Origin of the sequence: Xanthomonas hortorum (genome assembly GCF_011305375.1) — a bacterium.
GTDB lineage: Bacteria > Pseudomonadota > Gammaproteobacteria > Xanthomonadales > Xanthomonadaceae > Xanthomonas > Xanthomonas hortorum_E.
Window position 1 is genome coordinate 1 of the sequence record NZ_VCME01000016.1, and the last position, 113,761, is coordinate 113,761.

The following is a 113,761-nucleotide window of genomic DNA, read 5'->3' on the forward strand; positions in this document are numbered from 1 at the left end:
GGGCACGCGGCAAGGAGGGCAAGGTCGCCCTTGTGGCGGTGATGCGCAAGATGCTGGTCATCCTCAATGCGCGCGTACGCGATGAAAGAGCCGCCATGCAGCCCGCCTGAGCGCATTTGACGGCCATGCGCAAACGCAAAAAAGCGTGCCGGCCAGCGGCCGGCACCTACCGATGAACGCGCCTGAAGGAAACCGCTCAAAGGTCGCGGGTTGAGGTCCTGATCAACACAGTTGCTACACGGACGTACTTGCGGCGTGTCCCGCGAGCGGTGAGGGCACCGCGCCCTCGACTAACTCGGCTTTTGACCTAGAGCTAGGCTTTTGACCTAAATGTTGACTGCATCCAAACGTGCAACCGTACCCTCATCCGCCCTTCGGGCACCTTCTCCCGGAGGGAGAAGGGTTACTCCGTTGGGCGGCTGTTTGATCGGTATTACGCGGTGACGTTTTCCAGAATGCGCTTGCCTTCGGCGCGCAATTTCGCCTCTGTGACCACCTCCACCTTCGCATCGTTGTCTGCTTTCTGCGCAGCCAGACGCGCCGGGCACTGCGCCATCATGTAGTCGGCGTCGAAGTTCATCCGGGTGACCAGAAAGTCCACGAAGGCGCGCACTTTTGGCGAGACCAAACGGCCGCCAGCAAACACTGCGTTGAAGTCGACCTCCGGGCCTGTCCAACCAGCGAGCACGCGACGCACCAGGCCCGATTGCACGAACGGTTTGGCCATTACATCGCCAGTCAATAGCAGGCCTTCGCCGCAGAGTACTGCACCGTTAAGCGCGGCCGGATCGTTGGCCACCATCAGCGGATTGACCGGGAAGTCGCGCACGTCGCTGCCGTCGCTGAGCGACCAGAAAAAGCGGTTGTTGTGCACATTGCGGTTCTTGCGCAGTGCCAGCGTGCGATGGAATTGCAGCTCGTCCGGATGCAGCGGTTCGCCATAGCGTTCGATATAGGACGGGCTGGCGAAGACCTGCGTGCGCAGGCTGCCGAGTTTGCGTGCGACCAGATTCGAATCCGGCAGCGCACCGACACGCAGCGCCAGATCGGCTTCGCCGCCGATCAGGTCCAGCTTCTCATTGCCCAGGTGCATGTCCAGCTGGATCTCCGGATATTGCGCATGGAATTCGCCCAGCAACGGTGCGATCCAGGTGATGCCCAGCGAGTAGGGCACGGTAAAGCGCAACCAGCCGCGCGGGCCTGACTGCAATTGCCCGACCGCGCTTTCGGCTTCTTCCAGTTCGCGGGCGATGCGTTGGCAATGTTCGTGATACACCGAGCCGGCTTCGGTCAGGCCGATCCGGCGCGTGGTTCGATGCAGCAGGCGCGCGCCGAGCCGGGTTTCGAGTTCCTGCACCTTGCGACTGACGGTGGTCTTGGGCAGACCGAGCGCGTTGGCGGCGGCGATAAAACTACCTTGCTCGACCACCTTGACGAAGATCAGGGTGTCGTTGAGATCGTGGATCATGGGGGTGCCTTCCAGGGGGTCAGGAGGATTGGACCGCTTACGGGACGATTATTCCCCTAAATCAGGACTAATCAAGTCCTGCTTTGAGGCCTAACTTGTACGTCATCCCCTCCATGCAGGAGCACGGCCATGTGGTTGTGCGACGTTTTCGGTTTGTCCTCCACCTCACGCAATGCGATTGAAGGTGCCTTCGATCCAGTGATTTCGTCGGCGAAAAGCCCGCGTGCCGGTGTTTCGCGCACATTTGCAGCGTCGCCGAAGCGTCAGGCCGGCGGTGCGCCGGCCAAACGGGCTGGACTGCCCGCGCGCTGGATGCAGAGCGGAATTGTCCCGATGTCGGGAGTGAAAGTCCCATGACTGGGATGGTTCAATCCGAGACGGCTGTCATCGGTGGCGCGGGCAATGTGGGCGCCGGTATCGTCGCCGCGCTGCTCGACGCCGGCATGCGGGTGCTCGTGATTGGACGCGATGCTGCCAAGCTCGATGCGCTACGCGCGGAGCACGGCAACTCTCCTCTGTTGGACACCCTGCAAGGCTCGGTGGCCGACGACACCTCCGCGCAGGCGCTGGCGACCGAACTGGCGCAACGCCCACATCCGTTGGCGGCAGTGATCGCCAGCCTGGGCAGCCCGCTCAAGGCCGGCCGCTTGCTGGACCGCCCGGTCACTGCGTTGCGTCGCCGCCTGGAGCGCGACGTGCTGCCGCATCTGGCTGCTGCCCGCCATCTGTTGCCGCTGCTGAGCGAGGCCGATGGCGGCGGCCGCTATCTCTTGCTCGGCAGCCCGCTGCGCGCCTGGGCCGCGCATGGCGATATTTCCATTGCCGCTGCGGCCACCCGCATGCTCGCCCAGGTGCTGCACGAAGAAGCCAAGCCGCTGGGCGTGCGTGTCCACCTGCTGTCGATCGAGCAACCGGTGTGTACGCCCGGCCGTGCCAAGGATGCGTGTCCGGAGTGGATCCGCGCCGTGGATGTCGGTCGCGCCGCCGTGTCGTTGATCGTCGGGCCTGGCCAGCCCGGACAACCTGTCGTGACCGTCAGTCGTCGCCTGCATGCCGCTCCGTCGGCGGACCGGCTGGCAGGTCTGCATTTCCCCATCCCCACCCGAGAGATTTCCCCATGACTACGAACGCCACCCCGTTCCGTTTTCCCTTGCGTACCGTATTGACGGGCGCCGTACTGGCGGTCGTGTTGGCCGGTTGCGGCAGCCAGGCCGCCGAAACCGGCGCACCGCCGCCGCCCAGCGTCAGCGTCGCCCCGGTGCTGACCAAGGAAATCAGCCAGTGGGACGAGTTCAGCGGCCGCATCGAGCCGGTGGAAAGCGTCGAGCTGCGCCCGCGCGTGTCCGGCTATATCGACAAGGTCAACTATGTCGAAGGCGCCGAAGTGAAGAAGGGCGATGTGCTCTTCAGCATCGATGACCGCAGCTACCGCGCCGAATTCGCGCGTGCCAATGCGGCGCTGGTGCGTGCCCGCACGCAGGCCAATCTGGCCCGCAGCGAAGCGGCACGTGCGCGCAAGTTGTCCGAGCAGCAGGCCATTTCGACCGAAACATGGGAGCAGCGCCGCGCCGCTGGCGACCAGGCCGATGCCGAGGTGCTGGCCGCGCAGGCTGCGGTGGATACCGCCAAGCTCAACCTGGACTGGACCCGCGTCCGCGCACCGATCGACGGCCGCGCCGGGCGTGCGATGGTCACCGCCGGCAACCTGGTCACGGCCAGCGACAGTGCCAGTGTGCTGACCACGTTGGTGTCGCTGGACAAGATGTTCGTCTACTTCGATGCCGACGAAGGCACCTTCCTGCGCTACTCGCAGATGACCCGCGATGGCGAGCGTCCGGACGCGCGTGGCGGCGAGTTGCCGGTGCGCATCGGCCTGGTCGGCGAGCAGGGGTTCCCGCATGCCGGGCGCGTGGATTTCCTGGATAACCAGGTCACCCGCAGCACCGGCACCATCCGCGTGCGCGCGGTGCTGGACAACGCGCAGCGGCAGTTCACGCCGGGCCTGTATGCCCACGTGCAATTGCTGGGCAGCGGCCAGTTCAAGGCCATGCTGGTCGACGAAAAGGCGGTGCTGACCGACCAGGACCGCAAGTACGTGTATGTGGTCGAGAAGGACGGCAAGGCGCAGCGGCGCGATGTGGAGCTCGGCCGCAATGCCGATGGTCTGCGCATCGTGCGCAAGGGACTGGCCGTTGGCGACCGCGTGGTGGTCGACGGCGTGCAGAAGATCTTCATGCCTGGCATGCCGGTCGATGCCAAGACCGTGGCGATGGTCCCCGCGTCGGACAAGCGCACCGCGTCGAACTGATTCATCGCTGCATCGCACCCATGAGCACCGGTCTTTCTAAAAGGCCGGTTCGGGGCCGCTGTGCCGCGCCGCCACCCGGCGGCAACCTCTTTCAGGACCACCCCAATGGACTTTTCCCGTTTTTTCATCGACCGGCCGATCTTTGCCGCGGTGCTGTCGATCATCATCTTCGCTGCCGGCCTGATCGCCATGCCGCTGCTGCCCATCAGCGAGTACCCGGAAGTGGTGCCGCCGAGCGTGCAGGTGCGTGCGGTGTATCCGGGCGCCAATCCCAAGGTCATCGCCGAGACCGTCGCCACGCCGCTTGAGGAAGCCATCAACGGCGTGGAAGACATGATGTACATGAAGTCGGTCGCCGGCTCCGATGGCGTGCTGGTGGTCACCGTGACCTTCAAGCCGGGTACCGATCCGGACCAGGCGCAGGTGCAGGTGCAGAACCGCGTCAGCCAGGCGCAGGCGCGTCTGCCCGAGGACGTGCGCCGGCAGGGTGTCACCACCCAGAAGCAGTCGCCAACGCTGACCATGGTGGTGCATCTGACCTCGCCCAAGGGCAAGTACAACTCGTTGTACCTGAGCAACTACGCGTTGCTGAAGGTCAAGGACGAGCTGTCGCGCCTGCCTGGCGTAGGCCAGATTCAGATCTTCGGTGCGGGCGATTACGCCATGCGCATCTGGCTGGATCCGGACAAGGTCGCCGCACGCGGGCTCACTGCCAGCGACGTGGTTGCCGCGATCCGCGAGCAGAACGTGCAGGTCTCCGCGGGTCAGCTCGGTGCCGAGCCGATGCCCAACAAGAGCGATTTTCTGCTGTCGATCAACGCGCAGGGCCGCCTCACCACCGAAGAAGAGTTCGGCAACATCGTGATCCGCAGCGGCAACAGCGGCGAGATCGTGCGCCTGTCGGATGTGGCGCGTCTGGAACTGGGCGCCGGCAACTACACCTTGCGCTCGCAGCTGGACAACCAGAACGCGGTGGGCATGGGCGTGTTCCAGTCGCCCGGTGCCAACGCGATCGAGCTGTCCGATGCGGTACGCGCCAAGATGGCGGAGCTGGAAAAGCAGTTCCCGCAGGACATGGCGTGGTCGGCCGCGTATGACCCGACCGTGTTCGTGCGCGACTCGATCAGTGCGGTGGTCAGCACGCTGCTGGAGGCGGTGCTGCTGGTGGTGCTGGTGGTGATCCTGTTCCTGCAGACCTGGCGCGCCTCGATCATCCCGTTGCTGGCAGTGCCGGTGTCGGTGGTCGGTACGTTTGCCGCGCTGTATTTGCTGGGGTTCTCGATCAACACGCTGAGCCTGTTCGGGCTGGTGCTGGCGATCGGCATCGTGGTTGACGACGCGATCGTGGTGGTGGAAAACGTCGAGCGCAATATCGAAGAAGGCCTGAGCCCGTTGGCTGCTGCGCATCAGGCGATGCGCGAAGTGTCCGGGCCGATCATCGCCATCGCGCTGGTGCTGTGCGCGGTGTTCGTGCCGATGGCGTTCCTGTCGGGCGTGACCGGCCAGTTCTACAAGCAGTTCGCGGTGACCATCGCGATCTCCACGGTGATCTCGGCGATCAACTCGTTGACGCTGTCGCCGGCATTGGCGGCCATGTTGCTCAAGGCCCACGACGCACCCAAGGATGGCCCGACGCGATTGATCGATCGTTTGTTCGGCTGGTTGTTCCGTCCGTTCAATCGCTTCTTCAACACCAGCTCCAACAAGTATCAGGGCGCGGTGTCGCGTGCGCTGGGCAAGCGCGGTGCGGTGTTCATGGTGTATCTGCTGCTGCTGGTGGCCACCGGTTTCATGTTCAAGGTGGTGCCGGGTGGCTTCATTCCGACCCAGGACAAGCTGTATCTGATCGCCGGTACCAAACTGCCGGAAGGCGCCTCGCTGGAGCGCACCAATGAGGTGATCCGTCAGATCACCCAGATCGCGCTGCAGACCGAAGGCGTGGATCACGCGATCGCGTTCCCGGGTTTGAATCCGCTGCAGTTCACCAACACGCCCAACACCGGCACGGTGTTCCTCACCCTCAAGCCGTTTAGCCAGCGCAGCCGCACCGCCGAGCAGATCAATGCGGAGATCAACGCACGCATCAGCCAGATCCAGCAGGGCTTTGCGTTTGCGTTCATGCCGCCGCCGATTTTGGGTCTGGGGCAGGGCTCGGGCTACTCGCTGTATATCCAGGACCGTGCCGGTCTGGGCTATGGCCAGTTGCAGAGTGCGGTCAATGCGATGTCCGGTGCGATCTCGCAAACGCCGGGCATGCAGTTCCCGATCGGCACGTATCAGGCCAACGTGCCGCAGCTCGACGCCAAGGTTGATCGCGACAAGGCCAAGGCGCAGGGCGTGCCGCTGACCAATCTGTTCGACACGCTGCAGACCTATCTGGGTTCGTCGTACATCAACGACTTCAATCGCTTCGGTCGCACCTACCAGGTGATCGCCCAGGCCGATGGACAGTTCCGCGACAGTGTCGAAGACATCGCCAACCTGCGCACCCGCAACGATCGCGGGCAGATGGTGCCGATCGGCAGCATGGTCACGCTGGGCCAGACCTACGGCCCGGACCCGGTGATCCGCTACAACGGCTATCCGGCCGCCGATCTGATCGGTGAAGCTGATCCGCGTGTGCTCTCGTCCACACAGGCGATGCAGACGCTGGCCGGCATGGCGCCGAAGGTGTTGCCCAACGGCATGAACATCGAGTGGACCGATCTGAGCTATCAGCAATCCATCCAGGGCAACTCGGCGTTGATCGTGTTCCCGATGGCGGTGTTGCTGGCGTTCCTGGTGCTGGCCGCGTTGTACGAAAGCTGGACGCTGCCGTTGGCAGTGATCCTGATCGTGCCGATGACCTTGCTGTCCGCCTTGTTCGGCGTGTGGCTCACCGGTGGCGACAACAACGTGTTCGTGCAGGTGGGTTTGGTGGTGCTGATGGGCCTGGCGTGCAAGAACGCGATCCTGATCGTGGAGTTCGCCCGCGAACTCGAAATGCACGGCAAGGGCATCGTCGAAGCCGCGCTGGAAGCCTGCCGCCTGCGTCTGCGCCCGATCGTGATGACCTCCATCGCCTTCATCGCCGGCACCGTGCCGTTGGTGTTCGGCCATGGCGCTGGCGCCGAAGTGCGCTCGGTCACCGGCATCACCGTGTTCGCCGGCATGCTCGGTGTGACCTTGTTCGGCCTGTTCCTGACCCCGGTGTTCTACGTGGCCCTGCGCAAGTGGGTGACCCGTGGCGAACAACCCGCCGCGCCTGCTGCCGTCTCGCATGAACCCGTCAAGGCGTAAGCGCCGCGGTGCATTCTCTACATTCGAAGGATCTTGAAATGAGCAATAGCAAAATTGCACTGGTCACCGGTGCCACCCGCGGCATCGGCCTGGAAACCGTTCGGCAATTGGCCCAGGCCGGCGTGCACACGCTGCTGGCCGGCCGCAAGCGCGATGACGCGGTCGCTGCCGCACTCAAGCTGCAGGCCGAGGGCCTGCCGGTGGAAGCCATCCAGCTCGACGTCAACGACGACATCAGTATCGCCGCAGCAGTCGGCACGGTGGAACAGCGTCATGGCCACCTGGACATCCTGATCAACAACGCCGGCATCATGATCGACGACATGCAGCGCACGCCGTCGCAGCAGAGTCTGGAGGTGTGGAAGCGCACCTTCGACACCAATTTGTTCGCCGTGGTCGGCGTGACCAAGGCGTTCCTGCCGCTGCTGCGACGTTCGCTGGCCGGGCGCATCGTCAACGTATCGAGCCAGCTCGGCTCGCTGACCTTGCACAGCCAACCCGGCTCGCCGATCTACGACGCCAAGGTTCCTGCGTACAACGCCTCCAAGAGCGCGCTGAACAGCTGGACCGTGCATCTGGCCTATGAGCTGCGCGACACCGCCATCAAGGTCAACAGCGTGCATCCGGGCTATGTCAAAACCGATATGAACGCTGGTAACGGTGAGATCGAAGTGGAGCAGGGCGCGCACAGCAGCGTGCAGATGGCGCTGCTCGACGCGCACGGCGCCACCGGCAGCTTTACGTATTTGGGAGACGTGTTGCCATGGTGAGGACATTCTTGAGCGTGGCACTGGCCGCGCTGGTGCTCAGCGGTTGTGCGGTCGGACCGGATTACCGGCCCGACCCGCCCGCCGCGGTGACGCTGCAGGGCGCGCAGGACGCGGCCTACAGTGCCGAGTCGCCGGTCGGCAACTGGTGGTCGCAGTTCGACGACCCGGTGCTGGAGCAACTGGTGCGCGATGGCTTGTTTGCCAACCACGATCTGCGCATCGCCGTCTCGCGCGTCAAGCAGGCGCGTGCGGTGTTCGTCGAACGTCGTCTGGACCAGGCGCCGCACATCACTGCGCAGGGCAGCTTCGATCGGCGCGAACAACAGCAGGTGATTGCCGGCAATCAGCGTTTCCTCACCGAACAGACCACCCTGGGTCTGGATGCGGCCTGGGAGCTGGATCTGTTCGGTCGTCAGCGGCGTGCGTCGGAAGCGGCGCGTGCCGATCTGGAAGCCGAGCAAGCCGGTTTGCTCGACGTGCAGGTCACGGTCGCAGCCGAAGTGGCGCGCAACTATTTCGAGTTGCGTGGCACGCAGAAGCAGCTGGATGTCTCCAAGCGCACGCTGACCAACCTGCACGACACCCAGAAACTGACGCAGACGCGTTGGGACCTGGGCGCCGGCAGCGAGCTGGAAGTGCAGAGCAGCCTGGCGCGGCTGAAGGCGATCGAGGCGGATATTCCGTTGCTGGAAACCGCCGAGGCGCAATACCGCCACCGTCTGGCCGTGTTGCTCGGCCAGGCGCCGGACGCGCTGGATGCCACTCTGGTACCGCGCACCACGCCCGCGTTCGCACGTGCGTTGCCGCTGGGCGACACCGCCGGGCTGCTGCGTCAGCGACCGGACGTGCGCAGTGCCGAACGGCGCCTGGCGGCAGCCACCGCGCAGGTTGGCGTCGCGACTGCGGACCTGTTCCCGCGCATCAGCGTGAGCGGCTTTGTCGGCTTCCTGTCCGGCGATGCGGCCAGGCTGACCGAGGGCAGTGGCAAGGCCTGGTCGATCACCCCGTCGATCAGCTGGGCAGCGTTCGACTTCGGCACCGTGCGTGCGCGCCTGCGTGCCAGCAAGGCGCAGGCCGAAGGCGCGTTGGCGCAATACCAGCAGGCCGTGTTGCTGGCGTTGGAAGACACCGAGAACGCACTGATCGGCTACGGCCGTCAGCAGGCGCGTCTGGCGATCGTGGTGGAGCAGGCCAATGCCGCACGGCGTGCCGAACAGTTGGCGCAGATCCGCTACCGCGAGGGTTCGGAAGACTTCCTCACGCTGCTGGATGCACAACGCACCCAACTGGCCGCAGACGATGCGTTGGCACAGGCCGAAGCGGCAGTGAATGTTGGTGTGGTCGGTGTCTACAAAGCGCTGGGCGGCTGGAAGCAGGGTGAAGCACCTGCGGTACCGGTGGCTGTAGTCAATCGTTGAAGCAGGCATGCGGGGCGGCCAAGGTGTCGCCCCGCAACCGGTGGGTCAGTCGGCAACCCGCACGCTATCGCGGCCGCCGTTCTTGGCCAGATACAGCGCCGCATCGGCGCGTGAAAACCAGTCTTGCCAATGCGTCTCGCCATCGTGGCGGGCCGCACCCAGCGACACCGTGATACGTCCACCCGGGCCGCGCAGGCCATTGCGAATGACCTTGCGCAGGCGCTCGGTCGCCGCTTCCAGTTCCTGCAGCGAGCCGGCGCGCAACAACACCACGAATTCTTCGCCGCCGAAGCGGAACACCTGATGGGGATCGCGTACCTCATAGCGCAGGATGGTGGCCAGATCCGAGAGTGCGGCATCGCCTGCGGCATGCCCGTACAGATCGTTGACCTCCTTGAAATGATCCAGATCCAGAATGATCAGGCTGTTGAGCCGATCATGCGGTTGCCGCTGATCGATCTGATGGGTGAGCGCGCGTTCGAGCATGCGTCGGTTGGGCAAACCAGTGAGCGCATCCAGCGAGGCCAGCTCTTCCAGATGCACGCGGTCGTCCTGCATGCGCAGCGAAAACGCATACCCCACCGTCAGCGTCACCAAGGTCACCACGACCGTCGACACGCCTTGACCAGGGCTGACGATCAAACCGGGCAACAACAACAGTGCCGCCAACAGCGGCAGGCTGAGCAGCACCGCACGTTGCGGCCCGCATAGAAAATAATTGGTCGCCAGCACCGGAAACAGCCAGGGCAGCGCGCCATCGCCGCCGGTCCAGCACGCCACCAGGCACCCGCTCACATTGATCGATGCCAGCCACACCCCGCCCACACCGGTGCGGTCGGCACTGCGCATCTGCCAGCCGCGCCATACCGCAAGCACACCGAGCGTTGCGGTGATCAGGCAGGCGACGACCTGACCGGTCATGGCCAGGTAAACCGCATAGAGGCAGAGCAACAGCGCGGTGATTGGCCCAAGCATCTTGACGATGCCGAGGCGGAAATCCCGCCGCAGGTGGAGGATCACAGGGAAGGTTCTATAGGAGTCGGCATCATTATCGACTGCGCACTGTGGAAATTGAGCGTGCAGTGCCGCTGCATCGGGTAGGAAGATGAAGCATTGCAGGGCAGGACTTCGCACCTTGTTGACGGCCTTGCCGCAACCGTGTCCGCTTTGCCATTGGAGTCTGCCATGCCTACCCGCAAAGAACTCGAGACGCGCCTGGATGCGTTGCAGGATGCATTGCCGCAGCTGTCGGCCGATGAAGATGCGGATTTCGACTATCTCGATTTCCAGGCGCGCGCCGAAGCCCTGCTGAGCAGCGTCGAGCCCGAAGAGGCGGCCTATGTGCGGACCCGCGTCGATGCAATGCTTGCCGGCGCCGGCCTGATTCCAACCGACGAAGACGGGCAGGCATGCGTTTGAGTCTTGCTCTGCATGATTGGCAATACGAGGGTACGGCAGCCAGGTAGGCGCGACCCGACCGCGAGGCAGCATCTGCAGATCGCATTCCTGGCGACAGTGCGCCTTGTTGCAGCTGATCGACGATTACACTGCGGCAGTCGAAGCGCCCGCGCTCACCACCTGATTGCGCCCAGCCTGTTTGGCCCGGTAGAGCGCCTCGTCCGCACGCCGCAGCAACTGCGTTGCATTGCCCGCATGCTCGGGGAAGCTGGCCGCACCAAACGAGGCGGTGATCTTGGGTAGCGATACCCCGTCGGCCATGACTTGCAAGGCCTCGATGCCCACGCGCAACTTCTCGGCCATCTTGCTGGCGGTGGGGAGATCCACTTCCGGCAGGATGATGGTCAATTCTTCGCCGCCATAGCGGCAGCAGATGTCTTCGCCGCGCATCTGCGTCAGCAGGAATTCGCCAATCGCCGCCAGCACGCGATCGCCACCACTGTGCCCATGCAGATCGTTGAACTGTTTGAAATGGTCCACGTCCAGCATCAATACCGACAACGGCAGCGCCCGGCGCGTGCAGCGTGCCAGTTCGTGGTTGAGCGCCTCTTCCAGATAGCGGCGGTTGTACAGACCGGTCAGCGGATCGCGGATGGATTGCTGACGCAGCGTCTCGCGCAAACGCAGATTGTGCAGCGCCAGCGACAGTTGTTCTGCGGCCGCTTCGGCCACGGTTAACGAGGTCAGTTCGCGCGGATCCTCGCTGCGCAACGCCAGCATGCCCAATTGCGTGCCCTGCGCCGACAACGGGATGCAGACCGTGCTCGCATGCGCCGGAAGATTGGCGCCGGCATGTTGGCAGACCATGCCCTGGCTGGTGTCTTCCACCACATGCGTGCGATCGCGACGCAGCGCCCAACAGTCGTGCGGCGCAATGCTGGCACTGTCGTCGTCGGCCATCGCGCCCCAGGTGACCACCGGCTCGGCGCGATCGCGCGAGGCGCGCAGCAGGTAGACCGCGCCAGAGGCACCGGGGATCAACGGCGCAATCGTGCGCGCGGTGATTTCCAGTGCTTCTTCGGCATCGCGACAGTTCTGCAGCAGCCCCGAATAGCGCGACAGCGCCTCCAGCCCGGCAGAGGTGCGTTCGAGTGCGGCGAACGACTCCACCAGTCGCTCGCTGGTGCTGCTGGCCTCGTCTTCGGCACGCACGCGGCGTTCCAGTTCCCGCGACAGCAGGCGGTAGGCAAGCAACATCACCAACAGGCCGCTGATGATGCCGATCACGGTGCTACGCAGCACCCACTGCGCGCTGGTCTGGTTGGTCTCGGTACGCGTCACCAACTGGCGGCGTTCCAGCTCGGTCATGGTCTGCACCTGGCGACGCAGCGTGGAGGAGGTCTGAAACACCCCGCGCGCAATCGAAGCACGTGCGCCATCCAGGCCGTTTGCGCGGTAGCTGTGCAGCAAGTCGTTGATCTGCACCAGGCGCGTGTCCATCAACCGTCGCAGCACCACGACATTGCGCTCCTGCGCCGCGTTGTCCTGTACCAGCGCTTCCAGACGCACGATGCGTTCGGGCAGGCGCCCGATCGCATCGGCGTACACGCCCAGAAACGCCTCATTGTCGGTGAGCACATAGCCGCGCACCGAAGATTCCGCCGACAACATGCCGGCCTGGATTTCATCAATGCTGGCGATCACTTCCTGCGTATGCGTCACCCACCCGGCATCGGAGAGCGAGCGCTGCGTGGTGAGATACCCGCCCACGCCGATCAGCACGAAGATCACCCCGCCGAGCAGTAAAGCCCCAGCAGCATGGCGTTTTGCTTTTTTGGTCAACACCGTGTTCCCCAACACTGATCGTCTGGTAGAGGCTGATGCAAAGCGCGTGCCTACGCTTCACCTCGTTTGACCGTTCGTTCAGAATTCCGGTAGTGACAGTGAGGCGCGTGCCGAGAACGGTGCGTCGATATTGCGTGGCACGTTGGCGCCGCCCACACGTCTTGGTCACTCGTTGGATGCTGCTGCCCATCGATTGTGCTGGTGCTCGGTGCGCCGCGCTTATGTCACGGATTCTGTGTGGTGCAACTACAGCTCACGGATGCCTGCAGCCACGACGCTGGCACGAGGTTTGCTCTCACTGCATCAAGATGCTGGGGAGGGTCTCCAGAGGAGCGTGAGATGGAAGAGCCCAACAAGAGCGCCCTGGTCCTGCTGCAGCAAGAAGCCACCGAATTACTGCAGCTTTTCGACCGATTGCGCGGCGATGCCTTGCCCGTAGAGGCGAGCTCGCCACAGATCGCGGTCGCGCCGACCATGGCCTCCGAACAGACAGGTCACGTCACTATCTGACGCAATGCGCAGCGAAGGGCGCGGCGCTTCATCGGATGGGCCGTCGATCCGACGACTTTGTAGCGCCCATGAAAAAGGCCGGGAACCCTCTGCATCGAGAGCCCCGGCCTTAGTCGGTCGTCTTAGGACCGTTGTTTGGTGGAGGTGGGCGGAATCGAACCGCCGTCCGGAAGCACTCCATCCCCAGCACTACATGCTTAGCCCTCCGTTAGATCTCATTTCCAGGCAGCACGGTTGGCAAAGCGCACCTGGAAACCAGCCTGCTTTATCTAACCGGTAGCTGACAGGCAGCCACTACCGACGGTTCCGTGATAATGACCCTACATCTACGAGCACGGGCACAAGTAGGTTCGGGGGTTCGCCTTAGGCGGCTGTAGAACTAAAACTAAAGCCAGTTAAGCGGCGATAGCGTAGTCCGAACCGTAGTTGTCATCGTTGGCAACTAAAAGTTTGCTGCTGGATTAACGAGGAAAGCTGCCCCCTCGGCATGCGCCAAGCGACTTCGCGACCCCCGTCGAAACCAGTGCACCCCCGGGGAAAGCATCAAAACGCTGACCTGCCCAGTGTAGGGATCGGCGCGCCCTGTCACAAGTGGTGAGATACGCAGCGCTTACAGTGGCTTCAGTCCCGTACCGAACGGAACAATCTGTAAACGAAGGAGCGAAGCGATGGCGACCAGCAAGCCCCCACGTCCACGGCCGGCGCGTGCAGCGCCCCGCAAACCAGCGGCCACTGCCGATCAACCGGCGCGCAAACGTGCAGCGCGCAGCGCGCAGCCGCAGACCACGGCGAAGAGCCGCGTGCAGGACAAGGCGCGCACGGTGATCTACATCCATGGCATCGGCAACAAGCCGCCGGCCGAGGTGTTGCGCTGCCAATGGGACAAGGCCTTGTTCGGACGGCCGATGGGCGAGCGCACGCGTCTGGCGTACTGGGTCAATCGCGAACGGTATCCGGTCGCCGAGCCCGGCAGTTGCGATGCGCGCGATGTCGGCCCTGCGCTCAATCAGGGTGTGCAGCGCGCCTTGAGTACGCTTGGGTTGGTGCCGGGCGAGCAGGATCTGCATCTGCTGGCCGATGCGTTGGCGCAGAGCGAGCAGGAACGCAGCGATCTGCATCGCTTGCTGGACGAGCTGGACACGGCGTCCGCCACGCCTGCCGTTGGTGACGTGCAGGCAAAAGGCCCGATCGATGCGATCAACCGCGTGCTGCTGCGCTTGATCTCTGCCGCGCTGCTGCAGGACGTGCACGATCTGTTCTTCGTGCCCGAGCGTGCGGCGTTGATGCGCGAAAGCCTGGCGCAGCGGTTGCGCTCGGGCGGCGGGCCGTTCGTGGTGGTCGCGCACAGCCAGGGCTCGATGATCGCCTTCGATGTGCTGCGCCAGCTGCAAGCCGCCGAGTGCGAGGTCAGCTTGTTCCTGACCTTGGGCTCGCCGCTGGGCTTGCCGCAAGTGCGCAGCATGTTCAAACGCTGGACCGGCACGCGCAAGCTGCCGTTTCCCGAGTGCGTGCGGCGCTGGATCAACGTGGCCGAAACACGCGACCCGATCGCGCTGGACCCGGATCTCACCGACGACATCGCCAATGCCAAGGGACGTTTCGAAAACCTCTCGGGCGCACGCTTGAATCCGGATTGGCAGCACAATCCCCATTCGGGCTCCGGCTATCTGTCGATTCCGCAGGTGCGTGCGGCGGTGCGTGAGGCCGTCGGCATGGGCTTCGATCAGCCGGTGTCCAACGCGGTGCTGATCAAGGATCTCAGCGAGCAGCTGGAAGCGCATGGGTCCGAGCATCGGCACGAAGTGCTGATCGAACTGGATCGTCGCCTGCTCGGCGACGACCCGGCCGCCACGCGTGCGCTGCTGCTGGCGCAGTTGCGCGAGACCGCGGCACGCAGCACCGGCTTGAGCGGCGACGCATTGGATGAGGCGATCGAACTGGAAGACGGATTGCAGCGTTTCGTCTCGGCGCGGCTGACGCGCTTCGAGATCGAGTCCCTGCAGGATCGCTACCGCGCACTGGGGTTCCGGCGCGTGTGGCGCGATGCCGGCAAGCGCGCCCTGATCAACGTCTCCGGCAACGTCTTGCATGCCGATGCTGCGCGCACCGCGTATCGCGCGCGTGGGCAGCAGATCGGCTGGGCGGTGCTGGACACCGGCATCGCGGCCAGTCATCCGCATTTCTTCGTGAAAGGCGAGCGTGACAGTGTGTTGGCGCAATGGGATTGCACGCGGCGTGGCGCGCCTAAACGATTGACGCGCGCAGATGGCGATGCATTCGCCAGGCTCGATCGGCATGGGCACGGCACCCATATCGCCGGCATCATCGCCGGCCAATCTCGCGCGGTGATCGCGGACGTGGAGGGCAATCCCGGTAAACCACAGGAGTTCGCCGGCATGGCGCCGGACACGCAGTTGTATGGATTCAAGGTGCTGGACGACGCCGGAAACGGCCGCGATTCGTGGATGATCAAGGCGGTGCAGCAAGTGGCTGCGATCAACGAGCGCGCAGGCGAGTTGGTCATCCACGGGGTCAACCTGAGCCTGGGCGGCTACTTCGACCCGGAGAGTTACGGCTGCGGTTTTACGCCGTTGTGCAACGAGTTGCGCCGGCTATGGCGGCAAGGCGTACTGGTTGTCGTCGCCGCCGGCAACGAGGGCATGGCCTGGTTGATGCGTAACGATGGCGATGCGTATCCGGCCAACATGGATCTGTCGATCAGCGACCCGGGCAATCTGGAAGACGCCATCGTGGTCGGCTCGGTGCACAAGAGCAGCCCGCATAACTACGGCGTCTCGTACTTTTCGTCGCGCGGGCCGACCGCCGATGGTCGCGGCAAGCCCGATGTGGTCGCACCAGGCGAAAAGATCCTGTCGGCCTATTACGACTTCGACCCGAACGATGCGGCCAGCCTGATGGTGGAGATGAGCGGCACCAGCATGGCCGCCCCGCATGTCTCCGGCGTACTGGCCGGCTTTCTTTCCGCACGCCGCGAGTTCATCGGCTTTCCGGATCGGGTCAAGCAACTGCTGCTGGAGACCAGTACCGATCTGCAACGCGATCGCTATGTGCAGGGCAGGGGGGTGCCGAATCTGATGCGGATGCTTGGAGCGACGTGAGGAATCGGGAATCGGGAGTGGGGAATCGTAAAAGCGCGATGCTTCTCGATGATCCGGCAATGCCCGCGGCGTGAACTAACGTGAGGTCAACGCAGCAAGCCTACACAGCTCTTGCGATTCCCCATTCCCGATTCACGCATCTCGATTATGCCGCCGCATCACGCGCTGCTTGTCGCGCTGCCAGTCGCGGTCCTTGGCGGCGTCGCGCTTGTCGTGGTTCTGCTTGCCCTTGGCCAGTGCGATTTCCAGCTTGACCTTGTTGTTGCTCCAGTACAGCGCAGTGGGCACCAGGGTGTAGCCGTCGCGTTCGACGCTGCTCAGCACCTTGTCGATTTCCCGACGATGCAGCAGCAGCTTGCGGTCGCGGCGTTCCGCCGGCACGGTGTGACTGGAGGCCTGGATCAGCGGCGTGATCTGCGCGCCGATCAGGAAAATCTCGCCGGAGCGCACATACGCGTAGCCGTCGATGATATTGGCGCGGCCGGCGCGAATCGCCTTGACCTCCCAGCCCTGCAGGGCCAGGCCGGCTTCGTAGCGCTCTTCCAGGTGGTACTCGTGGCGCGCACGCTTGTTCAACGCGATGGTTTTCGTGGCCGTCGCGCCGTTTGCTTTATCCTTGGCTGGTTTCTTGCTCATGCCGCTATTGTCGCCGATTCGGTGTCTTCAAACGATCTTCTGTCTTTCACAAGTTAGAGAATGCCTACCATCCGTCGCAGCGCACTGGTCGAACACAGCGCCACCCGCATGTTCGATCTGGTCAATGATGTCGCCGCCTATCCGCGCCGTTTCGGCTGGTGCGACGCTGCCCATGTGCTTGAGCAGGACCAGGCGCATATCGTGGCGCGCCTGGATCTGGGGCTGGGGTCGTTCCGCACCTGGTTCACCACCGAAAATCGGCTTGAGCGCCCGGAACGCATCGTCATGCATCTGCGCGACGGCCCGTTCAAGCGTCTGGAAGGGCTGTGGGAATTTCAGTCGCTCGGCGAAAACGCCTGCAAGGTCAGTTTGACGATGGAAGTGGAGACCAGCTCGCGGCTGCTGGGTCCGGCGCTGGCGCTGGGTTTTCAGGGGCTGGCCGATCGCATGGTCAACGATTTCGTGCGGGTCGCCGATCGCGGCGACGTGTAAGCCATGCAGGTCGAAGTGGTGCTGGCCTGGCCGGATCGCTACAGCTCGATGCAACTGGATCTGCCTGACGGCGCCACGGTAGCCGAGGCGATTGCCGCCTCTGGTCTGGCGGTGGATCAGCCACTCGCAGCGCAGGCGATTCATGGGGTAATTGCGCGGCCGGATCAGGTGCTGCGCGATGGCGACCGGGTCGAATTGCTCAGGCCGCTGCTGCTGGATCCGAAAGAGGCGCGGCGTCGCCGTGCCGGACCCAGCAAAAAGGCCGGTCCCAACCCCTAGTCGTTTGCCAGTGCTGCGACGCAAGTGCGCGGTGCGGCACAGCGAACTCTTCCGGTAACTGTCCTGAAAAGCCGAACGTAGCCGTTGGTTCGGAGAAGCGCCTGTGGACACGACGCAGCCGACAAAAAAGCGCAGTCGGTGTCAGGGCCCGCGCTGCAGTCCTTGATCGAACACGTCTTTCCGACCGGCCAAAACTAAAAAACGCATCCGTTTAAAGGGATGCGTTCTCTGGTCCTGCCAACACTCAGACGATCGCAAAATCGCCGAGCATCCGCATCAACGGCCGCGCTGCTTCTTCTTGTCGCGCGCCAGATTGCGGCCGAATTGCTTGGGTGCCGACTTGGCAAGCTGCTCGTCCTGGGCCGGGAAATAATCGCCCTCCCAACGGGTAACCTGCTCGTTTTCGAAGTACACGACGAAGTTCTTGACCTCGGTGTGCGCCAGACGGTCTACGCGCTGGGTGGACGTGTAGTCCCAGCGCTGCGCATGGAACGGGTCGGGGATCGAAGGAGTGCCCAGCAACGCGCTGACCTGCTGCTTGCTCTGGCCGACCTGGAGTTGCTCCACGGCATTCTGTTTGATCAGATTGCCTTGGTAGATCGGCTGCTTGTAGATGATGCCGCAGCCAGCGGTGGAAAGAGCAACGGCGGCGACCAGCAGGAGATTGCGCATCGGGGATTAAGTGCTGAGGAAATCACGCCGATGATACACTCCCCCCGGTCGCCGCGACCCGTTTGAAGGCAGCTGGCGCTAAATCGCCAATGAACGGAGAACGTATGGAAACCCACGACCTGCGCAAAGTCGGGCTCAAGGTGACCCATCCGCGGATGCGGATACTGGAATTGCTCGAACAAAAGAGCAATCACCATCACCTCAGCGCAGAAGACATCTATCGCCAGCTACTCGACCACGGCGACGAAATCGGTCTGGCCACGGTGTATCGGGTGCTGACCCAGTTCGAGGCTGCCGGCCTGGTGCTGAAGCACAATTTCGAAGGCGGCCAGGCTGTCTATGAGCTGGATCGCGGTGGCCACCACGACCATATGGTCGATGTGGATACCGGCCACGTGATCGAGTTCGAAAGCGAAGAGATCGAGGCGCTGCAGCGCCAGATCGCCGCCCAGCACGGTTACGAGCTGGAAGAGCATTCGCTGGTGCTGTACGTGCGCAAGAAGCGTGTGCGCTAAACCCGGCGCGCAGCACGGCGGCAACGACAAGGCGGCTTCGGCCGCCTTGTACGTTTGCAGAGGGTAGCCGCCTCGACAACGCCGAGCGTGTCGCCCGGCAATCCAGCAATCCAGCCGATTACGCGCTCTGCAGCAGCTTGCGTGCGGCCGCGCGAGCCTCTTTGCTCACTTCCACACCGCCCAGCATGCGCGCCAGTTCTTCCTGACGGGCCTGCGGGCCGAGCAGTTCGACCGCGCTCTGGGTCATGCCGTCCACCGGCGCCTTGCTGACCCGGTAATGCGCGTGGCCCTTGGCGGCGACCTGCGGCAAGTGGGTGACGCACAGCACCTGGCGCTCTTCGCCCAGGGCGCGCAGCTTCTGCCCGACGATGTCGGCCACCGCGCCGCCGATGCCGGAATCGACTTCGTCGAAGACCATGGTCGGCACGCTGTCCAGCCCCAGTGCAGCCACTTCGATCGCCAGAGAAATCCGCGACAGCTCGCCGCCGGAGGCGACCTTGCGCAACGCGCGCGGCGGTTGTCCGGCGTTGGCGGCGACCAGGAATTCGACCCGCTCGGCACCGTTCGGGTCCGGGCGCAGGGTGTCCTGCGGCTGCAACTGGATCAGGAACTGCCCGCCGCCCATGCCCAGCTCGCCGATCAACGTGGTGGTGGCGGCCGACAAGGAGTCTGCCGCGGTGGTGCGGCTGGCGCTGAGGGCGGCGGCGGCGTTGCGCCAGACGTCGGCTGCGGTGGCGATGTGCTTGTCCAGCTGCTGCAGGCGTTCGTCTGCGCCGCGTAGGCTTTCCACTTCCTGGCTCATGCGGTCGCGGTGGGCGGCCAGTTCGTCCGGGGTCACGCGGTGCTTGCGCGCCAGATCGTGCAGGCGGCCGAGCCGGCGTTCCATGGCTTCGAACTGTGCCGGGTCGGCATCCAGGTCGTCGCGTACGCGGTCGAGCAGGGCCAGCGCTTCGTCGATCTGGATTGCGGCACTGTCCAGCAGTGCGTCCACCTCCCCAAGGCGCGGCTCGTGTTCGGCGACGCGGGCCAGGTCGTGGCGGCTGCCCTGCAGCAGGCCCAGCGCCGATGCGCCATCGTCGCCGTTGAGCTGCTGGAGGACGCTTTCACAGGCGCCGATCAGCGCGGTGGCATGCGCCTGACGACGATGATTGACGTCCAGCGCGGCAATTGCGGCCGGGTCCAGGTCTTCGCGTTCGAGTTCGCCCAACTGGTGTTCGAGGAAGCCGATACGGTCGGAGACGTCGCCCTGCGCCGAGAGCGCATCGCGCTCGTCCAGCAGCGCCTGCCACTGCCGGCTGGCCTGGCGCACCTGTTCGCGCTGCGCGCTGTTGCGTGCGTAGGCGTCGAGCAGGGTGAGCTGGCTGTGGCGGGCCATCAAGGCCTGGTGCTCGTGCTGGCCGTGGATTTCCACCAGCCGTGACGCCAGCTCGGACAGCTGCGAAGAGGTGACCGGGCGGCCGTTGATCCAGGCGCGCGAGCCGCCATCGGCGCGGATGATGCGGCGCAGTTGGCATTGCGCGTCGTCGTCCAGCTCGTTGTCGGCCAGCCAGGTCAGGCCGGGGTGTTCGCTCGGCAGCTGGAACTCGGCCGACAGCTCGGCGCGGTCGGCGCCGTGGCGGACCACGCCGCTGTCGGCGCGCAGGCCGGACAGAAAGCCCAGCGCGTCCACCATCAGCGACTTGCCGGCGCCGGTTTCGCCGGAGACCACGGTCATGCCCGGCCCGAATTCCAGTTCGGTGGCGCGGACGACGGCGAAATCCTTGATGGAGAGGTGTCTGAGCATGGGATCGAGTGTGAACGCTTTGGGCAAGCTTAGGGTGGGAGGGGCGGCGAGGGAATGAGACCCTTGCCAATCACGGGGCCAGAGATTATCTATGCCCAGTCTCACCGGATGATCCCATGCGCGCGTCAAAGTCCCCAACGCTCGACCCCCGCGCACGCCAGTTGCTACGGACGCTGATTGCCCGTTACATCCGCGACGGCGAGCCGGTGGGCTCCAAGACGCTGGCTCAGCACGCGGGGCTGGATGTCAGCCCGGCCACCATCCGCAATATTCTGGCCGACCTGGAAGATGTGGGGCTGCTCAGCTCTCCGCACACCTCGGCCGGGCGTATTCCCACCGCGCACGGCTACCGCGTGTTCGTCGATAGCCTGGTGCAGATGCAGCCGCCGGGCGAGGAAGAGGTGCGCCGCCTGCGCGCCGAGCTTGCCAGCGGCAACGGCACCCAATCGTTGCTGGGCAGTGCCTCGCAGATGCTGTCGGCGATGAGCCACTTCGTTGGCGTGGTCAGCGCGCCGCGGCGCGAGCAGTTCGCCTTCCGGCATATCGATTTTGTGCCGCTGGATGCGCGGCGGGTGCTGGCGATCCTGGTGTTTGCCGACAACGAGGTGCAGAACCGGGTGATCGAGCCGCGCCGGGCCTATGAGCCGGCCGAGCTGGAGCGGGTGGCCAACTACCTCAATGCGCAGTTTGCCGGGCGCGCGCTATCGGATATTCGCGCCTCGCTGCTGCGCGAGCTGCGCGTGGCCAAGAACGAGATGGAGCAGCTGCTGGCGCACAGCGTGGATCTGGCCAGCGAGGCGCTGATGCCGGCCGAGGCCGACGACATGGTGATGGCTGGGCAGACCCGGCTGATGGGCGTGCAGGACCTGTCGGACCTGGACCGCCTGCGCGAGCTGTTCGAGGCCTTCGCCAGCAAGCGCGAGATCCTGCAGCTGCTCGAACGCACCATCCAAGCCCCTGGCGTGCGCATCTTCATCGGCGAGGAGACCGGCATGGTGTCGCTGGAAGACGTCTCGCTGGTCACCGCGCCGTATGCCGCCAATGGCCAGGTGCTGGGCGTGCTGGGGGTGATCGGGCCCAAACGCATGGCCTACGATCGGCTGATTCCGCTGGTGCAGACCGCCGCCCAGGTGCTCGGCGCGGCCATGGAACCGCCCGCAACGCGATAACCGCAGTCGATCGGGGCGATCGTTTTGCTTGAAACGCGCGCGGGCGCCCACATACGGGGTGACGTTGGGGCGGGCGTTCCGCCGGCCCGGGAACTGCACATGAACCAAGACCACTCCGAATTCGACTCCGAAGACCTGTCCCAGAACCCACCCGAGACCGATCCGCTCAAGGCCGAGATCGAATCGCTGCGCAGCGAGATCGCGCTGGTCAAGGCCGATGCCCTGCGCGAGCGCGCCGATCTGGAAAACCAGCGCAAGCGCATCGCCCGCGATGTCGACAACGCGCGCAAGTTCGCCAACGAGAAATTGCTGGGCGAGCTGCTGCCGGTCTTCGACAGCCTGGATGCGGGCCTGACCGCCGCCGGCAGCCAACCCAGCCCGCTGCGCGATGGCCTGGACATGACCTACAAGCAGCTGCTCAAGGTCGCTGCCGACAATGGTTTGACGCTGCTCGATCCGGTCGGCCAGCCGTTCAACCCGGACCAGCACCAGGCGATCAGCCAGGGCGAGGCCGCCGGCATCGCGCCGGGCCACGTGGTGCAGGTGTTCCAGAAAGGCTATCTGCTCAACGACCGGCTGCTGCGCCCGGCCCTGGTGGTCGTGGCCAAACACGACTGAACGCTGGCGCCCGGCTGAACTGCCAGGCGCTCGCACGGAACGCAGATTCGCGCAGGTGGCTTGAACACCTGCGCACCACCCCCACATCTCAGCCAGACCCGGCGTCGCCGGACACAGCTATAGAACCATCAGGAGCGTATCCATGGGCAAGATCATTGGTATTGACCTCGGCACCACGAACTCGTGCGTGTCGATCATGGACGGCGGCAAGGCCCGCGTCATCGAAAATTCCGAGGGCGATCGCACCACGCCGTCGATCGTCGCTTACACCAAGGACGGCGAAGTGCTGGTCGGTGCCTCGGCCAAGCGCCAGGCGGTCACCAACCCGAAGAACACCTTCTACGCGGTGAAGCGCCTGATCGGCCGCAAGTTCACCGACGCCGAAGTGCAGAAGGACATCTCGCACGTGCCGTACGGCATCCTCGCCCACGACAATGGCGATGCCTGGGTGCAGACCAGCGATGGCAAGCGTATGGCGCCGCAGGAAATCTCTGCACGCGTGCTGGAAAAGATGAAGAAGACCGCCGAGGATTTCCTGGGTGAGAAGGTCACCGAGGCCGTGATCACGGTGCCGGCGTACTTCAACGACAGCCAGCGTCAGGCCACCAAGGACGCCGGCCGCATCGCCGGTCTGGACGTCAAGCGCATCATCAACGAGCCGACTGCCGCGGCCCTGGCCTATGGCTTGGACAAGAACGGCGGAGACCGCAAGATTGCGGTGTACGACCTGGGCGGCGGCACCTTCGACGTGTCGATCATCGAAATCGCCGAAGTCGATGGCGAAAAGCAGTTCGAAGTGCTGGCCACCAATGGCGACACCTTCCTGGGCGGCGAAGACTTCGACAACCGTGTCATCGAATACCTGGTCGACGAATTCAACAAGGATCAGGGCATCGATCTGCGTAAGGATCCGTTGGCGCTGCAGCGCCTGAAGGACGCCGCAGAGCGCGCCAAGATCGAGCTGTCGACCAGCCAGCAGACCGAAGTGAACCTGCCGTACGTCACCGCCGATGCCTCGGGCCCGAAGCACCTCAACATCAAGTTGACCCGTGCCAAGCTCGAAGCGTTGGTGGAAGACCTGGTCAAGAAGTCGATCGAGCCGTGCCGCACCGCGTTGAACGACGCCGGCCTGCGTGCCAGCGATGTCAACGAGGTGATCCTGGTCGGCGGTCAGACCCGCATGCCGAAGGTGCAGCAGGCGGTTGCCGATTTCTTCGGCAAGGAACCGCGCAAGGACGTCAACCCGGACGAAGCCGTGGCCGTGGGCGCCGCGATCCAGGGCGGCGTGCTGGCCGGCGACGTCAAGGACGTGCTGCTGCTGGACGTGACCCCGCTGTCGCTGGGTATCGAAACCATGGGCGGCGTGTTCACCAAGATCATCGAAAAGAACACCACCATCCCGACCAAGGCCTCGCAGACCTTCTCCACCGCCGAAGACAACCAGTCGGCCGTGACCGTGCACGTGTTGCAGGGTGAGCGCGAGCAGGCCCGCTTCAACAAGTCGCTGGCCAAGTTCGACCTGTCCGGCATCGAGCCGGCGCCGCGCGGCATGCCGCAGGTGGAGGTGTCCTTCGACATCGACGCCAACGGCATCCTGCACGTGTCGGCCAAGGACAAGAAGACCAACAAGGAACAGAAGGTCGAGATCAAGGCCGGTTCGGGTCTGTCGGATGAAGAGATCCAGCGCATGGTCGCCGACGCGGAAGCCAACCGCGAAGAAGACAAGAAGTTCCAGGAACTGGTGCAGACCCGCAATCAGGCCGATGGCCTGATCCACGCCACCCGCACCGCGATCACCGAGCATGGCAGCAAGGTCGGCGGCGATGTGATCGGCAAGGTGGAAGCGGCACTGTCGGATCTGGAAAAAGCCATGAAGGGCGACGACAAGGCGCAGATCGAAGCGCGCAGCAAGACCCTGGAAGAAGCCGGCCAGTCGTTGTATGCAGCCGCCGCCGCGGCAGAACAGGGCGGCACTGCGGATGCCGCCAGCGGCAACGCGCAGGCCTCCAAGGCCGCCGATGACGTGGTGGACGCCGAGTTCACCGAGGTCAAGGACGACAAGAAGTAAGCCGTGATTTGGGAGTCGGGAGTGGGGATTGGCAGCCGGTAAACGTGCCAATCCCCATCCCGATATCCTTTACGCGTCGCGTCGCCAGGGCGGACCAGCACACGCTGTCCGCTTTTGCGTTTCAACGAATCTCAAATCACGAATTCCGAATCCCCGCTTATGAGCAAACGCGATTACTACGAAGTGCTGGGCGTGGCCCGTGGCGCCAGCGACGAGGAGCTGAAGAAGGCGTATCGGCGCTGTGCGATGAAGCACCATCCGGACCGCAATCCGGGCGACGCTGCTGCCGAGGCGATGTTCAAGGAGTGCAAGGAAGCCTATGAAGTGCTGTCGGACGGCAACAAGCGCCGCGCCTACGACGCGCATGGCCACGCTGCGTTCGAGCACGGCATGGGCGGTGGTGGCGGTGGGCCGGGTGGCCCGGACATGGGAGATATCTTTGGCGATATCTTCGGCAATATTTTCGGCGGTGGCGCCGCCGGTCCGCGCGCTGCGCGACGTGGCGCCGACGTCGGTTACGTGCTGGAACTGGATCTGGAAGAAGCCGTTGCCGGCATCGAGCGACGCATCGAGATTCCGACCCTGATCGAATGCGATCCCTGCCACGGCAGCGGGTCGGAAGACGGCAAGGTGGAGGTCTGCGGTACCTGTCACGGACGTGGCCAGGTGCGCATCCAGCGCGGCATCTTTGCGATGCAGCAGAGCTGCCCGCATTGCGATGGGCGCGGCACGCTGATCCAGAATCCGTGCAAGGTCTGTCACGGCGCAGGCCGGGTGGAAGAAGACAAGGTGCTGTCGATCAAGGTGCCCGCCGGTGTCGACACCGGCGACCGCATCCGTCTGGCCGGCGAGGGCGAAGCCGGCCCCGCCGGTACACCGCCGGGCGATCTGTATGTGGAAGTGCGCGTGCGCGAGCATGCGATCTTCCAGCGCGATGGCGACGACCTGCATTGCGAGGTGCCGATCCGCATTTCGCAGGCGGCACTCGGCGATACCGTGCGTGTGGCAACGCTGGGGGGCGAGGCAGAAATCCGCATTCCGGCCGAGACCCAGACCGGCAAGCTGTTCCGTCTGCGCGGCAAGGGCGTACGTTCGGTGCGTAGTCGCACCGAAGGCGATCTGTACTGCCGCGTGGTGGTCGAAACGCCGGTCAATCTGACCGCCGATCAACGCGAGCTATTGCAGCAGTTCGAGTCCACCTTCACCGGCGAGGATGCACGCAAGCATTCGCCCAAGTCGGCCACGTTCATCGATGGCGTCAAGGGCTTCTGGGATCGGATGACGTCCTGATTCGGGCGTTTTGATGCAGCGATGGCCCGGTGTGCAGCAAACTGCATGCCGGGCCATTTTATTTTTGCGCTGCGTGCAGTGCAGGCCGTAAATGCAGTGATGCGTTGCTTCGGTAGTTCGCTGTTTCGATGTGGTGCTGGCTTGGACCGTGACGTCTTCCAGCTTGCGGATCTGGTGCGTGCGCTTTCTACAGCGTGGCGTATCTACAGCCCGTCTCTACAACATGCTTGCTACGTTGCGCGGATAATGGCGCCATCTCCTTCGACGATGGCCGCCCCCATGAGCGATGCAACCGACAGCCACCTCGTCCACGGTCGCCGCCAGCGCCCGGATGGTCCTTCGCCGATCGATGTGATCTCGGTGCAATCGCAACTGGTTTATGGGCATGCCGGCAACAGCGCGGCAGTGCCGCCGCTGCGTGCGCTCGGGCTGCGGGTGGCGGAAGTGCCCACCACGCTGCTGAGCAATGCGCCGTTCTACGCCACCTTGCGTGGGCGCATTCTGCCTGCCGATTGGCTGGCCGATCTGTTGCTGGGAGCGAGCGAACGCGGGCTGCCGCAACGCGCGCGGATTCTGGTCTCCGGCTATTTCGGCAGCCTGGCCAATGGCGAGGCGTTTGCGGACTGGCTGGAGCAGACCTTGCCGCAGGCGCCGCAGTTGCGTTACTGCCTGGATCCGGTGATTGGCGACACGCACACCGGCCCGTATGTCGAACCCGGATTGGAACGCGTGTTCGCCGAGCGGCTATTGCCGCATGCCTGGCTGGTGACACCGAATGCGTTCGAGCTGGGGCGGCTGACCGGATTGCCAAGCCTGGAACAGGACGATGCCATCGCTGCCGCGCGCGCGTTGCTGGCGCGCGGCCCGCAGTGGGTGCTTGCGCATAGCGTGGCCGGTGCGGCTGGCGAGCTGGTGACGCTGGCGGTCAGCAATGCGGCGGTGTATCGCTGGGCCACGCCGCATTTGCCGGTGGATGTGGCCGGCACCGGCGATGTGTTGATGGCGTTGCTGATCGGTTTCCTGCTGCGCGATGTGCCGTTCGAGCAGGCGGTGGGGCTTGCGCTCAGCGGCGTGCATAGCGCGCTGGAAGCGACGCTGGCTGCAGGCTTTGAGGAGTTCGATGTGTTGGCCGCCGCCCCGGCTGCGCTGGCGGGTGCACCGCGCTTTGCCGTCGAGCGATTGGCATGATCGCGCAGCCGGTGATCGGCATCGTCGGTATTGCCGGCGCTTACGGTCGATGGCTGGCGCAGTTTCTGCGCGTACGCATGGGGCTGGAGGTGATCGGCTTCGATCCGGCCGAGGCTGGCGGCATGGACGAGGCGACCCTGGCGCAGCGTGCGGATGTGCTGATTTTTTCCGCGCCGATTCGCCATACCGCTGCGTTGATCGAGCGCTATGTCGCACTCGCCGGCGCGCGCGCGGCGTCGCAGTTGTGGATGGATGTCACCTCGATCAAGCAGGCGCCGGTCGCTGCGATGCTCACCTCCCAGGCCGACGTCGTCGGCCTGCATCCGATGACCGCACCGCCCAAGTCGCCGACCTTGAAGGGACGCGTGATGGTGGTCTGTGAGGCGCGTCTGCAGCGTTGGTCGGCGTGGGTGCAGACGCTCTACAGCGCGCTGCAGGCCGAGTGCGTGTACGCCACGCCCGAGCACCACGACCGCGTGATGGCCCTGGTGCAGGCGATGGTGCACGCCACCCATCTGGCGCAGGCCGGCACCTTGCGTGACTACGCGCCGCTGCTCGGCGAACTGCGCGCGCTGATGCCGTATCGCTCTGCCTCGTTCGAGCTGGATACTGCAGTGATCGCGCGCATTCTCTCGCTCAATCCGTCGATCTACGAAGACATCCAGTTCGGTAATCCGTATGTCGGCGAAATGCTCGATCGCCTGCTGCTGCAACTGCAGGAATTGCGCGCCCTGGTCGCGCAAGGCGACGACGCGGCGCGTGCGCAATTCCGCAGTCGATTTCTGGACGACAACGCACAGGCATTGCAACGCGAGTCGCTTGCGGCGGGCAACTACACTTACGAGCGTGTTGGCTACCTGCTGGCCGATCTCACCGAGCCGCTGACCTTGAGCGTGTATCTGCCGGAGGATCAACCCGGCTCGCTGCGCGCGTTGCTGCATGTGTTCGAGCGGCACGGGGTGAATCTGTCGTCGATCCATTCCTCGCGCACGCCGGTCGGTGAGCTGCATTTCCGGATTGGGTTCGAGCCGAACAGCGACCGCGTTGCGTTGACGCAGGCTGCCAGCGAGATCGACCTCAGCGAGATAGGGCGAGTGCTGGAGCGCTCCGATCGCGTTGGGTAGCGTCGGGTAGCGGTAGTGCAGGGTAGGCGTGCGGTGGTTGGCCGATGTCGATGTGGTATCAGGCTGCAGATGTGTCAGCAGCAACTACGTGCTGTTTGACTGCAGTCGCATGCGATAGATCGACGTCGCATGTAATTGTCGCCTGGCTGATTGTCGCTTGGCGTAATGCCGCGCACTCACAACATACATTTCATCCACACAGGGTGTGGATGAAATCTGCACAAGCATGTGGATAACTGCGCGCAGCCATTGCGCTGCAACGGCTGCGGCTTGGGTGGTCAAAAAATGACCAGCGCCATCTCAGGACGTCGAAAGCCGCAACTCGCCACCCTGGGTGACGAAGCGCTGGCCTTGCCGTTGCAGGTGGCGGCCATCGGGGAGTTCGTAACGTGGCGCAGCGTGCGCATTCGTGCGGGATTGCTGCGCGTTGGGGGATTCGAGCTCGTCGCGGAATTCGATGATGACGTAAGACTCGCCATCTGCACCGACTGCGGGAAATTGCCGAAAAGACATACGCACCTCCGAAAGATTCCAAGGTCGCAGTGCGAACCGCCAGGGACCGCACGACCGGCGCCGGGCCGGTGGAGGCGAGCATGCGCAGGCACGTGTTACCCGGGCGTCATTGCGCGATGCGGAAAAGTTCGAACGACGCCGGCTCAACGACTCAGCTGCAACGCATCCCGATCAGCCGTGGCCGCTGCCAGCTCGGCGCGGGCCGAGGCAATGCGCGCCTGTGCATCGATCAAACGCACGCGGGCGTCGTTGGCGGTTTCCTCGCGCTGATTGACCAGGAAGAAATCGCCCGATCCCAGCTCGAAGCGGCGCCGCTCGGCCGCCGCAAGACGGTCGGCCAGGCTGCGTTCTTCGTCGGCGATCTTGGCCAGCCGCTCGGCGGCGTTGAGCGAGATGACCACCGACTCGACCTCCACCGAGATCTGGTCGCGCAGGTAACGGCTGCGTTGATCCAGCGCTTCGATCTCTGCGCGCGCTTCGGCAACGCGGCCCTTGGCGGCACGGTTTTCCAGCGGCACGCTGAAACGGAAGCCGATGATGGCATCGGTTGGCGAGCGGTTCGGGCCGCCGACGCCGGGGTCGCCCAGGTCCTTGCTGACTTCCAGGCTCACATCCAGGCGGGGTTTGAGATCGTTCTGCGCCAGCATCAGCCGCGCGGTGGCTTGATCGATGCGGGTCAGCACCGCGCGGTAGTCGGGGCGCTCCACCGGTGCGGTGATCTTGCTGGCGCCGGCCAGGCCTTCCAGTGCGGACGTATCGGCCGGCAGGCGCTCGCTGGAGACGATCAGCGGCATGCCGGTGTCGTCGCGCAGATACAGCGACAGCGTATTGGCCGCGTTGGCGAAGTCCTGCTCCGAACGCACCACCAGCGCACGTCGGCGCACCAGGTTCTGGTCGTTTTCGGTCAGCAGGATGGTCGGCCGCGCGCCCAGCGTTACCTGCCGCGAAATCGCGTTGCGGCGTTGCTCGGCCAGTTGCAGCAGGTCGTTATACGCGCGCAGTTTCAGACCGGCAGCGACCCAGCTCTGGTACGCGTCCACCGCGCGTCGCTGCACGCCAACGGCCACCATTTCGGCTTCGTACTGGGCGACATTGATGTCGGCACTGGCAACGCTGCGCTTGGTGCGACGCTCGTCGACCACGCGGTCGCGCAACAGCGCATACAGCGCGCCGACTTTCACTTCGCCGCCGCGGTCGGTGTAGGACTTGTCTTCGTAGACCGGGAACGAACCACGCGAGGAGCGGTAACCACCGTAGTAATAGCCGCCGTTGTTATCGAACGGCCGCTTGACCGTGCTTTCGATCGCGCTGCCGTCGTAATAGCCGGCCTCGCGAGAGCGGCCGTCGATGTCGAACACGGTATCGAACGCGCCATCGGCAGAGATGCCCTTGCCTTCGGCCTGACGGACCTTGGCCAGCGATTCGACAATCTGCGGCGCGGAGCGGGCCGAGGACTGCAGCACTTCGTCCAGGGTCAGCGGCGTGGTCTGGGCGGCAACCACGCCCGGCGCGAGCGCGATCAGCAGCACGACAAGACGGCGGATCATTTCTTGCCCGTCGCGTCGTCTTCGGCCTTGGACGCTGCCGGTTTGGCCTTGCCCTCATCCTGCGTCGCCGCTGCCGGGCGCCGGCCGAATTCCAGCGGGAAGTTGTTGAGCTGGCGCCACAATTCGTAGCCGACCTTGACCGTTTCGCCCTGCACCCAGCCGCGTACCTTGCCGCCCTGGCGGGCGAACTCGCGCGCCGGCCAGGCCGGCTTACCCGGCAGCGGTTCGACCAGAATGCGGAACAATCCATCGGGCGCGGCATTGGGGTCGATGGCGCGCACGCGACCGTCGAACATGCCGTGCGCCACCGACGGCCAACCGCTGAACTGGATCGCCGGCCAGCCTTCGAACTCCAGCCGCACCGGGCGGCCTGGGCGGATCAGCGGCACGTCGCGGCCGTCGATGTACAGCTCGACCGCGCGCTCCACCCGCTCCGGCGCGATCACCGCCAGCACCGTGCCGGGCGAGACCATCGCGCTGCCGCTGGCGGCGTTGAGCTGCTGCACGCGGCCGTCGCGCGGTGCGCGCACCAACTGCGCAGACTGGCGATTCAACTGGATGTCGATACGGGTCAGCTTGGCGCGCGATTCGGCCAGCTTGGCGTCGGCCTCGGCAACCTTGATCTGGGTCAGCTCAAAGTCGCGGCGGCCGGCCAAGCCTTCGGCAAGCAATTGCCTGCTACGTGCCACGTCGATGCTGGCAACCGCGCGCGATTGCTGGATCGCGGCGATTTCGGCCTGCACCTGCGCACGTTCGCTGGCCAGGCGGGTGAGTAGATCCGGGTCCAGATCGCCGACGCGCGCGATCGGGTCGCCGCGCGAGACATGCTGGCCGTCGTGCACATACCAACGCTCGACCCGGCCGGGCACGAAGGCGGTGACCTGTTGCTGGCGGTCGCCGGGATCCAGCGCCACTACCTGGCCCTTGCCGCTGGCGGTCTGCACCCACGGCGCCAGCGCCAGGATCGCGCTGGCGATACAGATACCGATCAGCAGCATCCAGGCCAGCGTCTTGGCGATGCCGGGCGGGCGCATTGCCGCCAGGGTGGGGAAGTGCGCGTTGCGATCAGGAGCGTGCTGCATTGTCTGCCTCCTGCGTCGAGGCGATCAATTCGGCGCGTGTGGCAAAGCGCTGCTGCCGTTCGGGCTGCAGGTGGAACCAGCCATCCAGGGTGATGTCTTCCGGCCTGCCGGTGCACAGCAGCACCGTGGTGCCGGCCTCTTTCAGGCGACGCAAGACATCGGTCAGCCGATCGGCGGGAATCAGATCGTACAACTGCGACAGCATCAGCACGCGCGGGCGTACCAGCAGCGCATTGGCCAGCTTCAACGCCATCACTTCGCCGATCCACAACGGGTAACCCGATGCGGCCAGGCGCGTATCGAGACCTTGCGGAAGTGCGGCGATACGGCTGCGCAGCCCCACCGCATCGATCGCTTCCAGCATCGCTTCGGAGGTCACATCGGCCGATGCCAGCGCCAGATACTCGCGAATGGTGACCTCGACAATGGTCGGCCGGTCGAGCACCGTCACTTCCGAGCGCAGCAGATACATGTCGAAGGTGGCCATGTCTGCGCCGCCCACCATCACCAGCCCGCGATCGGGCACCACGTGGCGCTTCAGGATCATCGCCAGCAGCCGCTCCGCGCCGCCATCGGCAATCGTCACCAGTTGCTCGCCGGCGGCCAGCGAGAAATCGAAACGTGCGCCGTCGATCACTACGCCATCCAGGCGCACGGCGCTGTTGCCGGGCGTTTTGCCACGTGCGGCGACGGCGCGTTCCTGCGGGATCGCAAACAGCAGCGAGAGTTCTTCCGAGCTCGCCACCAGGTCGTAAAACGCGTCCAGATAACCACCGAGTTGCGAGATGCCGTAGAAGACCGCGCTGAGGATCAGTTCGGCGGCGACCAGCTGGCCGATCGACAGCTCGCCGCGCAGGATCAGGTTGCCGCCCAGCGCCAGTAGCGCCGCGCTGGCCACCGCGTAGACCAGCAAAAACGCCACCGTCTGCGTGAAGCTATAGCGGAAATGGCGGCGATGCCGATCCACATACGCGGCGGTGACGGCTTCGGAGCGGTCCATCGCGAAATTGAGGTGGCGGCTGGATTTATAGAAACCGTTCGAGCCGCCGACACTTTCCAGCCAGCGTGCGGCTTCGTGCTTGGCATGGCTCAGATCGACCGCAGTGCGGATCGAGCCGCGCGACCAGATCATCCAGATGCCGAAGATGACCAACAACAGCAATGCGTTGAAACCGAGAAAGAACGGGTGGTAGAAACTGGTGAGTATCAGCCCCACCGCCGATTGCAGCACGATGGTGAAGGCGCCGATCGCCAGGCTCGGCACGGCTTTCTGCACAACCACCAGATCGAAGTAACGATTGAACATGTCGCCGCGGTTCTGATCGGCGAAGAACGGATTTTGCGCATGCACTGCGCGCACGGTGATTTCGGAGACCACGCGCGCAAACAGGCGGCGCTCGAACAGCGCCATGACCCACACCCGCATCGCGCTCAGGCCGGCCACCAGCAGCAACAGACCCAGCAGCAGGCTCGACAGCGTCCACAGCGGCGCGGGCAGCGCGGTGTTGGCCACGCTGTTGATCAGCAACTGCACCGAGATCGGCGTGGCCAGCGACAGCAGGCTGATCGCCACGCCGTACACCATGGCCAGACGCACATACGGCATGTCCGGCCCGACGATCTCCGCCAGCCAGGCTCCCGCTTCCCGCCATCCGATCTGCTTGCCCGCCATTCGATTTCCGTTGATGAGTTCAATGAAGCATTGACGAGTTGCAGGTAACGAACAAGGCCGCAGCGCTTATTCGACGCATAGGATTTTCCTATGCGGCCACCGCACGCAGCAGATCGGCGATCAACCCGAAGGCCGGCGCGCGTCCTGCGCCTTGCCGCCACAACAGCCCGATCTCCCTATAGTAGCGTCCGCCTTTGATCGGCCGAACGACGACGTCGTCGCCCTCGCGGATTTCCTGGCGCACATACAGGTCTGGCAATAGTGCAAGACCCATGCCCATCCCGGCCATCTGACGGATCGCATCCAGGCTGGTGCCTTCGTAATCGCGCAGGACAGTGGCGCCGACGTCCATGGCGATCGCGGCGATCTGTTCGGCCAGGCGGTACTCGGGCATCAAGGTCAGCAGGTTGGCGCCGCGCAGATCGGCCGGTGTGATGAAGGTTTTGGCACGCAATGGGTGATCGGCGGCCATGGTCACGTGCAGCGGTTCGCGAAACAGCCGCTCGCTATGCAGGCCGCGCCCGGCGACCGGCAATTGCGCAAGGATCACGTCATGCAGACCGCTGGCCAGGCCTGCGGCCAGTACCGTCGGCAAGCCTTCGCGCACATGCACGCGCAGCGCCGGGTGCTCGCGGTGCAGGCGCGCGACCAGGCTCGGCATCAGGTACGCGCCGAGCGTGGGCGACACGCCTAGCCGGATGGTGCCGATCAGCGTGTCGGCCGAGGTGGCGCGCACCTCTTCCAGGTCGGTGATGTCGAGCAGGATGCTGCGCGCGCGGTCGAGCAGATCGCGTCCCAGCGGTGTCAGGATCGCCGGTACGCCGCGTTCGAACAGCGCTGCACCGATGATGGTTTCGAAGGCGCGAATCTGCTGCGACAGCGAGGGTTGCGACACGCCCATCTGCTCGGCGGCGCGGGTGAAGCTTCCGGTGTCGGCGAGCGCGACGAAATAACTGAGCTGGCGAATGGTGGTTCTAGGGCGGGGCATGCGTCACTTCGTTACCGTCACAGCGTTACTTCGGGAGTGCTTGGAGCGCACCACCGGCAATGCGCCGGTGAGCGAAACGTACCGCCATGTCACTCAGGCAACAGCGCATCCAGGCGTCACTGATCGATGAACTGTAGCCGCGCCAGCTCTGCATACAGGCCGCCTTCGGCAATCAATTGCGCATGCGTGCCCTGTGCGACGATGCGGCCGGCATCCATCACCACGATGCGGTCGGCCTTGAGTACGGTGGCCAGGCGATGCGCGATGACCAGCGTGGTGCGGCCTTCCATCAGCCGGTCCAGCGCCTGCTGCACGGCACGCTCGCTCTGCGCGTCCAGCGCGCTGGTGGCCTCGTCCAGCAGCAGGATCGGCGCGTCCTTGAGCAATGCACGCGCGATCGCCACACGCTGCTGCTGGCCGCCGGACAAGCGCGCGCCGCGTTCGCCCAGTTCGCTGGCATAGCCCTGCGGCAGGGCGCGGATGAAGACATCGGCTTCAGCGGCAGCGGCAGCGGCTTCCACTTGCGCGTCGCTCGCTTCCAGGCGCCCATAACGGATGTTGTCGGCGGCGCTGGCGGCAAACAGCGTGGGTTGCTGCGGCACCAAGGCAATGCGTTCGCGCAGCAGCACCGGGTCGGTGTCGCGCAGATCCACATCGTCGATGCGCAGCTTACCGCTGACCGGGTCGTGGAAACGCAGCAACATCGACAGCACCGTGCTCTTGCCGGCGCCGGAGGGCCCGACCAGCGCTACGGTTTCGCCCGGAAGGACATGCAGATCGAAGTGATCCAGGGCCGGCGCATCGGGGCGCTGCGGATAATGAAACACCACCTGATCGAAATGGATCGCACCACGCAGCGGCTGCGGCAGTGGCTGCGGCGTGGCCGGTGCGACGATGGCCGGTTGTTCGTCGAGCAATTCGCCAACGCGGCCCATGCCGCCGGCAGCGCGCTGCAACTCGTTCCAGACCTCGGCCAACGCGCCGACCGAACCACCGCCGATCAACGCATACAACACGAATTGGCCCAGCGTGCCGGGCGTCATGCGCCCGCCGATCACATCGTGCGCACCCAGCCACAGCACCCCGACGATCGCGCCGAAGATCAGCATGATCGCCACCGCAGTGACGGTGGCTTGGGTGCGGATGCGCACCCGCGCGGTCTCGATCGCCGCCAACAAGGCCTGGCTGAAACGGTGGCTTTCGTAGCCTTCGCGCGCATGCGCCTGCACGGTACGCACGGCGCCCAGCGTTTCGGCGGCCAGCGTGTTGGCGTCGGCGACACGGTCCTGGCTCGCGCGCGAGATCTTCTGCAGGCGGCGTGCGCCCAGCACGATCGGCAGCACCGCCAGCGGGATGCCGATCAGCGTGAAGCCGGCCAGCCGCGGGCTGGTGACGAACAGCATCACCATGCTGCCGATCACCGTCACCGAGCTGCGCAACGCCACCGACATGGTGGTGCCGATCACCCCGCGCAGCAGTTCGCTGTCGGCCGACAGGCGCGAGACCAGCTCGCCGCTGCGGCTGCGATCATGAAAGCCGGCGTCCAGCCCGATCAGATGCGCGTACAACCGGCCACGCAGATCGGCGACGACTTTTTCGCCCAGTAACGCGACGAAATAGAAGCGCGCTGCAGTCGCCAGAGCGAGCACCACGGCCACCGCAAACAACAGCGCAAAGGCCTGATTGATCTGCGAACCGCCGGAGAAACCGTGGTCGATCATCTGCTTGACCGCTGCCGGCAGGCTCAGCGTGGCGGCCGAAGACACTGCCAGCGCGATCAGCCAGGCGGCGAACAACCCGCGCTGGCGTTGTACGAACGGCCACAAGGTGCGCAGGCTGCCGAGCTTCCGCAATGGGTTGGGCCTGGCGGCGGCTGGCTGGTTCATGCGGCTTCCGGTGTTGAGAGGTGGACACGGTTGCGAGTGGCGTCGCACAGGCGGGTTTTCAAGCCAGCCAGTTGATCGGCAGGCAATTGCACGCGTAGCGCGGCGCCATTGGCGTCGAAATGTTCATCCAGCTTGTCGGCATGGAACGCGCTGAGTGCGGCATGCACCAGGCCCAGGTCGTCGAACTGGCACTGCAGGTCGAGCAACGACAACGCGATCAATGGCTGTCGTGTCGCCAGCCGCAGGCACTCGGCCGCTGTGCCGCCGTAGGCACGTACCAGCCCGCCGGCGCCGAGCTTGATGCCGCCGTACCAACGCGTGACCACCACCACCACGCGATCAAAGCCCTGGCCATCGATCGCGGCCAGGATCGGCCGCCCGGCAGTGCCGCTGGGCTCGCCGTCGTCGCTGGAGCGGTACTCCTGCCCAAACCGGTACGCCCAGCAGTTGTGGGTGGCGTCTGCAACAGACACGCGCTGCACGATCTCCAGCGCATGCGCGGGAGCGTCCAATGCAGCAGCGTTGGCCAGAAAGCGACTGTGCTTGATGTCCAGGCTGTGGTGCGCGTCAGCGGCGAGGGTATCGAGCATCGTCGCCATTCTATGCGAGCCGGTGATGCCTATCGCTGCGGCCAGTGTGACTACGGTTGCAAGCTGGCAGCTTGCGCGCACATGCGGTTGCACGAGGCACCTCGTGCAGCCCGATCACATCGGTCAATGACAGCAGTCGATTACACCAGTGTGGAGCGGCGCTTCTCGTCGATCCACTTGGATGCCTGCGCTGGCGTGTAGTGCTGCATCCACTCCAGCATCTGCGCCAGATCGTTGCCGTACCACAGGTCGGTGCGCTGGTCCGGATGCAGGAAGCGCTCTTCGACCATGCGATCGATCATGCCGATCAGCGGTGCATAAAAACCTTCGATATCCAGGAACGCGCAGGGCTTGTTGCCGATGCCCAGCTGGCGCCAGGTCAGCATCTCGAAGATCTCTTCCATGGTGCCGAAGCCGCCGGGCAGGGCGACGAAGGCATCGGACAGCTCGAACATGCGCATCTTGCGCTCATGCATGGAGCCGACGATTTCCAGCGTGGTCAGCCCGCGATGGGCCACTTCCCAGTCGGCCAGCTGCTGCGGAATCACCCCGGTGACTTCGCCGCCCGCCGCCAGCACCGCATTTGCCACCGTGCCCATCAAGCCGACGTTGCCGCCGCCATAGACCAGGCGCAAGCCCTGCTCGGCGATGCGCTGACCCAGCGCGGTGGCACGCTCGGCGTAGGCGGGTTTGTTGCCGGCATTGGAACCGCAGTAGACGCAGATGGATTTCATGGGATTCGGGAGTTGGGATTGGGGATTGGTTGAAGCGAGGGCGGCGTTGCGCTGATTGCACGTGGTGCTGTCGGCAGAGCCCGCGCTGATGTGTCTGAAGTTCTTGCCAGGCTTGAAAAACATAACGCCGGGTTTTCACCCGGCGCCATGTCATTGCCGGAAGGGGGCAGGACCGGGAGCCGCCGTCGCGAATCCCCAATCCCGAATCCACCACTCCCGATCAGTTCGCCTTATGGATCGCGCGCTTGCTCACTGCCATTGCGGCATCGTGGATCGCTTCGGACAGCGTCGGATGCGCGTGGCAGATGCGGGCCAGATCGTCGGCCGAGCCGTTGAATTCCATCGTCAGCACACCTTCGTGCACCAGTTCGGACACGCCCACACCCACTAGATGCATGCCCAGCACGCGGTCGGTTTCGGCATCGGCGATCACCTTGACGAAGCCGGCCGGCTCGCCCATGGCCACCGCACGGCCGATCGCCGCGAACGGGAAGCTGCCGGCCTTGTAGGCGACGCCTTCGGCCTTCAACTGCTGCTCGGTCTTGCCGACCCAGGCAATCTCCGGCTCGGTGTAGATGACCCACGGAATGGTGTCGAAGTTGACGTGGCCCGGCAGGCCAGCGATCAGTTCGGCAACCGCAATGCCTTCTTCGAAGCCCTTGTGCGCCAGCATCGGGCCGCGCACGCAGTCGCCGACCGCCCACACGCCATCCACACCGGTGTGGCAATGCGCGTCCACTTCGATCTGGCCACGCTCGTTGAGCTTGACGCCGGTACCGTCGGCCAGCAGGTTCTTGGTTGCCGCCTTGCGGCCCACGGCCACCAGCAACTTGTCTACGGTCAGGGTCTGCTCGCCAGCGGTGTCGGTGTAGCTGACCACCACCTGCTTGGCATCGCCGCTGCCGGTGATTTCGGTCTTGCTGACCTTGGCGCCGAGCTTGATGTCCAGGCCCTGCTTCTTGAATTCCTTCAGTGCGGTCTTTGCCACTTCGGCATCGGCCAGGGCCAGGAAGTCAGGCAGCGCTTCGAGGATCGTGACCTCGGCGCCCAGACGCTTCCACACGCTGCCCAGTTCCAGGCCGATCACGCCGGCGCCGATCACGGCCATGCGCTTGGGCACGGCCGTGAAATCCAGGCCGCCGACGTTGTCGACGATGGTGTCGCCTTCGAACTTGGCGAACGGCAGCTCGATCGACTCCGAGCCCGGCGCCAGGATCACATTGGTGCCCTTGAGCTCGATCTCGCCGCCTTCGTGCTGGGCGACCTTGACAATGTTGCCCGGCAGCAGCTGGCCGAAGCCGTAGTACGGGGTGATCTTGTTGGCCTTGAACAGCATCGCGATGCCGCCGGTGAACTGCTTCACGATCTTGTCCTTGCGGCCGATCATGGTGGGCACGTCCATCTTGGCGTCGTTGAAGCTGATGCCGTGGTCGCCGAACAGATGGCCCATGTTCCAGAACTGGCGCGAGGAATCCAGCAGCGCCTTGGACGGAATGCAGCCCACGCGCAGGCAGGTCCCGCCCAGGGCGGGCTTGCCGTCCTTGCCGAGTGCCGCGTCGATGCAGGCGACCTTCATGCCCAGCTGGGCCGCACGGATGGCGGCGTGATAACCGGCCGGACCGGCACCGATGACGACGACGTCGTAGTTTTCAGCCATTTCTAAAGTCCTTTGCCTTTCCCTTCTCCCGTCGGGAGAAGGTGGCGCGTAGCGCCGGATGAGGGTGCGGCGGAGCGGAGATGGCGCTGCCGACTGGTGCTGCTTGGGTTTGGGGCGGACACCGTGCGATGCAAGTGCGGCCGTCCCCTCAAACCAACCCCCCTCCCGATGGGAGAGGGGCTGCAAGGCTTACAGGCCGAACAACATCCGGCCCGGGTTTTCCAGCTGGTTCTTGATGTCCACCAGGAACTGCACCGAATCCTTGCCGTCGATGATGCGGTGGTCGTAGGACAGCGCCAGATACATCATCGGCGCGATCACGACCTGGCCGTTCTCGGCGATCGGACGTTCCTTGATCGCGTGCATGCCCAGGATGGCGCTCTGCGGCGGGTTGATGATCGGGGTGGACAGCAGCGAGCCGAAAGTGCCGCCGTTGGTGATGGTGAAGGTACCGCCCTGCAGGTCGTCCAGGCCCAGCTTGCCGGCGCGCGCCTTGGCGGCGTAGTCGGCGATGCCCTGTTCCACTTCAGCGAACGACTGGCGCTCGACGTTACGCAACACCGGCGTGACCAGGCCCTTCTCGGTCGATACCGCGATCGAGATGTCGCTGTAGCCGTGATAGATGATGTCGTCGCCGTCGATCGAGGCATTGACCAGCGGGAAGCGCTGCAGCGCGTTGGCAGCGGCCTTGACGAAGAAGCTCATGAAACCGAGCTTGATGCCGTGCGCCTTCTGGAATTCGTCCTGCAGTTCCTTGCGTGCGGCCGAGACCTTGGCGAGATTGACCTCGTTGAAGGTGGTCAGCATCGCGGTGGAGTTCTTGGACTCCATCAGGCGCTTGGCGATGGTCTTGCGCACGCGGGTCATCGCCACGCGCTCTTCCGGACGGGCGCCAGAGGCCTTGCCCACGCCGCCGGCCTTGGCGAAGTTGACGATGTCTTCCTTGGTCACCGCGCCGCGACGGCCGGTGCCGTCGACCTGCGCCGGGTCCACGCCCTGGGTGATCGCGGCAAAACGCGCACCCGGGGGCAGGGCATCGGCAGACGACTTGGACGCAGCTGCAGGTGCAGCGGCGGCAGCTGCCGGAGCGGCGGCCGGCGCAGCAGCGGCAGCTGCCGGTGCCTCGGCCTTCTTCTCGTCGGCCGGTGCGGCCGCAGCCACCGCGCCTTCTTCGATGATCGCCAGAATCTGGTTGCTGGTGACCGTGCTGCCGGCTTCGAACTTGATTTCCTTCAGCACGCCGTCGACGGGCGAAGGAACTTCCAACACGACCTTGTCGGTTTCCAGGTCGACCAGATTCTCGTCGCGCTTGACCGCTTCGCCGGCCTTCTTGTGCCAGCTGGCGATGGTGGCGTCGGAAACGGATTCGGGCAGTACCGGAACTTTGACTTCGGTGGCCATTCGGGGAGCGTCCTAGTGTGTGCGTTCTTTGGGGAAGAGGAGTTATTCAGCGACTTGGTCGTTGAACGGATTGAGGAGCGCATCGGCGACCAGCTTCTGCTGTTCGACGATGTGGTCGGCCATGTGGCCGGCGGCAGGCGAGGGCGAGCGGGCACGGCCAGCGTAATGCAGGCTCTGAGCGCCGGTCAGGCAGAAGTTCAGATGGTGGCGAATCTGGTACCACGCACCCTGGTTCTGCGGTTCTTCCTGACACCACACCACATCGGTGGCGTTGGCATAGGCCTTGAGCTCGGCGGCCAGCTGCGCACGCGGGAACGGATACAGCTGCTCCACGCGCAGGATGGCGACGTCGTCCTGGCCGCGCTTGGTCTGATCTTCGAGCAGGTCGTAATAGACCTTGCCCGAGCACAGCACCACGCGCTTGACCTTGCCGGCATCGGCCTTGGCATCGGGGATCAGATGCTGGAACTCGCCCTCGGCCAGTTCTTCCAGGCTCGACACCGCCAGCTTGTGGCGCAGCAGCGACTTGGGCGTCATGACCACCAGCGGCTTGCGGGTGGTCATGCGCATCTGGCGGCGGATCATGTGGAAGCACTGCGCCGGGGTGGTCGGCACGCAGACCAGCATGTTCTCCAGCGCGCACAGCTGCAGGAAACGCTCCAGACGCGCGGAGCTGTGCTCCGGGCCCTGGCCTTCGTAGCCGTGCGGCAGGAACAGCGACAGGCCCGCGATACGGCCCCACTTGGCTTCGCCGGCGGCGATGAACTGGTCGATCACCACCTGCGCGCCGTTGGCGAAGTCGCCGAACTGCGCTTCCCACACGCACAGCGCGTTCGGGTCGGTGGTGGAGTAGCCGTATTCGAAGCCCATCACCGCTTCTTCGCTGAGCAGCGAGTCGATCACGGTGGCGTCTTCGGGGTTTTCCACCAGCTGGCGCAGCGGCATGTAATAGCTGTCGCTCTTCTGGTCATGCAGGATCGCGTGACGGTGAAAGAACGTGCCACGACCGGCATCCTGGCCGACCAGGCGCAGCTTATGGCCTTCGGCCAGCAGCGTTGCGTAGGCCAGGTTTTCGGCAAAGCCCCAGTCGCCGGCCTGCTGGCCGGCGGCCATCTTGACGCGATCGTCGTAGATCTTGGCCACACGTGCGTGCAGCTCCACGCCTTCCGGAATCGTGGTGATCAGCTTGGCCAGGCGGTCCAGTTGCTCGCGCTTGACGCGGGTGTCGACCGGATCGGCCGCAGTGCCGACCAGATACTTCGACCAGTCGATGGCGAATTCGTCCGGCTTGCGCGTGGCCAGTTCGGTGGTGTATTCGCCCGAATCGAGCTTGTTGCGGTAGCCGTCGACCAGCGCCTTGGCCTCGTCGGCGCTCAGCACGCCGTCGCTTTCCAGCTTGTTGGCGTACAGCTCACGGGTGGTCTTGTGCTTGCGGATGGTCTGGTACATCACCGGCTGGGTCGCTGCCGGTTCGTCGGCCTCGTTATGGCCCCAACGGCGGTAGCAGACCAGGTCGATGACCACGTCCTTCTTGAACTGCTGGCGGAATTCATAGGCCAGCTTGGACACGAACATCACCGCGTCCGGGTCGTCGCCGTTCACATGGAAGACCGGCGCGCCGATCATCTTGGCCACGTCGGTGCAGTACAGCGTGGAACGGGCGTCGTCGCGGGCGCTGGTGGTGAAGCCGATCTGGTTGTTGATGACGATATGCACGGTGCCGCCAACGGCGAAACCGCGCGCCTGCGACATCTGGAACAGCTCCATCACCACGCCCTGGCCGGCAAATGCGGCATCGCCGTGGATCAGGATCGGCAGCACGGTCTTGCGCTCGGCATCGCCGAAGCGCTCCTGACGCGACCGCACGCTGCCGACCACGACCGGGTCGACGATTTCCAGATGCGAGGGGTTGAACGCCAGCGCCAGATGTACCTGCTTGTCGCTACCAACGGCGATGTCGGCCGAGAAGCCCATGTGGTACTTGACGTCGCCGGTGTGCGCGCGGTCGTCGTGGGCGTGCTCGAACTTGCCTTCGAACTCGTCGAACAGCTTGCGCGGGTTCTTGCCCAGCGTATTGACCAGCACGTTGAGGCGGCCGCGGTGGGCCATGCCGATCACGATGTCCTTGACCTGATCGTTGCCGGACTGGCGAATGATCTCGTCCATCATCGGGATCAACGCATCGCCGCCTTCCAGCGAGAAGCGCTTTTGGCCGACGTACTTGGTGTGCAGGTAGCGCTCCAGGCCTTCGGCGGCGGTGAGCCGCTCCAGCGTGCGCTTGCGGCTGGCCGCGTCGCCGGCGATCTTGCCGCCGGCATCTTCCAGGCGCTTGTAGATCCACTGGCGCTGGTCGAATTCCTGGATGTGCATGAACTCCGCGCCGATGGTGCTGGCGTAGGTCGCCTTCAGGCGGGCCAGCAGGTCCTTCAGCTTCATCCGCGGCTGACCACCGACACCGCCGGTGCTGAATTCGCTGTCCATGTCCGCCTGCGAGAGGCTGTGGAACGGCAGGTCCAGGTCGGGCGGATTGACCGGCGGGGTGAGGCCGAGCGGGTCGAGCTGCGCGCCGAGGTGACCACGCGCACGGTAGGCAGTGATCAGGCGGCCGACGTTGCGCTCGCGCTCGTCACTGGCACCCGCGCCGGTTCCGGCATTGGCTGCCTGCTTGGAGGCAGTGAGGATGTGGGCGATGGCGGCCGAGTGCGGCACATCCCCGGCATCGCGACCTTTGAAGTCGTCGAAATAGCTCTTCCACTTCGGATCGACACTGTCCGGGGCGACGAGGTACTGCTCGTACAGATCCTCGATATAGGCGGCGTTGCCGCCGGCGAGCTGCGATGACTGTGCGAACTGCTTTAGGAGATTATCCACGATGGTAAGTCGGGTCTGCTGTGAGGGATGATTGTGCGGAAGCGGCAGGGCAAGATGCCCTATCGGTCGGTATCAAATCTCAAAAAATTATACCCCCTTGCGCTAGTGACAGGGCGTCTGCGAGCTGACCGGACGGGTAGGTCGGCTGGCCTCGCACCTACGTGCGAAGGGCACTACGGCGTCAGATGCCGAGCGCGCGCGGTTCGCTCCAAAGCGCGCTGCGCTCCCATATCTGCGCGAATTCGCGCTCCAGCTGACGACTGCGCGCGGCGCCCGACAGCCAGGTTTCGCCGTCGTCGAAGCGGTGGCCTGTTGGACGAAAGTAGTAGGCGTCATCGCCCACCACATAGGCCGACACGTAGCTGCTATCGACCGGATCGCTGACCGCGCGGAAGCGAAACACGCTGGGCAGACGTTGGGCCAGCCGCAACAGCGCGCTGCCACTGGCGTTGGCGCTTGCGGTGTCCTGCACCAGCACGTGCACGCGTTTGTCATGCCGGGCGGTGGCGAAGCGACGCAGCGCATCGAGTGCCGCAGCGTTGTCGAACAGCGGCGGATCCAGTGCGCGCGTGTAGATCAGTACCTGACGGCGCGCCGCGCACAGCAGGCCGGTGGTGGCAGCCAGCGCTGCGCTCAGATTCTCGACTGCCATCGGGCCGTCGAGGCGGCGGTGCAGGGCAGTGCCTGCTGCGCCATCTGTATCGAAGGCGCGATCAGGACGAAATTCGGGGGAGGCTTCGGGCAGAAAGCCGAGGCGTGCGAACACCGCTTCGGCATGTGAGTTGACGTGCGCGCTCAGGCTGGGCCAGCCGCGTTGAAGGGCGGTGTCGACTGCGGCGGCGAGCAATTGGTCGGCAATGCCACGGCGGCGCCAGTCGGGGAGCACGCCGAGCCGGTCGATGCGTCGGTCGGGTGTGAGCCGCACCGCGGCGATCAGCTGGCCGTCGTCGGTGCGCATGGCCAACTGCAGGCTGAGGGGATCCAGTGCGTCCCATTCGGCATCGCTGGTGGTGCCAGCGGTGCCGGTGGTGCACGCCAGGCGCAGCACACGCAGGGCCGCGGCGTCGAGCGCCGGATCCAGCGAGACGGTCTGCGGCCTGGCGTGGTGGTTCATGCGCGCTTGGGCGACGCGTCGGTGTCGCCAGCGTCGTCGCCAGCGTCCGATGCCTCGTCGTCGTCGCCTTGCCCGGCGTCACCGGCTTCGGCCGGGCCGTCTGCGGCGTCTGCGACCTGCTCGACGTCGGCCTCGGCGTCGATCTCCTCGTCCGCATCCTGCGTGTCGGTCTCGGCATCGTCGTGGTCGGCCGACAGGCTCAGTGCGTGCGCCTGGTCGTCGTCGATGTCCTCGAAGTCGTCGTCGTTCTCCTCGTGGGCGCGCTGGTAATGGCCCTGCGCCAGCAGTTCCAGCACCACCTCGCGGCCGCGCACCGACAACTGCGCATACAGCGCGCCGTCGATTTCTTCGGCGGCAGCCAGGCGCGCGGCGTCCTTGGCCGACAACGCAAATTCCAGCCCGCTGCAGAACAACGTGGCGCCACGCTTGGCCCGCCGCCAGGCCAGTCGCGACCATGGATGGCGATGCAGCAACACGCCTTCTTCCAGCGCCTGCTCGACCGCCTCGCGCGGGATGGGTTCTGGCGCCGGCACCACGTCGCCGGAGGCGCGGTAAGTGGTCATGAAGCGGCCGAACCAGTCGCCCAGCCGATCCGGGTCGTTCATGCGCAGCGCGTTGAGCGCTTCGACCACGCGGTTCATCGCGGTGACGTCGATCTCGTACGGATCGGCCGGCACCTTGAGGTCTGCGTCCTGATAGCGCACGGCCTCGTCGGCGTCGGCGATCAAGGTGTCCAGATAGTCGCCGATCAGCTCGGCCGAGGACGGCGCGCGGGTGCCGATGGAGAAGGTCAGGCAGGCGTCTTCGGCCACGCCGTGGTGCGGCACCAGCGGCGGCAGGTACAGCATGTCGCCCGGGCCCAGCACCCAGTCGTGGGTGGGCTTGAAGGCGCTGAGCAGCTTGAGCTCGACATCGTCGCGGAATGCCAGCGGCGCGGCCTTGCGGCCCTGTTGCGCACGCGCGTCGATCTGCCAGCGGCGGTGGCCCTGGCCCTGCAGCAGAAACACGTCGTAATGGTCGACATGCGCGCCGACCGAGCCACCGGTGGCGGCGAAGCTGATCATGATGTCGTCGATACGCCAGCGCGGCAGGAAGCGGAACTGCTCCAGCAAGGCGCGCACATCGGCGTCCCACTTGTCCACGTCCTGCACCAGCAAGGTCCAGTCGTGGTCGGGCAGGCCGGGGAAGTCGGTTTCCTGGAACGGGCCGGTGCGCACATTCCAGTCGTCGGTGGCGTGGTCGTGGCTGATCAGTCGCGCCAGCACGCCGTCTTCGCAGGCCAGGCCGGCCAGATCTTCGGGCTGCAGCGGCGACTGGAAGTCCGGGAACGCGTTACGGATCAACAGCGGGTGCTTGTGCCAGTAGTTGCGCAGGAAGCGCTCGATCGGCATGCCCAGCGGCTGGTCGCGGGTGGCATGGATCTCGAAAGGCAGCGGCGCGCCCTTTCTGGCGACGGTCTTTTTTGCGGCGGTCTTTTTCATGGTGTGACGGGTCCGACTGGGAAAAGCCGGCGCTGTGCGACCGGCGAAGTGGCCTATTGTCGCCCAGCCCGCTGCGCGATGCCTTGCTGGCGTGTTGCACTAAGGTTTCAGTGCAGTCACGGCCACGCGAGGCATCGCCGGAACGTGCTGGTTGCTGGCGGGTATCGGCGGTTTAGCGGGTGGAAATCTGGTTGTCGCTGCCGTAGTCGTTGACCATGGCGGTGCCGGACTGCTGGGTGATGCGGTTGCCGCGGCCGTGCAGCGTGGCTGCAGCGATCGCCTGCGCCTGCACCTGATTGTCGTCGCCAGGCACCCGCAGCGTGCCGATGCGTCCGGCCTTGAGCGTGGATTTGCGGCCGAATAGCTCGACGGTCTTGGCATCGCTGGCCAGGGTGATCTGGGCAGCCTCGCCAACGATGCGCACCGAGTCGGCGCGCTCGATCTGGACGATCGCATGCTCACCCAGCACCGCGATCGTGCCGCAATCGCCCTTGAAGGTCAGATTGGCGTTCTGTCCGGTCAGGTCGACGTTATGCCCGTCGCAGCTGACCGTGCCGCTGGTCGAGGTGACCATCAGCGTCGGCCGCTCGCCCTTGCTGGCGACCTGGGTGGCGCCGTCCATGCTCGGGACCGATGGCACGGAAGGTACCGATGGAACCGGTGCGATCGACGAGGCTGCCGGCGCTTGCGGCGCGGCAGCAGCGGACTCGGGAGCGGCCTGCTTTCCGCATGCCACCAACGCGAGCAGGGACACATACAGCAGCGAGCGCAATGCCATGGCAATACTCCTGACAGCTGGATACAACGCAAATGATGCGGGTCGCCGCAATGCGGCCAGATCGGGTGCGGCAGTCAGGTCAGATGGCGCGTGCCAGTTGCTCGGCCAGGCCGGTATAGGCGCCCGGGGTCAACGCGCGCAGGCGCTGCTTGTCTTCTTCGGGCAACTGCAGGCTTTCCACAAACGCCTGCATCGAGGCGGCGGTGATGCCCTGGCCGCGGGTCAGTGCCTTCAATTGTTCGTACGGATTGGGCAGGCCGTGGCGGCGCATCACGGTCTGCACGGCTTCGGCCAGCACTTCCCAGGCAGCGTCCAGATCGGCGTTCAAACGTTCCGGGTTGACGGTCAGCTTGCCCAGGCCCTTGGCCAGCGAATCCAGCGCGACCTGGGTGTGGCCGAACGCGGTGCCGAGTGCGCGCAGCACGGTGGAATCGGTGAGGTCGCGCTGCCAGCGGCTGATCGGCAACTTGGCGGAGAAATGCTCGAACAGCGCATTGGCGATGCCGAAATTGCCTTCGGCATTTTCGAAGTCGATCGGGTTGACCTTGTGCGGCATGGTCGAGGAGCCGACTTCGCCTTCCTTGAGCTTCTGCTTGAAGTAACCCAGCGAGATGTAGCCCCAGATGTCGCGCGACAGGTCGATCAGGATGGTGTTGACGCGGCGGCTTGCATCGCCGATTTCGGCCACGTTGTCGTGCGGCTCGATCTGGGTGGTGTAGGGGTTGAACACCAGGCCCAGGCTTTCGACGAAGCGCTGCGCGAATGCGGCCCAATCCAGCTCCGGGTACGACACCAGGTGCGCGTTGTAGTTGCCGACCGCGCCGTTGATCTTGCCGGTGAGTTCCACTGCGGCGATCTGCTTGCGCTGACGCTCCAGGCGCGCGACCACGTTGGCGATTTCCTTGCCCAGCGTGGTGGGCGATGCGGTCTGGCCATGCGTGCGCGACAGCATCGGCTGGCCGGCCTGGGCATGGGCGAGGATGCGCAGGCTGGCAGTGATGCCGTCCAGCGTCGGCAGCAGCACCTCGCGGCGCGCCTGGTCCAGCATCAGGCCGTAGCTGAGGTTGTTGATGTCCTCGCTGGTGCAGGCGAAATGCACGAATTCCAGCGCCGGGCCCAGCTCGGCGTCATCCTTGAGCTGTTCCTTGATGAAGTACTCCACCGCCTTGACGTCATGGTTGGTGGTGCGCTCGATCTGCTTGACGCGTGCGGCATCGCTCACGCTGAAGTCGTCGGCCAGGCGGCGCAGGGTCTGCGTGGCAGCAACCGAGAACGGCGCCAGTTCGGCGATGCCCGGCTCGGCGGCCAGTGCCAGCAGCCATTCGATCTCGACCTTGACCCGCGCCTTGATCAGGCCGTATTCGGAAAAGATCGGGCGCAGCGCATCCACCTTGGAGGCGTAGCGGCCGTCGAGCGGGGACAGGGCGAGCAGGGCGAGCAGGGCGGAATCCGACATGGGCAGGGCACTGGGAGGCTGGCGGGGGTGGGTATTCTACGCCGCCCCGGCGCTCGCTTCGCCGATCGGGCGGACGGTGACCGCCTGGATCCGGTGCCCGTCCATCCGCCGCACGGTCAGCGCGTGGCCGTCCAGCTGCAGGGTTTCGCCTTCTTCGGGCAGCCGCTGCAGCCTGTGCACGATCAGCCCGCCGACCGAATTGACGTGGTCCGGCGCGCTCAGATCCCGGCCGAGCAGGCGTCCCAGGCGGAAGATCGAGGTGCTGCCGGCCACCAGCAGCGAGCCGTCCTGGCTGCGGATCGGCGCATCGCGCACCACGTGGCGATGCTCGTCCTCGATCTCGCCGACCATCACTTCCAGCAGGTCTTCCAGGGTGAAGAAGCCCAGGATGCGGCCCTGGTCCTCTACGCACAGCGCCAGATGGGTGGTGCCGGTGCGGAACTGCTCCAGCGCACTGGGGATCGGGGTTTCCAGGGTCAGCAGGGTGGCCGGGCGCAGCAGCGGGCGCAGATCGTCCAGATCCTGGCCGCGCGCCATCGCCACCAGCAGATCCTTGGTATGCAGGATGCCCAAGACCTGCTCGCCCTCGGCATCGAACCACGGGTAGCGGCTGTAGCGCGACTCGCTGAACTCGGCCAGCACCGATTCCAGCGTCATGCCTTCGCGCAGGCTGCGCATGTGCTCGCGCGGGCGCATCAGGTCGCCGGCGACCAGGTCGGGCAATTCCAGCGCATGACTCATCAAGGCCAGCCCGTGATCGGGCGTGGCCGCGTTGGGATCCTGGCGGCCGACGATCAGCATCAATTCTTCGCGCGAGTAGCGATGCGATTGGTGCTCCACCTCGCCCCAGCCGAGCACCCGCAGCAACCGATTGGCGCTGGTATTGAGCACCCAGATCGCCGGATACATGGCCCAGTAAAAGACGTAGAGCGGCGCGGCGGTCCACAGCGACATCAGCTCCGGGCGGCGAATGGCCATGGTCTTGGGCGCCAGTTCGCCCAGCACGATGTGCAAAAACGAAATCAGGCTGAAGGCAATGGCCAATGCGGTGAATTGCGCCGCTTCCGGCGACAGACCGAGCAAGTCGAACAGCGGCTGCAGCAGATGCGCAAACGCAGGTTCGCCGACCCAGCCCAAGCCGAGCGAGGCCAAGGTAATACCGAGCTGGCATGCCGACAGATACGCATCCAGATGCGCATGCACCCCCAACAGCAAACGCCCGCGCCAACCGTTGTTCTGCGCCAGACCCACCGCCTGCGTGTGACGCAGTTTGACCAGCGCGAATTCGGCGGCAACGAAGAAGCCATTCAACAGCACCAGCAACAATGCCACCAACAGCAGCAGCACATTACCGAGCATGGCGTACGCCTGCGTGTGCATCGGCGATAGGTCTATGCGCTATCTGCTGCGCGTAAGCGATGCTGCGGTGCGCAGAAGAGAAAGACGCAGGTGCTGCGTTTCTACAGTCAGGGTCGTCGCCCATGGCGGCGTGGTACCTCGTATTGATCAATGGGCAGTCTAGCCCACGGCTTGCGACGACATGGCCGCAACGCTGCGAGCGAGTATCGTAGACAGCCTCGCCAGCCCGGGTACGCCCGCTGCCAGCCCTTCCTTGACCACAAATCCAACGATGTGCGGAGAGTGCAGATGAGCGAACGTTTCAGGACCGAACACGACAGCATGGGCGAATTGCAGGTACCCGCCGATGCATTGTGGGGCGCGCAAACCCAGCGTGCCGTGCAGAATTTCCCGGTGTCAGGTCAGCCGATGCCGCGTGGTTTCATTCGCGCGCTGGGCTTGATCAAGGCCGCCGCAGCCGGCGTCAATGCAGAACTGGGATTGCTGCCCAAGTCGATCGCCAAGACGGTGCAGGACGCCGCCTTGCAGGTGGCCGAGGGCACGTTTGATGCGCAGTTTCCGATCGATGTCTATCAGACCGGCTCGGGCACCTCATCCAACATGAATGCCAACGAGGTGATCGCCACGCTGGCCACGCGTGCCGGCAAGGACGCGGTGCATCCCAACGATCACGTCAATCTGGGGCAGAGTTCCAACGACGTGATCCCGACCGCCATCCGCGTGTCTGCGTTGCTTGCGGTGCAGGAGCACCTGCAGCCCGCGCTCAAGCATCTGCGCAAGACCATCGACAAGCGTGCCAAGGGCTTGAACAAGGTGGTCAAGACCGGGCGCACGCATCTGATGGATGCGATGCCGCTGACCTTCGGCCAGGAATTTGGCGCATGGTCGGCGCAGTTGAGTTCGGCGCAGGATCGCATCGACGACGCGCTCAAGCGTTTGCGTCGTCTGCCGCTGGGCGGCACCGCGATCGGCACCGGCATCAATGCCGATCCGCGTTTCGGCGGCAAGGTGGCCAAGGCCTTGTCGAGCTTGAGCAAGTTCAAGTTCGAGAGTGCCGACAACAAGTTCGAAGGCCTGGCCGCACAGGACGATGCGGTGGAACTGTCCGGTCAGCTCAATGCGCTGGCAGTGGCCTTGATCAAGATCGCCAATGATCTGCGCTGGATGAATGCCGGCCCGTTGGCGGGGCTGGGCGAAATCGAATTGCCGGCGCTGCAGCCGGGTAGCTCGATCATGCCGGGCAAGGTCAACCCGGTGATTCCCGAAGCCACCGTGATGGCCTGCGCGCAAGTCATCGGCCACCACACCGCGATTACCGTGGCCGGGCAGACCGGCAACTTCCAGTTGAATGTGACCCTGCCGCTGATTGCCTACAACCTGCTGGATTCGATCACCCTGCTGGGCAATGTGTCGCGTCTGCTCGCCGATACCGCAATCGCCGGGCTGAAGGTGCGTCAGGAGCGCGTGCGCGAGGCGCTGGATCGCAATCCGATCCTGGTCACTGCGCTCAACCCGATCATCGGCTACGAGAAGGCCGCCGCGATCGCCAAGCGTGCCTACAAGGAGCAGCGCCCGGTGCTGGACGTGGCCCTGGAGGACAGCGGGCTCAGCGAAGCGGATCTGCGCCGTTTGCTGGATCCGGCTGCGCTGACGCGTGGCGGCATCCAGGCCGGCAGCAGTGGAAGCGGTGGCTGATCCCTGCTGCGTGTGTGTAGGAGCGCACTTGTGCGCGATGGGGCGTTATCGATAACGCCCGGCCGCGCACAAGTGCGCTCCTACAAAGGTTCGCGCGAATCTGCGGTTTGTGCGCAGCTTCGCTCGTTGGTCAGTGCCGCTCGGCCTGCACGTTGCCGAAGCTTTCGCGATACGGCTGCAGCGACGGGATCTCATTGAGTAATTCGCCGCTGATCTTCTGTATTTCCGGGGTGACCGTCAGCTTGATCGATTTGTACTCCGGGTCCGCCCCGGCATCGTTGACCGCCTGCTGACGCAGCATCTGCAGATGCCCGAACAGCAGCTGCAGCTTGGCACGCGTCGGCTCTTTCTGCGGCAGCGCGATATCGTCGATCTTGAGTGTGCCGTCCGGGGTGATTTCCGCATTGGCAGCCGGTGGGCGGCGGATCATCACCGATTGCGTGGTGATCGCAACGCGCGGCTTGCCGCGTTCGGCGCGCCGGGACGACTGGTCGCCGCAGGCGGCGAGAGTGCACAGCAGCAGCGCCATGCAGAGCATCACGAACTTGTTCATGGGGTCGATGGGTTGAGGGGAGCGCACTAGTGTAATCCCGCCCCGGTCAGGCGATCCGGGCCGGGGCTACATGGCATGGCTGACAAAATGTCGCAGGCCAAGGTGGCGCTCAACTCGCGTGCAGGAATCGGCATGGGTATGCGCTCCATCCGATTCGGGAAGCCGCTGCGCCTGCCAACGCTTGCGCAGCGGCTGTCACTACCGCACTTACTTGCGGCAGTCGTCAACGTCGTGTTGCGTAAGGGTGGAGTAGGGCGCAAATGCCGGCACCAGTTGCGCAGCGGCGTCCTGCGCGGCGCGCAGTTTGGCCAGCTGATCGCAGATCTGCATGGCGTTGTGCTTGAAGGTGTCCGCCTGCGCTTCGATCTTGTCGCCGATCTGGTCGGTGTTGCCGCTGAGCACACCCTTGAGTGCTTCGCCCGCCGCATGCGCGCCGAACGCTGCACCTTGGGTGCCGATGTCGATGCCTTTTTCGGCCACGCCCTGGATCTGCGCGTAGAAGCTGCGCATCGCCTGCTGCTGCGCATCGTTCAAGGTTACCGGCTTGCCATCGATGCTGAGCGCGCCATCCACGCCGATGGTGGCTGCAGGCAGGCCGTCACGCTTGAGCGTCACGCTCTTGCCGTTGAAGGTCACGCCACTCCCGTTGGCCTGGCCCGATACATTGACGGTGGGCTCGGACTTGCCACAACCGACCAACAGCGCGCTCGCCAACACCGCAGAAATCAACAGTTTCATCAGCAGTTCCCCCTCGAATCGTCAATGAGTGATCAGTTGTCGGTTGGCACGCGCGTGCTGCCGGTGACATCGCTGACATCGATATCGCCGCTACCCTTGCGTGCCACGCTGACGTTGCCGCGCACCTTGCGCACGCTCAGTGCGCCCGAGTTGACCGCGTCCACGCCCACATCGCCTTGCACATCGTCGATGTCGACATCGCCGGAGCCGATCGTGCCGAGCTTGACGTTGCCGGCAACGCCGCGCAGTTTGACGTCGCCCGAGCCGACCTTGCCGACCTCTGCTGCGCCACGCACGTGCGTGGCCTTGAGATCGCCCGAGCCCACTGCCAAGACACGCAACGCGCCCATGTCTTCCAGCTCGATGTCGCCGGAGCCGACCTTGGCGGTGACGCGGCCCTTGGTGCGACGAATCGCCATGTCGCCAGAGCCGACGTCGGCACTGACCGCTGCCGCACCGGAGATCTCCGCATCGCCGGAACCCACGTCGAACTGCACCAGCAGCGTGTCGGGCACGCTGCCACGCAGATCCAGGTACGCGTAGCTGTCGCCCACGGAGATGCGCATGTTGCGGTCGTCGTCCAGCGTCACCACCAACTTGTCGCCGACGCGCTTCTGGGTGACGGTCAGGCCTTTGAGCAGATCGGCGCGTGCTGCACAGGCGCGGCCGCTCAGACGCCCGCTACTGCCCGGCGAGGCATCCAGATGCAGGTCGTTGGAGGCGACCTCGAACAATACCGACTTCACTCCGCTCAGTTTCAGCTCCAGGTTGCGCGGCTCGGAGAATTTGCATTGCTCCTGGGCAAACGCAGCGCCGGGCAACGCGAACAAGATGGCCAGACTCAGATGCAGGTGCGAACGCATGGGGTGTCCTTTACTCAGGCTTCGGAGCGCCGACGGCGCAGATAGATGGAGGCGGCGATCAGTACCACGCCGATGGCGGCGCCGATCCAGATGTCGGGGTTGCCGTAGACCAGCCTGCTATCTGTGTGCTGCAGCACCCACTGCACCAGATCGCTGGGGTTCTGCATCGCGCTGCTATCCAGGTTGCCGCTGACTGCAAGCGGCGACCAGGTGCCGGGCAGGGCACTGAGCAGGCCGCGGTAGCCGACGATGTACCAGATCCAGCCGATCGGCAGCGATACGCCCGGCATTGCCGAGAGGATGCTCAGCATCACGCAGGCCAGCAGCGGAAACAGCACTGCCCACAGGAACGGCTTGCTGGTGGCCCAGGCCGAGCAGAACATCAGCCAGCCCACGGTCGGCAGCGACCACAGCAAGCTCATCGGCACGGTCTGCAGCATCAGCCACAACAACGAGAACGGATGCGAGTGGGTGGCCAAGCCCCATGGATTGGGCACACCGGCGATCAACGCGCCGCCGATGGCGATCAACCACAGCGCCAGGCCGACCAGTACGCCGATCGCGATGGCGATCAGCGGCGCCAGCAACAGCGCCCAGGCGGCTTTGGACAATACCGTCTGCACGTCGGACACCGGCAGCGATTTCCAGAACAGCACGCTGCGGTCGCGGCGGTCGTCGTACAGGCTGCCCAGTGCATAGAAGAACACCACGAACGCCAGCACCACCGAGGCGATGCCGATGCCGCCCAGCAGCAGGCCGTCGCCGACCTGGCCGAGCGTGCGGGTGTACTCGGCCATGTCCGACATTGTCATGCTGTCGCCGATCATGTTGCGGCGGGCACTGATCGCCCCGATCACCGCGCCCAGCAGTGCGAAGAACACCGCGATGCCGCCAGTGATGATCTGCGCCCAGACGAAGCCGCCACGGTGTTCCCAGTATTCCCGTTTCAGCAGCCAGCCGAAGGTGCGGGCGGGAGAAGCTTGGTGGGTGAGTGCATTCATGCGTAGGTCCCCTTCATGACCGCAACGAACAGGTCGGCAAGGCCGGGATTGCGGGTTTCGCCAAAGCGGGCGAGCTGCTCTTTCGGCACGCCATCGAACAGCATCACGGTCTTGCCGAACGGCAGGCTGCGCTCGTCGATCGGCTTGATGGCTCTGGCAGCCTCGAGATGCTCGGCATTGACCAGCACTTCGGTGTAGCGTTCGGCCACGTTTTCCATATCGGCGGTCAGCACGATGCGGCCGTCGCGGATGAACATCACATCGGTGAGGATGTGTTCGATCTCTTCCACCTGGTGGGTGGTGACGATGATGGTTTTTTGCTCATCGAAATAGTCTTCCAGCAGGCGCTGGTAGAACTGCTTGCGATACAGGATGTCCAGGCCCAGGGTGGGCTCGTCCAGCACCAGGATGCGTGCGTCGATGGCCATCACCAGCGCCAGATGCAGCTGCACGATCATGCCCTTGGACAATTCGCGCACCCGCGATTTGCGGTTGAGCTGCGTATTGGCCAAAAAGCGCTCGCACTTGGCGCGATCGAAGCGCGGATGCACGCCGGCAACGAAATCGATCGCCTCGCCAACCCGCAGCCAGCGCGGCAGCACCGCCACGTCGGCGATGAAGCAGACCTCGTTCATCAGTGCGTTGCGCTGGGTACGCGGATCCATGCCGAGGACGCTCAACTCGCCGTCGAAATCGGTCAGTCCCAGCACTGCCTTGAGCGCGGTGGTCTTGCCTGCGCCGTTGGGGCCGATCAATCCAACGATGCGCCCGGTGGCGATGGTGAAACTGGTGTTGTCCAGCGCGAGCCGATGCTTGTAGGCCTTGCGCAGGCCACGTGCGTCGACCACATGGTCGGAGGAGACGGCGGTCATGGTGTTTTTCCCTGTGGCAACAGATCGTCGATGGACAGTCCCAGGCGCTGGATGCGTTCCAGCACCGCGGGCCATTCTTCATTCAAGAAACGCTCGCGTTCGCTGCCGCGCAATTTCTGTGCGGCTTCCGGGGTCATGAACATGCCCAGGCCGCGGCGTTTTTCCACCAGGTTCTCGTCGGCCAACTCCTGGTAGGCGCGCGAGACGGTGATGGGATTGAGTTGGTAGTCCGCCGCCACCTGGCGCACCGAGGGCAGGGCGTCGCCAGGTTTGAGGATTCCATCGAGCATCATGGCAATGACCCGTTCCTTGAGTTGGCGGTAGATGGGAGCGCCGTCGCTCCATTGGATGTCGTTCATGATCAGCTCCGTGGGCGCAGAACCTGCGCGAAGGAGAAATAGGGCATCGACAGCGAAGCGCGCAGATGCCGGCTGGGCCGGGTGCGCTCCTCGGGGGGAGTTGTCGCGTTTTCCGTAACCGCCTCCGACACGCCATAATCGGCGCCGGACTCCGTAACCAGACTGGAAGCGGCTCCCAGGCAACCAATGGCGAACAGGGTGCTGCCGAGCAGCAGCAATGGAGCTGGTCGCGTGAAGCGTGTGCTGTTCATGCTTTCCCCTGCGTTGGATGACTGGTGTTGTATCTAACTATAACACCGACACGCAGGCAGTCAACTGTCTGTCATACCCAACTGATGGCACCCCGCATCTGCGAGGGGCCGGAACCTATTCAAGGGGATCGCGCATGTTGCTCAATCGTTTGCTAGTCGTTGTATTTGCTGGCTTTTTTTCCGCCTCGGCGCTGGCCGCCGGTGCGCCGGTGCTGGATCTGGACTACCGGCCGCTGGCCGGCAAGGCGCCAATCAACCTGAACCGTACTTATGGCGGCAAGGTGGTGATGGTGGTCAACACCGCCAGCAAATGCGGCTACACCCCGCAGTACGAAGGACTGGAAGCGCTGAACAAGCGCTTCGGTATCCGCGGTTTTTCGGTGCTGGGCTTTCCGTCCAACGATTTCCAGGGACAGGAACCGGGATCTGAGAAGCAGATCCAGGAATTCTGCACGCTGACCTATGGCGTCAAGTTCCCGATGTTTGAGAAGGTGCATGTGCTGGGCAAGGATGCGACGCCGCTGTATCAGCGCTTGACGCAAGTCACGGGCGTTGCGCCGGGTTGGAACTTCCACAAGTATTTGATTAGTCGCGATGGACGCGTGGTGGCGCAGTTCCCCAGCAAGATCAAACCGGACGATCCGAGCGTGCTGGCGGCAATCGAACGCGAGCTCAAGGCACCGTCGCGCTGAGCGCGGCTCTCGCAACGCCGCGCGCACATGCGACAATGCGCATTCAGCGCCGGCGTCGGCGTGTCTTTTCACTTTCGGGAAGTGCATCGAATGAAGATGGGAAAGCGCGGCGCGGCGGCGTCGCTACTGATGGTGGCAATGTCGGCATCGATGCCGGCGATGTCGCAGCAACCGGCCGCAGCGGCCACCAAGGAGAAGCCAGTTGTGAATGCATCGTCTGAGAAGAGCACCCGCGACAACGTCAGCTACGCCATCGGTATGGATGTGGCGCGCTCGTTCGAGCCGATTGCCCAGGACATCGATGTAAGCGCACTGCAACGCGCCATCGAAAATGCATTCAAGGGCGGCAAGCCGTTGTTGTCCGATGAGCAGACCCAGGCCACCGATACCGCCCTGCGCACTGCGCTGGCAGCGCGTAACGGCCAGCAGGTTCCGGGCATGGCGCCGGGTAGCGCGCCTGCGACTCCGTCCAAGGAAAACGTCGGTCTGATGCTGGGCGATCGCGCGGTCGGCCCGTCGTTGGCCGGCATCAAGGACGAGATCGATCTGAGCATCCTGATGGAAGCGGTGCGTACCGTGTTCGCCAAGGGCACCACGCGTCTGACCCAGCAGGAAGCCGCAGCGACGATGCAGGCCTTCGCCTCTGCCAAGCAGGGCGCTGCCGGTGCCAAGAATCGCGAAGAGGGCAATGCGTTCCTCGCCAAGAACAAGACCGAAAAAGGTGTGATCACCACCGCCTCGGGCTTGCAGTACACGGTGTTGCGCCAGGGTAGCGGCGAGCGTCCGATGCCCACCAACACGGTGCGCGTGAACTACGAAGGCAAGCTGCTCAACGGGCAGGTGTTCGACAGCTCTTACCAGCGCGGCCAGCCGGCCGAGTTCGGTCTGAATCAAGTCATTGCAGGTTGGACCGAGGGCGTCGCACTGATGCCGGTCGGTTCGAAATATCGTTTCTGGATTCCATCCAACTTGGCCTATGGCCCGAACGGCACGCAGGGGGGGCCGATCGGACCAGACGCAACGTTGACGTTCGATGTCGAACTGATGGGTATCCTTCCCTGATCCCCCACAGGAGTATCCCCCCCCATGCGAGTTGCGATCTTTGGTACCGGCTATGTTGGTCTAGTCACCGGTACCTGTCTGGCCGAAGTAGGTCATCACGTTATCTGCGTGGATATCGACCAGGCGAAAGTTGATGGTCTCAATCGAGGGGTGATCCCCATCTATGAACCCGGCCTGGAGCCGATGGTGAAAGCCAACCACGCCTCTGGCCGGTTGCGCTTCACCAGCGATGCTGCCGAGGCGATTGCGCATGGCGAAATCACCTTCATCGCCGTGGGCACGCCGCCGGATGAGGATGGCAGTGCCGACCTGCAGTACGTGCTGGCAGTTGCGCGTACCGTCGGTCGTCATATCGATGGCCCGTCGGTGGTCGTCAACAAGTCCACGGTGCCGGTCGGTACCGCCGACAAGGTGCGCGTGGCGATCCAGGAAGAACTGGATGCACGCGGCGTGGAGCATGAGTTCGACGTCGTCTCCAATCCGGAATTCCTGAAGGAAGGCGACGCGGTGGCCGACTGCATGCGTCCGGATCGCATCGTGATCGGTGCCACCAAGCCGGCAGCGATTGCACGCATGCGCCGTCTGTATGCACCGTTCAATCGCAACCGCGATCGCATCGTGGAGATGGACGTGCGTTCGGCCGAGCTGACCAAGTACGCGGCCAACGCGATGCTGGCGACCAAGATCAGTTTCATGAACGAGATCGCCAACATTGCCGAGCGTGTCGGTGCGGACGTCGAGCACGTGCGTAACGGTATCGGTTCGGATCCGCGCATCGGCTGGCACTTCATCTATCCCGGTGCCGGTTATGGCGGCTCGTGCTTCCCCAAGGACGTGCAGGCACTGGCCAAGACTGCCGAGCAGTACGGCATGCAGCCGACCCTGCTCAATGCGGTGGAAAGCGTCAACAACGCACAGAAGGGTCACCTGTTCGAACTGGTGCAGCGTCACTATGGCGACGAAGCCGGTGGCAGCCTTGCCGGCAAGACCTTCGCGGTGTGGGGCCTGGCGTTCAAGCCCAATACCGACGACATGCGTGCGGCCTCCAGCCGTCGTCTGCTGGCGCAGTTGTGGGAAGCCGGCGCCACGGTGCGTGCCTACGATCCGGAAGCCACCCACGAAGCCAAGCGCATCTTCGGTGAGCGCGACGATCTAACCTTCTGCGACGAAGCCTTCGCTGCTCTGGAAGGCGCCGATGCATTGGTCGTGGTCACCGAGTGGAAGCAGTTCCGCAGCCCGGATTTCGGCAAGATCAAGCAGGCCCTGAAGGACGACGTCGTGTTCGACGGTCGCAACCTTTACGACCCGCAGGAAATCGAAGCTGCAGGCCTGGCTTACTACGCCATCGGACGAGGCCGTTCGTTGCATGCATGAGCAACTCTCGCCGCGCGACCAGGAACTGGACGCGCGGTTGGTTGAACTTGAAACGCGTCTGTCCTTTCAGGAGCACGCGCTCAATGAACTGAGTGAAGCACTTGCGGACGCCCGTTTGACGGGCGCCCGCAATGCCGAGCTGATCCGCCACCTGCTCGAGGATCTGGGCAAGGTGCGCTCCACGTTGTTTGCCGATGCAGCGGACGAACCGCCGCCTCCGCACTATTGATTGCAGATTGCCACCGCCATGAGCGATACCTTACGTGACCAGTTGCTTGGGTTGGGCTTCAAGTCCGCCCCCAAGCCCGAACGCAAACCCGACGCACGGCCTGCCGCGCGTCACCATGGCAACGGTGGCAGGCCCGCCCCCGGCGGCAACACGCCGGGCGGCCAGGGCAGGGGACCGCAGCGGCCGCACGCCGCTGCGGCGACCGATGGCAAGACTGCGCACACAAGCGATGGCAGGCCTGATCGCACTAGCGATCGCAAGCCCGCTCCGTCGTCACGTCCGCAGCATCCCAATGCAGAGCGTCGCGGCCCCAAACCGGCACGCACGCGCGAAGACATCGACCTGGCCAAGGCCTATGCGATCCGTGCGCAGCGCGAGAAGGACGAACGGATCGAAGCCGAGCGACTGAAGCAGGAGGAAGCACGCCTGCGTCGCGAAGCCAAGGCCAAGCTCGAAGAATTGCTCAAGGACAAGGGCCTGAATCATGCCGATGCCGATATCGCCCGGCATTTTCCGTATGGCGGCAAGATCAAGCGCATCTACGTGACCGCCGATCAGCTCAAGGCGCTCAATGCCGGCGAGCTGGGTGTGTTGCAGCTCAACGGGCGTTATCTGCTGGTCACCGCCGAGTTGCTGGCCGAAGCCGAAGCGGTGTTTGCGCCCTCTGTCGCATTGAAGGTGGATCCGAATGCACCGGCAAGCGACGACCCGTATGCGGACCCCCAGTATCAGGTGCCCGACGACCTAGTCTGGTAACGCTGCACGACATGGTTTTGTTGTTACATGGGCACCTGATGGGTGCCCATCTGTTTTGGCGCATGCATTGGCGTTGCGCAGCTGGATCCCTGCTTGCCCGCATGCGTGTTGAGCGATGCAGCAAACGCGCGGCTGGCGATACACAGGCCGGTCACGGCGCGCGCGGCACCATGCGCGGCGTTGTTGGTCGACGTATCCGGGCGTGGTGTCCGCGGCGTCGCAGCTCACTTCCTGCCGATGGTGTCGCGTATGTCCATGTCTTCGAATTCCCTGCCATCGTGTGCCGATGCATCAGTGCGCTCAGCCATGCGCTGTGTTCCGTGCATGCATGGGCGTCGCAACGCTGTGTCGGTTGGATTATTGGGGCTTGTGTTCTGCGCGCTTAGTCAGCAGGCAGCTGCACAGGCGGACGAGGCGCCGGCATTCGATCGCCCCGGGATTCCGTTCGCTGCCGAAACGCTGCAGCCGGGTGCGTTTGCCTTGGAGCAGGGCTTGCCAGATGCCAGCACCGACCGCGCCGATGGGCAGCGGACCACGCAGTACACCGCCGATACGGTGCTGCGTCTTGGCTTGTTGCAGAACGTGGAGCTGCAGCTGGGCAGCGACAGTTACAACTGGCAGCACGGCGGTGGCGCGCGCGTGCATGGCGGTGGCGACAGCCATATCGGCTTGAAGGTGGCACTGCCGTCGCGTTCGGACAGCTTTCATTGGGCCGCGCTCGGCAGCTACAGCGTGCCGACCGGCAGTCCTGATTTCAGCGATGGCTACGCACGCGAGCTGGGCGTGACCGCGTCGTGGGATCTGGCACAGGAGCGGGCGCTGGCGCTGTACGTCAACTATGCGCGCGATAACGACGGTCACACCTGGACCTTCTCGCCCAACTACACGTTCTTTTCCGGCGAGCGCTTCAGCAGCTATGTGGAAGCGGGCTTCGACACCGGCAGCGAGCATTCGCGCGTGGCTGGTGCCGGCGGCGCCTGGCAGCTGCCGCATGCGATGCAGTTGGATGTGTCGGTGCTGCGTGGGCTGACTGCGGAGAGCCCGGATTGGCAGGGCGGGATCGGCTTGTCGATCGCGTTTCAGTGATGGAGGTTTGTGGGGCGACGGCCAGGCCGTGCTCGCCGAATTGCCGCGAAAGCCAGTTACAGGGCTTGCAGCTTAGGTAACACGACGCCCGCCAGTCCAGCCCGCACGAACTGAATATGCTGCACTGCCGCATGCATTGATTGGCCGGAAAAGGCCTAATTGGATCGATCCAATCAACGCCAGATACATGCGCATTTTCTCCACTGCAAAGCCGGCTACATGACGCGTGCCAAGCCGATGCCGGCCGCCCCGGATGACGGCGATGCGCGCCGCATTCGACGCGGTGCAGTGACGCTGCGCGATATCGCCAGTGCCATCGGCGTATCGCGCGCGACCGTGTCTTTGGTGTTGCGCGGCAGCCCGCTGGTGCATGCGACCACGCGCGCGCGCGTGGAGGCCGAGCTGGATCGGCAAAACTACGTCTACAACCGTGCCGCCGCCAATCTGCGCTGCCGCACCTCGTCCAGTATCGCGCTGGTCATCAACGATCTGTCCAATCCATTCTTCGCCGAGTTCGCTGCAGGTGTGGATGAGGCCTTGGGTGCCGCCGGCTATGTCACCTTGCTCGGCAGCACCGGCGAATCCACGCAGCGCCAGCAGGCGGTGCTGACCTCGCTGATGGAGCACACGCCTGCCGGCATCATCCTGTCGCCGGCCGAGGGCAGCCAGGCCCAGGCACTGACTCAGGTGCTGGGGCGCCAGCACAACGTGGTGTTGTTCAACCGCGAGGTGGAGGGCGCGCAGTGGGATCTGCTGGCACTGGATAACGAACAGGGGGCGTTTCTGGCCTGCGAACATCTGATCGCGCAGGGCCATCGGCGCATCGTGTTTTTCGGTGGCCATGCCGAATCCAGTTCCTGCCGCCAGCGTCGCGCTGGCTACACCCGCGCGATGACCAATGCTGGCTTTACCGTGCACTACGTCGAATCCGCACCGAATCGTCAGGACGCTGCGCTGTGCGGCGCACGCATGCTCGATAGCGCCGACCACGCTGCAACCGCTGCGGTTTGCTACAACGACAGCGTTGCGCTGGGCTTGATGGCCGCGCTGGCGATGCACGGCATCGTGCCGGGCCGCGATTTCGCAGTGACCGGCTTCGACGACATCGCCGAAGCGGCCTTGTTTACACCGGCATTGACTACGTTGGCCGCAGATCCGCGTGCGCGCGGCAGGCAAGCCGCGCAGCTGGTGCTGCAACGCATTGGCAGTCCGGAGCGCGCATCGCAGCGCTTGACGGCCGCAGTCGCATTGAGCATCCGCGCGAGCAGCGCCTGCTCGCCATCCGTGCTGACGCATCATCCCCCAGGCGATTCCCCCGCTCATTCCCCCACCAAGGCCTCAGGCCGCTGACCAGGCAATTCCTATGGTTTCCCTTTCCACGCAATCCACTGTGCCAAGCGGCAACAAGGCACCGGTCAACAACGGCGTTGCGTTGTCGGTCGTCACCACGATCTTTTTCATGTGGGGCTTTCTCACCTGCCTCAACGACATTCTGATTCCGCATCTGAAGGCGGTGTTCGAACTCAACTTCGCGCAGGCGATGCTGGTGCAGTTCACCTTCTTCGGTGCGTATTTCCTGATGTCGCTGCCGGCCGGTTGGCTGGTGGCAAAGCTGGGCTATAAGCAGGGTATCGTCGCCGGGCTGGCGGTTGCTGCGGTCGGTGCATTGGGCTTCTGGCCTGCGGCAGAATTACGCGTCTATGGCGCATTTCTCGGCGCGCTGTTCGTGCTTGCCACCGGCATCACCATCCTGCAGGTGGCGGCCAATCCGTATGTGGCGTTGCTGGGTCCGGAGCGTAGTGCGTCCAGCCGTTTGACCCTGGCGCAGGCGCTCAATTCGTTGGGCACCGCGATCGCGCCGCTGTTCGGTGGCTGGCTGATTCTGTCCAACACCGTGATGAGCGGCGACCAACTCAAGGTGCTGCCAGAGGCCGAGCAACTGGCCTATCGGGTGCAGGAAGCGCAGGCGGTGCAGGGGCCTTACATCGGCCTTGGCATTGTGCTGTTTCTGCTGGCGATCTTCGTGTTTCTGTTCCGTCTGCCGGCCCTGACCGATGCGGGCGCGCAGAAGGACGAAAGCAAGCATTCGTTGCTGGATGCCTTGCGTCATCCGCATGTGCGCTTCGGAGTGCTGGCGATTTTTTTCTATGTCGGCGCGGAAGTGGCGATCGGTAGCCTGATGGTCAATTACTTCTCGTTGCCGCAGATCGGTGGTTTCACCGAGCGTGAGGCGACCAACTATGTGTCGGCGTACTGGACGCTGGCGATGATCGGCCGCTTCATCGGTTCGGCCTTGCTGGCCAAGCTGTCGCCGCGTGTGTTGTTGTCAGTGTTCGCTGCAATCAATGCACTGCTGCTGGGCCTGACCATGGCCAGCGGCGGCATGCTGGCGGTGTATGCATTGGTGGCGATCGGCTTGTTCAACTCGATCATGTTCCCGACCATCTTTACGCTGGGCATCGAGCGCCTTGGTCCGCTGACCGGCCGCGCATCGAGCCTGTTGATCATGGCGATTGTCGGCGGCGCCATCGTGCCGTATCTGCAAGGTTTGCTGGCCGACAGCATCGGCTTGCACGAGTCGTTCGTGCTGCCGCTGCTGTGCTACCTGTACATCGTGTTCTACGGCATCTGGGGCTCGCGTCTGCGCGGTGCACTGGCGGAGGCGCGCGCATGAGTGCTGTCAAGAATCGGGTGGTCTGTTTTGGTGAGGCCTTGATCGACATGCTGGCGTTGCCGCCGGCCGGTGCGGACGAGGCGCGCACGTTTGCGCAATACGCTGGTGGTGCGCCGGCCAACGTCGCCGTTGCGGTGGCGCGGCTGGGCGGTGCGGCGCATTTTGTCGGCATGCTAGGGCGCGATATGTTCGGCGATTTTCTGCTGCAGAGTCTGCAGCAGGCCGGCGTCGCCACCGATGGCATCGTGCGCACCGATCAGGCCAAGACTGCGCTGGCCTTCGTTGCATTGGATGAAGCTGGCGAGCGCAGTTTCAGTTTCTATCGCCCGCCGGCAGCGGATCTGTTGTTCCGTCCCGAGCACTTTGCTGCCGACGGTTTCAAGCAGGCCGCCGTGTTGCATGTGTGCTCCAACAGCATGACCGAGCCTGCGATTGCGCAGTGCACGCTCGATGGCATGCGCCGCGCGCGCGCCGATGGCGCCATCGTCAGCCTGGATCTCAATCTGCGCCCGATGTTGTGGCCGCAGGATGTAGATCCGGCAGCGTTGCTGTGGGAGGCGTTGGCGCTGGCCGATGTGGTCAAGCTCTCGCGCGAAGAACTCGATTACCTGGCCGGCACGCTCGATGGCGATGCCAGCACGGTCACTCAGAAGCTGTGGCAGGGCCAGGCCAGCTGGTTGCTGGTCACCGATGGTGGCGGGCCGGTGCATTGGCAGACACGCACCGATTCCGGCCAGGTGCCGGCGTTCCGTGTGCAGGTGCGCGACAGCACCGCGGCTGGCGATGCATTCGTCGGTGGTTTGTTGTTTCAGCTGGCGGCACGCGCGTCCACGCTGGAGCAGCTGTGTGGCGATGCCGCCGCGATCACCGAGGTGATTCGTTTCGCTGCGGCGGTCGGTGCATTGGCGGTGACGCGCAAGGGCGCGTTCGCGGCGATGCCGAGCGTCGATGAAGTCCATTCTTTGATCCAGGAACAATCATGAGCCGTTTGCCTGCGACCCCCGCACCCGATTTCCGCTCGGCCGATGTGCTGCGTCAGCATATCGCCGACACCATGGCGTTCTACCATCCGCGCGCGATCGATCCGGCGGGCGGGTTTTTCCAGTATTTCCGCGACGATGGTGCGATCTACGACGCCGGGCATCGGCATCTGGTCAGCAGTACGCGCTTTGTCTTCAACTACGCGATGGCGTATCGCGAATTCGGAGATGCGCAGTATCTGCAAGCGGTACGCCACGGCCTGGATTATCTGCGCAACGTGCATCGCAATGCAGCCACCGGCGGCTATGCGTGGACCTTGCGCGATGGCGTGGTCGAAGACGACATGAATCACTGCTACGGCGTGGCCTTCGTGCTGCTGGCGTATTCGTGTGGCCTGAAGGCCGGCATCGAAGAGGCGCGCGCATGGATGGACGAAACCTGGCAGCTGCTGGAAAAACATTTCTGGGAGCCGGAATTCGGGTTGTACCGCGACGAAGCCGATGCGCAGTTCAACTTCACCAGCTACCGCGGCCAGAACGCCAACATGCATATGTGCGAGGCGATGATTGCCGCGTACGAAGCCAGTGGCGAGCAACGCTATCTGGACCGCGCACTGTCGCTGGCCGACACCATGACCCGGCGTCAGGCAGCCAAGGCCGACGGCCTGGTGTGGGAACATTACGATCTGCAGTGGAACATCGACTGGGACTACAACCGCGACAATCCCAAGCACCTGTTCCGCCCCTGGGGCTTCCAGCCGGGCCACCAGACCGAATGGGCCAAGCTGCTGATGCTGCTGGATCGTTACGCGCCGACCGATTGGTTGTTGCCGACCGCACAACATCTGTTCGATGTGGCCGTAGAGCGCTCATGGGATGCGCAGCGTGGCGGGCTGTATTACGGCTTCGACCCCGATGGCAAGGTCTGCGACGACGACAAGTATTTTTGGGTGCAGGCCGAGTCGCTGGCGGCCGCGGCGTTGCTGGCGCAGCGCAGCGGCGAAGCGCGTTATTGGCAGTGGTACGACAAGCTCTGGGAGTATTCCTGGAAGCACATGATCGACCATCGCTATGGCGCCTGGTATCGCATTCTGGATGCGGACAATCGCAAGTACAGCGACGAGAAGAGCCCCGCCGGCAAGACCGATTACCACACCATGGGCGCGTGCTACGAAGTCTTGAACGTGTTGCGGCCGGCTGCGTGATGCGACACGGTCGGTGAGGTGTGCCGACCGTTCAATGACTTCAAGACGTCGAGATATCGACTCGGAGTCTTCGTTTAGCTGCAGTCAGACGTTGAGGTCAGAAGGCTAATCGTTCGAGGGCGCGGTGCCCTCACCGCTTGCGGGACACGCCGCAAGTACGTCCTTGTAGGCTCTGTGGCGGCATCCATGCCGCCACACGGTCCCGCAAGCGGCGAGGACACCGCACCAGAAAGTTTGTCGGTTGCTTTGTTGAAAGCCATGCTCACCGACCATCTGGACTGGTCCTTGCCGGCCCACCGTCGCGGGACCTTACGCGGCATGGATGCCGCGTAAGAGCCTACATGCGGCGTGTCCCGCGACGGTGGGCCGGCAAGGACCCTGCAGCCAAGCCGCAGATCAACCGCCCTTACTCCGGGTCGTAATCCAGATTCGATGCCAACCAGCGTTCGGCCAGCGCAAGTGTGATGCCCTTGCGTTTGGCGTAATCGGCAACCTGTTCCTTGCCCACTCGCCCGACCACGAAATACTGGCTCTTGGGGTGGCTGAAGTAATAACCCGACACCGCTGCGGTAGGCAGCATCGCGAAACTTTCGGTCAGCGTCATCGTGGTGTTGCGCTCGGCGTCGAGCAGATCGAACAAGGTGCGTTTTTCGCTATGTTCCGGGCATGCAGGGTAGCCGGGCGCAGGACGGATGCCGCGATAGCGCTCGGCGATCAGTGCCTCGTTGTCCAACCCCTCGTCTTCGATGTACCCCCAGAACTCGGTACGCACACGCTGATGCAAACGCTCGGCGAGTGCTTCGGCCAGACGGTCGGCCAAGGCCTTGAGCAGGATCGCGTTGTAGTCGTCGTGCGCCGCTTCGAAACGCGCCACATGCGGGTCGATACCAATGCCGGCAGTGACTGCAAACGCACCAATCCAGTCCTGTTTGCCGCTGGTCTTGGGCGCGATGAAATCGGCCAGACAGAAGTCGGGGCGGTCCACGGGTTTGTCGACCTGCTGGCGCAAAAAGTGCAAGAGCTGCCGGGATTGGGAATTGGGGATGTGGGATTGGCTGGGCTGCTGCGAATCTCCAATCCCGATTGCCGGATCCCGGTGGTCCGTCAGGACCACTTCCACATCATCGCCCACACTGTTGGCCGGCCACAGCCCGAACACGGCCTTTGCGGTCAGCCACTTCTCGGCGACGATCGTGCGCAGCATCCTGCGTGCATCGCGATACAACTCGTTGGCCTCCGGACCGACCACTTCATCGCTGAGAATTGCCGGGAACTTGCCGGCCAGTTCCCAGGCCTGGAAGAACGGGGTCCAGTCGATCAGCTCGATCAATTCCTGCAGTGGATAGTCGTCGAACACATGCACGCCCGGCTGACGCGGGGTAGGCGGCACATAGGTGTCCCAATCGCCATCGAAACGCTGCGCGCGTGCCTTTTCCAGCGACACCAGGCGTTTCGCATCGCCACGATTTCTGTGGCGGGTGCGGATCTCCGCGTAGTCGGCATCGTTGGCGGCCACGAAGGCCTGGCGCAGATCGCGCGAGATCAGCGACTGCGCAACGCCCACTGCGCGCGAGGCGTCCTTTACCCACACGGTGGGCGCCTTGTAATGCGGGTCGATCTTCAGTGCAGTGTGCGCGCGCGAGGTGGTGGCGCCACCGATCAACAACGGAATCTCGAACCCCTGTCGCTGCATCTCGCGCGCAACATGCGACATTTCTTCCAGCGACGGCGTGATCAAGCCGGATAGCCCAATCAGATCGGCATTCTCCGCACGCGCCCGGTCCAGGATCACCTGCGCCGAGACCATCACGCCCAGATCCACCACGTCGAAGTTGTTGCACGCCAACACCACCCCGACGATGTTCTTGCCGATGTCGTGCACATCGCCCTTGACCGTGGCCATGATGATCTTGCCGTTGGACTTGCCGACATCGCCGGTGCGCAGTTTTTCCGCCTCGATGTACGGCAATAGATATGCCACCGCTTTCTTCATCACACGTGCGGATTTGACCACCTGCGGCAGGAACATCTTGCCGGCGCCGAACAGGTCGCCGACCACGTTCATGCCGTCCATCAGCGGGCCTTCGATCACATCCAGCGGGCGCGTGGATTGCTGGCGCGCTTCTTCGGTGTCGGTTTCCACGAACGCATCGATGCCATGCACCAGCGCATGCGCCAGGCGTGCGCGCACCGGCTTCTCGCGCCAGGCCAGGTCTTCGACCTTGGCGGCGCCCTTGCTGCCTTTGTAGCGCTCTGCAATTTCCAGCAAGCGTTCGGTGCCGTCCTTGCGGCGGTTGAGGATCACATCCTCCACACGCTCGCGCAGTTCAGGGTCCAGTTCGTCGTATATCGGCATGCCGCCGGCATTGACGATGCCCATGTCCATGCCGGCCTTGATCGCATGGAACAGGAACACCGAATGGATCGCCTGGCGCACCATTTCGTTGCCGCGGAACGAGAACGACACATTGGAAACGCCGCCGGAAATATGGCAATGCGGCAGCGTGCGCTTGATCTCCCGGGTGGCTTCGATGAAGTCCACCGCGTAGTTGTCGTGCTCCTCGATACCGGTGGCCACGGCAAAGATATTCGGGTCGAAGATGATGTCTTCCGGGGGAAATCCCACCTGCTCGGTCAGCACCTTGTAGGCGCGCGTGCAGATCTCGACCTTGCGTGCGCAGGTGTCGGCCTGGCCTACTTCATCGAAAGCCATCACCACTGCGGCTGCGCCATAACGCAGCACCTTGCGCGCCTGTTCGATGAATTGCGCTTCGCCTTCCTTGAGCGAGATCGAGTTGACCACGCTCTTGCCCTGCAGGCACTTCAAGCCGGCTTCGATCACGCTCCACTTGGACGAATCCACCATCACCGGAATGCGTGCGATATCCGGCTCGGACATGATCAGGTTGAGAAAGCGCGTCATCGCTTTTTCGGAATCGATCAGGCCCTCGTCCATGTTGACGTCGAGGATCTGCGCGCCGCTGGCGACCTGCTGGCGTGCCACCTCCACCGCTTCTTCGTAGCGTTCTTCCTTGATCAGTTTGCGGAACTGCGCGCTGCCGGTGACGTTGGTGCGCTCGCCGACGTTGATGAACAGCAGATCCGGGGTGATGACCAGCGGTTCCAAGCCGGACAGGCGGGTATAGCGGAGTTGGTCGTTCATGCGCGCATCCACAATGGTGTTGCGCACGCAAAAGCGCGTGACACGTTGGCTGAAAAAGTGTCGCTAGTGAGCCTGTCGCTCATGCGGCTTGCTCGTAAGCGCTAGGGAGTCGGCGCGGCGGCAGATCGGCCACGGCCTCGGCAATCGCGCGGATGTGATCCGGCGAGGTGCCGCAGCAACCGCCGACCAGATTGAGCAGACCGGCTTGCGCAAATTCGCGCAAGGTTGCGGCCATTTCTTCCGGGCTTTCGTCGTACTCGCCGAAGGCATTCGGCAGGCCGGCATTGGGATGCGCGCTGACGTAGGCATCGGCGATCTGCGACAGCGTTTCCACATGTGGGCGCAGATCCTTGGCGCCAAGCGCACAGTTCAAGCCCACCGACAGCGGCCGCCCGTGCGCGACCGAGGCATAGAACGCTTCTGCCGTTTGGCCGGACAACGTGCGACCTGAGGCGTCGGTGATGGTGCCGGAGATCATCACCGGCAAGCGCCCGCCGCGTGCTTCGAACACTTCTTCGATCGCATACAGCGCGGCCTTGGCGTTGAGCGTGTCGAAGATGGTTTCCACCATCAGCGTGTCGGCGCCGCCGTCGATCAAACCGTCGATGGCTTCGCGATAGGTCTCGCGCAATGCATCGAAACTGGTGTTGCGATACCCGGGGTCGTTGACGTCCGGGCTGATCGATGCGGTGCGGCTGGTGGGGCCGAGCACGCCGATCACGAAGCGCGGCTTGTGCGGAGTGAGCGCTTCGACCTCGTCGCAGCACGTGCGCGCGACCTGCGCGCCAGCCTTGTTCAATTCGTACACCAGGTGTTCGAGGTGATAGTCGGCCTGACTCACCGAGGTTGCATTGAAGGTGTTGGTTTCCAGCAGATCGGCCCCGGCATCCAGATAGGCGCGATGGATACCGGAGATGATCTCGGGGCTGGACAGCAGCAACAGGTCGTTGTTGCCTTTCAGGTCGTGGCTTTGCGGCGCGTGATCGCAGCCCGGCCCGTGCACATGCACCTGTGCGCTGTCGTAGCCGTCGGCAAAGCGGGTGCCACGATAGTCGGGTTCCTGCAGATCATGGCGCTGGATCATGGTGCCCATCGCGCCATCGATGATGAGGATGCGCTCGCGCAACGCAGCACGGAGTTTTTCGGCGCGCTCGGGATGCAGCCAGGGCAGCGAGAACGGGATTGGGGGAGTAGGGAGCTGTGCAGACGTCATGATCCAGTTCTCCCTGAGTCAATGCTCTTGCTTTCATCCAATCCCGAATCCCGAGTAACCACTCCCGGCTTCATCGCAATCAACGAAATCACTTCGAAATGCGGCGGGCGCTTCTCGCGCGTCACCGTCTCCAGACTGGAGACGTCCAGCCCGGCTTTCTCGGCGAACTTGCGCAATTCCTTGGACGCAAAACCGAGATTGACGTGGCCATAGGCATGTACCGCGGCGCGATGTTCGTGCTTGGCCAGGCTGCACAACAGTAAGCGGCCACCGGGGCGCAGCACGCGCGCGGATTCGGCCACCGCCTGCGCCGGCTTGGCCGCGTAGGTGAGCGCATGCATCAGCACCACCAGGTCGAAGCTGGCATCGGGGAACGGCAGCGCATGCATGTCGCCTTCGCGCACTTCCACATTACGCAGCTTCCGCAGGCGTTCGCTGGCGGCGGCGACTACGCGCGCGCTGGTGTCGATGCAGATGTAGCGGGTGGCGTGCGGGGCCACCAGCTCGGCCAGCACGCCGTCGCCGGAGGCGATGTCGAGCACGTCGCCGGTTTCCAGCAAGGGCAGGGCGGTGCGCGCCAGCGCTTCCCAGGTGCGTCCCGGGGAGTAATGCCGCTCCATATCGCCGGCCACCGAATCGGCCCAGTTTTGGTCGGCGGCGCGGTTGGCCAGCACGGCGGCCACGCGCTCGGCGTCCTGGCGCAACAGCGGGTCGTCGCTGCCGGTGCTCAGCGCCAGCCACAAGGCGCGCTGCGCCGGGTCCAGCGACACCTCGTCGAAGCGGTAATAGGCCGAGACGCCAGCGCGGCGGTCGCGTACCAGCCCGGCTTCCTTGAGCTTGGCGAGGTGGGTGGACACGCGCGGCTGGGCCAGACGGGTGATGGCCGACAGCTCGGCCACGGTGAGTTCTTCCTGCTCAAGCAAGGTCAGCAGGCGTACCCGGGTGGCGTCGGCAAACACCTTCAGGCGCGCCGACCAGTCTTCCAGATCCATGAATATCTCTATATCGCGATATGGAGATATTTTCGGCCCGGCAGGGTGTGGGGTCAACTACATACGCATGCGAATGGTTGGGGCTACAATGGGTGCTCAGCCTAGGCCTGGAGGGATGCGACGTGGATTTCAGCTTTACCGAAGAACAATTGATGATCCAGGATGTGGCGCGCCGCATCGCCCAGGAAAAGATCGCCCCCAGCGCCGAACAGTTCGACCGCAGTGGCGAGTTCCCGCTGGACAACATTCGCCTGCTCGGCGAAAACGGCCTGATGGGCATCGAAGTGCCGGCCGAGTACGGTGGCGCCGGCATGGACCCGATCAGCTACGCGCTGGCGATGATCGAAATTGCTGCCGCCGACGGCGCGCACTCCACCATCGTGTCGGTCAACAATTCGCTGTTCTGCACCGGTATTTTGAAGAACGGCAGCGAGGCGCAGAAGCAGCTGTACGTGCGTGCGATTGCCGAAGGTGCGCAGATCGGCGCATTCGCGCTGACCGAGCCGCAGTCCGGTTCGGATGCCTCGGCAATGCGCTGCCGCGCGGTCAAACAGGCCGATGGCAGCTTCGTGATCAACGGCAAGAAGAGCTGGATCACCTCCGGCCCGGTCGCCAAGTACATCGTGCTGTTTGCGGTGACCGAGCCGGACAAGGGCTCGCGCGGCATCACCGCCTTCATGGTTGACGCCGACCGCGCCGGCTTCCACCGCGGCAAGACCGAACCCAAGCTCGGCATCCGTGCTTCGGCCACCTGCGAGATCGAGTTTGCCGATTACATCGCGCAGCCCGACGAGGTGCTGGGCGTGGAGGGCGAGGGCTTCAAGACCGCGATGAGCGTGCTCGACGCCGGGCGCATCGGCATCGCCTCGCAGGCGGTCGGCATCGCGCGTGCGGCGTACGAGGCCACGCTGGCTTACGTGAAAGAGCGCAAGGCGTTCGGCGCGGCCATCGGTACCTTCCAGATGACCCAGGCCAAGATCGCCGACATGAAGTGCAAGCTGGATGCAGCGCTGCTGCTCACGCTGCGCGCGGCCTGGTTGAAGGGGCAGGGGCGCAAGTTCGGCACCGAAGCGGCCGTGGCCAAGCTCACCGCCTCGGAAGCGGCAATGTGGATCACCCATCAAGCGGTGCAGATCCATGGCGGCATGGGCTATTCCAAGGAAATGCCGCTGGAGCGTTACTTCCGCGATGCCAAGATCACCGAGATCTACGAAGGCACCTCGGAAATCCAAAGGCTAGTGATTGCGCGCGCCGAGACCGGCCTGCGTTGAAGCCGGCCGCATCCAGCGCTGCCGCTGGATGCGGCAACGCCATCGGCCCAAGGTGCCCGGCGGTCGATCCGGCAACGTGTTGGTGTAGGCGATTGCTTCGCACCGCGGGGTAGGAGCGCGCTTGCGCGCGATGAAGCACTATCGATAACGCTTCATCGCGCGCAAGCGCGCTCCTACGCAAGCGTGAGCGGCCTGGCATCACAGCTGCACCGTGTCACTGGCCTGGCGCCGGCACACGGCAAGTACTTCACAGCGCTACAGAGCGGATGGCTGCGTTCGCGCTTGTCGGGTGCGGCGCGCGCGGAACACAATCGCTGCTCCTCCAGCCTCTGGTGCGCGCATGCTCCGCTCTTTGCACGCTGTGTTTCCTCGCCTTTCACTGTCTGCCATTGCGCCCGTGCTGGTGTGCTGGGGGCTGTTGCTGGTCTGCGGCGTGGCAAGTGCACAAACGCCACCGCCCTCGATCGTACCCACCGACCGCTTGCAGGAAGCCTGGTGGGCGCAACGACACGCGCAGGTGCTGGAGCAGGTCAAGCAGCACGCCGACACGCCGCTGCTGTTGATCGGCGATTCGATCACCCAGAACTACGAAAAATCGAAGGCGCCGGACGAAAAATTCCAGCCGACCTGGCAGACCTTCTACGGCAGCCGCGGCGCGCTCAATCTGGGCTTCAGCGGCGACGGCACCGAGAACGTGTTGTGGCGGCTGGCCAATGGCGAGGTCGACGGTCTGCAACCCAAGGTTGCCCTGGTGCTGATCGGCACCAACAACACCGGCCATCTCGGCCAGACCGCCGAGCAGACCCAGCTGGGCATCGATGCGGTGGTCGCGGCGATCGAACAAAAACTGCCGCGCACGCACATCCTGTTGGTGAGCGTGCTGCCCAGCGATATTTCCAGCGAAAAATCGCGCCGTGATGCGCAGGTCAATCAAGGGCTGGCAGTGCGTTACGGCGACAACCCACGGGTGACCTATCTGGATGTGGGGTCGATCTTTCTGCGCGACGGCAAGCTGCGCACCGAGTTGTTTTACGACACGCGCTTCCGGCCGCCAGCCGGCGCCTTGCATCCGGACACCCATGGCCAGCGCATGCTCGCCGAAGCGATCGAGCCGACCCTGGCCCGATTGCTGGGCGAGTCGCCGGTCAAGCCGGTCGCCGAACTCGGCCGCGAGTTTGCGACCTCGCTGATTCCGGTCGACTGGCTGGAACAGGACTCGTACGACTGGTACGCCCGCCACCATGCGGCGCTCGCCGCAGCGCGCACATTGAAGCCGGACGTGGTGATGATCGGCGACTCGATCACGCATTTCTGGGCTGGCCCACCGCAGGCCACGCGCGTGAGTGGCGCGCAATCGTGGCAGTGGTTGTACGGCACGCGGCCGGTGCTGAATCTGGGCTTCGGCTGGGACCGCACGCAGAACGTATTGTGGCGGATCCGCCAGGGCGAGCTCGACGGTCTGGATCCGCAATGGGTGGTGCTGCATCTCGGCACCAATAACCTCACCGGCACCGCGCAATCGCGCGCGAGCACGCCGGCCGAGGCCGCGCTGGGCGTGGAGGCGGTGGTGAACGAAGTGCGTGGCCGCTTGCCCAACAGCAAGCTGATCCTGATGGCGATCATGCCGCGCGGCCGCCAGGCGGGTGACGCGCAACGCGCACTGATCGCCGAGACCAACCGCTTGCTGGCAGCGCGCTATGCCAAGGATCCGTCAGTGCGTCTGGTCGATATCGGCAAGCAACTGCTGCAGCCCGACGGGACCTTGCCCGAGGCGCTGATGCCCGACGGCACGCACCCCAGTGAGGCCGGTTATGCGATCTGGGCGAAGGCCTTGCGCGAGGCGGGCATTACGGCCTTGCCGTAACGAGATGAGGGCAGCGGCTTTTATCGCTTGCTTTGAATCGCTTGCTGCTCCGGTATCAGTCACGGCCGCCATCCAGTCAGCGGTCCGGCAACTCAAGAACAGCACTCAAGCATTCTCAGACCCCAGAAACCAGAAGACCCCCGATCACTCGGAGGTCTTTTTAAACTGGTGCCCAGAAGAGGACTCGAACCTCCACGAAGTTGCCCCCGCTAGCACCTGAAGCTAGTGCGTCTACCAATTCCGCCACCTGGGCAAGGTGAGCCGCGAATTTTGCAGGCTCCTGGCGGGCTTGTCAACGGGTGAACTCGGCGAGTTGCGCCTGGGCGGGCCGGCTTTCAGCCCACATCGCGGCTGCACGGGGTAATATGATGGCAATGACCAAGAAAAACACCCCAGATTCCGATCGGCCGAGTCGCCGCAATTCCGCCAACACTGGCGAGCCCACCACCGCCGAAAAACAGAAGTTGCCGGGGTGGATGCCTGACTTCCTGGTTCGCGCCGCCGCTGGCGCCTCGACCAAGTCCGCAAACAAGCGCGCTGCCGATAAAGCCGCGCAAGCCTCGCCGGAGCTGCAAGTAGCGCCGCCGCTGCCTGAGCCGCCGGCTCCGCGCGCACCGCATCCGCGCAAGAGCGGCCCGCCTGCGCCGCCGCCGGAACGCCTTCAGTCCGTCCAGCCTGCAGCTGTCACTGCTTCTCCCGCTGCCGCCGCTGAGTTCAAGGATCCGCACGCCGATCGCGAAGCACTGCGCTACGCCGAGCCGATCGCCAGCCGCGAGGCCATCCTGCAGTTGCTCGAAGCCTGCGACGGCCCGCAGACCGCCGAAGAAATCGCCGAACAACTGCATCTGAGCGACCGCATCGATGCGTTGGGCAAGCGCCTGTCCGCGATGGTGCGCGAAGCGCAGCTGGTGCAGAACCGCCGTGGCGGCTATGCGCCGGTGCAGCAGACCAGCCTGATCGCCGGCGTGGTGATCGCCAATCCGGAAGGCTTCGGCTTCCTCAAGCCGGACGAAGGCGGCGACGACCTGTTCCTGCCGCCGTACGAAATGCGCAAGGTCATGCACGGCGATCGTGCGCTGGCCAACGTCACCGGTATCGACCGCCGCGGCCGTCGCGAAGGTGCGATTGCACGCGTGCTCGAACGCCGCATGTCGCGCATGCTCGGACGCTTCTTCTACGAGCATGGCGTGGCCTACGTCGACCCCGACGACAAGCGCGTGCAACGCAATGTGCAGATCGCACCGGACGGCATCGGTGAAGCGCGCGAAGGGCAGTTGGTGGTGTGCGAGCTGATCGCGCCACCGGACGCGCGTCGTCCGGCGATCGGCAAGATCATCGCGGTGCTCGGCGACAAGCTGACCCCGTCGCTGGTGGTGGAAATGGCCATCCACGGCCACGAGCTGCCGCACGAGTTCTCGCAGGAAGTGCTGGACGAGGCCGCCGCGGTGCCGCTGGTGGTCGAGCCGCAGATGATCGGTGGGCGTGTGGACCTGCGGCAGATGCCGCTGGTCACCATCGATGGCGAAGACGCCAAGGATTTCGACGACGCGGTGTATTGCGAACCCAACGCCGACGGCTTCCGTCTGGTGGTGGCAATCGCTGACGTCTCCAACTATGTGCGTCCGGGCACGCCGCTGGACGACGAAGCGCAGAAGCGCGCCACCTCGGTGTATTTCCCGGGGTTCGTGGTGCCGATGCTGCCGGAGACGCTGTCCAACGGCATCTGCTCGCTGATGCCCAAGGTCGACCGCATGTGCTTCGTCTGCGACATGCAGGTGGGCCGCGATGGCGAAGTCACCGGCTCGCGCTTCTACGAAGCGGTGATGAACTCGCACGCGCGTCTGACCTACAACCAGGTGTGGAAGGCGGTTGGCGAAGACGATGCCGACACCAAGGCCTTTATCGGCCCGTTGCTGCCACAGGTGCAGCGTCTGCATCAGCTCTACAACGTGCTGTCGAAGGCGCGCACGCATCGCGGCGCGATCGAGTTCGAGACCTCCGAAGTGCGCTTCGTGCTCGACAACACCGGTGAAGTCACTCAGGCCGGCATGCTGGTGCGTAACGATGCGCACAAGCTGATCGAAGAATGCATGATCGCCGCCAACGTCGAGGCCGCGCGCTATCTGCTGAGCATGCATGTGCCGGCGCCGTACCGCGTGCATGAGCGGCCGCCGGAGAGCAAGTTCGAAGACCTGCTGGAGTTCCTCAAGGAATTCCAGCTGAGCCTGCCGGCCTGGAGCAAGGTGCGCCCCGGCGATTACACCAAGCTGCTGAAGAAGGTGCGCGCGCGCCCCGACGCCGCACTGCTGGAATCGGTGCTGCTGCGCAGCCAGAGCCTGGCGGTGTACTCGCCCGACAACAACGGTCACTTCGGTCTGGCGTTGGAGGCGTATGCGCACTTCACCTCGCCGATCCGGCGTTACCCGGATCTGCTGGTGCACCGCGCGATCAAGCATGCCTTGACCGGCGCCAGCCCGGAAAAATATATCTATACCCCACGCCAGATGTCGGCATTGTCGCTGCAGTGCTCCGAGCGCGGACGGCGTGCCGACGAAGCCGAGCGCGAGGTCGACGAGCGCTATCGCGCCGCGTGGATGGAAAAGCATGTCGGCGGCCAGTTCGATGGCGTGATCAGCGGTGTGACCGGCTTCGGCCTGTTTGTGGAATTGAACGAATCCAAGGTCAACGGTCTGGTGCATGTCACCCAGTTGCCGCAGGACTATTACCAGTTCGACCCGATCCGCAAGACGCTCAGTGGCGAACGCCGCGGTCGCGCCTTCCGCCTGGGCGACCCGGTGCGTGTGCTGGTGCTCAAGGCGAGCATGGAAGAGCGCAAGATCGACTTCCGTCTGGCCGAAGATGGCGCAGCGCCCGAAGCGCCGTTGCCGCAGCGCGAGAAGCCGGCCAAGCGCAAGAAAAAGCAGTACTAAGCGCGACGACACCATTGCGAGTCGCTGCCTGGCGGCGGCTCGCGATGCGTGCGGATCGCAAGATATGACGCTACAGATCCTTGCGAGTCACAAGCTCGCAACGATCTCCGGTCATCCGTGTTCAACAGCGCTGAGGCAACGATGGACGCAGCACTCGAGTACAGCGGTGGCTGCCAATGCGGCGCGGTGCGTTTCCGCGTGCGCGGCAGGTTGTCGGACGCTTCGATCTGCCATTGCCGCATGTGTCAGAAAGCCTTCGGTGCCTACTACGCGCCGTTGGTCTCCGTGCGCGGCACAGAGTTCAGCTGGACACGTGGCGAGCCGAAACGCTTCGCTTCTTCCTCGCTGGTGTCGCGTGGATTCTGTGCCGAATGCGGCACGCCGCTGACCTATGAGGCGCCGGATGGCATCGCCATCGCCGCCGGTGCGTTCGATACGCCCGAAAGGTTGCCACCGCTGATCCAGTACGGTGTGGAGCGCAAGCTACCCTTCGTCGATGCGTTGGGTGATCTGCCGGCGCGCACCACCGAGGACGATGTCGCTGCATTGGCGTTTCTGGCCGACCTCGTGTCAAGGCAGCATCCGGATCACGATACCGAGCAATGGCCGGCGTGAGTTCGCGCCCGCAGGCATGAGCGCACATCGCACCGGTTTGCGACGGCCAGCGAGCGTAGGTGTCGGCAGCATCACCACGGTGCGAGCGTGATCTTGGCTCATCACGATCCGCTACACCGCGAGCTCCTCGTAAGCACCGCCATCCGCGCCCCGGCCGTGACGTGGCAGGCCGCAGGCCCTACCATTCCCCTTTATCTCTTCGTATGCCCGCGCAATGAGCAAGCAGAATCAGTGGATCGTCGGCGTCAACGCCGTTGCCTCGTCGGTCGAGAACGACGCCGACAACGTGCGCGAGGTGTTGATCGAGGCCGGTAGCAAGAACCCGCGCCTGACCGAGATCGAAGAGCAGGCGCGCCGCAAGGGCATCGAGGTGCGTCGCGTCAACACGCAGGCGCTCGACGGTGTCGGTGGGCAGCTCCGCCACCAGGGCGTGGTCGCGCGGTACGCTGCGGCACGGCTGTGGGCAGAAAACGAGCTCGAAGCCTTGGTGACGGCCGCCGAAGGACGTGCGCTGTTGCTGATCCTGGATGGCGTGCAGGACCCGCACAATCTCGGCGCCTGCCTGCGCAGCGCTGCCGCCGCCAGTGTCACTGCGGTGGTGATTCCCAAGGACAAGTCGGCCACCGTCAATGCCACCGTGCGCAAGACCTCGGCCGGTGCGGCCGACCGGATTCCGGTGGTCGCGGTGACCAATCTGGCGCGGTGCCTGCGCGATCTGCAGAAGCAGGGCGTGTGGCTGTACGGCCTGGCCGGCGAAGCCGAGGCGTCGTTGTACAGCGTGGACCTGCGCGGCAATGTCGGGCTGGTGCTCGGTGGCGAGGCCGATGGCTTGCGCCGGCTCACGCGCGAGCATTGCGATGGCCTGGTCAAGATTCCGATGCCGGGCGATATCGAAAGCCTCAACGTGTCGGTGGCGGCAGGCGTGACCTTGTTCGAAGCCGTGCGCCAACGCCTGGGCGCGTAATCGCATGCGCGCGCAAGGAAATATGCGCGCGGATTGATGGCCAGACCGAAGCCGCATCGTTCAGCGCGCGCCGCACGTACCCGTAACAATCGCGCAGTTGCGCGCATGATTGCGCAGATGTCGATCGCGATGCGCTGCCGATCGCAGACATAACGCTTGTGCATCAGCACTTTCGACAACACGCGTATCGATTAGCGACGCGCGCATGCGTTTTTGCCTACCATATCGTCAGCAAACGGCGTGTTGTGTCCGATGAATCATGGGGTGGGCGCCTGTCGTACAGGCCAGAGCACGTGCGCCGTCAAGGCGCCGGCACGAGGAGATAGACACTGGCAGCGCTGGCTCAATGCCGGTGCCTGCCTGCTGTTGACGTTATGCGCGTTCGCCGCGGCTGCCGCACCCGCTGCAACGGCGCAATTGCGCGACTACGCGATCGACAGCTGGAGTTCGCGCAACGGATTGCCGCACAACTCGCTGCGCGATATCGCCCAGACCCACGACGGCTACCTGTGGTTCGCCACCTGGGAAGGCCTGGTGCGCTACAACGGGCTGGAATTCAGCGTCATCGATCGCAGCACGCGCCCCGGCTTGCCCGATAACGGCGTCGGTGCGTTGTATGTCGATCGCGACGGCGCACTGTGGCTGAGCGATGCACGCGGCAATCTGGTGCGACACAGCGCCGATGGGCAATGGCGGCGCTGGGAGCGACGGGGGCAATGGCCGCAAGCGCTGATCCATGCCATGACCATGGATGCGCAAGGTCGCATGTGGTTGTTGTTCGAAGGGCACGGGCTTGGTTGCCTGTGGCCGGATGGGCGCTTCGAGTATTTCCCCCCGCGTGATGGCGTGCCGCTGCAGAGCAGCTTCCCGCGCATGCTGTTTGACGACCAGGGGCGGTTGCTGATCGGCACGCTCGACGGGCTGATCTACCGCGAACTGGATGGACACATGCATCGCGCGCCTGCGGCGTTCGGCCTGCCGCCCGGCCTGGCATGGCCGTATCGCGCACCGGACGGCACCATCTGGGTCTTCGCGGGCGAGCAGTTGTATCGCCTGCGGGGCGAACGCGCCGAGCTGATGCATCGCATACCGGGGCAGGGACACTTCACTGCGATGCTGCAGGATCGCCATGGCGACCTGTGGCTGGGCAGCGAAAACCAGGGGTTGCTGCGGATTGGCAGTCATGGGGTGGAGCATTTGCCAGCCGGCCGTAGCCTGCCGACCGGGCGCATCGTCAGCCTGCGCGAGGATGCCGAAGGCAGCATCTGGGTCGGCGCCAATGGCGGCCTGTTCCGGCTGCGCGAAACCTTGTTCAGCAGCTACACCCAGCGCGATGGCCTGAGTGGCGACTATGCCCGCGCGCTGCTGGAAGACCGCGACGGCAGTCTGTGGATTGCGAGCACCGCAGGCCTGGATCGCATGCTGCCGGACGGGAGCATCGTGCCGGTGCCGGTTGCCACTCCCTCCGGACGCAAGCTCTCGGTGCTGAGCCTGGCGCTGGATCGGCAGGGCGACCTGTGGGTGGGCACCTATGCCGATGGCGTATTCGTGTTGCGCGACGGGCGTGTGCTGCGGCACTACGGCGAGGCCGAGGGCATTCCCAGCGGGCATATCCGCGCCATCGTGATCGACGACCACGCCGCCGACCACGCAGTGGTGTGGCTGGCCACGCAGCGCGGCGTGGTCAAGTTGGTGGACGGCAAGCGAGTGGCGTTGACGATCGACGGCCTGCCCGATGGTGTGGTGACCGCGCTGGCGCGCATCGATGGCGCACTGTGGATCGGGTCGGTCGATGGCGCCGCAGTGCTGCGCGACGGCAAGCTGCAGCAGTTGGGATTGGAGCGACTTGGCGGGGCCCGCAGCGTGTTCGGTTTTCAGAGCATCGGCAACGCTGTCTGGATCTCGACCGACCGCGGCCTGTATCGCGTGCGCCAGGGCGCGCTCGCACGCGTGGGCCTGGAGCAGGGCATGCCGGTGGATACGGTGTTCCAGCTGGTCAACGACCGCCTCGGCAACGCGTGGATCAGCAGCAATCGCGGCGTCCTGCGCACCGAACTCAGCACGCTCAACGCGGTCGCCGATGGACGCGGCCAGCTCGTCGTCGAACGTTATGGCGAGATCGATGGCATGGGCAATGCGCAGGCCAATGGCAGTTCCGGGCCGAGCATGATTGCGCGCGCCGACGGCTCGGTGTGGGTGGTCACCGCAGGCGGCATCAGTACGGTCGATCCATCGCGGTTGCAACGCTTTCGCGAGCGCCGCGCGCCGCCTGCATTGATCGAGAACGTGCAGCAGGATGGCGGCCCGTTGGCCTGGCGGCAGCAGGCAAAGCTGCCCGGCGGGCATCGCTTGAACGTGTCCTACGTCGGCATGAGTTTTCTGTTGCCGGAGCGGATCGAGTACCGCACCCGCCTGGAAGGCCTGGACAGCGACTGGACCGAACGTGGCCGGCAGCGCAGCGTGGAATTCATCGGCTTGCCGCCCGGCCGCTATCGCCTGCATGTGGCGGCGCGGCACCCTGGCGGTGCGTGGAGTCCGCACGAGGCGATGTGGGCGTTCGAGGTCTTGCCGCTGTGGTGGCAACGCCACGATGTGCGTTTTGCGGCAGTGCTGGCTGCGCTGCTTGCGCTCGCCTTGTTGTACCGGTTGCTGCTGCATCGCTACAAGACCCACAACGCGCGCCTGGCCGAACTGGTGCGCAAACGCACCGAAGATCTGCAATTGCAGGCGCAGCGCCTGCTGCAGGCCAACCAGGAAAAGAGCGAGCTGCTGACGCGGCTACGCATCAAGTCCGACGTGTTCGAGCGCCAGGCGCACGAAGACGCACTGACCGGGCTCCCCAATCGTCGCCACTTCGACGAAGCGCTGGCGCGCGACATCAGTCGCGCACGCCGCAGTGGGCGCTCGCTGGTACTGGCGATTCTGGATATCGATCACTTCAAGCGCATCAACGACCATTACTCGCATGCCAGTGGCGATGCGGTGCTGCACGAAGTGGGGGTGCTGCTGATTGCAGCTGCACGTGCCTCGGATCTGCCGGCCCGGCTGGGCGGCGAAGAATTCGCCCTGCTGCTCGCCGACACTTCGCTAGAAGAGGCGCAGGCGCTATGCCTGCGTATCCGCGCCCTGTTCCATGCGCGTCAAGACTGGGGCGGCGTGGACGGCCTGCAAGTGACCTTTAGTGCCGGCGTGGCCGAGCTGCGCGATGACGACACCGGCTCATCACTGATGCAACGCGCCGACCATGCCTTGTACGAAGCCAAGAGTGCAGGGCGCGATCGGATCTGCGTGGGCTAGGGCCGGGATTCGGGATTGGAGATTAGGGATTCGCAAAAGCGAGCTAACTAGCGCTTCCCTTCTCCTACGGGAGAAGGTGCCCCGCAGGGGCGGATGAGGGTACGGCCGCACGCAGTGGCGCCGCCAAATGCAGATTTTTCAAGCAGAGGGCCACATGCTTTTGCGAATCCCCAATCCCCAATCCCAGCTCAAACAGGCCCCGGCCAGGTATTGGCAATCTTGCAAAACAACCGCGCAGTCTGCTCGGTGTCGTACACCGCGCTATGCGCATCGGCCGCATTCCAGTCCAGCCCTGCGGCTTGTGCCGCGCGCGCCAGCACGGTTTGCCCGTACGCCACACCGGCCAAGGTCACGGTGTCGAACACGCTGAATGGATGGAACGGATTGCGTTTGTGGCCTACGCGCGCGACTGCGGCGTTAAGGAAGTTTAGATCGAAATGCGCGTTGTGGCCGACCAGGATCGCGCGCTGGCAGCCGTACTTCTTCACCGCCGCACGCACCGGTGCGAACACATGATCCAGCGCGTCTTTCTCCTGCTTGGCGAAGCGGAACGGGTGGTCGAGCACGATGCCGGTGATTTCCAGCGACTTCGGGTCGATCTCCAGGCCCGGCGCCGGCACCAGATGTGCGCTGGCGGTTTCGCCCGGAAAGAAGCGACCTTCGGCATCCATTTCGATCGGCACGCAGGCGATTTCCAGCAGCGCGTGCTTGTTCCAGTCGAACCCACCGGTTTCCACATCCACCACCACGGGCAGATAGCCGCGAAAGCGCCGCGACATGGGCAAAAAAGAGGAAGCAGGCTGCAGGTCGACCGGTTCGTTCATCGGCATAGCCTAGCAGGTCGCACGCCGTGCTCGATCGTGGCCAGGTGCCGGCCGCACATGCCCTGCGCGCGCAGCGCTCCGGCAAACAAAAGCCCGACCCGCGTTGCCGCGGATCGGGCCAGTTTGACGACGCATCTGACGGTTCGGCTTAGCGACCGGCGACCACGCTTGCGATCAGGCCGGTGGCCACTGCAATCAGCACGTAGTTATTGTCCACCTGGCGCCATTCGTGCCCGCGCGGCGGCTTGTTCAGATGATGCTTGTGGTAATCGGCGACGCGATTGCCGCGATGGTCCGGCGCCAGGCGCTCGCCACGCCGGTAAGGCGGGCCGCGGCGGTCGTTGCGGTGATCGTCGTTATGGGTGCTGCGGCGATCGTCGCGCTTGTCGTCGTGCCTGTCATTACGATGGTCGTCGCGGCGGTCGTTGTCGCGATCATCGTGACGCTGCGCAGTGCGGTCGCGATCATGATCGCGGTCATCGTGTTGCTGAGGCGCAGCGAACGCTGCAGCGGAGGTCAGCAGCGACAAAGCCATGAGAGATCCAATGATGCGTTTCATCTGCGTACTCCTGCGTCACAGGAACGGCCTGTGTGATTTCACCCTAGGCCTGATTAGCTGAATACGTAATGAAATAAAGCGTTTCGGCTGGTTTCAGCGTGTCGGTGGCTGTTGCCGACACGCGTCTTGAATCAAATGACGCGGGTAGTGTCGTCGCGCTTCACTCGCGGCGGCAGCGGCTGTTCGCCATGCACCAGGAACCACACGTTCTCGGCGATGTTGGTCGCGTGGTCGCCGATGCGCTCCAGATTCTTGGCCATGAACAGCAGATGCGTGCAGGGAGTGATGTTGCGCGGGTCCTCCATCATGTAGGTCAGCAATTCGCGAAACAGCGCGGTGTACTGCGCGTCCAGGCGTGCATCTTCATCGCGTACGCGAATCGCCGCATCGGCATCCTTGTTGCGATAGGCCTGCACGGCTTCGCGCACGGCATGCGCGGCCATCTGGCCCAGCGCACGCAGGCCCACGGTCTGTGGCAGCGGCGGCGCGGAGTTGAGCGCGATCGAGCGCTTGGCGACGTTGGCCGCGTAATCGCCGATGCGTTCGATGTCGGCAGGAATACGCAGGCCGGCCAGGATCTCGCGCAGGTCGCGCGCCATCGGACCGCGCAACGCCAGGCGCATTACGTCGTGGCTGATCGCATGCTCCAGCGCATCAATCGCTTCGTCGTTGACCACGATGCGATGTGCGGCGTTGTCGTCGCGACGCTCCACCACATCCAGCGCGGCTTCCAGCTGCGCCACCGCCGTGTCGCCCATGCGCACGATCTCGGCGACAAGACGGTGCTGCTCCTCGTCGTAGCTTTTGACGATATGGTCGTTGAGGTGCTGGTTCATCGTGATCTCGATTCGTGGCAGTGGTGGATGTCCGCCGTCACCTTGGCGACATCGCACGTGATGTTGATGTCGTGCCGGGCGGTGCGGCGGAGCTGCGTCAATGCGGCGTTGCGATGTTTCGCCCTACATCAACCGAAACGACCGGTGATGTAATCCTCGGTTTGCTGCTTGGACGGCTGGGAAAAGATCGTTTCGGTGCGGTCGTGTTCGATCAGGTCGCCCAGGTACATGAAAGCGGTGTAGTCCGATACGCGCGCGGCCTGCTGCATGTTGTGGGTCACGATCACGATGGTGTATTCGCGCTTGAGTTCTTCCACCAGCTGCTCGATGCGGCTGGTGGAAATCGGATCCAGCGCCGAGGTCGGTTCGTCCAGCAGCAGCACATCCGGTCGCAGCGCCACCGCACGTGCGATGCACAGCCGCTGCTGCTGGCCGCCGGACAGACCCAGCGCGCTTTGCCCAAGCTTGTCCTTGACCTCGTCCCACAGCGCACCTTGACGCAGCGCCTGCTCGACACGGTTCTGCATGTCGGCCTTGGACAGTTTTTCGTGGTGGCGAATGCCGTAGGCGACGTTTTCGAAGATCGTCATCGGAAACGGCACCGGCTTCTGAAACACCATGCCGACCTTGCTGCGCAGCCGGTTCATCGGGTACTTGGGCGAGAGGATGTTTTCACCGTCCAGCAGCACTTCGCCGCGCGCTTCCATCTTCGGATACAGCGCATAGATGCGATTGAAGATGCGCAGCAAGGTGGACTTACCGCAACCCGAAGGCCCGATCAGCGCGGTGACGCGCTTTTCCGGAATCTCGATGTTGATGCTCTTGAGCGCGTGGTACTTGTCGTAATAGAAATCCAGATTGCGTGCGGCCACCTTCACCGGCGCCTGCGCCGTCGGCGCCCCCTTGGCGGCCGGGACAGCGATGCGATGCATCGGCTTGGCGTTTTGGAGATCGTTCATGTCGGGTGTCCGGAAGGAAAGGTCAGTCATTGGAAATCTTGTTGCGCAATAGCAGCGCGCGTGCGCCCAGGCTTACCAACAACACGAACGCGGTCAGTACCAGTGCGCCGGACCAGGCCAGGGTTTGCCAGGTCTCGTAGGGGCTGCCGGCGAACTGATTCATGATCACCGGCACGCTGGCCATCGGCTGAAAGATATTGCTGTTCCAGTATTGATTGCCGAAGGCGGTGAACAGCAGTGGCGCGGTCTCGCCGCTGATGCGTGCCAGCGCCAGCAGGATGCCGGTGAGAATGCCGGCCGAGGCGGCGCGATACAGCACCTGCACGGTGACCTTCCACTGCGGGATGCCGAGCGACAACGCCGCTTCGCGCATCTGCGCCGGCACCAGACGCAACATTTCGTCGGTGGTCCGCACCACCACCGGCAGCACGATGAAGGCCAGCGACAACGCACCGGCAAACGCCGAGAAGCGCCCGCCGGTCTGCATCACGTACAGCGTGTAGACGAACAGGCCGAGCACGATCGACGGCGCCGACAACAGAATGTCGTTGACGAAACGCACCACCAAACCGGTCTTGCGCGCATTGCCGTATTCGGCCAGCCAGGTACCGGCGGCAATGCCGAGCGGGGTGCCGATCGCCAGCGCCAGGCCGCACATCACCGCACTGCCGAAGAAGGCGTTGAGCAAACCACCTTCCTGCATCGGCGGCGGTGTCATCTTGGTAAACAAATTGAGGTCGATGCCCGGCACGCCCTTGGACAACAAGGTCCACAGGATCCAGGCCAGGAAGAACAGACCGAACAACGCAGTGACGCACGACAGCAGCAGCGCGACCACATTGATCACGCGGCGGCGGTTGTAGAGGGATTGCGAGACCGAGGACATCAGTTGCCCTCCCGACGCGACAGCTGCATCAGCATGAAGCGCGCAATCGCCAGCACGATGAAGGTCACGATGAACAAGACGAAGCCGAGCAGCAACAACGCCGAGCGGTAGGTTTCGGTGGCCTCGCCGAAGTCATTGGCGATCAAGGCAGCGATGGTGGTGCCAGGCTCCAGCAGCGACGGCGACAGCCGCACCGTGTTGCCGACCACGAATGCCACCGCCATGGTTTCGCCCAGCGCACGGCCCAGGCCCAGGAACACACCGCCGATCACGGCGGAGCGGGTATAGGGCAGCACAATGTCCCAGCTGACTTCCCACTTGGTCGATCCCAGCGCATAGGCCGATTCCTTCAAACGCGTGGGCACGGTGAGAAACACTTCGCGCATCACCGAGGAGATGAACGGAATCACCATGATCGCCAGCACGAAGCCTGCGGTCAGCAACCCGATCCCCAGCGGCGGGCCCTGAAACAACGGGCCGATCAACGGCAGCGTGCCCAGGTGATCGTTGAGCCAGGGCGTCACGTGCTCGGTCATCACCGGCACCAGCACGAACAGGCCCCACATGCCGTAGATGATCGACGGAATCCCGGCCAGCAATTCGATCGCGGTACCGACCGGGCCGCGCAACCAGCGCGGCGCCACTTCGGTGAGGAAGAACGCGATGCCGAAACTCACCGGCACCGCAATCACCATCGCGATCAACGCGGTGACCAAGGTGCCGTAGATCGGCGCCAGTGCACCGTATTTGTTTTCCACCGGATTCCAGTCGGCGGAATAGAAAAAGCTCAGGCCCTGCATCTGCAAGGCATGGCGTCCGCCCCACAGCATCGACAGCGCGGCGCTGCCGAGCGCCAGCAGGACGAAAACGACCGTGGCGGCCAGCGCAAGCTTGAACAGGCGATCGGCACGCGCATCGCGCAGATCGCGGCCGCGTGGTGCGGTCATCGCTTCGGGAATGGCGGTGGCATTCATTCGATTGGACTCGTCACCCGCGCAATCGCGGGAGCGTGAGACAACAGGAACGGCGAGGCGCCCGCAGGCACCTCACCGCAGCGCAACCCGCCACAACAGCGGGTGCAGGGCATCACTTGAACTCGCTGGCCCAGTAGGTCTGGATCTGCTTCACCAGTTCCGGCGGCAGCGGCACGTAATGCAGTTCGCTGGCCTGGGTCTGGCCGTTTTCCAGCGCCCACTTGAAGAACTCCAGCGTCGCCTTGCTGCGCACCGCATCCTTGGGCTGCTTGTGCATCAGCATGAAGTTGGTGGCGGTGATCGGCCAGGCCTTCTCGCCCGGTGCATTGGTGATCACCAGATTGAAGTCCTTGGCGTTGGCCCAGTCGGCGCTGGCGGCCGCGGCGGCGAAGCTTTCCGCATTCGGCTCCACCCACTGGCCGGCTGCATTCTGCAGCGAGGCGTAGGGCATCTTGTTCTGCAGGGCATAGGCCAGTTCGACGTAACCGATCGAACCCTTGATCTGCTGCACGTACGAGGCAACACCTTCATTGCCCTTGCCGCCCACGCCGCCCGGCCATTGCACGGAGGTGCCTTCGCCGACCTTGCTCTTCCACTCCGGGCTGACCTTGGACAGGTAGTTGGAGAAGTTGAAGGTGGTGCCCGAGCCATCCGAGCGATGCACCAGGTTGATCTTGGTCGCCGGCAGGGTCACGCCCGGGTTGGCCGCGACAATCGCCGCGTCGTTCCACATCGTGACCTTGCCCAGGAAGATGTCGCCCAGCAGCGCGCCGGTCAGACGCAGCTTGCCCGGTGCGATGCCTTCCAGATTGATCACCGGCACCACGCCGCCGATCGCCGACGGGAACTGGCCCAGACCTGCCTGGGCAAGCTCGGCGCTGTCCAGCGGCTTGTCGGTCGAACCGAAGTCCACCGTGCCGGCCTTGATCTGCGCAATACCGCCGCCGGAGCCGATCGATTGGTAATTGACCTTGTTGCCGGTGGCGGCGTTGTAATCGGCCGACCACTTGGACACCAGCGGGTAGATGAAGGAGGCACCGGCGCCGGAGATTTCAGCGATCTTGCTGTCCCCGGCGGTGGCGCCTGCGCTGGGAGCGCCCTTGGCGGTGTCGCCGGACTGCGCATCCTTGCCGCCGGGCGAACACGCGGCCAGGGCGAGGGCGATGGTGAGAGACAGGGCGGTCAGGCTGGCCGACTGCAGTTTCATGGAAGCTCCGAGGCTGGATTGGCCGGGTGTCCGGCAGACGACGCTATGAAATGATGTTTTTGTTACACACGCATGACAGTGCCTTCTGGCGAAGGCATCACAAAAAAGACGCGACCCCGAAAGGGCCGCGTCCCGGTGCCGACGCCGGGGAGAGAGACGGCGTCGTTCCTGTTGCTATGGCTCTCTCTTTACTTGGGCAGATTCTTGGCCCAGTAGCCTTCGATCTGGGTCACCAGGCTGTCCGGCAGCGGCACATAGTCCAGCTGCTTGGCCTGGGCATCGCCCTTGCTGTAGACCCAGCGGAAGAAGTCCAGCGTGTTCTTGAGGCCTTCCGGACTCTTGGGCTTTTTCTGAACCAGGATGAAGTTGGTGGCGGTGATCGGCCAGGCGTTGTCGCCGGCGGCGTTGGTCATCACTAGATAGAAGTCCTTGCTATTGGCCCAGTCTGCGCTGTTGGCAGCGGCGGCGAAGGTCTCATCGGACGGCTGCACGAACTTGCCGGCGGCGTTCTTCATCGCGGTGTAGGCCATCTTGTTCTGCAGCGCATACGACAGCTCGACATAGCCGATACCGCCCTTGATCTGCTTGACGTAGGCGGCCACGCCCTCGTTGCCCTTGCCGCCGATGCCGGTCGGCCACTGCACCGCCGTGCCTTCACCGACCTTGCTCTTCCAGTCCGGGTTGACCTTGGACAGGTAGTTGGTGAAGTTGAAGCTGGTGCCCGAACCATCCGAGCGATGCACCACGGTGATCTTGCCCTCGGGCAGCTTAATGCCCGGGTTGAGCGCGGCGATGGCCGGATCGTTCCAGGTGCTGACCTTGCCAATGAAGATGTCGCCCAGGGTCTTGCCATCCAGCTTGAGCGCACCGGGTGCGATGCCCGCCACGTTGACCACCGGCACCACGCCGCCGATCACCGACGGGAACTGCGCCAGACCGGCCGCTGCCAGTTCTTCCGGCTTGAGCGGCGCATCGGACGAGCCGAAGTCCACACTGGCCGCCTTGATCTGGGCAATGCCGCCGCCCGAACCGATCGATTGATAGTTGACCTGCTTCTTGGTGGCCGCGTTGTAGTCAGCCGACCACTTGGACATCACCGGGTAAATAAACGACGCACCGGCGCCGGTGACATCGGCGGCCTGGGCGCACAGCGCCAGCGAGGCGGCAAGCACGCCCACGGCCAGACGGGTCTTCAAAGAGTGGATCACGGAACAGCTCCTGTAGCGAAGGGATAAGGACGTCCCGCGTGCATGCCATTGCAGGGCAGGGGCATGACCGCGCGATGTCGGAGAGATGACATGACAATGACGGCGTTGCGCCAAGGCGCTTTGCCGGGTCTGGCAAAGGCGGTTGCCGCCGCCGCGCGCTCAGCCGAGAACGCCGCGACGGCCGAACCGTCGCTCACTTACCAATAGAACTGCGCACGTGCCTCGATGATCGACGGGTTGTCGTCGACCAGGCCACGCGTGGCGCTGCTGTAACGGGTGCTCTCCACTTTCGCGTAGTCCAGCGCGAACTTGAAGTTGGAGCGCCAGTACCAGTTGGCACCGATCGTCCACACATCCATCTTGCCGCCCAGCACGCCGTCCACGAACGGGGTGCTGCCATTGGAAACCAGGTGGCCGTCGTTGAGGTCCAGCGTGTCGTAGCGCACCGCCAGCTGCCACAGGCCGGAGGCCGGCGCGTTCGGCAGCGGGGTGGTCGGCACGCCGGCCTTGTAGCCCCAGGTCTCGCCGGTGATGTTCCAGACGCCGCTGACGTACCAGCCATCGCTCTTGTAATCGTTGGCGTTGTTGCCGATGCGCTTGGCGTTTTCCTGGAAGAATTCGCTCTGCAGCTTGAACGGGCCGGTGATCCACATCGCCTCGGCACCGGCCACACCCACGCTGTCCACGTTGGTGATGGCGCCGCTGTCGATCAGGCGGATGGTGGTCAGGTCGGCGTCCGGACGCGCGCGCAGGCGCAGGGTGTCGTCGTCGGTGTCGTAGCCCAGATAGCTGAGGCCGAAGTGCAGCACGTTGCCGCTTTCGTTGATCGGCGCCCAGGTGCCGCGCGCGCCGTAGCCGCTGCCATGAGCCTGATTACGGGTCAGTTCGCGACCGAACGCACTGGCAGTGATGCTCCAGTTGTTGTCGCCCATGCCGTAGGCCACGCCCAACCGGCGCGAGATACCGTAGGTATTGGTCACCGCGGCCTTGGAGACGAAATCGTTGTTCTTGGTGCTGGAGAGTTCTTCCAGGCTGTTGGGCTGCTTGAACTGACCGATCTGCAGGTAGTTGTTGGCGTTGCCGGCGAACTTGTACTTGATGTTGTTGTCGAGGAAGCGCCCGGTGCTGCGGATGGTGGTGCCGCGGATGGTGACTTCCTTCAGCACGCTCGGGTCATACCCGGCCACCCACTCGAAGTTGCCCGGGCCCTTGCCCTTGAGCACCAGCTCGGCGCGACGGATGCTGAATTCGGAATTGTCGCCGTTGGCGCCGATCGGGCCATTGAGGTCCTGCACATCGTTGTGGAACCAATTGCCGTCGGCCTGGACCAGGCCTTCCAGCGAGACTTCGGAGCCGCCGATCACATCGATGGCGATTTCGGCATGCGCAGCGGGCGCGGCCAGCGCCAGCAACAAGGCCGAGCCGAGCAGGGTAGGAGAAAGTTTCATGGGTGCCTTGCGACCTGACGAGAAAGTGAGCGCAGGCTAGGGCGTGAAAGTTGCGTTAATGTGACAACTTCGGACTGCATCGCAATTTGATTTTTGCCAATAAAGACAAAGATTTACGCGTGTTTAAACTTTGTCAGTGTGTGTCACAAGTCTGAACGACGGCCGGTTTATGACAGTTGCGATAGCGCTTCTTTACTTGCCGCTGGCGGGCTCAAGCTTATGGCGACCTGAATCGATGCCGTGAAATGCCGGCCAATCAAGCGCTTTGTGCGTCGCACCACTTGCGCAGGCGCGTTCTAAATTGTTAGTTTCGAGGCCATGTTTCCTCGATTCCTCCAATTGCTGTTGGTCTGCCTGCTCGCGCTCACCGCGTGGTCGGCAGCCAATGCGCACGATCGCATCCACGATGCGCTTGTGGGCGACGGCTTGGCGGTGATGGTGGATGCTGGCGAAGAACGTGACGCAGCCGAAGATCTGCAGGACGACGGGGACGCACAGACCCAGGTCGATACCCATTCTGCAGACGACATCCCCTTGCTCTCCCAAGCATGGCCGGTGGTCGCACGCTATTTTCCCTCTTGGTACGCGCACTACGCGCCGGCATCTCAAAAACGCGACCTGATCCCGCAACTGCGTCCTCCTAACGCACTGCGCGCCTGATCCTTCGTTTGTCGCGTCAACCGGTGCTGCGCACCGGACTTATTTGATTTGTTCGTCTTTGCACTTCGCGGTTTGCGCCGTGGATTGCCATCCGTTGCCTAGAGGTATCTCCCATGCAAAGCTTGCTAGATGGTTTTCGTCATTTCCGTAAGGAAGTGTATCCGCGCCAGAGTGCGCGCTTTCAGGAATTGGCCGGTGGCCAGAGTCCGCACACGTTGTTCATTACGTGCGCCGATTCGCGCGTCATGCCGGAGTTGATTTTCTCCGCCCAGCCTGGCGAATTGTTCGTCTATCGCAACATCGGCAATGTCGTGCCGCCTTACTCGCAACACGTCAGCGGCGTTGTCGCTGCGATCGAGTACGCCATCGCCGTGCTGGGTGTGCGCCATATCGTGATCTGCGGCCATACCGATTGCGGCGCCATGAAGGCGGTGCTCAAGCCGGAGTCGCTGGAAGATGTGCCGTCCGTGGCGGCGTGGCTCAAGCACACCGACTCGGCGCGCCATGTCACAGCTCATCACGGCCACGACCCGCACAGTCAGGATGCGCTGGACTGCATGACCGAAGAGAACGTGGTCTCGCAGCTGGATCATCTGCGGACGCAGCCGGTGGTTGCGGCACGTCTGGCCGCTGGCACCTTGCGTATCCACGGCTGGATCTACGACATCGCCCATGGCGAGATCCGCGCCTTCGATGCCGAGAAGGGTGGCTTCCGTCCGTTGCTGGCGGAAAACACCCCCGAAGCCACCCCACGTCCGCGACTGCAGCAAGTCGTGCGCGCTGAACTGGCCTGACGGAGCACATCATGAACACATCAGGTATCGGCGGATATTTCCGTCAGGGACTGTTCGGACGTGATTTATTGGCGTCTGTCGTTGTCTTCCTCGTCGCGCTCCCGTTGTGTATGGGCATTGCGATCGCATCCGGCATGCCGCCGGCCGCAGGCCTGATCACCGGCATCATCGGTGGTCTGGTCGTTGGCTTTCTGGCGGGTTCTCCGTTGCAGGTGAGTGGGCCTGCCGCCGGCCTGGCTGTGTTGGTGTTCGAGCTGGTCCGGGAGCACGGCATCGCCGCGCTCGGGCCGGTGATCCTGTTGGCCGGTGCGATTCAGTTGATCGCCGGTCTGTGCCGCGCAGGTGTGTGGTTCCGCATGACATCCCCGGCCGTGGTGGCCGGCATGTTGTCCGGTATCGGCATCCTGATCGTGGCCTCGCAGGCGCATGTGTTGATGGATGCCGCACCCAAGGCGCGCGGTCTTGAGAACTTCGCTGCATTGCCGGCCGTGTTGTGGCAGGCGATCAGCGAAGGCACCGGTCGCACCGCGTTGTTCGTGGGCCTGGCCACCATCGGCATTATCCTGGCATGGGACAAGCTGCGTCCGCAGCGTCTGCGGTTCCTGCCGGGTGCGTTGATCGCGGTTGTGGCGGTCACGGCTGCAGTGCAGTTGCAGGGTTTGAACGTTGCCAAGGTCGATGTACCGACCAACCTGTTCTCTGCGATCAGCATCCCCAGCATCTCGGACATCTTTGGCGTGTTCAACGCGACCTTGCTGGTGTCTGCGGTGACGTTTGCCTTCATCGCCAGCGCAGAAACCTTGCTGTCGGCGGCAGCGGTGGATCGCATGCATCAGGGCGCACGCACCAACTACGACCGTGAACTGGCGGCGCAGGGTGTGGGCAATATGTTGTGCGGTTTCCTCGGCGCATTGCCGATGACCGGTGTGATCGTGCGCAGTGCAGCAAATGTGCAGGCGGGCGGTGCCACACGCATGTCCACGGTGATGCATGGCAGCTGGTTGCTGGTGTTTGCGATGCTGCTGCCGTGGCTGTTGCGGATGACGCCGGTGGCGTGTCTGGCCGGCATTCTGGTCTATACGGGCGTGAAGATGATCAAGATCGGTCAGGTCAAGGAGCTGGCGACCTATGGTCGTGGCACCGCGGCGATCTATCTGGCCACCACCTTCGCGATCGTGGCGACCGACCTGCTGACCGGTGTGTTGATCGGCTTTGGTCTGTCGCTGTTCCGTCTGGCCCTGCATTCTTCGCGCCTGAAGGTGGACGTGCGTGAGCACGAGCACAAGAAGGACGAGATGCATCTGACCCTGCAGGGTTCGGCAACGTTCCTGAAGGTGCCGGCGATGGCGCGTACGCTGGAAAGCGTGCCGCCGAACACCGCACTGCATCTGGACGTGGCCAAGCTGCACCATGTCGACCACGCCTGCATCGAATTGCTGCGCGACTGGAGCCGAAATGCGGCCTCGCGCGGTTGCGAGTTGGTGGTGGACTGGAACGAGCTGGATCGACGCGTGGAAGGTCAGCCAACGGTGGAAAGCGTGCTGGTCGAACAGCGCGTCGAACAAGCCAAGGCAGCGTAAACCTGCTGCAAACCGCCCGGCGTTCGCGCCGGGCGACTCCCTGTCGTGACCGGATGATGCATGGCGCCGTAAGACGCATCATCCGGTCGCGATTTTTTTTCGGCCGGGATTCGGGATTTGGGATTGGAGATTCGTAAAAAGCCTGGGTTTGCGTTGCCGATACGATGCAACTGGTGCGACTGGGCGCTGCGCAGTCGTCGATGGTCTTGCTAGATCGTCTCAGCCACGTTTGAGTGGGAGCACGTCAGCTGCGCAAAGGTGCTGGCCGCTCGGCAGACGCCACGGTCTTGTCGCGATAGCGGCACAGGTCGTGGATCACACAGCCCGGGCAATCCGGTTTGCGTGCCTTGCAGACGTAGCGGCCATGCAAAATGAGCCAGTGATGCGCGTCGTGCAGAAACTCCGCAGGAATGACCTTCACCAGTTTGTCTTCGACCACGCGCACGTCCTTGCCCGGCGCAAGTCCGGTGCGATTGGCTACGCGGAAGATATGCGTGTCCACTGCCATGGTGGGCTCGCCGAACGCGGTATTGAGCACTACGTTCGCGGTCTTGCGGCCGACGCCGGGTAATGCTTCCAGCGCGGCGCGGTCGTGCGGGACTTCGCCAGCGTATTGCTCGAGCAAAATACGACACGTGGCAATGACGTTCTTGGCCTTGGCGTTGAACAGGCCGATGGTGGCGATGTAGCGCTTCAGGCCTTCTTCGCCGAGATCGAGAATATCGCGCGGCGTATTGGCAACCGGGTACAGCTTGCGCGTGGCCTTGTTGACGCCGACATCGGTGGCTTGCGCCGAAAGCAGCACGGCGATCAACAACTCGAACGGTGTGGTGTATTCCAGCTCGGTGGTCGGGTGCGGGTTGAGTTCGCGCAGGCGCTCGAACATTTCCTGCACTTCGGGCTTGCGCATGATGCTGCCGCGACGTGCCGGCGGGGTGGGGCGGATCGCGTTCATGGCGGTGTTCCACCTGCGGCCTTGGCCTTGGCGCGCGCCAGGATGGCAGCGGCCAACGGCGGCAATGCGGCAGCGACGGGTTGGCTGGGTGCTGGTGCGGGCGTGCGGCGAGCATCGCGTTCGGCAGCGCGGCGTTGCAGGCGCGCGGCGCGTGCGCGGTAGCGTTCGCGTGCGGCCCAGGCATCACGCAGGCGCTGTTGTGCGGCGAGCAATACCGCGTGTAGCTGCGGGCAGGCCGGGTCCAGCAGGTCGTCGCGTGGATCAGGCAGGTACTCCATCAGGCCGAGCGCCAGCGCGCCGTCGAGATCGTCGGCTTGCACGCAGTCGAATAGTTGCAGCGGCAGGGGACGTGATACCGGTATGGGGTCAGACGTCATGGCGAATCGATCAGCGATTGAGAAAGTGTGCGGGGCGTTTTTCGAGAAAGGCGCGGGTGCCTTCGCGCATGTCGTCGCTGGCGAACAACAGCGCAAATTGTGCGGTTTCCAGCTGTAAGCCTTCTTCGATCGCGCATTCGCCGCCGAACACCACCGCATCCAGAATGCCGCGCAATGCGAGCGGTGCAGCAGCGGCCAGGCGCTGTGCCAAGGCGAGTGTTTCTTCCTGTAGGGCTTCCGGCTCGACCACGCGGTTGAGCAGGCCCAGCTGCAATGCGCGCGCGGCATCGATCGGCTGGCCAAGCAGACACAGTTCCAGCGCAGCAGCACGACCGGTCAGGCGCAACAGTCGCTGGGTGCCGCCAAAGCCGGGGATCAGGCCGAGATTGATTTCCGGCTGCCCCAGGCGTGCAGTGGCTGCGGCAATGCGCAGATGGCAGGCCATGGCCAGCTCCAGTCCGCCGCCCAGCGCAAAACCATTGATCATCGCGATCACCGGTTTGGGCATGCGCTCGATCCGGCGCATCAGCTGCTGGCCGAGCAGCGAAAACTCGCGCCCCTGCATCGCCGACAGATCGCGCATTTCGGCGATATCCGCGCCGGCCACGAAGGCTTTCGGGCCCGCGCCGGTGAGAACCACCACGCGCACGTCATCCGCGCTGGCGGCATCCTGAAACGCCTGATCCAGCGCCCGCATCGTGTCCTGGTTCAAGGCGTTCAGTTTGTCCGGTCGATTGACCGTGATCGTCCGTACACTGGCGTGGTCGGCGATCAGAATGACGTGATTGGACATGGAAATCCTTGCGAACGTAAAAAATTAGTAAATACGGAACTTCCGAAAGCCTTGCTGGTCATAGCTTTCGTGATAAGTAGCGGTTCGGTATCGCGGCCGCTATCCTAGCGCGTCATCTCAGGCGGCAGACCCGTCCTGTGCCACCACCCTGGAGAATTGTTTGATGAAGTTGCGTTCTATCGCGGTCGCTGTGGCGGCCCTGGCCCTGACGGGCAATGCACTGGCCCAGGACACAACGTCCGAGAAAGGCAAGTTGAGCTACTACTTCGGCTATGACTACGGCAACAACCTTGCCGAGCTCACCGGTCGCGGCGAGCAGCTCGACATCAATGCGGTGGTGAAGGGTCTGCAAGACGCCTATGCCAAAAAGCAGCCGTCGATCACTGCCGATCAGCTGAAGCCGGCCGTCGAGGCGTTCCAGAAGCGTGAGCAGGGCCGTGCCCAGCAGGCCAAGGCCGAGTACGACAAGGCTGCTGCTGCCAACAAGACCAAGAGCGACCAGTTCCTGGCCAAGAACAAGGGCACCGCTGGCGTGCAGACGCTGCCGAGCGGCGTGCAGTACCGCGTGATCGAAGCCGGCAAGGGCGCCAAGCCGACCCAGGCCAGCACCGTGCAGCTGGAAGTGGCCGGTCCGTTCCCCTTCGGCGATCGCGAGAAGGCACGTCCGGCGCAGCAGATTCCGGCCATCAAGGTCAGCGAAGTCGAGATGCAGGCCATGCGCGATACGCTGCTGCAGATGCCGGCCGGCTCGAAGTGGGAAGTGACCTTGCCGCCGGAGAAGGCCTACGGTGCCGACCCGCGTACGCCGTTCCCGCCGAACGTGGCCGTGCAGTTCGAGATCAAGCTGGTCAGCGTCAAGTAATTGCGTTTGATGTTGCTGTGACAACGCCGGCCACCAGGCCGGCGTTGTCGTTTGGGTCCACCGGACATGCGCGAGCGCAAAAGTCGGTCGGAGGTCTTGACGATGCGGGGCGGCAGGAGCGAGCGATGACCGACAAGGATGCGAACGAAGGCAGTCTGCCCAGCCCCTGTATCGGTGTATGTTCGTTGGACGCGCAGTCACACTGTGTCGGCTGCCTGCGCAGCCTGGATGAAATTGCACGCTGGATGAGCATGAGCGACGCCGAACGCCAGACATATCTGCAGACGGTTCTGCCTGCGCGCGCATTGGCGGCACGGCTGCCCGAATGCGCGCAGCTGCGGCGTGCGCTGTATTCGCTGGACACCGCGCCCGATGGGCCGGGTTGGAACCATGCCGAATTGATCGATCTGACCGAAGGCGGCGCCTCTGCCGAAGCGGCGGTGTTGTGCGGTCTGATTCCACGCGAGCACGGCAGCATGGTGCTGCTGACGCGCCGCACCGACAGCCTGCGCCATCACGCCGGGCAGGTCAGTTTTCCCGGTGGGCGGATCGAGCCTTCCGATGCCGATGCGGCGGCTGCGGCGCTGCGCGAGAGTTGCGAAGAGATCGCGCTCGGCGCGGATCAAGTGCATGCATTGGGTTATCTGGATCCGTTTTTGACCGTCAGCGGGTTTCGCGTGACGCCGGTGGTTGCGGTGATCGACCCGGCGTTCGTGGCGGTGCCGCAGCCGGATGAAGTGGCCGATGTGTTCGAAGTGCCGTTGGCGTATCTGATGGACCCGGACAATCTGCGCAGCGTGGAGCTGGAGTTCCGCGGCCGGCCACGCCGTGTGCTCGAGTACGATTGGCCGGGCCAGCGTATCTGGGGCGCCACTGCGGCCATTCTTCTCAATCTTCGTCGTCGCCTGGAGCAGGTTGCATGAGTGCCAATCCCGACTGGACCACGCTGGTCGATAGCGCCACCTTGGCGGCCGCGTTGCACCATCCACAGCTACGGCTGCTGGACGCCCGCGCCGCGCCGCCGACTGCGCCGGACCCGGATGCAGCGCGCAACGCGTATGCGCAGGGACATCTGCCAGGCGCGTATTACGCGGATCTCAACGATGATCTGGCCGATCTGTCGCGTCCTGGTCAGGGCCGGCATCCGCTGCCGCACAGCGCGGCCTTCGCCAAGCGGCTGGGCGAATGGGGCATCGATCCGGACAGTCAGGTCGTGGTCTACGACGCTGCCGACGGCAGCATGGCCGCCGCGCGTGCGTGGTGGATGCTGCGATTGATGGGGCATCGTCGCGTGGCGGTACTGGATGGCGGATTGGCCGCGTGGCGCGCTGCCGGATTGCCGGAAAGTACCGAGCCGCCTGCATTGCAGGCTGGCGCGGCGTATTCGGGCAGTTTCGACAACGCTGCGGTGGTCGAGGCCGAGCAACTTCTGGCGCGTCTGGAGCAGGCGCCGGGATGGCTGCTGGATGCGCGTGCCGGCGAGCGTTTTCGCGGCGAGGTGGAGCCGGTCGATCCGGTGGCCGGGCATGTACCTGGTGCGGTGAGTCGCCCATTGGGTGTGAGCCTGCGCGATGGCCGTTTCAAGCCGGCAGACGAATTACGTGCGGAGCTGTCTGCGCTGCTGGGTGCAACTCCACCCGAGCACGCGGTGGTGATGTGCGGATCGGGCGTGACTGCCTGCCATTTGCTGCTGGCATTGGAAGTGGCCGGTCTGTCTGGCGCGCGTGTCTACGCCGGTTCCTGGAGCGGCTGGGTGCAGGACCCGGCACGTCCGGTCGCGACCACTGCCTGACCGATTGCAGGCACAATAGCGACAGGAACGGTGACCTGTGGGGACGCAGGTTCGCTGCGCGGAGCGCAGTTTCTCGCAGTGTTGGGTGACTCATGCGGTTGCAGTTACAGATCGGCGCACTCTGCGTCGCGGCGTGGTCGATGGCTGCGTGCTCGGCGGGGTCGACCACTGGCGTCAACGATGCGCGTCTGGCCGGTCGCGGACAAAGCGATGAGCAGGCGGTGTATCAGGTTGCGCTTGAACGTGCGCGTGCACAGCGTTTGACGCGGTTGCGGGCCCCCGACGGTTGGTTGAGCTACACCGGCTCCGGTCGTGTGCGTGCTGGCCAGTACCGGGTGGGCAGCGATCCGCAGAGCGACATCGTGTTGCCGGCCGGTCCCGCGCAGTTGGGGGAGCTGACGCTGGACACCGATGGCCGTGTGCACTTTGAAGCGGCCGCCGGTGCGCCGGTGACATTGAACGGGAAGCGCATCGATCGCGTCAGCCTGGAACCGGAGCGGGCAGGGCAGCGCGGCGATCGCCTGGATGTGGAGGGCCGGCAGTTCTATCTGGTGCAGACCGGCAGTTTGTTCGGCTGGCGTTTTCGCGATCCGGCTGCGCCGGCGCTGACCCAAGTCGATGGGCTGGACTATTTCCCAACCGATCCGCGGTGGCGCCTCCAGGCGCGCTGGGAGGCCTATTCCACGCCGCGCGCGACCACCTTGTTGACCTCGATCGGCACCCCGCTCACGGTCGATATACCGGGCGAGGCGGTGTTTTCGCGCCATGGCCACGAGTACCGCTTGCAGGCGCTGGCGCAGGAGGGCGGGGAGGGGCTGTTTTTCCTGTTCGCCGATCGCACCAGCGGCAAGGAAAGTTATGGCGGTGCGCGTTATCTCTACACCGCCGCGCCGCGCGACGGCCGCATCGTGCTGGACTTCAATCTGGCCGAAAATCCGCCCTGCGCGTTGACGCCGCACGTGGTCTGCCCGATCGCGCCACCGGAAAATCGGCTAGATGTCGCAGTGAATGCAGGCGAGAAAACCTACCGCGTGCCGGAGCGCTGAGCGCCGCGCTTAGCGCGATGCGTGCGACCACGTCACGGCCGCTTCGATGCGCGGCCATGGAAACATGGGGCCGGGGTCGAGCTTGCGTTGGATCTTGCGCGACGGATCGTCGCTGGCCGCTTCCTGGGTGGTGTCCAGTGCCTGATGACCGGCGATGCGGCTGATCGATGGCAGCTGCTGTTGCAGCCATTGCAGCAGGGTGATCAGCGCGACGATCTGGGCGTTGGGATAGGGCTCGGTCATGACCTGATGACGCGAGTCCAGCCAATGCGGATAGCGGCCGCTATTGACCAGTTCGATGCCCAGCGTATGCGGGTTATGGCCGCGCACGTGATGTGCCACGCGCTCGAGCGCCACGTATTGCTGGATGCTGCCGTTGCGGTCGATGTAGTAATGGCCGCTGTTGCCGGTGCCGCTGTCGTAGAGCACGCGTTCGCCGTATTCGCGCGCCATCGCCATGTCGGGCAATTCGGTGCAGTGGATGACCACCATGTCGATCTGTGTGAGCGCGCGTCGCGCCAGCCGGGATTCGTAGGACAACGGCGCGTAGGTGATCGGCGGAGACGGCAGGACGGCATCGGACATGAAGCGGATGCTAGCATTCGACGATGGCTTTGAATCCCGACAGCCCTTTGGGCAAATTGATGGCAACGCTGCCGCAGACCGGCCAGGTGACCTGGATCGGCGTGCGCCCGGCGCGCGATGTGGCCATGCTGGAGGTGGATGCGGCGCAGGCCACCACCGGCATTGGTCTGGTGGGCGACCGCTATAAAGGCGGCAGCGGCAAGCGTGGGCTGACCTTGATCCAGGCCGAGCATCTGCCGGTGATCGCCGCCCTGGCCGGTCACGCGACAATCGCGCCAGCCACGTTGCGGCGCAATCTGGTGGTGTCCGGCATCCCGCTGATCGCCTTGAAAGGGCGGTGCTTTCGGATCGGCGAGGTCGAGCTGGAAGGCACCGATCCGTGCGACCCGTGCTCGCGCATGGAAGATGCGCTGGGCGCCGGTGGCTACAACGCGATGCGCGGCCATGGCGGACTGTGCGCGCGCATCCTGCGCGGCGGCGTGCTGCGCATCGGCGATACGGTGCAGGCGCTATGAGCCGCGGTCATTGCATCCTGTCACACGGCTTCGAAAGTGGCCCCGACGCGCTGAAAGTCACCGCATTGGCGGATGTCGCCGAACAATTGGGCTGGACCCACGAGCGCCCGGACTACACCGATCTGGATGCGCGCCGCGAGGTGAGTTCGCTCGGTGATGTGCAAGGCCGGATGCAGCGTCTGCTGCAGATCGCGCGTGCGGCGTCCGACAAGGGGCCGCTGGTGTTGGTCGGCTCCAGCCTGGGCTCGTATATCGCTGCGCAGGTGTCGTTGCAGGTGCCAACGCGCGGGCTGTTTTTGATGGTGCCGCCGACCAGGATGGGCCCGTTGCCGGTACTGGATGCGGCGGCCGTGCCGATTTCGATCGTGCATGCCTGGCGCGATGAATTGATTCCCGCTGCCGATGTGATCGCCTGGGCGCAGGCGCGCAATGCGCGCTTGTTGCTGGTCGACGACGAACACCGGCTGGCGTCGCATGTGGATGCGTCGGCGCGTGCATTCGCCGAACTGTTGCAGAGTCTGTGATGCGTCCGCACCTGATTGCGTGCTGCGTGCGGAGTTGCCGATGGATGTGTTGATCCGCGAAGCGAGCGACGGCGATGCCGCCGCGATCGAACTGCTGACGATGGTCGCGTTCATGCGCTCCGACCACAGCCGCCATGACGAGCAACACGTGATTGCCGCGTTGCGCAACGACGGCGCGCTGGCGTTGTCGTTGGTGGCCGACCACGACGGCTATGTGGTCGGACATCTGGCGGTATCGCCGGTGTCGCTGTCGGACGACTCGCCAGGCTGGTACGCGCTGGGTCCGCTGGCGATCGGGCCGGGGCATCAGCGCCAGGGCGTGGGCACGCGCCTGGTGCAATCTGCACTGGCGAACTTGCGCGAGCGCGGTGCAGCCGGCTGTCTTGCACTGGGCGAACCGGCGTTTTTCAAGCGTCTGGGGTTTGCGGTGGAGCCGGGCCTGGTGTTGCCCGACGTCCCTGTGTCCGAGCTGCAGGCGCTGGCTTTCGGCGATCGGTTGCTGCCGTTGGCCGATGTGTCCTATCACCCGGCCTTCGGACTGGGTTGAGTCGAGGCTCTATCGACCTCTTGCCGAGATCTGCGCCAGTGCAGTTCGCTCGGCGGCATCTTCCATCGCTATCGAGACGTCAGGACGCCGGCAGGGATCGCAGCATTGCGAGAGCTGCAATGGCGCTCTCCTGTCGAGGTGGAAGATGCAACGCGATGATGAAGACCTGGGTCAGGCCGCGCATGCGGGCCGACTGATTTCCCACGGTGGCGATCACCAGGACGATGCCGCAGTGTTGGCATCGATCAAATTGCGTCTGCGCCAGACCGGCGATCGATCCGATGCGGTGGTTCAACGTTTGATCGGTCTGGTCGATGCGCTCTGGTCGATCGAGTTCGGTCGGTTTCTGCTCAGAAATCGTGGGCTGAATGCCTATTGGACCCATCAGATGGTGACGTATCGCTCTGATGCACAGCCAAACGATTCGATGTCGGCGATGGAACGCCATATTTTCGAGAAAGCGCCTGCGGCGTTGGCTACCCGCGAACGGTTCGGCATCTTCAGGCAGCAGATGCAGGGGCTGCTGCGGCCAGGCATGACGCTGGCATCGGTGCCCTGTGGATGGATGGGGGAGCTGTTGATGCTGGATTACCGGGAGTGCCCGGACGTGCGCCTGATCGGCATCGATCTGGATCCGCAGGCCTTGGAAGGGGCGCTCCAACTCGCACGGCAGCATGGGCTGGAGGGGCAGCTTTCGCTGCGTCTTGAGGACGCATGGACACCCGGCCCTGGCGATGAGGTGGATGTGCTGACGAGCAATGGTCTGAATATCTACGAGCCGGACGACGGGCGCGTGATTGCGCTGTATCGCGCCTTTTTCGATCGACTGACGCCAGGTGGCGTGCTGGTCGCAAGTTTTCTGACTCCGCCGCCGAGCATCTCTGCCGAGTCGCCGTGGAAGTTGGAGAACATCGATGCGGAGGCGCTGACCCTGCAGAACCAGATATTCGCCGAGATCGTACAAGCGCGCTGGGCCTCGTTCCGGACCCATGCACACACCCGTCTGCAGCTGGAAAGCGCCGGGTTTACCGATATCCGGTTTATCGACGACGCCGCCAGCATATTTCCGACGGTGATGGCGCAGAAGCCATTGGGTCGATGAGTCGGCAACATCGCGAACTGCCCGGGGTTCCGTTTGCAGGGCGCGCTGACTTAGACTCTGCCGCGTTGTCCACTGTCTGAGGATTGGTCAAATGCGCCATTGATGCCGCCGTCGTGAGGACGGCCTTACCCGCTGCTGGTCCGGTTGGATCGGCGCGTGTGCTGGCATGCAATGGAGACACGTATGACCTGTTCGTCGCTGACGCTGGAGAGCGTTGCGTATCTGCTGCCCGATGGCAGCCCGCTGTTTTCTGATCTGACGATTCACATCGACCAGCGCCTCACCGGCTTGGTCGGGCGAAATGGCGTGGGCAAGAGTGTGCTTGCGCGCCTGTTGGCTGGTGAGTTGCTGCCCAGCGCCGGGCGTTGCGTGCGCAGCGGCAGCGTGCATTACCTGCCGCAGCGGGTGAGCGTTGCGCCTGGACAAACCATTGCCGAGTTGGCGGGCATCGCGCCGCTGCTGGAGGCGCTGGACAGGATCGCTGCTGGCAGTGTGGCGCCAGCCGATTTCGACCTGGTTGGCGAGCGCTGGAGCGCGCATGCGCAATTTGCCGCAGAACTGGAGCGACAAGGCTTGGGCGGGCGCGATCCATATGCACTGGCGGCGCAACTCAGCGGCGGCGAAGCGATACGCGTGGCGTTGGCCGGTGCATTTCTGACCCAGCCGGACCTGTTGATTCTGGATGAGCCCAGCAATCATCTGGATGGCCCGCAACGCCAGCGGCTGATGGATCAGCTGCAGGCGTGGAGCGGTGGCCTGGTGGTGATCAGCCATGACCGCAGCTTGCTCGACGCGATGCAGCGCATTCTGGAGCTGTCCGCGCACGGGCTGCGCAGTTATGGCGGCAATTACGCGTTCTACGCCCAGCAGCGCGCGCTGGAACAGCAGGCGGCCGGCGACCTGCTGGCACAGCGCAAGCATGCACGCGCACGCGGCGAGCAGGCGCTGCGCGAGCAGCAGCAGGGTCAGCAACAACGCCAGGCACGCGGCGCGCGTGCTGCCGGGCAGGCCAATCAAGCGGCGATCCTGCTCGGCGGGCAGAAGCAACGCAGCGAAAACAGCGCCGGGCGGCTGCAGCAGCAACGTCAGGCCGAACAGGCACGGCTGAGCGAGGCAGTGGTGCAGGCCGCAGCGCAGGTGGAGGCCGATCCCGCAATCGCAGTATTGGCGCCTGCAGCGCCAGCCGGCGCGTCGCGGCGTCTGGCCACGCTGCAGCAAGTGGAACTGTCGAACGGGCTGTTGGGCGGGCGTCGGGTGGATCTGTTGTTGCATGGGCAGGCGCGGATTGGCCTGGTCGGCCCCAATGGCAGCGGCAAATCGTCGTTGCTGCGGTTGTTGGCCGGACACCTGCAGCCGAGCGCAGGGCATTGCAAGGTGCATGTGCCGGTGGCGTATCTGGATCAGGACCTGGGGCTGCTGGACCCGGCGCGCTCGGCCGCTGCGCAACTGTACGCTGCCAACCCGGGCGCGCCAGCCCACGCACAGCGCCTGCGGCTGGCGTTGCTGGGGCTGGACCAGACGCGTGCCGATCTGCCCACCGGCCAGCTCAGCGGCGGCCAGCGGCTCAAGGCGGCGCTGGCCTGCGCGCTGTACCGGGCGCAGCCGGCGCAACTGCTGTTGCTGGACGAGCCGACCAATCACCTGGATCTGGCCTCGGTGGAGGCGATCGAGGCGCTGCTGCGCAGCTACCTGGGGGCGCTGGTCGTCGCCTCGCACGATGCCGCCTTCCTGCAGCGGCTGGGCCTGCGGCAGCGCCTGGATACTGCGCAGGCGCAGTGGCAGCTGGCACCGTGGTGAACCGCGCAGCGGGCAATGCGGCCGCCGGGCTGGTAAAGCCGGCGCCGATGGCCGACCATTTGCGCCCCGCCCGCAGCGGCCACGGCATTGCCCTCCACGGCGCCGGCCCAGCGTCCTGCTCTCACGCTCGCCACCACGGCCGGCGTCTCCATCGATACCTGCCTACGTGAAATTCTTCGCATCCTGTGCCAAGGGCCTGGAATACCTGCTTGCCGACGAGCTGTTGTCGCTCGGTGCCAGCAAGGCCACTGCCACCATCTCCGGCGTCAACGTCGAAGGCGACATGCGCGACGCGCAGCGCGCCGTCCTATGGTCGCGCCTGGCCAGCCGCGTGCTGTGGCCGTTGAACGAGTTCGATTGCCCGGACGAGGACGCGCTGTATGCCGGCGTTTCCGAGTTGCCATGGGACGAGCACCTGTCTGTCGGCCATACGCTGTCGGTGGATGCGCATGTCTCCGGCACTGCGATCACGCATGCGCGCTATGCGGCGCAGCGCATCAAGGATGCGGTGGTCGACACCATGCGCCGGCAGGGCCTGGAGCGCCCGTCGGTGGATCTGGAGAGCCCGGATCTGCGTCTGAACCTGTCGCTGCGCAAGGGCCGCGCCACCATCTCGGTGGATCTGGGTGGCGGCCCGCTGCATCGGCGCGGCTGGCGCATGGCGCAGAATGAAGCGCCACTCAAGGAGAATCTGGCCGCAGCGGTGTTGCTGCGCGGCGGTTGGCCGCGCGCCTACGCCGATGGCGGCGGCCTGCTGGATCCGATGTGTGGCAGCGGCACCTTGTTGATCGAAGGCGCGCTGATGGCGGCCGATGTCGCACCCGGCCTGCAGCGCTATGGCAGCGATATCCCCAGCCGCTGGCGCGGCTTCGACCGCGAGGGCTGGCAACAGCTGGTGAGCGAAGCGCGCGAGCGCGACAGTCTCGGCCGCGCCGCGCTCAAGCAGGTGATCCACGGCAGCGACATGGACCCGCATGCGATCCGCGCGGCCAAGGAAAATGCGCAGGTGGCTGGTGTCGCCGAGGCGATCTGGTTCGGCGTGCGCGAGGTGGGCGATCTGCAGACTCCGCCGCAGGCCACCGGCGTGGTGGTGTGCAATCCGCCTTACGACGAGCGTCTGGCCGCCGATGCGGCGCTGTATCGCCGCCTGGGCGATACCTTGCAACGCGCCGTGCCGCAATGGCGGGCCAGCCTGCTCTGCGGCAACGCCGAGCTGGCGTATGCCACCGGCCTGCGTGCGGGCAAGAAGTATCAGCTGTTCAACGGCGCGATCGAATGCGCACTGATCGTCTGCGACCCGATCGCAGTGCCGCGGCGCACCCCGCTGGCGGCGCCGACCGCGCTCAGCGAAGGCGCGCAGATGGTCGCAAACCGTTTGCGCAAGAATCTGCAGAAGTTCAAGAAGTGGCGCGCGCGCGAAGGCATCGAATGCTTCCGCGTCTATGACGCCGATCTGCCGGAATATTCCGCCGCCATCGATGTGTATCAGCAAGCCGATGGCGATCGCCGCGTGTTTCTGCATGTGCAGGAATACGCCGCGCCGGCGACGATTCCGGAAGCCGATGTGCGCCGTCGTCTGGGCGAACTGCTGGCCGCCGCACGCGAGGTGTTCGAGGTGCCGGGCGAGCGTGTTGCGCTCAAATCGCGCGAGCGTGGCAAGGGCGGCAGCAAGTACGGCCGCTTCGAGCAGCGCAATGAGGTCATCAATGTGCGCGAGCACGGCGCGCTGCTGCGGGTGAATCTGTTCGATTACCTGGATACCGGGCTGTTTCTGGACCATCGTCCGTTGCGCGGCACCATGGCCACGCAATCCAAGGGGCGGCGCTTCCTTAATCTGTTCTGCTACACCGGCGTGGCCAGCGTGCAGGCGGCGGTGGCGGGTGCGAGCTCCACCACCAGCGTGGACCTGTCCGGCACCTATCTGCAGTGGTGCGCCGACAACCTGGCCTTGAACGGCCAGGCCGGCAGCAAGCACAAGCTGGTGCAGGCCGACGCACTGGCCTGGCTGGAAGCCGAGCGCGCGCATTTCGACGTGATCTTCTGCGACCCGCCGACCTTCTCCAACTCTGCGCGCGCAGAGGACTTCGACATCCAGCGCGAGCATGTGCGGCTGTTGCGCGCGGCGGTGGCGCGTCTGGCGCCGGGCGGGGTGCTGTATTTCTCCAACAACTTCCGCCGCTTCAAGCTGGATGAGGAATTGGTGGCCGAGTTCGCGCAGTGCGAGGAAATCAGCCCGCGCACCATCGACCCGGATTTCGAACGGCATGCGCGGATCCATCGGGCGTGGCGGTTGACGGCGTGATGAAGTGGCCCGGTCGCGTCTGACCGGGCGGTGTGCGCGTTGCGCGCCTGGTATCGCCCGCGCTCGCCTGGCTGCTGTGCGCCGCACCACCGGCTGCGCTTGATCACGCAGGCGCAATCGCGGCCGGGCATGCGAGGGCAGGGCGTGGCCGCAACAAGCCCGGCACAGCGCTGCGGTATGCTGATTCGCATGCTTTGGAGTCAACGATGACCGCACCACCCCGCATCGCCTTTCTCGCCAGTCACGCCGAGCCGGCAGTGACCGCGCGCGCGCATCTTGTGCAGCGCTATGGCGATCATCCGCTGGCCACCGCCGACATCGTCTGCGCCCTGGGCGGTGACGGTTTCATGCTGCAGACCCTGCATCGGCACGGCGCCGCCAGCAAGCCGGTGTTCGGCATGAAACTGGGCTCGGTCGGGTTTTTGATGAACCAATACCGCGACGACGAAGACGACCTGCTCGCGCGGCTGCAACGCGCCGAACCGGCGCATCTGCGCCCGCTGGAAATGCAGGTGCAGACCGAGTCCGGTGCCAGCACGGTGTCGCTGGCCTACAACGAGGTCTCGCTGCTGCGCCAGACCCGCCAGGCCGCGCATCTGAGTGTGGATCTCAATGGTCAGACCCGCATTGCCGAGCTGATCGGCGACGGGGTGATGGTCGCCACGCCAGCCGGTAGCACCGCGTACAACTATTCCGCGCACGGGCCGATTCTGCCGCTGGGCTCGCACACGCTGGCGCTGACGCCGATCGCCCCGTATCGCCCGCGTCGCTGGCGCGGCGCCATCCTCAAGGCCGATACCGAAGTGTGCTTCCGCGTGCTGGACCCGTACAAGCGCCCGGTCAGCGTCACCGCCGACTCGCACGAGATCCGCGACGTGATCGAAGTGACCATTCGCGAGTCCACGCAGCGCCAGGTGACGCTGCTGTTCGATCCCGAACACAATCTGGAAGAGCGCATTTTCAGCGAGCAGTTTGCGGTGTGAGGGGCAGGGATTGGGCATTCGGGATTCGGGATTGGCAACGGCAGCAGCGCGGCACGTCGTCTTTGGAATCGCTCGCACGCGCTACGATGCTGTGCGGATGGGCGATCAACTCCCGACCTACGGTTCCTGCTTCAAACCAATCCCAAATCCCGAATCCCAAATCCCGGCCCCACAATGACTGACAACTCCCCCAGGCTCCTGACCGTCGCGGTCACCTCGCGCGCGCTGTTCGACCTCGAAGAAGGTCACGCGCTGTTCGAGGCCGATGGTGTGGAGGCGTATTCGGCGTTCCAGCGTGAGCATGAGGACGACATCCTGGAGCCGGGCGTGGCATTCCCGGTGGTGCGCAAGCTGCTGGCGCTCAACCACGATGTGCCCGAAGACGCGCCGCGGGTGGAGGTGATCCTGCTCTCGCGTAATTCGGCCGATACCGGCTTGCGCATCTTCAATTCGATCCAACACTACAACCTGGGCATCGTGCGGGCGACCTTCACTTCCGGGCAGCCGACCTGGCCGTACGTGAAGCCGTTCGGCACCGATCTGTTTCTGTCGGCCAATCCGGAATCGGTGCGGCGTGCACTCACCCATGGCATTGCGGCGGCGACCATCATGCCGCGCGCGCCGGGCGAACGCGCCGAGGCGGCAGCGGCGATCGTGGACAACGACGAGAGCCGCTTGCCGACGCAGCTGCGTATCGCCTTCGACGGCGATGCAGTGATCTTTGGCGACGAGAGCGAGCGTATTTCGCGCGAGCAGGGCGTGGAGGCGTTTGGACGTCACGAACGCGAACGCGCGCGCGAGCCGCTGTCGGTCGGGCCGTTCCGCAATTTTCTGTCTGCGTTGCACACGCTGCAGGCGGCATTTCCGCCCGGCGAGGCCTCGCCGATCCGCACTGCGCTGGTCACCGCGCGCTCGGCACCGGCGCATGAGCGGGTGATCCGCACCCTGCGCGAGTGGGGCGTGCGTCTGGACGAGGCCTTGTTCCTGGGTGGGCGCCACAAGGGGCCGTTTCTGGAGGCGTTCGGCGCGGATATCTTCTTCGACGATTCGCAGCACAACATCGACAGTGCGCGCCAGCATCAGCATGTGGCGGCCGGTCATGTGCCGCATGGCGTGGCCAACGATCCGCCGAGCAGGTGAGCGACGCACCGAAGCCGTCTGCACGCGCCGCGCTGCGCTCCAGCTGGCGTCAGTTGGAACTGTATTTCGCCGACGACACCGTGCAGACCCGCATGTCGCGCTGGGCGCCGTCTCGGCTGATGCTGCCGTACACGCGCGGCATGCTGGCCGCGTTGTGGCTGCAGCCGCGCCCCGAGCGCATCGGCATTGTTGGATTTGGCGGCGGCGCGCAGGCCAAGTTCTGCCATCGTTATCTGCGCAGCACGCGCATCGAGGCGGTGGACGCCGATGCGCAGGTGCTGGCGTTGCGCGATGCGTTTGCCGTGCCGCGCGACGATGCCCGGCTTGAGGTCACGCACGGCGATGGTGCACAGTGGATCGGCACGCGTGCCGGGCGCTACGACCTGTTGCTGTTGGATGCCTACGATGCCGACGGCATTCCGCCCGCGCTGTGCACGCCCGAGTTCTACGCCGATTGCCGCGCTGCGCTGACACCAGGCGGTGTGCTGGCGTTGAACCTGTTCCAGGTGCCGCTTGCCGGGCATCTGGCCAAGCTGCGCGATGTCTTCGATGGGCGGGTGCTGCTGTTGCCCGAGCCGGATCTGCGCAATCAGGTGCTGTACGCCTGGAATGGCAAACGCACGCCTGGCACGGCGGAGCAGGCGTTGGCGTCGTTGCCGTGGTCGGCGCGTCGGCAGTTGCGGCCGTCGATGCTGCGGCTGCAAGCGGCGTGGATGGAACGGGCCTGGCGGTATGCGTAAGCCGCTGTAGCTGAGCGGTTTGACACTCGTTGCAAGCGGGCGCGATGTCGAAAGTTACAAGCGCGCCTGCAAGCGCACCGTTACGGGGTGAGCGGATTGCCGGCGTCAGCCAGCGGCAACTGGATATCGGTCAGCCGCCAACGCAAGCCTTGCCGGGTCAGCACGAAGACCACCGGTGCTCCGGTTGCGGTGCGCGTGGTGGCGGTGAAGCGGCGGGTGGATTCGAAGCGTTGCTCGGCGCCTTGCAGCGGACGCGCCGGCGCTGGCGCCGCATAGGTATCCGGGCTGACGGTCTCGCCAGTGACGCGATTCCACACGCTGTGGCCTTGCAGCAATGCACCGATGCCGAGCGGGGTGACCAGCGTGTCCACGCCGGCGCCGCTGATGCCACTGGCAAGCTGCAAGGCGAACCCGCCGAGCAGACTCGATTGCATGCTGCTGCCGGCCTGGCGGATCAGATAATCGTCCAGCTGTGCCTTGAGGTTGACCCGCAGGCTGGGGAAATCCACGTGGCGTTCCAGCTGCCCGGCGTCGCGATTGGCGACCGCCTCGCTGATGCCGCGAATGGCCAGGTACGGGCCGGCCACCACGTAACTGACGAGTAGCAGCACAGCCAGCACAGGTAACAGCAGCCAACGCTTTTTCATGGCACGCATTCCATTGCCGATGGTGGCGGTGAAGACGTCGCTACATGCGAACACCTAGCGAAAAAACGCCGCCGCACTTCACTTGCCGGTGCAGTCGCGATCGCTGTCTGCGCCGCGCGCTGCATCAAAACTCCAGATCCAAGGCGGCGCACAGATAATCGACAAACGGCGCCAGCACCACCAGATCCGCTTCGATGGTCTGACGCAGGCGTGGGCCGGTCATGATGGCGTCGTCGAGATGCCGCAGATAGGCCCAGTTGCGATGCTTGAGATCGTCGATGAACTCGAACTCGTTGGGAAAGCCGCGTGGCGCACGCACCAGTTTTTCGCTGTCGTCCAGCGCAAATTTGCGGCGCAGTTTGGGTTCGTATGCGGCCGCTTTCCAGTTGGCGGGATTGTCGAAAATGAACTGACGCAGCTTGCGCTGGGTATCCGGTTCCGGGTGCCACAGCCCCGCACCGACAAAGCTCTCGCCGGGCTGCAGATGCAGGTAGAACGAGGGCGCCGGCACCTGGCGGCGGCGCTCATGAAACAGGCGCGCACCTTGCCAGTTCTTGTACGGCGATTTGTCGTTGGAAAACCGCGCATCGCGGTAGATGCGAAACAGCGAACCGCCCTGGGTCTTGGGATCGGCGCGATAGTGTTCGCTGACCTCGGCCAATGCCGGCTGCAGGTCGGTGATGAGCTGCAAAAACGGCTGGCGCACGTGCGCCTCGTATTGATGCCGGTGGTCGTTGAACCAGGTCTTGTCGTTGTGGCGCGCCAATGCGCGCAGGAACTTGAAGCTGGCGTCGGAAAAATAGGTGGTCATAGCGTGCGTTGGAGGTCCGAACCCCAGGCGGCGAGCTGGTCGAGTAGGGCTTGCTTGGTAGCATCGTCGGGGTGAGCAAGCCGTAAATCCGCGATCTGCGTATGGAACTGGTCGAGCGTGACTTCGCCCAAACCACGGTCTTCTAGCAGGCGCTGACGGCGATACACGTTCCAGCGTTCCTGCTCTTCGAACGACAGCGTCTGCGGCCAGTTGCGCGCGCGGTAGCGGAACAGCAACTCGATCAGGCGCGGGTCGCGAAAGCGCGATTCCAGCGCACCCAGTTCGGCCGGCGCGCTGGCACGCACCTGCGCCAGCAGGCGCTTGTCGCCTTCGGCCAGGAAGCCGTCGTAGAGCGAGGCATCGGCGTCGTTGACCGCTGGTGCCGCAGCGCGCTCGTTGCCATACACCTGGCGCACTTTTTCGGCGAGCTCGGGGCCGAGTTCGCGCAGGCGCGCGGCTTTGGCCAACACCGCGTCGTGGTCGATGCCCAGGCGCTGGAAATCCGCTTCCCGCAAGTGTTGCCAGGCCACCAACGCCGGCGACTTGTTCAGATGCACTTCTTTCAGTGGAATGCGCTGCTCGCCTTCGGGCAGGTCGGCGGCGCGGATATACAACCGGTCGGCGATCTCATCCGGGCTCAGGCGCAACAGCACCTCCGGGTCGCCTTCCAGGTCGAACACGATCACGCGGCTGTCGATGCGCGGATGGCGCGTCAGCGGCAGCACTGCGGCGGCGCACATGCGCGAGGCGGGATAGCGCTGCGAAATATGCAGCACCGGCTGCATGGCGATGACATCCAGCAACGTCGCCGCAAAGCGCTTGTCGCGCAGACGCAGCGCGTACTCCCACAATTTCGGTTGATGTTGCTGGAATCTGCGCGCCATGCCGATGGTGGCGTACACGTCCGAGAGCGCTTCGTGCGCATCGCCTTCGCGCACCGCGTTGGCATCGGCCAGGTGTTCGAGCTTGAACGAGGTGGCGCCGTCTTCGCGCTGCGGCCAGACGATGCCGTCCGGGCGCAGGGCATGCACCAGCCGCAACACATCGAGCAGATCCCAACGCGAATTGCCGCCGCGCCACTCGCGCTCGTAGGGATCGTAGAAATTGCGGAACAGCCCGCAGCGCACGAACTCGTCGTCGAAGCGGATCGAGTTGTAGCCCAGCGTGCAGGTCTGCGGCCGGCTCATCTGTTCGGAAATGCGCGCAAACGCTTCGGCCTCGCTCACGCCTTCGCGCAGGGCGTGTTGCGGGGTGATGCCGGTGACCATGGTCGCGTACGGGGAGGGCAGCAGATCGTCGGCCGGCTGCACGTAGAAACTGATCGGTTCTTCGATCACGCGCAGTTGCGCATCGGTGCGCACGGCGGCGAACTGTGCGATGCGCGTGCGGCGCGGATCCTGGCCGAAGGTTTCCAGGTCGTAGAAGAGAAAGCTGTCAGGCATGCCGTATCAAATCCAGATCCGCGGCGCGCTGCGGAGGGCGCCGCCAGTGCTGGCTAGTATCTCTCATCCGCGTGCCGGCTCGCTGACGCCGGCCTGTGCGCGACGATCAGTGCGCGCCTTCCAGCGGCTGCAGACGCGCATGCACGACCACTTCCAGCGCGGCCCAGTCGATGCGCGACAGATCGGTGTGCCCGCGCGTGGCTTCGACCAGGATCTCGCGCTGGATCTCGCTGCGCGCCAGGGCGATCGAATAGCGCGTGCGCAGGAAGGTCACCATGGTGTAGTGCGGCACAAAACGGGTGGGCCAGCGTGCCTGCAGTTCCTGTTCCAGCGCGCGTTGCAGCAGGAACGCGGCATCGCCGACGCGGTTGCGCATTTCCAGGTAGTTTTCCAGCGCCATCTGCTGGATCGCCGCGGCATCGTCGCGGCGCGCCGCTTCGAACGCGGCAAACGCGGTTTCGAGATCGTCGTGCGCGTCCAGCTGCTCTGCCAATGCCACGCAGTCTTCGAAGGCGCAATTCATGCCCTGGCCGTGGAACGGCACCATCGCATGCGCGGCGTCGCCGATCAGCAAGGCGCGGCCGTCCAGATGCCAGCGGTCCAGCGTCAAGGTGCCGAGCAGCCCGGGCGGATGTTCTTCCCAATGCTCCTTGAGCTGCGGAATCAGCGGCAAGGCATCCGGGAAGTCGCGCGCGAACAAGGCCAGCGCTTCGTCGCCGGTACGCGTGGTGGCAAAGCTTGGCTCGCCCGTGTTGGGCAGAAACAGCGTGACGGTGAAGGTGCCGCCATCATTGGGCAGCGCGATGCACATGTAACGCCCGCGTGGCCAGATGTGCAGCGCGTTGCGTTCGATGCGGAAACCGCCGCCGGGCAGGGGCGGAATTTCCAGTTCCTTGTATGAGTGATCCAGAAATTCGATGCGCTCGCCCAATGGCGATTTGCGCTGCATCGCCGCGCGTAGCGCCGAGCCGGCGCCATCGCTGCCGATCAGGCTCTGGAAGTGGATCTCGTGCGGCTGGTCGTCGCGGTCGTCGATGAAACGCGCGTAGCCCGCATCGAAATCCACCGTGTGCAGGCGCCGATAAAAAT

101 protein-coding genes, 1 tRNA gene, 1 other RNA gene and 1 pseudogene (1 of these 104 cut by a window edge) are annotated in these 113,761 nt (G+C 64.4%); 53 read left to right on the forward strand and 51 right to left on the reverse strand.

Going from position 1 to position 113,761, the window contains the following annotated elements:
* Positions 1-110 (forward strand): annotated as a pseudogene (locus tag FFY45_RS14500) (IS110 family transposase); the annotation flags it as partial.
* Positions 111-433: 323 nt separating this feature from the next.
* On the opposite strand, the gene FFY45_RS14505 reads toward FFY45_RS14500, so the two are convergent.
* The gene (locus FFY45_RS14505; protein WP_023903516.1) at positions 434-1,468 is read right to left on the reverse strand and encodes an XC_2801 family transcriptional regulator; all 1,035 of its coding nucleotides are present in this window, start codon (positions 1,466-1,468) and stop codon (positions 434-436) included.
* A 129-nt stretch (positions 1,469-1,597) separates the two neighbouring features.
* Between FFY45_RS14505 and FFY45_RS14510 the strand changes: the two genes are divergently transcribed.
* The 6 genes from FFY45_RS14510 to FFY45_RS14535 all read left to right on the forward strand — a co-directional run bounded on the left by FFY45_RS14510 (position 1,598) and on the right by FFY45_RS14535 (position 9,243).
* Positions 1,598-1,825 carry a hypothetical protein gene (locus tag FFY45_RS14510; RefSeq protein ID WP_085462307.1) on the forward strand — a complete coding sequence of 76 codons (228 nt, stop codon included), beginning with the start codon at positions 1,598-1,600 and terminating at the stop codon, positions 1,823-1,825.
* Complete coding sequence (locus FFY45_RS14515; RefSeq protein ID WP_006451895.1) at positions 1,822-2,589, forward strand: SDR family NAD(P)-dependent oxidoreductase; 768 nt, start codon at positions 1,822-1,824, stop codon at positions 2,587-2,589. The genes FFY45_RS14510 and FFY45_RS14515 overlap by 4 nt, the downstream gene beginning before the upstream one ends.
* Complete coding sequence (locus FFY45_RS14520) at positions 2,586-3,776, forward strand: efflux RND transporter periplasmic adaptor subunit (protein WP_176340969.1); 1,191 nt, start codon at positions 2,586-2,588, stop codon at positions 3,774-3,776. The genes FFY45_RS14515 and FFY45_RS14520 overlap by 4 nt, the downstream gene beginning before the upstream one ends.
* Before the next feature lie 105 nt (positions 3,777-3,881).
* On the forward strand, positions 3,882-7,055 hold the full coding sequence (locus FFY45_RS14525) for an efflux RND transporter permease subunit (protein ID WP_074057850.1): 3,174 nt from the start codon (positions 3,882-3,884) through the stop codon (positions 7,053-7,055).
* Positions 7,056-7,093: 38 nt separating this feature from the next.
* A complete protein-coding gene (locus tag FFY45_RS14530; RefSeq protein WP_006451892.1) occupies positions 7,094-7,825 on the forward strand; it encodes an SDR family oxidoreductase in 732 nt (243 codons plus the stop codon).
* Positions 7,819-9,243, forward strand: a complete 1,425-nt coding sequence (locus FFY45_RS14535) for an efflux transporter outer membrane subunit (protein ID WP_023903521.1) — start codon at positions 7,819-7,821, stop codon at positions 9,241-9,243. The genes FFY45_RS14530 and FFY45_RS14535 overlap by 7 nt, the downstream gene beginning before the upstream one ends.
* A gap of 45 nt (positions 9,244-9,288) precedes the next feature.
* On the opposite strand, the gene FFY45_RS14540 is transcribed toward FFY45_RS14535, so the two are convergent.
* Complete coding sequence (locus FFY45_RS14540; RefSeq protein WP_023903522.1) at positions 9,289-10,263, reverse strand: GGDEF domain-containing protein; 975 nt, start codon at positions 10,261-10,263, stop codon at positions 9,289-9,291.
* 93 nt (positions 10,264-10,356) lie between these two features.
* Between FFY45_RS14540 and FFY45_RS14545 the strand changes: the two genes are divergently transcribed.
* Entirely contained in the window at positions 10,357-10,662 is a 306-nt protein-coding gene (locus FFY45_RS14545; protein WP_176340970.1) for a hypothetical protein, read from the forward strand.
* A gap of 123 nt (positions 10,663-10,785) precedes the next feature.
* Here the strand turns inward: FFY45_RS14545 and FFY45_RS14550 are convergent, their stop codons facing one another.
* Positions 10,786-12,486 (reverse strand): diguanylate cyclase, encoded by a 1,701-nt coding sequence (locus FFY45_RS14550; protein WP_176340971.1) that lies wholly within the window; start codon positions 12,484-12,486, stop codon positions 10,786-10,788.
* 339 nt (positions 12,487-12,825) lie between these two features.
* On the opposite strand from FFY45_RS14550, the gene FFY45_RS14555 reads away from it, so the two are divergent.
* Positions 12,826-12,996, forward strand: coding sequence for a hypothetical protein (locus tag FFY45_RS14555; protein WP_176340972.1), 171 nt, complete (start codon positions 12,826-12,828; stop codon positions 12,994-12,996).
* Positions 12,997-13,132: 136 nt separating this feature from the next.
* Here the strand turns inward: FFY45_RS14555 and ssrA are convergent.
* Positions 13,133-13,529: a transfer-messenger RNA gene (gene ssrA, locus FFY45_RS14560) on the reverse strand.
* Positions 13,530-13,664: 135 nt separating this feature from the next.
* Between ssrA and FFY45_RS14565 the strand changes: the two genes are divergently transcribed.
* Positions 13,665-16,115 carry a S8 family serine peptidase gene (locus tag FFY45_RS14565; RefSeq protein ID WP_176340973.1) on the forward strand — a complete coding sequence of 817 codons (2,451 nt, stop codon included), beginning with the start codon at positions 13,665-13,667 and terminating at the stop codon, positions 16,113-16,115.
* A gap of 132 nt (positions 16,116-16,247) precedes the next feature.
* On the opposite strand, the gene smpB is transcribed toward FFY45_RS14565, so the two are convergent.
* Complete coding sequence (smpB, locus tag FFY45_RS14570; RefSeq protein ID WP_176340974.1) at positions 16,248-16,751, reverse strand: SsrA-binding protein SmpB; 504 nt, start codon at positions 16,749-16,751, stop codon at positions 16,248-16,250.
* Positions 16,752-16,811: 60 nt separating this feature from the next.
* Between smpB and FFY45_RS14575 the strand changes: the two genes are divergently transcribed.
* The gene (locus FFY45_RS14575) at positions 16,812-17,243 is read left to right on the forward strand and encodes a type II toxin-antitoxin system RatA family toxin (RefSeq protein ID WP_006449453.1); all 432 of its coding nucleotides are present in this window, start codon (positions 16,812-16,814) and stop codon (positions 17,241-17,243) included.
* 3 nt (positions 17,244-17,246) lie between these two features.
* Positions 17,247-17,522 carry an RnfH family protein gene (locus tag FFY45_RS14580; RefSeq protein WP_176340975.1) on the forward strand — a complete coding sequence of 92 codons (276 nt, stop codon included), beginning with the start codon at positions 17,247-17,249 and terminating at the stop codon, positions 17,520-17,522.
* A 276-nt stretch (positions 17,523-17,798) separates the two neighbouring features.
* On the opposite strand, the gene FFY45_RS14585 is transcribed toward FFY45_RS14580, so the two are convergent.
* Positions 17,799-18,194 carry an outer membrane protein assembly factor BamE gene (locus FFY45_RS14585; RefSeq protein WP_006449455.1) on the reverse strand — a complete coding sequence of 132 codons (396 nt, stop codon included), beginning with the start codon at positions 18,192-18,194 and terminating at the stop codon, positions 17,799-17,801.
* Between the two features lie 104 nt (positions 18,195-18,298).
* On the opposite strand from FFY45_RS14585, the gene fur reads away from it, so the two are divergent.
* Positions 18,299-18,709, forward strand: coding sequence for a ferric iron uptake transcriptional regulator (gene fur, locus FFY45_RS14590; RefSeq protein ID WP_006449456.1), 411 nt, complete (start codon positions 18,299-18,301; stop codon positions 18,707-18,709).
* 118 nt (positions 18,710-18,827) lie between these two features.
* Here the strand turns inward: fur and recN are convergent, their stop codons facing one another.
* Entirely contained in the window at positions 18,828-20,492 is a 1,665-nt protein-coding gene (gene recN / locus FFY45_RS14595; protein WP_176340976.1) for a DNA repair protein RecN, read from the reverse strand.
* Between the two features lie 116 nt (positions 20,493-20,608).
* Between recN and hrcA the strand changes: the two genes are divergently transcribed.
* The 6 genes from hrcA (at position 20,609) to FFY45_RS14625 (ending at position 27,949) form a co-directional block, all read left to right on the forward strand.
* Positions 20,609-21,661, forward strand: coding sequence for a heat-inducible transcriptional repressor HrcA (hrcA, locus tag FFY45_RS14600; protein WP_176340977.1), 1,053 nt, complete (start codon positions 20,609-20,611; stop codon positions 21,659-21,661).
* Positions 21,662-21,760: 99 nt separating this feature from the next.
* Positions 21,761-22,279 carry a nucleotide exchange factor GrpE gene (gene grpE, locus FFY45_RS14605; protein WP_176340978.1) on the forward strand — a complete coding sequence of 173 codons (519 nt, stop codon included), beginning with the start codon at positions 21,761-21,763 and terminating at the stop codon, positions 22,277-22,279.
* Positions 22,280-22,421: 142 nt separating this feature from the next.
* A complete protein-coding gene (gene dnaK / locus FFY45_RS14610; protein ID WP_176340979.1) occupies positions 22,422-24,347 on the forward strand; it encodes a molecular chaperone DnaK in 1,926 nt (641 codons plus the stop codon).
* Between the two features lie 159 nt (positions 24,348-24,506).
* On the forward strand, positions 24,507-25,637 hold the full coding sequence (gene dnaJ / locus FFY45_RS14615) for a molecular chaperone DnaJ (RefSeq protein WP_006449461.1): 1,131 nt from the start codon (positions 24,507-24,509) through the stop codon (positions 25,635-25,637).
* A 279-nt stretch (positions 25,638-25,916) separates the two neighbouring features.
* Positions 25,917-26,825 carry a pyridoxal kinase gene (pdxY, locus tag FFY45_RS14620; RefSeq protein WP_176340980.1) on the forward strand — a complete coding sequence of 303 codons (909 nt, stop codon included), beginning with the start codon at positions 25,917-25,919 and terminating at the stop codon, positions 26,823-26,825.
* Positions 26,822-27,949: a prephenate dehydrogenase gene (locus tag FFY45_RS14625; RefSeq protein ID WP_176340981.1), complete on the forward strand. Its 1,128-nt coding sequence runs from the start codon at positions 26,822-26,824 to the stop codon at positions 27,947-27,949. Before pdxY ends, FFY45_RS14625 begins: the two co-directional genes overlap by 4 nt.
* A gap of 300 nt (positions 27,950-28,249) precedes the next feature.
* On the opposite strand, the gene FFY45_RS14630 is transcribed toward FFY45_RS14625, so the two are convergent.
* The 16 genes from FFY45_RS14630 to FFY45_RS14705 form a co-directional block, all read right to left on the reverse strand.
* On the reverse strand, positions 28,250-28,462 hold the full coding sequence (locus FFY45_RS14630; RefSeq protein ID WP_176340982.1) for a hypothetical protein: 213 nt from the start codon (positions 28,460-28,462) through the stop codon (positions 28,250-28,252).
* A gap of 143 nt (positions 28,463-28,605) precedes the next feature.
* Complete coding sequence (locus tag FFY45_RS14635) at positions 28,606-30,009, reverse strand: TolC family protein (RefSeq protein WP_176340983.1); 1,404 nt, start codon at positions 30,007-30,009, stop codon at positions 28,606-28,608.
* Positions 30,006-31,091, reverse strand: a complete 1,086-nt coding sequence (locus FFY45_RS14640) for an efflux RND transporter periplasmic adaptor subunit (RefSeq protein WP_176340984.1) — start codon at positions 31,089-31,091, stop codon at positions 30,006-30,008. The genes FFY45_RS14635 and FFY45_RS14640 overlap by 4 nt, the downstream gene beginning before the upstream one ends.
* Positions 31,075-32,763 (reverse strand): ATP-binding cassette domain-containing protein, encoded by a 1,689-nt coding sequence (locus FFY45_RS14645; RefSeq protein ID WP_176340985.1) that lies wholly within the window; start codon positions 32,761-32,763, stop codon positions 31,075-31,077. The genes FFY45_RS14640 and FFY45_RS14645 overlap by 17 nt, the downstream gene beginning before the upstream one ends.
* A gap of 88 nt (positions 32,764-32,851) precedes the next feature.
* The gene (locus tag FFY45_RS14650; RefSeq protein ID WP_006449468.1) at positions 32,852-33,751 is read right to left on the reverse strand and encodes a hydrogen peroxide-inducible genes activator; all 900 of its coding nucleotides are present in this window, start codon (positions 33,749-33,751) and stop codon (positions 32,852-32,854) included.
* 116 nt (positions 33,752-33,867) lie between these two features.
* Positions 33,868-35,637: an ABC transporter transmembrane domain-containing protein gene (locus FFY45_RS14655; protein ID WP_176340986.1), complete on the reverse strand. Its 1,770-nt coding sequence runs from the start codon at positions 35,635-35,637 to the stop codon at positions 33,868-33,870.
* The gene (locus tag FFY45_RS14660) at positions 35,634-36,236 is read right to left on the reverse strand and encodes an IMPACT family protein (protein WP_176340987.1); all 603 of its coding nucleotides are present in this window, start codon (positions 36,234-36,236) and stop codon (positions 35,634-35,636) included. The genes FFY45_RS14655 and FFY45_RS14660 overlap by 4 nt, the downstream gene beginning before the upstream one ends.
* A 131-nt stretch (positions 36,237-36,367) precedes the next feature.
* Positions 36,368-36,961, reverse strand: coding sequence for an LOG family protein (locus FFY45_RS14665; protein WP_006449471.1), 594 nt, complete (start codon positions 36,959-36,961; stop codon positions 36,368-36,370).
* A 220-nt stretch (positions 36,962-37,181) separates the two neighbouring features.
* Positions 37,182-38,618, reverse strand: coding sequence for a dihydrolipoyl dehydrogenase (gene lpdA / locus FFY45_RS14670; protein WP_176340988.1), 1,437 nt, complete (start codon positions 38,616-38,618; stop codon positions 37,182-37,184).
* Between the two features lie 189 nt (positions 38,619-38,807).
* Positions 38,808-40,019 (reverse strand): dihydrolipoyllysine-residue succinyltransferase, encoded by a 1,212-nt coding sequence (gene sucB, locus FFY45_RS14675; protein WP_176340989.1) that lies wholly within the window; start codon positions 40,017-40,019, stop codon positions 38,808-38,810.
* 42 nt (positions 40,020-40,061) lie between these two features.
* Positions 40,062-42,890 (reverse strand): 2-oxoglutarate dehydrogenase E1 component, encoded by a 2,829-nt coding sequence (locus FFY45_RS14680; protein ID WP_176340990.1) that lies wholly within the window; start codon positions 42,888-42,890, stop codon positions 40,062-40,064.
* 181 nt (positions 42,891-43,071) lie between these two features.
* Positions 43,072-44,004: a GNAT family N-acetyltransferase gene (locus FFY45_RS14685; protein WP_176340991.1), complete on the reverse strand. Its 933-nt coding sequence runs from the start codon at positions 44,002-44,004 to the stop codon at positions 43,072-43,074.
* A complete protein-coding gene (locus FFY45_RS14690) occupies positions 44,001-45,485 on the reverse strand; it encodes a ribosomal protein uL16 3-hydroxylase (RefSeq protein WP_255171982.1) in 1,485 nt (494 codons plus the stop codon). Before FFY45_RS14690 ends, FFY45_RS14685 begins: the two co-directional genes overlap by 4 nt.
* Positions 45,486-45,657: 172 nt before the next feature.
* Positions 45,658-46,263 carry a DUF3060 domain-containing protein gene (locus tag FFY45_RS14695; RefSeq protein WP_176340992.1) on the reverse strand — a complete coding sequence of 202 codons (606 nt, stop codon included), beginning with the start codon at positions 46,261-46,263 and terminating at the stop codon, positions 45,658-45,660.
* 79 nt (positions 46,264-46,342) lie between these two features.
* Positions 46,343-47,719, reverse strand: coding sequence for an adenylosuccinate lyase (gene purB, locus FFY45_RS14700; protein ID WP_176340993.1), 1,377 nt, complete (start codon positions 47,717-47,719; stop codon positions 46,343-46,345).
* Positions 47,720-47,755: 36 nt separating this feature from the next.
* Complete coding sequence (locus FFY45_RS14705) at positions 47,756-49,099, reverse strand: hemolysin family protein (RefSeq protein ID WP_176340994.1); 1,344 nt, start codon at positions 49,097-49,099, stop codon at positions 47,756-47,758.
* 267 nt (positions 49,100-49,366) lie between these two features.
* Here FFY45_RS14705 and FFY45_RS14710 point away from each other — a divergent pair, with 267 nt between their 5' ends.
* Complete coding sequence (locus tag FFY45_RS14710; RefSeq protein ID WP_176340995.1) at positions 49,367-50,773, forward strand: class II fumarate hydratase; 1,407 nt, start codon at positions 49,367-49,369, stop codon at positions 50,771-50,773.
* A gap of 130 nt (positions 50,774-50,903) precedes the next feature.
* Here the strand turns inward: FFY45_RS14710 and FFY45_RS14715 are convergent, their stop codons facing one another.
* The 7 genes from FFY45_RS14715 to FFY45_RS14745 form a co-directional block, all read right to left on the reverse strand.
* Positions 50,904-51,326: a hypothetical protein gene (locus FFY45_RS14715; RefSeq protein WP_104550555.1), complete on the reverse strand. Its 423-nt coding sequence runs from the start codon at positions 51,324-51,326 to the stop codon at positions 50,904-50,906.
* 207 nt (positions 51,327-51,533) lie between these two features.
* A complete protein-coding gene (locus tag FFY45_RS14720; RefSeq protein ID WP_176340996.1) occupies positions 51,534-52,064 on the reverse strand; it encodes a DUF2884 family protein in 531 nt (176 codons plus the stop codon).
* Between the two features lie 32 nt (positions 52,065-52,096).
* A complete protein-coding gene (locus tag FFY45_RS14725; RefSeq protein ID WP_176340997.1) occupies positions 52,097-52,927 on the reverse strand; it encodes a GIN domain-containing protein in 831 nt (276 codons plus the stop codon).
* Between the two features lie 14 nt (positions 52,928-52,941).
* Complete coding sequence (locus FFY45_RS14730) at positions 52,942-53,928, reverse strand: ABC transporter permease (RefSeq protein WP_023903563.1); 987 nt, start codon at positions 53,926-53,928, stop codon at positions 52,942-52,944.
* Positions 53,925-54,800, reverse strand: coding sequence for an ABC transporter ATP-binding protein (locus FFY45_RS14735; RefSeq protein WP_104550552.1), 876 nt, complete (start codon positions 54,798-54,800; stop codon positions 53,925-53,927). The genes FFY45_RS14730 and FFY45_RS14735 overlap by 4 nt, the downstream gene beginning before the upstream one ends.
* Positions 54,797-55,159 carry a GntR family transcriptional regulator gene (locus FFY45_RS14740; RefSeq protein WP_003483692.1) on the reverse strand — a complete coding sequence of 121 codons (363 nt, stop codon included), beginning with the start codon at positions 55,157-55,159 and terminating at the stop codon, positions 54,797-54,799. The genes FFY45_RS14735 and FFY45_RS14740 overlap by 4 nt, the downstream gene beginning before the upstream one ends.
* A gap of 2 nt (positions 55,160-55,161) precedes the next feature.
* Positions 55,162-55,410, reverse strand: coding sequence for a hypothetical protein (locus FFY45_RS14745; protein ID WP_043889124.1), 249 nt, complete (start codon positions 55,408-55,410; stop codon positions 55,162-55,164).
* 134 nt (positions 55,411-55,544) lie between these two features.
* On the opposite strand from FFY45_RS14745, the gene FFY45_RS14750 reads away from it, so the two are divergent.
* The 10 genes from FFY45_RS14750 to FFY45_RS14795 all read left to right on the forward strand — a co-directional run bounded on the left by FFY45_RS14750 (position 55,545) and on the right by FFY45_RS14795 (position 65,468).
* Positions 55,545-56,102: a glutathione peroxidase gene (locus tag FFY45_RS14750; RefSeq protein WP_176340998.1), complete on the forward strand. Its 558-nt coding sequence runs from the start codon at positions 55,545-55,547 to the stop codon at positions 56,100-56,102.
* A 90-nt stretch (positions 56,103-56,192) separates the two neighbouring features.
* Positions 56,193-57,164, forward strand: a complete 972-nt coding sequence (locus FFY45_RS14755) for an FKBP-type peptidyl-prolyl cis-trans isomerase (RefSeq protein ID WP_167387167.1) — start codon at positions 56,193-56,195, stop codon at positions 57,162-57,164.
* A gap of 24 nt (positions 57,165-57,188) precedes the next feature.
* Positions 57,189-58,538, forward strand: coding sequence for a UDP-glucose dehydrogenase family protein (locus FFY45_RS14760; protein WP_176340999.1), 1,350 nt, complete (start codon positions 57,189-57,191; stop codon positions 58,536-58,538).
* Positions 58,531-58,767 carry a SlyX family protein gene (locus tag FFY45_RS14765; RefSeq protein WP_006448709.1) on the forward strand — a complete coding sequence of 79 codons (237 nt, stop codon included), beginning with the start codon at positions 58,531-58,533 and terminating at the stop codon, positions 58,765-58,767. The genes FFY45_RS14760 and FFY45_RS14765 overlap by 8 nt, the downstream gene beginning before the upstream one ends.
* 18 nt (positions 58,768-58,785) lie before the next feature.
* Positions 58,786-59,523, forward strand: a complete 738-nt coding sequence (locus tag FFY45_RS14770) for a DUF2058 domain-containing protein (protein ID WP_343204107.1) — start codon at positions 58,786-58,788, stop codon at positions 59,521-59,523.
* Positions 59,524-59,760: 237 nt separating this feature from the next.
* Positions 59,761-60,609: a transporter gene (locus tag FFY45_RS14775; RefSeq protein ID WP_439333540.1), complete on the forward strand. Its 849-nt coding sequence runs from the start codon at positions 59,761-59,763 to the stop codon at positions 60,607-60,609.
* A 219-nt stretch (positions 60,610-60,828) separates the two neighbouring features.
* Positions 60,829-61,959: a LacI family DNA-binding transcriptional regulator gene (locus tag FFY45_RS14780; RefSeq protein ID WP_176341002.1), complete on the forward strand. Its 1,131-nt coding sequence runs from the start codon at positions 60,829-60,831 to the stop codon at positions 61,957-61,959.
* 13 nt (positions 61,960-61,972) lie between these two features.
* Positions 61,973-63,283, forward strand: a complete 1,311-nt coding sequence (gene fucP / locus FFY45_RS14785) for an L-fucose:H+ symporter permease (RefSeq protein ID WP_176341003.1) — start codon at positions 61,973-61,975, stop codon at positions 63,281-63,283.
* Positions 63,280-64,266: a carbohydrate kinase family protein gene (locus FFY45_RS14790; protein WP_074057753.1), complete on the forward strand. Its 987-nt coding sequence runs from the start codon at positions 63,280-63,282 to the stop codon at positions 64,264-64,266. Before fucP ends, FFY45_RS14790 begins: the two co-directional genes overlap by 4 nt.
* Positions 64,263-65,468, forward strand: a complete 1,206-nt coding sequence (locus FFY45_RS14795) for an AGE family epimerase/isomerase (protein WP_176341004.1) — start codon at positions 64,263-64,265, stop codon at positions 65,466-65,468. The genes FFY45_RS14790 and FFY45_RS14795 overlap by 4 nt, the downstream gene beginning before the upstream one ends.
* Before the next feature lie 406 nt (positions 65,469-65,874).
* Here FFY45_RS14795 and metH read toward each other — a convergent pair whose 3' ends face one another.
* The 3 genes from metH to FFY45_RS14810 form a co-directional block, all read right to left on the reverse strand.
* Positions 65,875-68,631 carry a methionine synthase gene (metH, locus tag FFY45_RS14800; RefSeq protein ID WP_176341005.1) on the reverse strand — a complete coding sequence of 919 codons (2,757 nt, stop codon included), beginning with the start codon at positions 68,629-68,631 and terminating at the stop codon, positions 65,875-65,877.
* 79 nt (positions 68,632-68,710) lie between these two features.
* The gene (locus tag FFY45_RS14805) at positions 68,711-69,844 is read right to left on the reverse strand and encodes a homocysteine S-methyltransferase family protein (RefSeq protein WP_176341006.1); all 1,134 of its coding nucleotides are present in this window, start codon (positions 69,842-69,844) and stop codon (positions 68,711-68,713) included.
* Complete coding sequence (locus tag FFY45_RS14810; RefSeq protein WP_006450494.1) at positions 69,841-70,836, reverse strand: ArsR/SmtB family transcription factor; 996 nt, start codon at positions 70,834-70,836, stop codon at positions 69,841-69,843. The genes FFY45_RS14805 and FFY45_RS14810 overlap by 4 nt, the downstream gene beginning before the upstream one ends.
* A 122-nt stretch (positions 70,837-70,958) precedes the next feature.
* On the opposite strand from FFY45_RS14810, the gene FFY45_RS14815 reads away from it, so the two are divergent.
* Positions 70,959-72,107 (forward strand): acyl-CoA dehydrogenase family protein, encoded by a 1,149-nt coding sequence (locus FFY45_RS14815; protein WP_104591986.1) that lies wholly within the window; start codon positions 70,959-70,961, stop codon positions 72,105-72,107.
* Between the two features lie 340 nt (positions 72,108-72,447).
* A complete protein-coding gene (locus FFY45_RS14820; protein WP_176341007.1) occupies positions 72,448-73,971 on the forward strand; it encodes a platelet-activating factor acetylhydrolase IB subunit in 1,524 nt (507 codons plus the stop codon).
* Between the two features lie 166 nt (positions 73,972-74,137).
* On the opposite strand, the gene FFY45_RS14825 is transcribed toward FFY45_RS14820, so the two are convergent.
* A tRNA-Leu gene (locus FFY45_RS14825) sits at positions 74,138-74,224 on the reverse strand.
* Positions 74,225-74,345: 121 nt separating this feature from the next.
* On the opposite strand from FFY45_RS14825, the gene rnr reads away from it, so the two are divergent.
* The 4 genes from rnr (at position 74,346) to FFY45_RS14845 (ending at position 81,777) form a co-directional block, all read left to right on the forward strand.
* Entirely contained in the window at positions 74,346-76,901 is a 2,556-nt protein-coding gene (gene rnr, locus FFY45_RS14830) for a ribonuclease R (RefSeq protein WP_176341008.1), read from the forward strand.
* Positions 76,902-77,042: 141 nt separating this feature from the next.
* Positions 77,043-77,516 carry a GFA family protein gene (locus tag FFY45_RS14835; protein WP_176341009.1) on the forward strand — a complete coding sequence of 158 codons (474 nt, stop codon included), beginning with the start codon at positions 77,043-77,045 and terminating at the stop codon, positions 77,514-77,516.
* 214 nt (positions 77,517-77,730) lie between these two features.
* A complete protein-coding gene (rlmB, locus tag FFY45_RS14840; protein ID WP_176341010.1) occupies positions 77,731-78,480 on the forward strand; it encodes a 23S rRNA (guanosine(2251)-2'-O)-methyltransferase RlmB in 750 nt (249 codons plus the stop codon).
* Between the two features lie 252 nt (positions 78,481-78,732).
* Positions 78,733-81,777 (forward strand): ligand-binding sensor domain-containing diguanylate cyclase, encoded by a 3,045-nt coding sequence (locus FFY45_RS14845; RefSeq protein WP_176341011.1) that lies wholly within the window; start codon positions 78,733-78,735, stop codon positions 81,775-81,777.
* A 188-nt stretch (positions 81,778-81,965) separates the two neighbouring features.
* Here FFY45_RS14845 and rnt read toward each other — a convergent pair whose 3' ends face one another.
* The 9 genes from rnt to FFY45_RS14890 all read right to left on the reverse strand — a co-directional run bounded on the left by rnt (position 81,966) and on the right by FFY45_RS14890 (position 90,678).
* Positions 81,966-82,607 (reverse strand): ribonuclease T, encoded by a 642-nt coding sequence (rnt, locus tag FFY45_RS14850; RefSeq protein ID WP_176341012.1) that lies wholly within the window; start codon positions 82,605-82,607, stop codon positions 81,966-81,968.
* A 142-nt stretch (positions 82,608-82,749) separates the two neighbouring features.
* Positions 82,750-83,160 (reverse strand): RcnB family protein, encoded by a 411-nt coding sequence (locus FFY45_RS14855; RefSeq protein WP_176341013.1) that lies wholly within the window; start codon positions 83,158-83,160, stop codon positions 82,750-82,752.
* A 131-nt stretch (positions 83,161-83,291) separates the two neighbouring features.
* Positions 83,292-83,996 carry a phosphate signaling complex protein PhoU gene (gene phoU / locus FFY45_RS14860; RefSeq protein WP_023903588.1) on the reverse strand — a complete coding sequence of 235 codons (705 nt, stop codon included), beginning with the start codon at positions 83,994-83,996 and terminating at the stop codon, positions 83,292-83,294.
* Positions 83,997-84,124: 128 nt separating this feature from the next.
* The gene (pstB, locus tag FFY45_RS14865; RefSeq protein WP_023903589.1) at positions 84,125-84,955 is read right to left on the reverse strand and encodes a phosphate ABC transporter ATP-binding protein PstB; all 831 of its coding nucleotides are present in this window, start codon (positions 84,953-84,955) and stop codon (positions 84,125-84,127) included.
* 22 nt (positions 84,956-84,977) lie between these two features.
* Positions 84,978-85,841, reverse strand: coding sequence for a phosphate ABC transporter permease PstA (gene pstA / locus FFY45_RS14870; RefSeq protein ID WP_006450307.1), 864 nt, complete (start codon positions 85,839-85,841; stop codon positions 84,978-84,980).
* Positions 85,841-86,815 (reverse strand): phosphate ABC transporter permease subunit PstC, encoded by a 975-nt coding sequence (gene pstC, locus FFY45_RS14875; protein WP_006450306.1) that lies wholly within the window; start codon positions 86,813-86,815, stop codon positions 85,841-85,843. The genes pstA and pstC overlap by 1 nt, the downstream gene beginning before the upstream one ends.
* 112 nt (positions 86,816-86,927) lie before the next feature.
* Positions 86,928-88,022: a phosphate ABC transporter substrate-binding protein PstS gene (pstS, locus tag FFY45_RS14880; protein WP_074057745.1), complete on the reverse strand. Its 1,095-nt coding sequence runs from the start codon at positions 88,020-88,022 to the stop codon at positions 86,928-86,930.
* A 188-nt stretch (positions 88,023-88,210) separates the two neighbouring features.
* Positions 88,211-89,230 (reverse strand): phosphate ABC transporter substrate-binding protein PstS, encoded by a 1,020-nt coding sequence (gene pstS, locus FFY45_RS14885; protein WP_176341014.1) that lies wholly within the window; start codon positions 89,228-89,230, stop codon positions 88,211-88,213.
* Positions 89,231-89,427: 197 nt separating this feature from the next.
* A complete protein-coding gene (locus FFY45_RS14890) occupies positions 89,428-90,678 on the reverse strand; it encodes an OprO/OprP family phosphate-selective porin (protein WP_006450303.1) in 1,251 nt (416 codons plus the stop codon).
* A 339-nt stretch (positions 90,679-91,017) separates the two neighbouring features.
* Between FFY45_RS14890 and FFY45_RS14895 the strand changes: the two genes are divergently transcribed.
* The 3 genes from FFY45_RS14895 to FFY45_RS14905 all read left to right on the forward strand — a co-directional run bounded on the left by FFY45_RS14895 (position 91,018) and on the right by FFY45_RS14905 (position 93,712).
* Positions 91,018-91,338 carry a hypothetical protein gene (locus tag FFY45_RS14895; RefSeq protein ID WP_176341075.1) on the forward strand — a complete coding sequence of 107 codons (321 nt, stop codon included), beginning with the start codon at positions 91,018-91,020 and terminating at the stop codon, positions 91,336-91,338.
* Positions 91,339-91,451: 113 nt separating this feature from the next.
* On the forward strand, positions 91,452-92,132 hold the full coding sequence (locus tag FFY45_RS14900) for a carbonic anhydrase (protein ID WP_006450301.1): 681 nt from the start codon (positions 91,452-91,454) through the stop codon (positions 92,130-92,132).
* Between the two features lie 11 nt (positions 92,133-92,143).
* Entirely contained in the window at positions 92,144-93,712 is a 1,569-nt protein-coding gene (locus FFY45_RS14905; protein WP_176341015.1) for a SulP family inorganic anion transporter, read from the forward strand.
* Positions 93,713-93,956: 244 nt separating this feature from the next.
* On the opposite strand, the gene nth is transcribed toward FFY45_RS14905, so the two are convergent.
* Genes nth through FFY45_RS14920 form a run of 3 tightly spaced genes read right to left on the reverse strand, consistent with a single transcriptional unit; the run spans position 93,957 to position 95,837 of the window.
* Positions 93,957-94,667, reverse strand: coding sequence for an endonuclease III (nth, locus tag FFY45_RS14910; protein ID WP_176341016.1), 711 nt, complete (start codon positions 94,665-94,667; stop codon positions 93,957-93,959).
* A complete protein-coding gene (locus FFY45_RS14915; protein ID WP_176341017.1) occupies positions 94,664-95,044 on the reverse strand; it encodes a hypothetical protein in 381 nt (126 codons plus the stop codon). The genes nth and FFY45_RS14915 overlap by 4 nt, the downstream gene beginning before the upstream one ends.
* Before the next feature lie 10 nt (positions 95,045-95,054).
* The gene (locus FFY45_RS14920) at positions 95,055-95,837 is read right to left on the reverse strand and encodes an enoyl-CoA hydratase-related protein (protein ID WP_006450297.1); all 783 of its coding nucleotides are present in this window, start codon (positions 95,835-95,837) and stop codon (positions 95,055-95,057) included.
* Positions 95,838-96,000: 163 nt separating this feature from the next.
* Here FFY45_RS14920 and FFY45_RS14925 point away from each other — a divergent pair, with 163 nt between their 5' ends.
* The 4 genes from FFY45_RS14925 to FFY45_RS14940 all read left to right on the forward strand — a co-directional run bounded on the left by FFY45_RS14925 (position 96,001) and on the right by FFY45_RS14940 (position 99,537).
* A complete protein-coding gene (locus FFY45_RS14925; RefSeq protein ID WP_006450296.1) occupies positions 96,001-96,699 on the forward strand; it encodes an FKBP-type peptidyl-prolyl cis-trans isomerase in 699 nt (232 codons plus the stop codon).
* A gap of 125 nt (positions 96,700-96,824) precedes the next feature.
* Entirely contained in the window at positions 96,825-97,622 is a 798-nt protein-coding gene (locus FFY45_RS14930; protein WP_176341018.1) for a CoA pyrophosphatase, read from the forward strand.
* Positions 97,619-98,491, forward strand: coding sequence for a sulfurtransferase (locus FFY45_RS14935; RefSeq protein WP_176341019.1), 873 nt, complete (start codon positions 97,619-97,621; stop codon positions 98,489-98,491). Before FFY45_RS14930 ends, FFY45_RS14935 begins: the two co-directional genes overlap by 4 nt.
* A gap of 92 nt (positions 98,492-98,583) precedes the next feature.
* Positions 98,584-99,537, forward strand: a complete 954-nt coding sequence (locus FFY45_RS14940; RefSeq protein ID WP_176341020.1) for a DUF1684 domain-containing protein — start codon at positions 98,584-98,586, stop codon at positions 99,535-99,537.
* A gap of 9 nt (positions 99,538-99,546) precedes the next feature.
* Here FFY45_RS14940 and FFY45_RS14945 read toward each other — a convergent pair whose 3' ends face one another.
* Positions 99,547-100,122: an N-acetylmuramoyl-L-alanine amidase gene (locus FFY45_RS14945; protein WP_176341021.1), complete on the reverse strand. Its 576-nt coding sequence runs from the start codon at positions 100,120-100,122 to the stop codon at positions 99,547-99,549.
* 23 nt (positions 100,123-100,145) lie between these two features.
* Between FFY45_RS14945 and FFY45_RS14950 the strand changes: the two genes are divergently transcribed.
* The 10 genes from FFY45_RS14950 (at position 100,146) to FFY45_RS14990 (ending at position 109,772) form a co-directional block, all read left to right on the forward strand.
* Positions 100,146-100,637 carry an MOSC domain-containing protein gene (locus FFY45_RS14950; protein ID WP_176341022.1) on the forward strand — a complete coding sequence of 164 codons (492 nt, stop codon included), beginning with the start codon at positions 100,146-100,148 and terminating at the stop codon, positions 100,635-100,637.
* Positions 100,634-101,161 (forward strand): alpha/beta hydrolase, encoded by a 528-nt coding sequence (locus FFY45_RS14955; protein ID WP_176341023.1) that lies wholly within the window; start codon positions 100,634-100,636, stop codon positions 101,159-101,161. The genes FFY45_RS14950 and FFY45_RS14955 overlap by 4 nt, the downstream gene beginning before the upstream one ends.
* Positions 101,162-101,201: 40 nt before the next feature.
* Positions 101,202-101,708: a GNAT family N-acetyltransferase gene (locus FFY45_RS14960; protein WP_176341024.1), complete on the forward strand. Its 507-nt coding sequence runs from the start codon at positions 101,202-101,204 to the stop codon at positions 101,706-101,708.
* 145 nt (positions 101,709-101,853) lie between these two features.
* A complete protein-coding gene (locus FFY45_RS14965; protein ID WP_176341076.1) occupies positions 101,854-102,810 on the forward strand; it encodes an SAM-dependent methyltransferase in 957 nt (318 codons plus the stop codon).
* Between the two features lie 183 nt (positions 102,811-102,993).
* Positions 102,994-104,607, forward strand: coding sequence for an ABC-F family ATP-binding cassette domain-containing protein (locus FFY45_RS14970; RefSeq protein ID WP_176341025.1), 1,614 nt, complete (start codon positions 102,994-102,996; stop codon positions 104,605-104,607).
* Positions 104,586-104,777, forward strand: coding sequence for a hypothetical protein (locus FFY45_RS22355; protein ID WP_343204108.1), 192 nt, complete (start codon positions 104,586-104,588; stop codon positions 104,775-104,777). The genes FFY45_RS14970 and FFY45_RS22355 overlap by 22 nt, the downstream gene beginning before the upstream one ends.
* Positions 104,774-106,909, forward strand: coding sequence for a bifunctional 23S rRNA (guanine(2069)-N(7))-methyltransferase RlmK/23S rRNA (guanine(2445)-N(2))-methyltransferase RlmL (gene rlmKL, locus FFY45_RS14975; RefSeq protein WP_176341026.1), 2,136 nt, complete (start codon positions 104,774-104,776; stop codon positions 106,907-106,909). Before FFY45_RS22355 ends, rlmKL begins: the two co-directional genes overlap by 4 nt.
* A gap of 206 nt (positions 106,910-107,115) precedes the next feature.
* Positions 107,116-107,892 carry an NAD kinase gene (locus tag FFY45_RS14980; RefSeq protein ID WP_006450286.1) on the forward strand — a complete coding sequence of 259 codons (777 nt, stop codon included), beginning with the start codon at positions 107,116-107,118 and terminating at the stop codon, positions 107,890-107,892.
* Between the two features lie 174 nt (positions 107,893-108,066).
* A complete protein-coding gene (locus tag FFY45_RS14985) occupies positions 108,067-109,032 on the forward strand; it encodes a 5'-nucleotidase (RefSeq protein ID WP_006450285.1) in 966 nt (321 codons plus the stop codon).
* Positions 109,029-109,772 (forward strand): spermine/spermidine synthase domain-containing protein, encoded by a 744-nt coding sequence (locus FFY45_RS14990; RefSeq protein WP_176341027.1) that lies wholly within the window; start codon positions 109,029-109,031, stop codon positions 109,770-109,772. The genes FFY45_RS14985 and FFY45_RS14990 overlap by 4 nt, the downstream gene beginning before the upstream one ends.
* 80 nt (positions 109,773-109,852) lie before the next feature.
* On the opposite strand, the gene FFY45_RS14995 is transcribed toward FFY45_RS14990, so the two are convergent.
* From FFY45_RS14995 to FFY45_RS15010, 4 genes are all read right to left on the reverse strand, one after another.
* The gene (locus FFY45_RS14995) at positions 109,853-110,419 is read right to left on the reverse strand and encodes a DUF2939 domain-containing protein (RefSeq protein WP_176341028.1); all 567 of its coding nucleotides are present in this window, start codon (positions 110,417-110,419) and stop codon (positions 109,853-109,855) included.
* 124 nt (positions 110,420-110,543) lie between these two features.
* The gene (locus FFY45_RS15000; RefSeq protein ID WP_176341029.1) at positions 110,544-111,230 is read right to left on the reverse strand and encodes a DUF2461 domain-containing protein; all 687 of its coding nucleotides are present in this window, start codon (positions 111,228-111,230) and stop codon (positions 110,544-110,546) included.
* On the reverse strand, positions 111,227-112,672 hold the full coding sequence (gene sbcB, locus FFY45_RS15005; RefSeq protein WP_176341030.1) for an exodeoxyribonuclease I: 1,446 nt from the start codon (positions 112,670-112,672) through the stop codon (positions 111,227-111,229). The genes FFY45_RS15000 and sbcB overlap by 4 nt, the downstream gene beginning before the upstream one ends.
* Before the next feature lie 106 nt (positions 112,673-112,778).
* Positions 112,779-113,761 carry the 3' portion of an FAD-dependent oxidoreductase gene (locus FFY45_RS15010; RefSeq protein ID WP_176341031.1) on the reverse strand. Its footprint extends 385 nt past the window's final position, so only the last 983 of its 1,368 coding nucleotides appear in the window; its start codon lies off the right edge, out of view; it ends in the stop codon at positions 112,779-112,781.

Excerpts from the sequence above, each read along its gene's own strand:
- FFY45_RS14530 (WP_006451892.1), top strand. The coding sequence starts at position 7,094 with ATGAGCAATAGCAAAATTGCACTGGTCACCGGTGCCACCCGCGGCATC.
- rnr (WP_176341008.1), top strand. The coding sequence starts at position 74,346 with ATGACCAAGAAAAACACCCCAGATTCCGATCGGCCGAGTCGCCGCAAT.
- FFY45_RS14770 (WP_343204107.1), top strand. The coding sequence starts at position 58,786 with ATGAGCGATACCTTACGTGACCAGTTGCTTGGGTTGGGCTTCAAGTCC.
- FFY45_RS14715 (WP_104550555.1), bottom strand. The coding sequence starts at position 51,326 with ATGAACAAGTTCGTGATGCTCTGCATGGCGCTGCTGCTGTGCACTCTC.
- FFY45_RS14905 (WP_176341015.1), top strand. The coding sequence starts at position 92,144 with ATGAACACATCAGGTATCGGCGGATATTTCCGTCAGGGACTGTTCGGA.
- FFY45_RS14520 (WP_176340969.1), top strand. The coding sequence starts at position 2,586 with ATGACTACGAACGCCACCCCGTTCCGTTTTCCCTTGCGTACCGTATTG.
- FFY45_RS14835 (WP_176341009.1), top strand. The coding sequence starts at position 77,043 with ATGGACGCAGCACTCGAGTACAGCGGTGGCTGCCAATGCGGCGCGGTG.
- FFY45_RS14780 (WP_176341002.1), top strand. The coding sequence starts at position 60,829 with ATGACGCGTGCCAAGCCGATGCCGGCCGCCCCGGATGACGGCGATGCG.
- fur (WP_006449456.1), top strand. The coding sequence starts at position 18,299 with ATGGAAACCCACGACCTGCGCAAAGTCGGGCTCAAGGTGACCCATCCG.
- FFY45_RS14555 (WP_176340972.1), top strand. The coding sequence starts at position 12,826 with ATGGAAGAGCCCAACAAGAGCGCCCTGGTCCTGCTGCAGCAAGAAGCC.
- FFY45_RS14995 (WP_176341028.1), bottom strand. The coding sequence starts at position 110,419 with ATGAAAAAGCGTTGGCTGCTGTTACCTGTGCTGGCTGTGCTGCTACTC.
- FFY45_RS14580 (WP_176340975.1), top strand. The coding sequence starts at position 17,247 with ATGCAGGTCGAAGTGGTGCTGGCCTGGCCGGATCGCTACAGCTCGATG.
- FFY45_RS14750 (WP_176340998.1), top strand. The coding sequence starts at position 55,545 with ATGTTGCTCAATCGTTTGCTAGTCGTTGTATTTGCTGGCTTTTTTTCC.
- FFY45_RS14565 (WP_176340973.1), top strand. The coding sequence starts at position 13,665 with ATGGCGACCAGCAAGCCCCCACGTCCACGGCCGGCGCGTGCAGCGCCC.
- FFY45_RS14775 (WP_439333540.1), top strand. The coding sequence starts at position 59,761 with ATGGTGTCGCGTATGTCCATGTCTTCGAATTCCCTGCCATCGTGTGCC.
- FFY45_RS14525 (WP_074057850.1), top strand. The coding sequence starts at position 3,882 with ATGGACTTTTCCCGTTTTTTCATCGACCGGCCGATCTTTGCCGCGGTG.
- FFY45_RS14930 (WP_176341018.1), top strand. The coding sequence starts at position 96,825 with ATGACCGACAAGGATGCGAACGAAGGCAGTCTGCCCAGCCCCTGTATC.
- FFY45_RS14645 (WP_176340985.1), bottom strand. The coding sequence starts at position 32,763 with ATGGCGGGCAAGCAGATCGGATGGCGGGAAGCGGGAGCCTGGCTGGCG.
- FFY45_RS14985 (WP_006450285.1), top strand. The coding sequence starts at position 108,067 with ATGACTGACAACTCCCCCAGGCTCCTGACCGTCGCGGTCACCTCGCGC.
- grpE (WP_176340978.1), top strand. The coding sequence starts at position 21,761 with ATGAACCAAGACCACTCCGAATTCGACTCCGAAGACCTGTCCCAGAAC.
- hrcA (WP_176340977.1), top strand. The coding sequence starts at position 20,609 with ATGCGCGCGTCAAAGTCCCCAACGCTCGACCCCCGCGCACGCCAGTTG.
- FFY45_RS14760 (WP_176340999.1), top strand. The coding sequence starts at position 57,189 with ATGCGAGTTGCGATCTTTGGTACCGGCTATGTTGGTCTAGTCACCGGT.
- FFY45_RS14625 (WP_176340981.1), top strand. The coding sequence starts at position 26,822 with ATGATCGCGCAGCCGGTGATCGGCATCGTCGGTATTGCCGGCGCTTAC.
- FFY45_RS14535 (WP_023903521.1), top strand. The coding sequence starts at position 7,819 with ATGGTGAGGACATTCTTGAGCGTGGCACTGGCCGCGCTGGTGCTCAGC.
- FFY45_RS14960 (WP_176341024.1), top strand. The coding sequence starts at position 101,202 with ATGGATGTGTTGATCCGCGAAGCGAGCGACGGCGATGCCGCCGCGATC.
- sucB (WP_176340989.1), bottom strand. The coding sequence starts at position 40,019 with ATGGCCACCGAAGTCAAAGTTCCGGTACTGCCCGAATCCGTTTCCGAC.
- FFY45_RS14660 (WP_176340987.1), bottom strand. The coding sequence starts at position 36,236 with ATGGCGACGATGCTCGATACCCTCGCCGCTGACGCGCACCACAGCCTG.
- FFY45_RS14855 (WP_176341013.1), bottom strand. The coding sequence starts at position 83,160 with ATGAAACGCATCATTGGATCTCTCATGGCTTTGTCGCTGCTGACCTCC.
- FFY45_RS14510 (WP_085462307.1), top strand. The coding sequence starts at position 1,598 with ATGTGGTTGTGCGACGTTTTCGGTTTGTCCTCCACCTCACGCAATGCG.
- FFY45_RS14945 (WP_176341021.1), bottom strand. The coding sequence starts at position 100,122 with ATGTCCGATGCCGTCCTGCCGTCTCCGCCGATCACCTACGCGCCGTTG.
- FFY45_RS14970 (WP_176341025.1), top strand. The coding sequence starts at position 102,994 with ATGACCTGTTCGTCGCTGACGCTGGAGAGCGTTGCGTATCTGCTGCCC.
- smpB (WP_176340974.1), bottom strand. The coding sequence starts at position 16,751 with ATGAGCAAGAAACCAGCCAAGGATAAAGCAAACGGCGCGACGGCCACG.
- lpdA (WP_176340988.1), bottom strand. The coding sequence starts at position 38,618 with ATGGCTGAAAACTACGACGTCGTCGTCATCGGTGCCGGTCCGGCCGGT.
- rnt (WP_176341012.1), bottom strand. The coding sequence starts at position 82,607 with ATGCCGATGAACGAACCGGTCGACCTGCAGCCTGCTTCCTCTTTTTTG.
- FFY45_RS14695 (WP_176340992.1), bottom strand. The coding sequence starts at position 46,263 with ATGGCATTGCGCTCGCTGCTGTATGTGTCCCTGCTCGCGTTGGTGGCA.
- phoU (WP_023903588.1), bottom strand. The coding sequence starts at position 83,996 with ATGAACCAGCACCTCAACGACCATATCGTCAAAAGCTACGACGAGGAG.
- FFY45_RS14740 (WP_003483692.1), bottom strand. The coding sequence starts at position 55,159 with ATGAACGACATCCAATGGAGCGACGGCGCTCCCATCTACCGCCAACTC.
- purB (WP_176340993.1), bottom strand. The coding sequence starts at position 47,719 with ATGTCGGATTCCGCCCTGCTCGCCCTGCTCGCCCTGTCCCCGCTCGAC.
- FFY45_RS14790 (WP_074057753.1), top strand. The coding sequence starts at position 63,280 with ATGAGTGCTGTCAAGAATCGGGTGGTCTGTTTTGGTGAGGCCTTGATC.
- FFY45_RS15000 (WP_176341029.1), bottom strand. The coding sequence starts at position 111,230 with ATGACCACCTATTTTTCCGACGCCAGCTTCAAGTTCCTGCGCGCATTG.
- pstC (WP_006450306.1), bottom strand. The coding sequence starts at position 86,815 with ATGAATGCCACCGCCATTCCCGAAGCGATGACCGCACCACGCGGCCGC.
- FFY45_RS14965 (WP_176341076.1), top strand. The coding sequence starts at position 101,854 with ATGCAACGCGATGATGAAGACCTGGGTCAGGCCGCGCATGCGGGCCGA.
- FFY45_RS14980 (WP_006450286.1), top strand. The coding sequence starts at position 107,116 with ATGACCGCACCACCCCGCATCGCCTTTCTCGCCAGTCACGCCGAGCCG.
- FFY45_RS14795 (WP_176341004.1), top strand. The coding sequence starts at position 64,263 with ATGAGCCGTTTGCCTGCGACCCCCGCACCCGATTTCCGCTCGGCCGAT.
- FFY45_RS14710 (WP_176340995.1), top strand. The coding sequence starts at position 49,367 with ATGAGCGAACGTTTCAGGACCGAACACGACAGCATGGGCGAATTGCAG.
- FFY45_RS14820 (WP_176341007.1), top strand. The coding sequence starts at position 72,448 with ATGCTCCGCTCTTTGCACGCTGTGTTTCCTCGCCTTTCACTGTCTGCC.
- FFY45_RS14915 (WP_176341017.1), bottom strand. The coding sequence starts at position 95,044 with ATGACGTCTGACCCCATACCGGTATCACGTCCCCTGCCGCTGCAACTA.
- FFY45_RS14575 (WP_006449453.1), top strand. The coding sequence starts at position 16,812 with ATGCCTACCATCCGTCGCAGCGCACTGGTCGAACACAGCGCCACCCGC.
- pstS (WP_074057745.1), bottom strand. The coding sequence starts at position 88,022 with ATGAAACTGCAGTCGGCCAGCCTGACCGCCCTGTCTCTCACCATCGCC.
- FFY45_RS14730 (WP_023903563.1), bottom strand. The coding sequence starts at position 53,928 with ATGAATGCACTCACCCACCAAGCTTCTCCCGCCCGCACCTTCGGCTGG.
- FFY45_RS14705 (WP_176340994.1), bottom strand. The coding sequence starts at position 49,099 with ATGCACACGCAGGCGTACGCCATGCTCGGTAATGTGCTGCTGCTGTTG.
- FFY45_RS14925 (WP_006450296.1), top strand. The coding sequence starts at position 96,001 with ATGAAGTTGCGTTCTATCGCGGTCGCTGTGGCGGCCCTGGCCCTGACG.
- FFY45_RS14890 (WP_006450303.1), bottom strand. The coding sequence starts at position 90,678 with ATGAAACTTTCTCCTACCCTGCTCGGCTCGGCCTTGTTGCTGGCGCTG.
- FFY45_RS14665 (WP_006449471.1), bottom strand. The coding sequence starts at position 36,961 with ATGAAATCCATCTGCGTCTACTGCGGTTCCAATGCCGGCAACAAACCC.
- FFY45_RS14765 (WP_006448709.1), top strand. The coding sequence starts at position 58,531 with ATGCATGAGCAACTCTCGCCGCGCGACCAGGAACTGGACGCGCGGTTG.
- FFY45_RS14725 (WP_176340997.1), bottom strand. The coding sequence starts at position 52,927 with ATGCGTTCGCACCTGCATCTGAGTCTGGCCATCTTGTTCGCGTTGCCC.
- FFY45_RS14805 (WP_176341006.1), bottom strand. The coding sequence starts at position 69,844 with ATGACGTCTGCACAGCTCCCTACTCCCCCAATCCCGTTCTCGCTGCCC.
- FFY45_RS14720 (WP_176340996.1), bottom strand. The coding sequence starts at position 52,064 with ATGAAACTGTTGATTTCTGCGGTGTTGGCGAGCGCGCTGTTGGTCGGT.
- fucP (WP_176341003.1), top strand. The coding sequence starts at position 61,973 with ATGGTTTCCCTTTCCACGCAATCCACTGTGCCAAGCGGCAACAAGGCA.
- FFY45_RS14845 (WP_176341011.1), top strand. The coding sequence starts at position 78,733 with ATGAATCATGGGGTGGGCGCCTGTCGTACAGGCCAGAGCACGTGCGCC.
- FFY45_RS14655 (WP_176340986.1), bottom strand. The coding sequence starts at position 35,637 with ATGAACCAGCCAGCCGCCGCCAGGCCCAACCCATTGCGGAAGCTCGGC.
- FFY45_RS14690 (WP_255171982.1), bottom strand. The coding sequence starts at position 45,485 with ATGAAAAAGACCGCCGCAAAAAAGACCGTCGCCAGAAAGGGCGCGCCG.
- FFY45_RS14685 (WP_176340991.1), bottom strand. The coding sequence starts at position 44,004 with ATGAACCACCACGCCAGGCCGCAGACCGTCTCGCTGGATCCGGCGCTC.
- metH (WP_176341005.1), bottom strand. The coding sequence starts at position 68,631 with ATGAACGACCAACTCCGCTATACCCGCCTGTCCGGCTTGGAACCGCTG.
- FFY45_RS14950 (WP_176341022.1), top strand. The coding sequence starts at position 100,146 with ATGGCTTTGAATCCCGACAGCCCTTTGGGCAAATTGATGGCAACGCTG.
- recN (WP_176340976.1), bottom strand. The coding sequence starts at position 20,492 with ATGCTCAGACACCTCTCCATCAAGGATTTCGCCGTCGTCCGCGCCACC.
- FFY45_RS14585 (WP_006449455.1), bottom strand. The coding sequence starts at position 18,194 with ATGCGCAATCTCCTGCTGGTCGCCGCCGTTGCTCTTTCCACCGCTGGC.
- FFY45_RS14640 (WP_176340984.1), bottom strand. The coding sequence starts at position 31,091 with ATGCAGCACGCTCCTGATCGCAACGCGCACTTCCCCACCCTGGCGGCA.
- FFY45_RS14935 (WP_176341019.1), top strand. The coding sequence starts at position 97,619 with ATGAGTGCCAATCCCGACTGGACCACGCTGGTCGATAGCGCCACCTTG.
- FFY45_RS14515 (WP_006451895.1), top strand. The coding sequence starts at position 1,822 with ATGACTGGGATGGTTCAATCCGAGACGGCTGTCATCGGTGGCGCGGGC.
- nth (WP_176341016.1), bottom strand. The coding sequence starts at position 94,667 with ATGAACGCGATCCGCCCCACCCCGCCGGCACGTCGCGGCAGCATCATG.
- sbcB (WP_176341030.1), bottom strand. The coding sequence starts at position 112,672 with ATGCCTGACAGCTTTCTCTTCTACGACCTGGAAACCTTCGGCCAGGAT.
- FFY45_RS14650 (WP_006449468.1), bottom strand. The coding sequence starts at position 33,751 with ATGCCCCGCCCTAGAACCACCATTCGCCAGCTCAGTTATTTCGTCGCG.
- FFY45_RS14940 (WP_176341020.1), top strand. The coding sequence starts at position 98,584 with ATGCGGTTGCAGTTACAGATCGGCGCACTCTGCGTCGCGGCGTGGTCG.
- FFY45_RS14630 (WP_176340982.1), bottom strand. The coding sequence starts at position 28,462 with ATGTCTTTTCGGCAATTTCCCGCAGTCGGTGCAGATGGCGAGTCTTAC.
- FFY45_RS14735 (WP_104550552.1), bottom strand. The coding sequence starts at position 54,800 with ATGACCGCCGTCTCCTCCGACCATGTGGTCGACGCACGTGGCCTGCGC.
- rlmB (WP_176341010.1), top strand. The coding sequence starts at position 77,731 with ATGAGCAAGCAGAATCAGTGGATCGTCGGCGTCAACGCCGTTGCCTCG.
- FFY45_RS14635 (WP_176340983.1), bottom strand. The coding sequence starts at position 30,009 with ATGATCCGCCGTCTTGTCGTGCTGCTGATCGCGCTCGCGCCGGGCGTG.
- pstB (WP_023903589.1), bottom strand. The coding sequence starts at position 84,955 with ATGAACGATCTCCAAAACGCCAAGCCGATGCATCGCATCGCTGTCCCG.
- pdxY (WP_176340980.1), top strand. The coding sequence starts at position 25,917 with ATGAGCGATGCAACCGACAGCCACCTCGTCCACGGTCGCCGCCAGCGC.
- FFY45_RS14955 (WP_176341023.1), top strand. The coding sequence starts at position 100,634 with ATGAGCCGCGGTCATTGCATCCTGTCACACGGCTTCGAAAGTGGCCCC.
- dnaK (WP_176340979.1), top strand. The coding sequence starts at position 22,422 with ATGGGCAAGATCATTGGTATTGACCTCGGCACCACGAACTCGTGCGTG.
- FFY45_RS14755 (WP_167387167.1), top strand. The coding sequence starts at position 56,193 with ATGAAGATGGGAAAGCGCGGCGCGGCGGCGTCGCTACTGATGGTGGCA.
- FFY45_RS14920 (WP_006450297.1), bottom strand. The coding sequence starts at position 95,837 with ATGTCCAATCACGTCATTCTGATCGCCGACCACGCCAGTGTACGGACG.
- FFY45_RS14505 (WP_023903516.1), bottom strand. The coding sequence starts at position 1,468 with ATGATCCACGATCTCAACGACACCCTGATCTTCGTCAAGGTGGTCGAG.
- FFY45_RS14810 (WP_006450494.1), bottom strand. The coding sequence starts at position 70,836 with ATGGATCTGGAAGACTGGTCGGCGCGCCTGAAGGTGTTTGCCGACGCC.
- dnaJ (WP_006449461.1), top strand. The coding sequence starts at position 24,507 with ATGAGCAAACGCGATTACTACGAAGTGCTGGGCGTGGCCCGTGGCGCC.
- FFY45_RS14900 (WP_006450301.1), top strand. The coding sequence starts at position 91,452 with ATGCAAAGCTTGCTAGATGGTTTTCGTCATTTCCGTAAGGAAGTGTAT.
- FFY45_RS14745 (WP_043889124.1), bottom strand. The coding sequence starts at position 55,410 with ATGAACAGCACACGCTTCACGCGACCAGCTCCATTGCTGCTGCTCGGC.
- pstA (WP_006450307.1), bottom strand. The coding sequence starts at position 85,841 with ATGTCCTCGGTCTCGCAATCCCTCTACAACCGCCGCCGCGTGATCAAT.